Annotated in this window: 101 protein-coding genes (2 of these 101 running past the window's edge); 55 read left to right on the top strand and 46 right to left on the bottom strand. The window is 67.6% G+C overall.

Going from position 1 to position 113,319, the window contains the following annotated elements:
- The 4 genes in view from cyoA to cyoD are tightly spaced (at most 2 nt apart) and all read left to right on the top strand, a layout consistent with a single transcriptional unit that may run on beyond the window.
- Positions 1-174 carry the 3' end of a ubiquinol oxidase subunit II gene (gene cyoA, locus LZ605_RS09915; protein ID WP_107230228.1) on the top strand. It extends 867 nt beyond the left edge of the window, so 174 of the gene's 1,041 nt are visible here — the last part of the coding sequence; its start codon lies off the left edge, out of view; the stop codon is at positions 172-174.
- 2 nt (positions 175-176) lie between these two features.
- The gene (gene cyoB, locus LZ605_RS09910) at positions 177-2,174 is read left to right on the top strand and encodes a cytochrome o ubiquinol oxidase subunit I (protein ID WP_107230229.1); all 1,998 of its coding nucleotides are present in this window, start codon (positions 177-179) and stop codon (positions 2,172-2,174) included.
- Positions 2,171-2,809 carry a cytochrome o ubiquinol oxidase subunit III gene (gene cyoC / locus LZ605_RS09905; protein WP_249844677.1) on the top strand — a complete coding sequence of 213 codons (639 nt, stop codon included), beginning with the start codon at positions 2,171-2,173 and terminating at the stop codon, positions 2,807-2,809. Before cyoB ends, cyoC begins: the two co-directional genes overlap by 4 nt.
- Positions 2,809-3,150, top strand: a complete 342-nt coding sequence (gene cyoD / locus LZ605_RS09900; RefSeq protein WP_005408584.1) for a cytochrome o ubiquinol oxidase subunit IV — start codon at positions 2,809-2,811, stop codon at positions 3,148-3,150. Before cyoC ends, cyoD begins: the two co-directional genes overlap by 1 nt.
- A gap of 196 nt (positions 3,151-3,346) precedes the next feature.
- Here cyoD and LZ605_RS09895 read toward each other — a convergent pair whose 3' ends face one another.
- Positions 3,347-5,404, bottom strand: a complete 2,058-nt coding sequence (locus LZ605_RS09895) for a putative bifunctional diguanylate cyclase/phosphodiesterase (RefSeq protein ID WP_249844676.1) — start codon at positions 5,402-5,404, stop codon at positions 3,347-3,349.
- A gap of 149 nt (positions 5,405-5,553) precedes the next feature.
- On the opposite strand from LZ605_RS09895, the gene radA reads away from it, so the two are divergent.
- From radA to LZ605_RS09875, 4 genes are all read left to right on the top strand, one after another.
- Positions 5,554-6,930, top strand: a complete 1,377-nt coding sequence (radA, locus tag LZ605_RS09890; protein WP_249844675.1) for a DNA repair protein RadA — start codon at positions 5,554-5,556, stop codon at positions 6,928-6,930.
- 208 nt (positions 6,931-7,138) lie between these two features.
- Positions 7,139-8,995, top strand: a complete 1,857-nt coding sequence (locus tag LZ605_RS09885; protein ID WP_249844674.1) for an ATP-binding protein — start codon at positions 7,139-7,141, stop codon at positions 8,993-8,995.
- A 48-nt stretch (positions 8,996-9,043) separates the two neighbouring features.
- Complete coding sequence (locus LZ605_RS09880) at positions 9,044-11,350, top strand: tetratricopeptide repeat protein (protein WP_249844673.1); 2,307 nt, start codon at positions 9,044-9,046, stop codon at positions 11,348-11,350.
- Positions 11,351-11,444: 94 nt separating this feature from the next.
- Complete coding sequence (locus LZ605_RS09875; RefSeq protein WP_249844672.1) at positions 11,445-11,909, top strand: YbjP/YqhG family protein; 465 nt, start codon at positions 11,445-11,447, stop codon at positions 11,907-11,909.
- Between the two features lie 91 nt (positions 11,910-12,000).
- On the opposite strand, the gene LZ605_RS09870 is transcribed toward LZ605_RS09875, so the two are convergent.
- The gene (locus LZ605_RS09870; protein WP_249844671.1) at positions 12,001-12,795 is read right to left on the bottom strand and encodes a cytochrome C assembly family protein; all 795 of its coding nucleotides are present in this window, start codon (positions 12,793-12,795) and stop codon (positions 12,001-12,003) included.
- 122 nt (positions 12,796-12,917) lie between these two features.
- Between LZ605_RS09870 and ffh the strand changes: the two genes are divergently transcribed.
- The 11 genes from ffh (at position 12,918) to LZ605_RS09815 (ending at position 20,490) form a co-directional block, all read left to right on the top strand.
- Positions 12,918-14,294: a signal recognition particle protein gene (gene ffh / locus LZ605_RS09865; protein ID WP_014036403.1), complete on the top strand. Its 1,377-nt coding sequence runs from the start codon at positions 12,918-12,920 to the stop codon at positions 14,292-14,294.
- A 95-nt stretch (positions 14,295-14,389) separates the two neighbouring features.
- A complete protein-coding gene (locus LZ605_RS09860; protein WP_249844670.1) occupies positions 14,390-14,824 on the top strand; it encodes a hypothetical protein in 435 nt (144 codons plus the stop codon).
- Between the two features lie 117 nt (positions 14,825-14,941).
- Positions 14,942-16,018, top strand: coding sequence for an NAD(P)H-dependent flavin oxidoreductase (locus LZ605_RS09855; RefSeq protein WP_249844669.1), 1,077 nt, complete (start codon positions 14,942-14,944; stop codon positions 16,016-16,018).
- A complete protein-coding gene (locus tag LZ605_RS09850) occupies positions 16,015-16,827 on the top strand; it encodes an aminotransferase class IV family protein (RefSeq protein WP_249844668.1) in 813 nt (270 codons plus the stop codon). The genes LZ605_RS09855 and LZ605_RS09850 overlap by 4 nt, the downstream gene beginning before the upstream one ends.
- Before the next feature lie 99 nt (positions 16,828-16,926).
- Positions 16,927-17,187, top strand: a complete 261-nt coding sequence (gene rpsP, locus LZ605_RS09845; protein ID WP_005415733.1) for a 30S ribosomal protein S16 — start codon at positions 16,927-16,929, stop codon at positions 17,185-17,187.
- 44 nt (positions 17,188-17,231) lie between these two features.
- Complete coding sequence (gene rimM / locus LZ605_RS09840; RefSeq protein ID WP_049431209.1) at positions 17,232-17,744, top strand: ribosome maturation factor RimM; 513 nt, start codon at positions 17,232-17,234, stop codon at positions 17,742-17,744.
- Positions 17,745-17,752: 8 nt separating this feature from the next.
- Positions 17,753-18,511 carry a tRNA (guanosine(37)-N1)-methyltransferase TrmD gene (gene trmD / locus LZ605_RS09835; protein WP_249844895.1) on the top strand — a complete coding sequence of 253 codons (759 nt, stop codon included), beginning with the start codon at positions 17,753-17,755 and terminating at the stop codon, positions 18,509-18,511.
- A gap of 154 nt (positions 18,512-18,665) precedes the next feature.
- Positions 18,666-19,067 carry a 50S ribosomal protein L19 gene (gene rplS / locus LZ605_RS09830; protein WP_005408597.1) on the top strand — a complete coding sequence of 134 codons (402 nt, stop codon included), beginning with the start codon at positions 18,666-18,668 and terminating at the stop codon, positions 19,065-19,067.
- A gap of 82 nt (positions 19,068-19,149) precedes the next feature.
- Positions 19,150-19,530: a DUF6404 family protein gene (locus LZ605_RS09825; protein WP_249844667.1), complete on the top strand. Its 381-nt coding sequence runs from the start codon at positions 19,150-19,152 to the stop codon at positions 19,528-19,530.
- A 79-nt stretch (positions 19,531-19,609) separates the two neighbouring features.
- The gene (locus LZ605_RS09820; RefSeq protein WP_249844666.1) at positions 19,610-20,044 is read left to right on the top strand and encodes a DUF1801 domain-containing protein; all 435 of its coding nucleotides are present in this window, start codon (positions 19,610-19,612) and stop codon (positions 20,042-20,044) included.
- A 38-nt stretch (positions 20,045-20,082) separates the two neighbouring features.
- Positions 20,083-20,490, top strand: a complete 408-nt coding sequence (locus LZ605_RS09815; protein WP_249844665.1) for a DUF1801 domain-containing protein — start codon at positions 20,083-20,085, stop codon at positions 20,488-20,490.
- 19 nt (positions 20,491-20,509) lie between these two features.
- On the opposite strand, the gene LZ605_RS09810 is transcribed toward LZ605_RS09815, so the two are convergent.
- A complete protein-coding gene (locus LZ605_RS09810; protein ID WP_107230243.1) occupies positions 20,510-21,970 on the bottom strand; it encodes an MATE family efflux transporter in 1,461 nt (486 codons plus the stop codon).
- Positions 21,971-22,032: 62 nt separating this feature from the next.
- Between LZ605_RS09810 and LZ605_RS09805 the strand changes: the two genes are divergently transcribed.
- The 3 genes from LZ605_RS09805 to LZ605_RS09795 all read left to right on the top strand — a co-directional run bounded on the left by LZ605_RS09805 (position 22,033) and on the right by LZ605_RS09795 (position 23,961).
- The gene (locus tag LZ605_RS09805) at positions 22,033-22,272 is read left to right on the top strand and encodes a hypothetical protein (protein WP_249844664.1); all 240 of its coding nucleotides are present in this window, start codon (positions 22,033-22,035) and stop codon (positions 22,270-22,272) included.
- Between the two features lie 9 nt (positions 22,273-22,281).
- Positions 22,282-22,689, top strand: coding sequence for an RNA-binding S4 domain-containing protein (locus tag LZ605_RS09800; protein ID WP_107230245.1), 408 nt, complete (start codon positions 22,282-22,284; stop codon positions 22,687-22,689).
- A gap of 78 nt (positions 22,690-22,767) precedes the next feature.
- The gene (locus LZ605_RS09795) at positions 22,768-23,961 is read left to right on the top strand and encodes a glycoside hydrolase family 5 protein (RefSeq protein WP_249844663.1); all 1,194 of its coding nucleotides are present in this window, start codon (positions 22,768-22,770) and stop codon (positions 23,959-23,961) included.
- Between the two features lie 136 nt (positions 23,962-24,097).
- Here the strand turns inward: LZ605_RS09795 and katG are convergent, their stop codons facing one another.
- The 3 genes from katG to mutS form a co-directional block, all read right to left on the bottom strand.
- Positions 24,098-26,335: a catalase/peroxidase HPI gene (gene katG, locus LZ605_RS09790; protein WP_249844662.1), complete on the bottom strand. Its 2,238-nt coding sequence runs from the start codon at positions 26,333-26,335 to the stop codon at positions 24,098-24,100.
- A gap of 142 nt (positions 26,336-26,477) precedes the next feature.
- Positions 26,478-27,077: a DUF937 domain-containing protein gene (locus LZ605_RS09785; RefSeq protein WP_107230247.1), complete on the bottom strand. Its 600-nt coding sequence runs from the start codon at positions 27,075-27,077 to the stop codon at positions 26,478-26,480.
- 134 nt (positions 27,078-27,211) lie between these two features.
- The gene (mutS, locus tag LZ605_RS09780; RefSeq protein ID WP_249844661.1) at positions 27,212-29,803 is read right to left on the bottom strand and encodes a DNA mismatch repair protein MutS; all 2,592 of its coding nucleotides are present in this window, start codon (positions 29,801-29,803) and stop codon (positions 27,212-27,214) included.
- 366 nt (positions 29,804-30,169) lie between these two features.
- Here mutS and LZ605_RS09775 point away from each other — a divergent pair, with 366 nt between their 5' ends.
- The 3 genes from LZ605_RS09775 to LZ605_RS09765 all read left to right on the top strand — a co-directional run bounded on the left by LZ605_RS09775 (position 30,170) and on the right by LZ605_RS09765 (position 34,454).
- Entirely contained in the window at positions 30,170-32,392 is a 2,223-nt protein-coding gene (locus LZ605_RS09775; RefSeq protein ID WP_249844894.1) for a methyl-accepting chemotaxis protein, read from the top strand.
- A 165-nt stretch (positions 32,393-32,557) separates the two neighbouring features.
- Positions 32,558-32,926 carry a glycine zipper 2TM domain-containing protein gene (locus tag LZ605_RS09770; RefSeq protein ID WP_014646414.1) on the top strand — a complete coding sequence of 123 codons (369 nt, stop codon included), beginning with the start codon at positions 32,558-32,560 and terminating at the stop codon, positions 32,924-32,926.
- 151 nt (positions 32,927-33,077) lie between these two features.
- On the top strand, positions 33,078-34,454 hold the full coding sequence (locus tag LZ605_RS09765) for an efflux RND transporter permease subunit (protein WP_249844660.1): 1,377 nt from the start codon (positions 33,078-33,080) through the stop codon (positions 34,452-34,454).
- A gap of 51 nt (positions 34,455-34,505) precedes the next feature.
- On the opposite strand, the gene LZ605_RS09760 is transcribed toward LZ605_RS09765, so the two are convergent.
- The 5 genes from LZ605_RS09760 to LZ605_RS09740 all read right to left on the bottom strand — a co-directional run bounded on the left by LZ605_RS09760 (position 34,506) and on the right by LZ605_RS09740 (position 40,183).
- The gene (locus tag LZ605_RS09760; RefSeq protein WP_249844659.1) at positions 34,506-35,627 is read right to left on the bottom strand and encodes an ABC transporter permease; all 1,122 of its coding nucleotides are present in this window, start codon (positions 35,625-35,627) and stop codon (positions 34,506-34,508) included.
- On the bottom strand, positions 35,624-36,811 hold the full coding sequence (locus tag LZ605_RS09755; protein WP_249844658.1) for an ABC transporter permease: 1,188 nt from the start codon (positions 36,809-36,811) through the stop codon (positions 35,624-35,626). The genes LZ605_RS09760 and LZ605_RS09755 overlap by 4 nt, the downstream gene beginning before the upstream one ends.
- Positions 36,796-37,809 carry an HlyD family secretion protein gene (locus LZ605_RS09750; protein ID WP_249844657.1) on the bottom strand — a complete coding sequence of 338 codons (1,014 nt, stop codon included), beginning with the start codon at positions 37,807-37,809 and terminating at the stop codon, positions 36,796-36,798. Before LZ605_RS09750 ends, LZ605_RS09755 begins: the two co-directional genes overlap by 16 nt.
- Positions 37,802-39,211, bottom strand: coding sequence for a TolC family protein (locus tag LZ605_RS09745; RefSeq protein WP_249844656.1), 1,410 nt, complete (start codon positions 39,209-39,211; stop codon positions 37,802-37,804). The genes LZ605_RS09750 and LZ605_RS09745 overlap by 8 nt, the downstream gene beginning before the upstream one ends.
- Positions 39,212-39,289: 78 nt before the next feature.
- A complete protein-coding gene (locus tag LZ605_RS09740; protein WP_249844655.1) occupies positions 39,290-40,183 on the bottom strand; it encodes a LysR family transcriptional regulator ArgP in 894 nt (297 codons plus the stop codon).
- A 104-nt stretch (positions 40,184-40,287) separates the two neighbouring features.
- Between LZ605_RS09740 and LZ605_RS09735 the strand changes: the two genes are divergently transcribed.
- Entirely contained in the window at positions 40,288-40,902 is a 615-nt protein-coding gene (locus LZ605_RS09735) for a LysE/ArgO family amino acid transporter (RefSeq protein WP_249844654.1), read from the top strand.
- On the opposite strand, the gene map is transcribed toward LZ605_RS09735, so the two are convergent.
- The 15 genes from map to LZ605_RS09660 all read right to left on the bottom strand — a co-directional run bounded on the left by map (position 40,899) and on the right by LZ605_RS09660 (position 53,490).
- Positions 40,899-41,684, bottom strand: a complete 786-nt coding sequence (gene map / locus LZ605_RS09730) for a type I methionyl aminopeptidase (RefSeq protein ID WP_249844893.1) — start codon at positions 41,682-41,684, stop codon at positions 40,899-40,901. The two genes, LZ605_RS09735 and map, sit on opposite strands and share 4 nt — an antisense overlap.
- A 7-nt stretch (positions 41,685-41,691) precedes the next feature.
- Positions 41,692-41,904, bottom strand: coding sequence for a ParD-like family protein (locus tag LZ605_RS09725; RefSeq protein WP_249844653.1), 213 nt, complete (start codon positions 41,902-41,904; stop codon positions 41,692-41,694).
- A 68-nt stretch (positions 41,905-41,972) separates the two neighbouring features.
- Entirely contained in the window at positions 41,973-42,332 is a 360-nt protein-coding gene (locus LZ605_RS09720) for a bleomycin resistance protein (protein WP_249844652.1), read from the bottom strand.
- Positions 42,333-42,432: 100 nt separating this feature from the next.
- Positions 42,433-43,317, bottom strand: a complete 885-nt coding sequence (locus LZ605_RS09715; protein WP_249844651.1) for an arginase family protein — start codon at positions 43,315-43,317, stop codon at positions 42,433-42,435.
- A 3-nt stretch (positions 43,318-43,320) separates the two neighbouring features.
- Positions 43,321-44,385, bottom strand: coding sequence for a GNAT family N-acetyltransferase (locus LZ605_RS09710; protein WP_249844650.1), 1,065 nt, complete (start codon positions 44,383-44,385; stop codon positions 43,321-43,323).
- Positions 44,386-44,414: 29 nt separating this feature from the next.
- Positions 44,415-45,815, bottom strand: coding sequence for an aspartate aminotransferase family protein (locus LZ605_RS09705; protein WP_249844649.1), 1,401 nt, complete (start codon positions 45,813-45,815; stop codon positions 44,415-44,417).
- A gap of 63 nt (positions 45,816-45,878) precedes the next feature.
- Positions 45,879-46,595, bottom strand: coding sequence for an MtnX-like HAD-IB family phosphatase (locus LZ605_RS09700; RefSeq protein ID WP_249844648.1), 717 nt, complete (start codon positions 46,593-46,595; stop codon positions 45,879-45,881).
- Positions 46,596-46,769: 174 nt separating this feature from the next.
- On the bottom strand, positions 46,770-47,972 hold the full coding sequence (locus LZ605_RS09695) for a DegT/DnrJ/EryC1/StrS family aminotransferase (protein WP_249844647.1): 1,203 nt from the start codon (positions 47,970-47,972) through the stop codon (positions 46,770-46,772).
- A gap of 10 nt (positions 47,973-47,982) precedes the next feature.
- Positions 47,983-48,381, bottom strand: a complete 399-nt coding sequence (locus LZ605_RS09690) for a DMT family transporter (protein WP_249844646.1) — start codon at positions 48,379-48,381, stop codon at positions 47,983-47,985.
- Positions 48,378-48,737: an EamA family transporter gene (locus LZ605_RS09685; protein ID WP_249844645.1), complete on the bottom strand. Its 360-nt coding sequence runs from the start codon at positions 48,735-48,737 to the stop codon at positions 48,378-48,380. Before LZ605_RS09685 ends, LZ605_RS09690 begins: the two co-directional genes overlap by 4 nt.
- 1 nt (position 48,738) lies before the next feature.
- Positions 48,739-49,575, bottom strand: coding sequence for an alpha/beta hydrolase (locus LZ605_RS09680; RefSeq protein WP_249844644.1), 837 nt, complete (start codon positions 49,573-49,575; stop codon positions 48,739-48,741).
- 79 nt (positions 49,576-49,654) lie between these two features.
- Entirely contained in the window at positions 49,655-51,034 is a 1,380-nt protein-coding gene (locus tag LZ605_RS09675; protein ID WP_249844643.1) for a sensor histidine kinase, read from the bottom strand.
- On the bottom strand, positions 51,031-51,714 hold the full coding sequence (locus LZ605_RS09670) for a response regulator (RefSeq protein WP_249844642.1): 684 nt from the start codon (positions 51,712-51,714) through the stop codon (positions 51,031-51,033). Before LZ605_RS09670 ends, LZ605_RS09675 begins: the two co-directional genes overlap by 4 nt.
- Before the next feature lie 128 nt (positions 51,715-51,842).
- On the bottom strand, positions 51,843-52,967 hold the full coding sequence (locus tag LZ605_RS09665; RefSeq protein WP_249844641.1) for a metallophosphoesterase: 1,125 nt from the start codon (positions 52,965-52,967) through the stop codon (positions 51,843-51,845).
- 73 nt (positions 52,968-53,040) lie between these two features.
- Positions 53,041-53,490, bottom strand: coding sequence for a winged helix-turn-helix transcriptional regulator (locus LZ605_RS09660; RefSeq protein WP_249844640.1), 450 nt, complete (start codon positions 53,488-53,490; stop codon positions 53,041-53,043).
- A gap of 78 nt (positions 53,491-53,568) precedes the next feature.
- On the opposite strand from LZ605_RS09660, the gene LZ605_RS09655 reads away from it, so the two are divergent.
- Positions 53,569-54,774, top strand: coding sequence for an MFS transporter (locus tag LZ605_RS09655; RefSeq protein WP_249844639.1), 1,206 nt, complete (start codon positions 53,569-53,571; stop codon positions 54,772-54,774).
- Between the two features lie 113 nt (positions 54,775-54,887).
- On the opposite strand, the gene LZ605_RS09650 is transcribed toward LZ605_RS09655, so the two are convergent.
- Positions 54,888-56,303: a GGDEF domain-containing protein gene (locus LZ605_RS09650; protein ID WP_249844638.1), complete on the bottom strand. Its 1,416-nt coding sequence runs from the start codon at positions 56,301-56,303 to the stop codon at positions 54,888-54,890.
- 286 nt (positions 56,304-56,589) lie between these two features.
- Here LZ605_RS09650 and LZ605_RS09645 point away from each other — a divergent pair, with 286 nt between their 5' ends.
- Positions 56,590-58,839, top strand: coding sequence for a TonB-dependent siderophore receptor (locus tag LZ605_RS09645; RefSeq protein WP_249844637.1), 2,250 nt, complete (start codon positions 56,590-56,592; stop codon positions 58,837-58,839).
- A 140-nt stretch (positions 58,840-58,979) separates the two neighbouring features.
- Positions 58,980-59,960, top strand: coding sequence for a cation diffusion facilitator family transporter (locus LZ605_RS09640; RefSeq protein ID WP_249844636.1), 981 nt, complete (start codon positions 58,980-58,982; stop codon positions 59,958-59,960).
- A gap of 183 nt (positions 59,961-60,143) precedes the next feature.
- Here LZ605_RS09640 and nfi read toward each other — a convergent pair whose 3' ends face one another.
- Positions 60,144-60,818: a deoxyribonuclease V gene (gene nfi, locus LZ605_RS09635; RefSeq protein WP_249844635.1), complete on the bottom strand. Its 675-nt coding sequence runs from the start codon at positions 60,816-60,818 to the stop codon at positions 60,144-60,146.
- A 94-nt stretch (positions 60,819-60,912) separates the two neighbouring features.
- On the opposite strand from nfi, the gene gpmA reads away from it, so the two are divergent.
- Together gpmA and LZ605_RS09625 are read left to right on the top strand one after the other, a co-directional pair.
- A complete protein-coding gene (gene gpmA / locus LZ605_RS09630; protein WP_249844634.1) occupies positions 60,913-61,662 on the top strand; it encodes a 2,3-diphosphoglycerate-dependent phosphoglycerate mutase in 750 nt (249 codons plus the stop codon).
- Positions 61,663-61,874: 212 nt separating this feature from the next.
- Positions 61,875-63,968: a M13 family metallopeptidase gene (locus LZ605_RS09625; protein WP_249844633.1), complete on the top strand. Its 2,094-nt coding sequence runs from the start codon at positions 61,875-61,877 to the stop codon at positions 63,966-63,968.
- Between the two features lie 184 nt (positions 63,969-64,152).
- Here LZ605_RS09625 and LZ605_RS09620 read toward each other — a convergent pair whose 3' ends face one another.
- From LZ605_RS09620 to LZ605_RS09605, 4 genes are all read right to left on the bottom strand, one after another.
- Positions 64,153-64,770 (bottom strand): HD-GYP domain-containing protein, encoded by a 618-nt coding sequence (locus LZ605_RS09620; RefSeq protein ID WP_249844632.1) that lies wholly within the window; start codon positions 64,768-64,770, stop codon positions 64,153-64,155.
- 44 nt (positions 64,771-64,814) lie between these two features.
- Complete coding sequence (mfd, locus tag LZ605_RS09615; RefSeq protein WP_249844631.1) at positions 64,815-68,279, bottom strand: transcription-repair coupling factor; 3,465 nt, start codon at positions 68,277-68,279, stop codon at positions 64,815-64,817.
- A gap of 126 nt (positions 68,280-68,405) precedes the next feature.
- Positions 68,406-68,951: a GNAT family N-acetyltransferase gene (locus tag LZ605_RS09610; protein WP_046987672.1), complete on the bottom strand. Its 546-nt coding sequence runs from the start codon at positions 68,949-68,951 to the stop codon at positions 68,406-68,408.
- Between the two features lie 95 nt (positions 68,952-69,046).
- A complete protein-coding gene (locus LZ605_RS09605) occupies positions 69,047-69,904 on the bottom strand; it encodes a 23S rRNA (adenine(2030)-N(6))-methyltransferase RlmJ (protein WP_249844630.1) in 858 nt (285 codons plus the stop codon).
- Positions 69,905-69,939: 35 nt separating this feature from the next.
- On the opposite strand from LZ605_RS09605, the gene creB reads away from it, so the two are divergent.
- The 7 genes from creB to LZ605_RS09570 all read left to right on the top strand — a co-directional run bounded on the left by creB (position 69,940) and on the right by LZ605_RS09570 (position 77,663).
- Positions 69,940-70,665 carry a two-component system response regulator CreB gene (gene creB, locus LZ605_RS09600; protein ID WP_249844629.1) on the top strand — a complete coding sequence of 242 codons (726 nt, stop codon included), beginning with the start codon at positions 69,940-69,942 and terminating at the stop codon, positions 70,663-70,665.
- Positions 70,666-70,668: 3 nt separating this feature from the next.
- Positions 70,669-72,129, top strand: coding sequence for a two-component system sensor histidine kinase CreC (creC, locus tag LZ605_RS09595; RefSeq protein WP_249844628.1), 1,461 nt, complete (start codon positions 70,669-70,671; stop codon positions 72,127-72,129).
- 81 nt (positions 72,130-72,210) lie between these two features.
- Positions 72,211-73,530, top strand: a complete 1,320-nt coding sequence (creD, locus tag LZ605_RS09590) for a cell envelope integrity protein CreD (RefSeq protein WP_249844627.1) — start codon at positions 72,211-72,213, stop codon at positions 73,528-73,530.
- Between the two features lie 10 nt (positions 73,531-73,540).
- Positions 73,541-73,951: a hypothetical protein gene (locus tag LZ605_RS09585; RefSeq protein ID WP_249844626.1), complete on the top strand. Its 411-nt coding sequence runs from the start codon at positions 73,541-73,543 to the stop codon at positions 73,949-73,951.
- Positions 73,952-74,056: 105 nt separating this feature from the next.
- On the top strand, positions 74,057-75,640 hold the full coding sequence (locus LZ605_RS09580; protein ID WP_249844892.1) for a M28 family metallopeptidase: 1,584 nt from the start codon (positions 74,057-74,059) through the stop codon (positions 75,638-75,640).
- Between the two features lie 93 nt (positions 75,641-75,733).
- On the top strand, positions 75,734-77,137 hold the full coding sequence (gene gltX / locus LZ605_RS09575) for a glutamate--tRNA ligase (protein WP_249844625.1): 1,404 nt from the start codon (positions 75,734-75,736) through the stop codon (positions 77,135-77,137).
- 34 nt (positions 77,138-77,171) lie between these two features.
- A complete protein-coding gene (locus LZ605_RS09570) occupies positions 77,172-77,663 on the top strand; it encodes a Fur family transcriptional regulator (RefSeq protein WP_107230286.1) in 492 nt (163 codons plus the stop codon).
- Between the two features lie 86 nt (positions 77,664-77,749).
- On the opposite strand, the gene LZ605_RS09565 is transcribed toward LZ605_RS09570, so the two are convergent.
- From LZ605_RS09565 to LZ605_RS09550, 4 genes are all read right to left on the bottom strand, one after another.
- The gene (locus LZ605_RS09565) at positions 77,750-78,910 is read right to left on the bottom strand and encodes an HlyD family secretion protein (RefSeq protein ID WP_249844624.1); all 1,161 of its coding nucleotides are present in this window, start codon (positions 78,908-78,910) and stop codon (positions 77,750-77,752) included.
- Positions 78,911-78,920: 10 nt separating this feature from the next.
- Positions 78,921-80,594, bottom strand: a complete 1,674-nt coding sequence (locus LZ605_RS09560) for an MFS transporter (RefSeq protein ID WP_249844623.1) — start codon at positions 80,592-80,594, stop codon at positions 78,921-78,923.
- On the bottom strand, positions 80,594-81,160 hold the full coding sequence (locus tag LZ605_RS09555) for a TetR/AcrR family transcriptional regulator (protein WP_249844622.1): 567 nt from the start codon (positions 81,158-81,160) through the stop codon (positions 80,594-80,596). Before LZ605_RS09555 ends, LZ605_RS09560 begins: the two co-directional genes overlap by 1 nt.
- Positions 81,161-81,361: 201 nt before the next feature.
- Positions 81,362-83,569: a TonB-dependent receptor gene (locus LZ605_RS09550; RefSeq protein WP_249844621.1), complete on the bottom strand. Its 2,208-nt coding sequence runs from the start codon at positions 83,567-83,569 to the stop codon at positions 81,362-81,364.
- A gap of 135 nt (positions 83,570-83,704) precedes the next feature.
- On the opposite strand from LZ605_RS09550, the gene LZ605_RS09545 reads away from it, so the two are divergent.
- Complete coding sequence (locus LZ605_RS09545) at positions 83,705-84,118, top strand: MerC domain-containing protein (RefSeq protein ID WP_008264835.1); 414 nt, start codon at positions 83,705-83,707, stop codon at positions 84,116-84,118.
- Positions 84,119-84,228: 110 nt separating this feature from the next.
- Positions 84,229-84,408 (top strand): 30S ribosomal protein THX, encoded by a 180-nt coding sequence (locus tag LZ605_RS09540; protein ID WP_010483110.1) that lies wholly within the window; start codon positions 84,229-84,231, stop codon positions 84,406-84,408.
- Between the two features lie 110 nt (positions 84,409-84,518).
- Here LZ605_RS09540 and LZ605_RS09535 read toward each other — a convergent pair whose 3' ends face one another.
- The 3 genes from LZ605_RS09535 to LZ605_RS09525 all read right to left on the bottom strand — a co-directional run bounded on the left by LZ605_RS09535 (position 84,519) and on the right by LZ605_RS09525 (position 87,931).
- Positions 84,519-85,769: an ectonucleotide pyrophosphatase/phosphodiesterase gene (locus LZ605_RS09535; protein ID WP_249844620.1), complete on the bottom strand. Its 1,251-nt coding sequence runs from the start codon at positions 85,767-85,769 to the stop codon at positions 84,519-84,521.
- A gap of 195 nt (positions 85,770-85,964) precedes the next feature.
- Positions 85,965-86,456 carry a methylated-DNA--[protein]-cysteine S-methyltransferase gene (locus LZ605_RS09530; protein ID WP_249844619.1) on the bottom strand — a complete coding sequence of 164 codons (492 nt, stop codon included), beginning with the start codon at positions 86,454-86,456 and terminating at the stop codon, positions 85,965-85,967.
- Positions 86,453-87,931: a DNA-3-methyladenine glycosylase 2 family protein gene (locus tag LZ605_RS09525; RefSeq protein WP_249844618.1), complete on the bottom strand. Its 1,479-nt coding sequence runs from the start codon at positions 87,929-87,931 to the stop codon at positions 86,453-86,455. The genes LZ605_RS09530 and LZ605_RS09525 overlap by 4 nt, the downstream gene beginning before the upstream one ends.
- A gap of 287 nt (positions 87,932-88,218) precedes the next feature.
- Here LZ605_RS09525 and LZ605_RS09520 point away from each other — a divergent pair, with 287 nt between their 5' ends.
- The 4 genes from LZ605_RS09520 to ubiM all read left to right on the top strand — a co-directional run bounded on the left by LZ605_RS09520 (position 88,219) and on the right by ubiM (position 91,652).
- Positions 88,219-89,388, top strand: a complete 1,170-nt coding sequence (locus LZ605_RS09520) for a hypothetical protein (RefSeq protein WP_249844617.1) — start codon at positions 88,219-88,221, stop codon at positions 89,386-89,388.
- A gap of 58 nt (positions 89,389-89,446) precedes the next feature.
- Complete coding sequence (locus tag LZ605_RS09515) at positions 89,447-89,992, top strand: DUF4019 domain-containing protein (protein ID WP_249844616.1); 546 nt, start codon at positions 89,447-89,449, stop codon at positions 89,990-89,992.
- Positions 89,993-90,003: 11 nt separating this feature from the next.
- Complete coding sequence (locus LZ605_RS09510) at positions 90,004-90,393, top strand: MAPEG family protein (RefSeq protein WP_249844615.1); 390 nt, start codon at positions 90,004-90,006, stop codon at positions 90,391-90,393.
- A gap of 80 nt (positions 90,394-90,473) precedes the next feature.
- On the top strand, positions 90,474-91,652 hold the full coding sequence (gene ubiM / locus LZ605_RS09505; RefSeq protein ID WP_249844614.1) for a 5-demethoxyubiquinol-8 5-hydroxylase UbiM: 1,179 nt from the start codon (positions 90,474-90,476) through the stop codon (positions 91,650-91,652).
- A gap of 11 nt (positions 91,653-91,663) precedes the next feature.
- Here ubiM and LZ605_RS09500 read toward each other — a convergent pair whose 3' ends face one another.
- Positions 91,664-91,885 (bottom strand): RNA-binding S4 domain-containing protein, encoded by a 222-nt coding sequence (locus LZ605_RS09500; RefSeq protein WP_006426190.1) that lies wholly within the window; start codon positions 91,883-91,885, stop codon positions 91,664-91,666.
- A gap of 270 nt (positions 91,886-92,155) precedes the next feature.
- Here LZ605_RS09500 and LZ605_RS09495 point away from each other — a divergent pair, with 270 nt between their 5' ends.
- The 6 genes from LZ605_RS09495 (at position 92,156) to LZ605_RS09470 (ending at position 101,731) form a co-directional block, all read left to right on the top strand.
- On the top strand, positions 92,156-94,111 hold the full coding sequence (locus LZ605_RS09495) for a DEAD/DEAH box helicase (RefSeq protein ID WP_249844613.1): 1,956 nt from the start codon (positions 92,156-92,158) through the stop codon (positions 94,109-94,111).
- 229 nt (positions 94,112-94,340) lie between these two features.
- Entirely contained in the window at positions 94,341-96,764 is a 2,424-nt protein-coding gene (locus LZ605_RS09490; RefSeq protein WP_249844612.1) for a putative bifunctional diguanylate cyclase/phosphodiesterase, read from the top strand.
- A gap of 108 nt (positions 96,765-96,872) precedes the next feature.
- The gene (locus tag LZ605_RS09485; protein ID WP_249844611.1) at positions 96,873-98,537 is read left to right on the top strand and encodes a sensor domain-containing diguanylate cyclase; all 1,665 of its coding nucleotides are present in this window, start codon (positions 96,873-96,875) and stop codon (positions 98,535-98,537) included.
- Between the two features lie 34 nt (positions 98,538-98,571).
- Complete coding sequence (locus LZ605_RS09480) at positions 98,572-99,294, top strand: pseudouridine synthase (protein ID WP_005408708.1); 723 nt, start codon at positions 98,572-98,574, stop codon at positions 99,292-99,294.
- Positions 99,295-99,383: 89 nt separating this feature from the next.
- Positions 99,384-100,454, top strand: a complete 1,071-nt coding sequence (locus tag LZ605_RS09475; protein ID WP_249844610.1) for a GGDEF domain-containing protein — start codon at positions 99,384-99,386, stop codon at positions 100,452-100,454.
- 116 nt (positions 100,455-100,570) lie between these two features.
- Entirely contained in the window at positions 100,571-101,731 is a 1,161-nt protein-coding gene (locus LZ605_RS09470; RefSeq protein WP_249844609.1) for an AAA family ATPase, read from the top strand.
- Between the two features lie 45 nt (positions 101,732-101,776).
- On the opposite strand, the gene LZ605_RS09465 is transcribed toward LZ605_RS09470, so the two are convergent.
- The 3 genes from LZ605_RS09465 to LZ605_RS09455 are packed head-to-tail and all read right to left on the bottom strand — an operon-like array spanning position 101,777 to position 104,017.
- The gene (locus LZ605_RS09465) at positions 101,777-102,724 is read right to left on the bottom strand and encodes a DMT family transporter (RefSeq protein WP_249844608.1); all 948 of its coding nucleotides are present in this window, start codon (positions 102,722-102,724) and stop codon (positions 101,777-101,779) included.
- A gap of 34 nt (positions 102,725-102,758) precedes the next feature.
- Entirely contained in the window at positions 102,759-103,577 is an 819-nt protein-coding gene (locus tag LZ605_RS09460) for a DUF72 domain-containing protein (protein WP_249844607.1), read from the bottom strand.
- Positions 103,574-104,017, bottom strand: coding sequence for a VOC family protein (locus tag LZ605_RS09455; protein WP_249844606.1), 444 nt, complete (start codon positions 104,015-104,017; stop codon positions 103,574-103,576). The genes LZ605_RS09460 and LZ605_RS09455 overlap by 4 nt, the downstream gene beginning before the upstream one ends.
- Positions 104,018-104,127: 110 nt before the next feature.
- On the opposite strand from LZ605_RS09455, the gene LZ605_RS09450 reads away from it, so the two are divergent.
- The 3 genes from LZ605_RS09450 (at position 104,128) to agp (ending at position 108,914) form a co-directional block, all read left to right on the top strand.
- Entirely contained in the window at positions 104,128-105,687 is a 1,560-nt protein-coding gene (locus tag LZ605_RS09450) for a serine hydrolase (RefSeq protein ID WP_249844605.1), read from the top strand.
- Between the two features lie 103 nt (positions 105,688-105,790).
- Positions 105,791-107,623 carry a multidrug efflux ABC transporter SmrA gene (gene smrA, locus LZ605_RS09445; RefSeq protein ID WP_249844604.1) on the top strand — a complete coding sequence of 611 codons (1,833 nt, stop codon included), beginning with the start codon at positions 105,791-105,793 and terminating at the stop codon, positions 107,621-107,623.
- A gap of 67 nt (positions 107,624-107,690) precedes the next feature.
- Entirely contained in the window at positions 107,691-108,914 is a 1,224-nt protein-coding gene (agp, locus tag LZ605_RS09440) for a bifunctional glucose-1-phosphatase/inositol phosphatase (RefSeq protein ID WP_249844603.1), read from the top strand.
- A gap of 9 nt (positions 108,915-108,923) precedes the next feature.
- Here the strand turns inward: agp and LZ605_RS09435 are convergent, their stop codons facing one another.
- Both LZ605_RS09435 and LZ605_RS09430 read right to left on the bottom strand, forming a co-directional pair.
- Positions 108,924-109,922, bottom strand: a complete 999-nt coding sequence (locus LZ605_RS09435; protein WP_249844602.1) for a polysaccharide lyase — start codon at positions 109,920-109,922, stop codon at positions 108,924-108,926.
- Positions 109,923-110,063: 141 nt separating this feature from the next.
- Positions 110,064-111,872, bottom strand: coding sequence for a DUF885 domain-containing protein (locus tag LZ605_RS09430; protein ID WP_249844601.1), 1,809 nt, complete (start codon positions 111,870-111,872; stop codon positions 110,064-110,066).
- A 111-nt stretch (positions 111,873-111,983) separates the two neighbouring features.
- Between LZ605_RS09430 and LZ605_RS09425 the strand changes: the two genes are divergently transcribed.
- Positions 111,984-112,340 carry a GFA family protein gene (locus LZ605_RS09425; protein WP_249844600.1) on the top strand — a complete coding sequence of 119 codons (357 nt, stop codon included), beginning with the start codon at positions 111,984-111,986 and terminating at the stop codon, positions 112,338-112,340.
- Complete coding sequence (locus LZ605_RS09420; protein WP_423172567.1) at positions 112,337-113,146, top strand: DUF4349 domain-containing protein; 810 nt, start codon at positions 112,337-112,339, stop codon at positions 113,144-113,146. The genes LZ605_RS09425 and LZ605_RS09420 overlap by 4 nt, the downstream gene beginning before the upstream one ends.
- 77 nt (positions 113,147-113,223) lie before the next feature.
- Here the strand turns inward: LZ605_RS09420 and LZ605_RS09415 are convergent, their stop codons facing one another.
- Positions 113,224-113,319: the end of a hypothetical protein gene (locus LZ605_RS09415; RefSeq protein WP_107230313.1), read on the bottom strand. 198 nt of this gene lie beyond the right edge of the window; the window shows 96 of its 294 coding nt (coding positions 199-294); its start codon lies off the right edge, out of view; it ends in the stop codon at positions 113,224-113,226.

Raw genomic sequence — 113,319 nt, 5'->3', positions numbered from 1 at the left:
TACGGCATGAAGCATGAACATGCCGGTGCCGCCGCTGCCGATGCCGCCAGCCATGAAGCGCACGAGGGCCACGCCCCCAGTGACGCGCATGATTCCAAGGAGTCGGGTGAGAACCTGGACGCCACCGAACACGAACACGCAGGCCACGCCGGCCACGCGGGTTCGGGAGAATGAACATGTTGGGAAAACTCTCTCTTGAGTCGATCCCCCACGATCCGATCGTGCTGACCACCCTGGTCGGCGCGGTGCTGGGTGGCCTGGGCGTCATGGCCCTGATCACCAAGTTCAAGCTGTGGGGCTATCTGTGGAAGGAGTGGTTCACCTCGGTGGATCACAAGAAGATCGGCGTGATGTACCTCATCGTCGCCTTCGTCATGCTGCTGCGCGGCTTCTCCGACGCCATCATGATGCGTACCCAGCAGGCGCTCGCCGTCGGCGGGTCCGAGGGTTACCTGCCGCCGCACCACTACGATCAGATCTTCACCGCCCACGGCGTGATCATGATCTTCTTCGTGGCGATGCCGCTGATCACCGGCCTGATGAACCTGGCCGTGCCGCTGCAGATCGGTGCGCGCGACGTCGCGTTCCCGTTCGTCAACTCGCTCAGCTTCTGGCTGTTCGTGTCCGGTGCGGTGCTGATCATGCTGTCGCTGTGGATCGGTGAATTCGCCGCCACCGGCTGGCTGGCGTTCCCGCCGTTGTCGGGCATCGAATACAGTCCAAGCGTCGGCATGGACTACTACATCTGGGGTCTACAGGTCGCAGGCCTGGGTACCACGCTGAGCGGTATCAACTTCTTCATTACCATCCTGAAGATGCGTACCCCCAGCATGAAGCTGATGCAGATGCCGGTGTTCACCTGGACGGCGCTGGTCACCAACGTGCTGATCGTGGCGGCCTTCCCGGTGCTGACCATCACCCTGGTGCTGCTGACCCTGGATCGTTACCTGGGTACGCACTTCTTCACCAATGACGGTGGCGGCAACGCCATGCTGTACATCAACCTGATCTGGATCTGGGGTCACCCGGAGGTGTACATCCTGGTCCTGCCGGCGTTTGGTGTGTTCTCCGAAGTCATCGCGACCTTCTCGCGCAAGGCGCTGTTCGGCTACAAGGGCATGGTCTACGCCACCGCCTGCATCGGCGTGCTGTCGTTCATCGTCTGGCTGCACCACTTCTTCACCATGGGCTCGGGTGCCAACGTCAATGCCTTCTTCGGCATCACGACGATGATCATCTCGATCCCGACCGGCGTGAAGATCTTCAACTGGCTGTTCACCATGTTCCGCGGTCGCGTGCAGTTCACCACGCCCGTGCTGTGGACCATCGGCTTCATGGTCACCTTCACCATCGGTGGCATGACTGGCGTGATGCTGGCGATCCCGGCCATCGACTTCGTGCTGCACAACAGCCTGTTCCTGATCGCCCACTTCCACAACGTCATCATCGGCGGCGTGGTGTTCGGCATGTTCGCCGGCATCACCTACTGGTGGCCGAAGATGTTCGGCTTCCGCCTGAACGAGTTCTGGGGCAAGTGCGCCTTCTGGTGCTGGTTCATCGGCTTCTATGTGACCTTCATGCCGATGTACGTGCTGGGCTTCATGGGCATGACCCGTCGCCTGCAGAGCACCGTGAACCCGGCCTACGAGCCGCTGCTGCTGGTGGCTGCCGCAGGTGCCTTCATCGTCGGTGCCGGCATCCTGTGCCAGATCATCCAGGTGGCCGTGTCAATCCGCGACCGCAAGAAGACCGTCGACCTGACCGGCGATCCGTGGGATGCCCGTACGCTGGAGTGGGAAACCTCTTCGCCGCCGGCCTTCTACAACTTCGGCACGCTGCCGGAAGTCACCGAGCTGGACGACTTCTGGGAGCGCAAGCAGCGTGGTGAAGCCTGGCCGAAGCCGGCCAAGTACACCGACATCCACATGCCGCGCAACACCGGCACGGGCGTTGTCATCGGTGCCTTCAGCCTGGTGTTCGGCTTCGCGATGATCTGGCACATCTGGTGGCTGGCCATCGTCGGCTTCGTCGGCATGATCGCCACGTTCATCTACCGCACCTTCGACCAGGACGTGGACTACTGGGTCCCGGCCGCCGAGGTGGAACGCATCGAGAACGAACACCGCAAGCACCTGGAAAGCCAGGGGCTGGTGAAGTCGGAGCTGAAGGCATGAGCACCAATACCTCGACCCTGAGCCACGGGCACGCCGCGCATGCGGCGGCCCATGGCCATGACGACCACGAGCACCACGACACCGGCGGCAACACCGTCTTCGGTTTCTGGGTGTACCTGATGAGCGACTGCCTCATCTTCGCCTCGCTGTTTGCCACCTACGTGGTGCTGGCCGGCGGTACCGATGGTGGCCCCGGCGCGAAGGACCTGTTCGAGCTGCCGTTCGTGGCGTGGGAAACCGCGCTGCTGCTGACCTCGTCGCTGACCTTCGGCCTGGGCATGATCGCCATGCACCGCAAGCAGATGGGCCAGATGTACCTGTGGCTGGCCATCACCTGGCTGCTGGGCTTCGGCTTCATGTGCATGGAAGTGTGGGAGTTCCAGCACCTGATCCACCAGGGCTACGGTCCAGACCGCAGTGCCTTCCTGTCGGCGTTCTTCGCCCTGGTCGGTACCCACGGCCTGCACGTCAGCGCCGGCCTGCTGTGGCTGCTGGTGATGTTCGTGCAGCTGAAGAAGTACGGCCTGACCCCGGCCAACAAGACCCGCATGGCGTGCCTGAGCCTGTTCTGGCACTTCCTGGACCTGATCTGGATCGGCGTGTTCTCCGTCGTCTACCTCAATGGAGCGCTGTAATGGCACATGACAACCATGCACACGACCACGGCACCGGCGGCGAAAGCCATGGCACCGTGAAGTCGTACCTGATCGGCTTCGTGCTGGCGGTGGTGCTGACCGTCATCCCGTTCTGGATGGTGATGTCGGGCGATTTCTCGCGCACCGTCAACGGTGTGGTCATCGCCATCACCGCGGTCCTGCAGATGCTGGTGCACCTGGTGTTCTTCCTGCACCTGGACCGCTCCTCGGAAAGCCGCTGGAACGTCAACGCTGCGGCCTTCACCGTGGTGGTGATCGGCATCATCGTGGTCGGTACCCTGTGGGTCATGCACAACATGAACGTGCACATGATGCACTGACGTCTTCGCGACGTTGCCACGCAGAAAGGCCGCCCCCGGGCGGCCTTTTTGTTTTCCTGTGGACGGGTAGTGCTGGCCGCTGGCCGGCAAATGCGGGAAGCCGGCCAGCGGCCGGCTCTACCGATAGATCCACGCCATGCGTGGATGGGGTCAGATCCCTTGCCTGCGGCAAGGGATCTGACCCCAACACAAAACCTCACCCGACCCGGCGCAGGAACTCTTCGGCTTCCATCGGCCGGCCCAGGTGGTAGCCCTGCAGCTGGTCGCAGCCCAGCGCGCTCAGGTACTCACGCTGCGCCTGCGTCTCCACGCCCTCGGCCACCACCTGCAGCTGCAGGGTGCGGCCCAGTGCGATGATCGAGGAGACGATGGCGGCATCTTCGGCATTGCATTCCAGATCGTGCACGAACGCGCGGTCGATCTTCAGTTCGGTGGCCGGCATGCGCTTGAGGTACAGAAGGCTGGAATAACCGGTACCGAAATCATCGATGGCAATGTGCACGCCCATCGCGGTCAGGTCATTGAGGATCGCCAGGCTGGCGTCCACATCCTTCATCGCGGTGGTCTCGGTGATCTCCAGTGTCAGTCGCGCCGGTTCGATGCGATGCCGCTGCAGCGCCTCGCGCACGCTGTCCAGCAGCGCCGGCGAGGCGAACTGCAGGGGCGACAGGTTCACCGCCATCGTCCATTCCCCATGCCCGGCGTCGTGCCATGCGCGCAGCTGCGCACAGGCGCGGTCCAGCACCCAGTCGCCGATCGGCAGGATCAGGCCACTGCGCTCGGCGATGGGAATGAACACGTCCGGCGCCAGCAGGCCCAGTTCCGGGTGCTGCCAGCGCAGCAGGGCCTCGGCGCCGGTGGCCGGGGCGCCGGCGGCCGGGAACTTGGGCTGGTAGTGCAGCACCAGTTCGCCGCGTGCGATCGCCTTGCGCAGGTCCTGCAGCAGGCGCAGCTGCCGGTTGGCACTGAGCTGCATCAAGGGAGTGAAGAAGGTATAGCCGTTACGGCCGGTCTCCTTGGTGTGGTACATCGCCGCGTCGGCGTGGGCCATCAGCTCGCGCTCATTGCTGGCATCGTCCGGATACAGCGCGATGCCCAGGCTGGCGCTGACCTGCAGTTCGGCGGCGTCCAGCGTGAACGGTTCGCCGGCGGCGGCGATGATGCGCTCGGCCACCACCACCGCGTCATCGGGCGTGTCGATGGCCAGCACGATCACGAACTCGTCGCCGCCCAGGCGGGCGAAGGTGTCCTGTGGCCGCAGCTGGCTGCCGATGCGTTCGGCCACGGCCACCAGCAGGCGGTCGCCGAGCTGGTGGCCATAGACATCGTTGACCGCCTTGAAGCCGTCCAGATCGCAGAACATCACCGCCACGGCGTGCTGCCGCCGGCGTGCCTTCTCGATGGCCTGCTCGATACGGTCCTGCAGCAGCATGCGGTTGGGCAGCTGGGTCAGCGGGTCATGCAGCGCGGCCTGGATCAGCTTGTCGTTGGCATGGGCCAGTGAGTCGGCCAGCAGGCCGGTGCGCACACGCATCTGCCGGTCGAACAGCGAGGCCACCAGCGCGATGCCGAGGGTCGCCACGGTGGTCACGATCACCAGCATCGCCAGCCAGCGGGTGTCGATTGCGCCGCTGCCGACCGCGCCGCAGATGCTGCCTTGCGGGAAGCGCGCGGCGGCCATGCCGGTGTAGTGCATGCCGACGATGGCCAGGCCCATCAGCAGTGATGCCAGCAGGCGCAGCCGCAGCGTGTTGCGCTGCTCGGCGCGCAGACGGAAGGCGATCCACAGCGCGGCGCCGGCCGCGCCGATGGCCACCGCGATGGATGCGGCGAACCAGCCGGGGTGGTAGTCGATGCCGGGCTGCATGCGCATCGCCGCCATGCCCAGGTAGTGCATGGCGGCGATCCCCAGGCCCATCAACACCGCGCCCGCCATCAGGTGGCGCCAGGGCAGGCTGGGGCGCGAGACCAGCCACAAGGCGTAGGCCGAGGCGCCGATCGACACCGCCAGCGAGTACAGGGTGATGGCCAGGTCGTAGCCCACCGGAATCGGCAGACTGAAGGCCAGCATGCCGATGAAGTGCATGGACCAGATGCCCAGGCCCATCGCGGCGGCACCGCCGGCCAGCCACCAGCGCGCCACGCGGCCTTCAGCGGTGGCCAGGCGGCCGGCCATGTCCAGCGCGGTGTACGAGGCAAGAATGGCCACCAGCAGTGAGATGGCGACCAGGCTCTGACTGTAACTGCCAGTCATGTTGAATCCAGTGGGAAAGGAAGGGGCGGCCGCAAGGCACACGCCCGCGACCGCTATCGGCGCGGGTGGGCGGGACTTTAGCGGTCGCAGCAGCTGCGACCAGGCTCGGCTATCCTGCCACGCCTGTTCCCGTTGCTGGAAATCATCCGATGGCAAAAGCCCGTACCGCCTACGTCTGCAATGAATGCGGCGCCGAGTACAGTAAATGGCAGGGCCAGTGCGCCGAGTGCAATGCCTGGAATTCGCTGTCGGAGATCGTCCTGGAAAGCGCCGCCGCAGCCAAGGCGCCGGCCTCGCGACGGGCCGGCTGGGCAGGCAAGATCGATCCGCCGAAGATCACCGCGCTGAAGGATGTCGAGCAGACCGAGCATCGCCGGGTCAGCACCGGCATTGGTGAATTCGACCGGGTGCTCGGCGGCGGCCTGGTGGAAGGCGCGGTGGTGCTGGTGGGTGGCGATCCGGGCATCGGCAAGTCCACCCTGCTGCTGCAGGCGGTGGCGAAGATGGCGGCCGAACTGCCGGTGCTGTATGTGACCGGCGAGGAGTCGCTGGCGCAGGTGGCCGGTCGCGCGCACCGGCTGGAGCTGCCGCTGGATGGCGTCAATGCCTTGGCCGAGACCGGCGTCGAATCGATCCTGCAGCACGCCTCCAAGGCCGGCCCGCGGCTGATCGTGGCCGACTCGGTGCAGACCCTGTGGACCGAGAGCCTGACTGCCGCGCCCGGCTCGGTCAGCCAGGTGCGCGAGAGCGCGGCGCGGCTGGTGCGCTTCGCCAAGGAGACCGGTACTGCGGTATTCCTGGTCGGTCACGTCACCAAGGAGGGCGGCATCGCCGGCCCGCGCGTGCTGGAGCACATGGTCGATGCGGTGCTGTACTTCGAAGGGGAGAGCGGTAGCCGGTTCCGCCTGTTGCGTGCGTTCAAGAACCGCTTCGGTGCGGTCAATGAGCTGGGCGTGTTCGCGATGGGCGACAAGGGCCTGAAGGAGGTCTCCAATCCCTCGGCGATCTTCCTGTCCGGTGGCAGTACCCATCAGCCCGGCAGCTGCGTGATGGTCACCCGCGAGGGCACCCGCCCGCTGTTGGTGGAAGTACAGGCGCTGGTCGATGCCTCGCCGCTGTCGAACCCGCGCCGTGTCGCCGTTGGCCTGGAGCAGAACCGGTTGGCCATGCTGCTGGCGGTGCTGCATCGCCACGGCGGCGTACTGGTCGGTGACCAAGACGTGTTCGTCAACGTGGTCGGTGGCATCCGGGTGCAGGAGACCGCCGCCGACCTGCCGGTGCTGTTGGCCGTGCTGTCCTCGCTGCAGGACCGTCCGCTGGCGGAAAAGACCATCGCCTTCGGTGAGGTCGGCCTGTCCGGCGAGATCCGCCCGGTGCCCAATGGTGAAGACCGCCTGCGCGAGGCCGCCACCCATGGTTTCAAGCGCGCCATCGTGCCCAAGGCCAATGCGCCCAAGGGCGGCTCGGTGAAGGGCATGGAGGTGATCGCGGTGGAGCGCCTGTCCGAGGCCATCGACGCGGCGTAACACCGGTCCTGTGGAGCCGAGCCATGCTCGACTGGTGGTCAAACAGCAGTCGAGCATGGCTCGACTCTACAAAGAGCGAACAGCAGCCGAGCATCGGCTCGGATCTACACGTGTCCAATGCAGTAACGGTCAGCTTCACTGTGCTAGTTTTTCCCGCTCGACGAAGACGCCCTCTGGTGTCTTTCCGTGCCCAGGAGTAACCGATTACATGCAGGACACCGCGCTCATTGCCCCCAACGCCGAAATCCGTCGTGCCGGGGTTGATCTCAATGGATTGATGACGGTGCTGGGCAAGCACCTGTATTCCACCCCGGTGGTGGCCCTGCGCGAGCTGGTGCAGAACGCGCACGACTCGATCATCCGCCGGCGCATCGAGCAACCCGGTACCGAGGTGCCTTCGCGCATCTCGGTGCAGGTCGATGCCGGTGCGGGCGTGCTGCGCATCACCGATACCGGTGCTGGCCTGACCCGCCAGGAAATCCACGACTACCTGGCCACCGTCGGCGTCGGCTATACCCGTGGCCTGCGCCAGGGCGGCGAGGACGATGAAGGCCTGATCGGCATGTTCGGCCTCGGTTTCCTCTCGGCGTTCGTGCTGGCGCGCCGCGTCAGTGTGCGCACCACCTCCTACCAGACGCCGGAGCAGGGGCACCTGTACGTGTCCAGCAACGCCGAGCAGTACACCGTCAGCGAAGTGCCGGCGCGTGCAGTTGGCACCGAAGTGGAGCTGGAGCTGCATCCGGATTTCGTGCCGCTGGCCAACGAGGCGCGCCTGCACGAGGTGCTGGGCCGCTACTGCGCGCTGCTGTCCGAGCCGATTTTCATCGGTGGTGCGGCCGAGGCGCTCAACCCGGAACCGCCGCCATGGCGTGGCCAGGGCGAGGTGGCCCTGCATCCGGTGCAGGCACGGCGGCAGGCGCTGCAGTTCGCTGCGCGCTTCGAGCACGATTTCGAACCGATCGTCACCGTGCCGCTGCGCGCCGACGGCGTCAGTGATGCCACCGGCCTGCTGTGGGTGCAGGATGGCGCCACCTATGGCACCAGCGACAACCGCAACCTGTCGGTGTTCGTGCGCGGCATGCTGCTGGACGATGACGCACGCGATCTGCTGCCGCCGTGGGCTGGTTTCATCGGTGGGGTGATCGAATCCTCGCGGCTGACGCCGACGGCGAGCCGCGAGGATCTGCAGCGCGATGACCAGTACCGCGCAGTGCAGCATGCGTTGCTGGAAGCGCTCATCGATGGCCTGGCCGACGTTGCGCGGCAGCAGCCGGAAGCATGGCGGCGGGTGCTGACCCGTCACAACGAGGCATTGCTGGGCGCCGCCCTGTGTGATGACCGCCTGTTCGAGCTGCTGATGGAGCATGTGCGCGTGCCGACTTCGCAGGGCGACCTGCCGGCCAGCACGTTGCCGGCTCGTGGCGCCGTGCACGTGATTCTCGACAACGGTGGCGGTTTCGAGGAAATGCTGTTCCGCGCGATGGGCGTGCCGGTAGCACACGGCCATCGCTACGCGGTGGTGCCGTTCCTGCGCCGCTGGGCCCAGGCCAAGGGCCTGCGCCTGGTGGAACTGGGCACCGAGCAGGGCAACCGCGCGCTGTTCCGCAGCGACGACAGCCTCGACGAAACCCAGCTGGCCTGGCTGCGTGAGCAGCTCGGTGACGGCGAACAACTGCTGCCGGCGCGCTTCAGCCCCGAGGCGCTGCCGGTGGTGGTGGTGCCCGACCGCGAGGCCGAACTGAAGCAGCGCCTGGAAGACGACGAGAACGACAAGCGGGTGTCGATGGCGGCCCTGCGCCTGGCCCGGCAGTTCACCGCGCGAATCGAGTCGCGTGCACCGTCGCGGCTGTACCTCAACCTCGATAATCCCGCGGTGCAGGCGCTGCTGCGCGCACAGCGCGAGGGCCATCCACAGGCCGAAGCGGCGGCGCGCCTGCTGCGCTCGCTGAAGATCATCGTCGCCGCGCAGGGGCGCCCGCTGGCACGTGCGGCAGCCACGCCCGGCCCGGATCTCAACGGCGCCTTTACCGATATCGCCGGTGCCCTGCAGCAGATGCTGCGCTGAGCACCGCACCTTCTCATCCAGCCTTCGCTAGACAGGAGCAATGACCCCGTGGACATCTGGAACTGGGTTGAAAAACTGCAGGGCGACCTGCGCCAGGCCGGCCAGGCGCAGAATGCGCACCTGCTGAACCGGCTCGCCGACGAGGTGAGCGAGCTGCACGTCGATCGCGTCGACGCTCTGCTGCCGGAAGCGCGCGCGCTGGGCAAGGCGCTGGACAATCCGTGGGTCGACGTCTACGTCGGCCACTGGGCGCTGCGCAACCGCGTCGGCAACCGCGTCGAGGGTGAGAGTGCGCTGGGCGAGGCGGTCGCGCTGTTCGAACGTGCGCATCGCGAGGATACGCTGGAGTGCCCGCAGTCGATCTGCGTGACCCAGGATCTGGCCGCCTGCTACGGCAACATCGACGGCCCGGGCTGGGTGCCCGAGCGCATCGAGGTGTGCGATGAAACGCTGGCGCGCATCGACCCGAGCTGGGCCTGCTTCCAGTGCCTGAGCTGCGAGAAGGCCGATGCGCTGCTCGATGATGGCCGTGGCCAGGATGCACTGGCGTACCTGCAGGTGCAGTCCGACGCGATCGAGGCCTGCGGCAAGGAAGTGTTCGACAGCTTCCCGGAGATGCAGATCAAGATCCTGCTCGGCATGGGCCGTGCCGAAGAAGCGTTGGCGTTGATCGAGAAGCGCGAAGCCGAAGTGGCCGCATCCGGTGAGTACGAGCCGGCCAACTGCACGGTGCCGCGCCGTCTGTCCAAGGCCTGGGCGCTGGCCCAGCTCGGACGCGACGAAGAAGCACTGCAGCAGCTGGTGCCGTGGAGCGAACTGACCCCGACCTACTGGCGGTTGTGGGCCAACACGGCCGCTGCACTGTGCCAGCGCGATCCGCAGCGCAATACCTGGGATCTGGGTACCCGCTTCAACACCATCATCGAGCACTTCGCCCGGGTCGGTTCGCACCGCCTGCTGATCGAGGTGGCGGCACTGAGCCTGGAGCTGGCCCTGCAGCGTGGCGCGCGCTGGGTGGCGCAGCGTCAGCTGGAACTGGCCCGTACCCATCTGGCGCAGCTGCGCCAGGACCGCGGTGCGGCGGCGCTGGTGGCCGGCCTGGCCGCACGCATTGAGGCCTTGCCGGAAGCGGCGCCGCTGCCGGTGCCGGCCACCGAGCTGCTGGCCTGGCTGGGTGCGCAGGGCGAACAGAGCCAGGCACGGGACCCCGAGCGCGAGGCGCAGTGGTTGCTGCAGGCGCATGCGAAGTGTCCTGACGATGAGGCGCTGGCCGAAATGGCGGCCTCGGCACTCAATGCGTGCGGCGCGCAGGCCGAAGCCCGCGCGTTGCTGTGGCGGTTCGTGCGGGCACATCTGCAGGAAGATGGCGCGGCCGCCTATACGCTGATGCGCTGGCTGGCCGAGCAGGGCGACGACGAGGGCCTGCGCCAGCTGGCCGATGCTTACCGCGGCAGCGTGCCGGTGTTCGCGCACTGGTGCGAGGTGCAGCGTGCGCGCCGTGTGTCCGACTGGCCGGCGCTGGAGCAGGCAGCTCAGGCGCTGCTGGCGCTGTCGCCGGGGTCGAACGGCGCGCGTGGCACGCTGGCACGCATGTACATGGAGACCGGGCGCTTCAGCGAGGCGCAGGCCTGCTACGCACAGCTGGTGGAGCTGCTGGAAGACCCCAACGCCGCCCACTGGGATCACATGAGCGCGGCCAGCGCGGCGCGCGACTGGGATGCGGTACGTCGCTCGGCGGCGGCCATCGGCATGGAGCTGTCCAGCCAGGAGGGGGTTGTCGAGGAGCCCTGGGGCTGGGTGATCATCCGCAGCGAAGAGGAGGGCGAGCCGATGGAGTACTACGCCCGGCGCACTGGCCCGGTGACCGCGCGCATCGTCGAGAACGCACCGGCCAACCGCGCCCAGCAGGTCGGCGACTGGGTGGTGTTCGATGCCGCCCTGGTGCATCCGGCGCCGGAGGAGGAAGAGGCGCGCCAGCACTTCATCCCGACCTACGCGCAGGTGCATGTGCTGGAGCGGGGCGGTTTCGCCCGCAGCTGGCTGATCGATGGCGCGCACCCGGGCGAGGACGCCTGGAACGCGCTGGTCGAATCGGCCGAGGCACAGGGTTGGCAGGTGTGGTCGCACAGCCGCGCCGACTACACGGTGACTGACCCGGATGAGCCAGATGGAACGCTGCCCGGCCTGTTGTTCACGGTCGCCCAGCCGCAGGACCATGCGCCGCTGGCGCTGCACCGTTTCCTGCAGCAGGCCACCGCGGACTGGCCGCATCCGCACTGCTGGCTGCGCCTGGCCGAGGCCTGCGACCAGGACCGCCAGCCGCACTTGGATGTGATCGAGCGCTACGGGCTGTAATCCTGGTATCGGGTGGTGCCGGCCGCTGGCCGGCAGCCCCTTGGATATCTGCAATGGCCGGCCAGCGGCCGGCACTACCTCAAGGACGAACGCAATGCGAAAGACAGGGATGTTGATGATCGCCGGCCTGCTGCTGGCGCCGGCCGTACAGGCTGTACCTGCCTGCCAGGAGCCTGCGGCTGTGGCCCGCGCCTTCTACGAGGCGACGTCCGGCAATGGTGATCTGCTGGCGCCGCCGCCGGCGCTGGTCAGCGCGGCCTTCGGCAAGGCGCTGCGCGGTGAGCGTGTTTGCCAGCAGCGCGAGGAAGGCATCTGCACGATCGATTCGGACCCGTGGCTGGATGCGCAGGACGGCGACATCGACAGCCCGGTGCGCTACAGCTGGAAAGAGACTTCGGCGGCTACCGGCCAGGTCGAAATGCGGTACTCGGTGTGGAAGGCTGCCTACGTGACCCGGTTGTCGATGGTGCGCCAAGGCCAGGGGTGCTGGCAGGTCGATGACATCCGCACCAACAGCGGCCGTTCGGTGCGGAAGATCCTGGCGCAGCCGGTGCCCTGAACCGCCTACGGCATCCACGCATGGTGCTGTCCAATTGCCGGCCCGCGGCCGGCACTACCGGGGTGGGTGCCGACCGTTGGTCGGCACGCCTCTATCGCGTATGCCCGAACACCAGCTCGATCACGAACTGGCTGCCGAAGAACGCCAGCAGCAGCAACAGCATCGCTGCCAGTGTCCAGTGCACGGCTTTCATGCCTCGCCAGCCGTAGCGGCGGCGACCGATCAGCAGCACGCCGAACACGATCCACGACAGCACGCTCAGCACGGTCTTGTGCACCAGCTTCTGCGCCAGCAGGTCATCGACGAACAGCACGCCGGTGACCAGGGTCAGGGTCAGCAGCGCGAAACCCACGGTGATCACCCGGAACAGCAGCGATTCCAGGTCGGCCAGTGGCGGCAGGGCGCGCAGCCACGGGCGGAACTCGCGGCGGCGCAGGGCGCGTTCCTGCAGCCACAGCATGATCGCCAGCAGCGCCGCAATGCTCAGCGTGGCGTAGGCCAGCAGCGCCAGCCAGGCATGGCTGGCCAGGCGCCAGCCCAGGACCTTGCTCGGTTCGTGGCCATAGCCGTGGTAGGCCAGCAGCAGGGCGGCGGCCAGCGGGAACACCACCACCCCCAGCGCCGACATCCGCCCGCGCGCACCGACCAGCGAGGTCAGCCACGCCATGCCCAGACCGACCAGCGACAACGCGGCGAAGAAATGCATGTCCGGGCCGCCGCTGGTACGCATCGCCACCATCACGTGGTAGCCGCCATGCAGCAGCATCGCCGGAAGGGCCGGCCACAGCCAGATCGGCGAGCCGGCGGTTTCATCGCGGCCGAGCGCCCGCACCAGCAGGGCACTGGCAGCCAGGTACAGCAGGACGGCGATGAGAACGATTGTCATCGTTGCAGTTTCGCATACCCCCGCCGTGGTGGCGACGGCCGCGGCGTCGCGGCGCGGGCGGCGGGGCGGACCCGCTATACTGTCTGCCTTATTGTCCCCCGCTTTCAGACAGGTTGCGCCGCATGTTCGAGTCCCTGACCCAGCGCCTTTCCGGCACCATCGAGCGCCTGCGTGGCCGTGGCCGCCTGACCGAGGAGAACATCCGCGAGGCGACCCGCGAAGTCCGCATCGCGCTGCTTGAGGCCGATGTCGCGCTGCCGGTGGTGCAGGCCCTGATCGAGCGCATCAAGGTGCGCGCGGTCGGCCAGGAAGTGCTGAAGTCGCTGACCCCGGGCCAGGCGCTGATCAAGGTCGTGCGCGACGAGCTGACCGCGGTGATGGGCGCCGAAGCCAGCGACCTGAACCTGAATGTTCCGGCCCCGGCCATCATCCTGATGGCCGGCCTGCAGGGCGCCGGCAAAACCACCACCGTGGGCAAGCTGGCCAAGCACCTGAAGGAAAAGCGCAAGAAGAAGGTGATGGTGGTCTCGGCCGACGTTTACCGTCCGGCCGCGATCGAGCAGCTGAAGACCCTGGCCGAGCAGGTCGGCGTGCTGTTCTTCCCGTCCAGCGCCGACCAGAAGCCGGAGGCCATCGTGCGCGCCGCCATCGACGATGCGCGCAAGTCGTTCGTCGACGTGCTGCTGGTCGATACCGCCGGCCGCCTGGCCATCGACGAAGCGATGATGGCCGAGATCAAGGCCCTGCATGCGGCGGTCAACCCGGCTGAAACGCTGTTCGTGGTCGATGCCATGACCGGCCAGGACGCGGCCAACACCGCCAAGGCGTTCGGCGATGCGCTGCCGCTGACTGGTGTGGTGCTGACCAAGACCGACGGTGACGCCCGTGGTGGTGCCGCGCTGAGCGTGCGCTACATCACCGGCAAGCCGATCAAGTTCGTCGGTGTCAGCGAAAAGCCGGAAGGTCTGGATGTGTTCCATCCGGACCGTATCGCCAGCCGCATCCTGGACATGGGCGACGTGCTGTCGCTGGTCGAGCAGGTCGAGCAGCAGGTCGACAAGGACAAGGCCGCCAAGCTGGCCGAGAAGGTCGCCAAGGGCAAGAAGTTCGACCTGAACGACATGCGTGACCAGCTGGAGCAGATGCAGAACATGGGCGGCATCGGCGGCCTGATGGACAAGCTGCCGGGTCTGGGCAACATCCCGGACCATCTGAAGCAGCAGGTCAGCCAGGGCAAGGAAGTGCCGCGCATGATCGCCATCATCGGTTCGATGACCAAGAAGGAACGGCGCAATCCGAACCTGCTGAACGGCTCGCGCCGTGCGCGCATCGCCAAGGGCTCGGGCGTGACTCCGGCCGACGTCAACAAGCTGATGAAGCAGTACATGCAGATGGAAAAGATGATGAGCAAGATGGCTGGCGGCGGCATGAAGGGCATGTTGCGCAGCATGAAGGGCATGATGGGCGCCATGGGCGGCCGTGGTATGCCGTTCCGTTGACCGGCGCGAGGGCAGGGCGCAGGTGCCGGGATCGGCACTTGCATGCCACGGCCCGTATTGCTTGACTGCCTGCCGTATCTGACAAAGGAATGTTCATGAACAAAGTGATCGTGGTGACGGTCCTGGCCCTGGGCCTGACCGCATGCAAGGACGACACCTCGGTGTCGCAGAAGGCGGGCAGTGCCATCAGTGGCACGGCGGCCGATTTCGTCGCAGGCCTGGGCGAGGGCGTGGACAAGCGCATGAATGTGACGCTTCAGGCTGATCCGGGCCTGGCCGCACGCGGCTTGACCGTCACCCTGGGCAAGAGCCGTGGCATGGGTTCCAAGGAAGCGGCGGTGTACGTGGTGGCCGACAAGGCCTTCAAGGGCAAGCTGGTGGCCCGCGCGCTGGACGCCGACGGTACCGAGATCGGCCGGGCATCGGCTGAGGCGGAGTTTGCCGCTGATGATGCGCGCTACGTGACCTTCCAGTTCAATGAGGAAATGGACAGCCAGCTGGTGCGCACCTACGCGGTGGCGGCACGCTGAGCCGGCGGCGAGCGGTACGCGCCGCGCGCATCGGCCTGCCCCCGTAGTGTCGAGCAAGCTCGACTCTACCCCTGTCCTGCGCGCACCATGGGGGCCTGTCCGAAACGATGGGCCGTCATGCAGAGCTCCGCTGTAACTTCCCGCGTCGAGGCGTTCTGCCGGCGCTTTGACGTTTCCGTCCCGATCCTGTTGGCACCGATGGCCGGCGCCTGCCCGGTGCCGTTGTCGGCCGCACTGGCCAATGCTGGCAGCATGGGCGCGATGGGCGCGGTGCTGTCGTCATCGGCCGACATCGGGCGCTGGATGGACGATTTCCGCGCCGCTTCGACCGGCCCGGCGCAGGTGAACCTGTGGCTGCCGGACCCCGCACCGACCCGCGATGTCGCCGCCGAGGCCGCCAGTCGCGCCTTCCTCGCGCAGTGGGGTCCGGACGTGCCGGCCAGTGCTGCCGACGCCACGCCCGCCGATTTCGACGAACAGTTCGCCGCGCTGCTGGCCGCGCGCCCGGCGGTGGCCTCGACCATCATGGGCGTGCTGCAGCCACGCTACGTGCAGCAACTGAAGGACGCCGGCATCGCCTGGATTGCCTGCGCGACCACGCTGTCCGAGGCGCGCGCAGCGCAGGATGCGGGTGCAGATGCCGTCGTGGCGCAGGGCGTGGAGGCGGGCGGTCACCGTGGTTCGTTCGACCCGGCGATGGCCGAACGCCAGCTGGTGGGATTGTTCGCGCTGCTGCCGCGGTTGGCCGATCACCTGCAGATTCCGGTGATTGCCGCCGGCGGCATTGCCGACGGTCGCGGCATCGCTGCAGCGCTTGCGTTGGGGGCCAGTGCGGTGCAGATCGGCACCGCTTTCCTGCGCACGCCCGAAGCGGCCATTGCCTCGGCCTGGGCCGATGGGCTGGCCGCCAGCGAACCGGAAGACACCTGGCCGACCCGCGCCTTCAGTGGGCGCCTGGGTCGTGGTCTGGCCACGGCCTATGTGCGCGCGGCCGCCGCCGAAGGCGCCCCCGCGCCACGCCCGTACCCGGTGCAGCGCGGGCTGACCGCGCCGATGCGCAAGCAAGCGGCGCAGCGCAATGAACTGGCGGCGATGCAGGCCTGGGCCGGGCAGTCGGCGTGGATGGCGCCGGCACGACCGGCAGCCGAGGTGCTGCGTGGCATGTGGGAACAGGCGCAGGCGCTGCTGCGATGACGGTAACCTGCAACGGCCAGCCGGCACGGGTCGAGGACCTGCTGCCGGCGCTGGTGAACTACGGTCACTTCACTTCCCTGCAGGTGCGTGGCCATGCCGCGCAGGGTCTGGACCTGCATCTGGCGCGGCTGTCACAGGCAACGCGTGAACTGTTCGGCAGCGAGCTGGACGCGGCGCAGGTGCAGGCATGGATGGCGCTGGCAGTGCGACAGTCAGGTCAGGCCGATGCCTCGCTGCGGGTGACCGTGTATTCGCGCCACTTCGATTTCCGCAATCCGCTGGCTGAGGTGCCGGTGGATGTGCTGGTGGCGGTGTCCGCGCCGGTGACGCTGAGTGCACCGAAGCGTGTGCGCAGCGTGGCCTGGCAGCGCGAACTGCCGCAGATCAAGCACGTGGGTACGTTTGGGCTGTTCGCGCAGCGTCGGGCGGCGCTGGCCGAGGGCTTCGACGATGCCCTGCTGGTCGGCAGCGATGACTGCATCAGCGAAGGCACGACCTGGAACCTGGCCGTGCACGACGGCCATCAGCTGCTCTGGCCGCGCGCGCCTGCCCTGCGCGGTACGGCCGAAAGCCTGCTGAAGCAGCATTGGCCCGGTCCGCAGGTAACCCGGCCGCTGCCGCGAGCGGCGCTGGCCGGTGTGAAGGCGGCCTTTGCCTGCAACGCCAGCGGCCTGTGGGCGCTGGACGCCATCGACGGGCGGGTGCTGCCGGGGTCGCAGGCGCTGGCTGAACAGGGCAGGGCGGTACTGGCGGGCGTGCCGTGGGACGCGCTGGGGTCAGAGCCCTTTTGCGCGGCAAAAGGGCTCTGACCCCGGGAGCAGGTGCCTGGGGTTGGCTCGGCCCGGCTCTGCCGCTATAATCGCCCGCTTACCTCGCCATCCTGGCGACTGGGCAATAGGAAAAACACCATGGTCAAGATTCGACTGACCCGCGGCGGCGCCAAGAAGCGTCCGTTCTACCACATCATCGTCACCGACGTGCGCAGCGCGCGCGACGGCCGCAACATCGAGCGCGTTGGCTTCTACAACCCGGTCGCCCAGGGCGCCGAGAAGCGCATCGAGCTGGACCTGGCCCGCGTTGACCATTGGGTCAAGAACGGCGCTCAGCCGACCGACAAGGTCCGCAACCTGATCAAGGAAGCGACCAAGTCCCAGGCCGCTGCGGCCTGATCCTGACGGGCCACGCTTCGGCGTGGCCCTCTTGGTTGAAGCAGATGAAAGATATCGAGCGCCGCATCCTGCTGGGCAGGGTTGTCGGCGCTTTTGGTGTGCGCGGCGAGATCAAGCTCGAGTCCTGGACCGAGCCACGTTCCGCCATTTTCCGTTACCAGCCGTGGATCGTGCGCAGCCCGTCCGGCGTGGAAACCACGATTGAAGGTGTGCGTGGCCGCGACAGCGGCAAGCACCTGGTCGCCCGTTTCCCCGGCGTTGAGGACCGTGATGCGGTCGAAGCGATGCGCGGCACCGAGATCTATGTGGCGCGCAGTGCCTTGCCGCCGCCGAAACCCGACGAATACTACTGGGTGGATCTGGAAGGCCTGGATGTGAAGACCACCGAGGGCGTTGCCCTGGGCCAGGTCTCGCATCTGTTCAGCACCGGCGCCAATGACGTGGTGGTGGTCCGCGGTGACCGCGAGCGGATGATTCCGTTCGTGCAGCCGGACTTCGTCAAGTCGGTCGACTTCGAGGCCAACCTGGTCGTGGTCGACTGGGATCCCGAGTTCTGAGCGTGAGCATGCGTTTCGACGTCATCACCCTGTTCCCCGAGTTCCTCGCCCAGTCCGCTGGACTGGGCGTGGTCGGGCGCGCGCAGGAGAAGGGGCTGTTCAGCCTGCATGGCTGGAACCCCCGTGATTACGCCGAAGGCAACTATCGCCGGGTGGATGACCGTCCGTTCGGTGGTGGCCCGGGCATGGTGATGCTGATCGAGCCGCTGCAGGCCTGCCTGCAGGCGATCCGCGAGGCCGATCCGACCCCGGCGCGGGTGATCTACCTCAGCCCACAGGGGGCGCCGTTGACCCAGGCCAAGGTGCGGGAACTGGCGGCATTGCCGCGCATGGTCCTGCTCTGCGGCCGTTATGAAGGCATCGACGAGCGTTTCCTGGGGGCCAACGTCGACGAGGAGATTTCCCTCGGCGACTACGTGCTGTCCGGTGGCGAACTGGGTGCGGCGGTGATCATCGACGCCGTGGCCCGCCTGCAGGACGGGGCCCTGAATGACGCCGAATCGGCAGCCCAGGACAGCTTCGAGGGGGACCTGGGCCTGCTCGACTGCCCGCACTACAGCCAGCCGGCCCAGCACCCGCTGGGTGACGTGCCGGACGTGCTGCGCTCGGGCAACCATGCGGCCATCGCCGCCTGGCGTCGCCAGCAGTCGCTGGTCCGTACCGCCGAGAGGCGCCCGGACCTGCTGGATGAACAGGCGCTGGGCAAGGCCGACCGCAAACTGCTGGAACAGGGCCGCCAGGCCCGCAAACAGAAGGCCAGCCCCTAGCGCAAGGCTGGCTTTATCGGCTATGATGGCCAATTCCCGTCGGCCCCGGCCGGCGTGCGCAGTACCCAAAACAAACGTGCAGCACAGTCCGGTGACTGCATGAGCCTACGTTGTCGATACGACACGCCCACCCGAACAAGAATCGGTGTAACCCATGAGCAAGCTGAACAAGTCCATCGTCGCGGAATTCGAATCCGCCCAGATCACCCGTGAACTGCCGAAGTTCAGCCAGGGCGACACCGTTGTCGTCAACGTGAAGGTGAAGGAAGGCAGCCGCGAGCGCGTGCAGGCCTACGAAGGCGTTGTCATCGCCACCAAGAACGCCGGCCTGAACTCCTCGTTCACCGTGCGCAAGATCTCGCACGGCTACGGCGTCGAGCGCGTGTTCCAGACCCACAGCGCCATCATCGACTCGGTCGAAGTGAAGCGTCGTGGTAAGGTCCGCGCCGGCAAGCTGTACTACCTGCGTGGCCTGGAAGGCAAGGCTGCCCGCATCAAGGAAGACCTGGCTGCCGCTGCTGCCGCCAAGGCTGCCCGTCTGGCCGAAAAGGCCTGATAAACAACTTCGGTTGTTGCCGCGACGGCCACCTTCGGGTGGCCGTTTGCGTTTCCGGCATCGCATCGGCCACGATCAGGCCATGAACGACATCAATCCGCGCTATCCCGTCGTGATCCAGTCGGCGCTGCGCTTCCTCGACGGCAGGGGGCTGGCGCGTGCGCAGTCGGCGCCGCTGCTGCATCGCCTGCTGTGGCGCCTGGGCATTGTGCTGCCGCCGCCGATCCTGGCCGGTTTTGCGACCAACGCGCTGGTGCAGGGCCTGCTGTTCGGGCTGTTCTGGACCGCCCTGATGTGGCTGATGCTGTGGCAGGGCAGCGAGCGCCCGCTGGCGCTGCTGCTGGCGGCCGGTCTGTTGGCCGGCGTCCTGTTCGGTGTGGTGATGGCGGCGCTGATGCGGTCGCTGCGCCGCCACCGCAAGCTGCCGGACTGGCGGCAGTTCCGGACCCGGCGCGCGGACTGAGCCGATGGCGCGCCGCGCCGTGACCGCCAGGCGCGGACCGCGCTAGTCTGCAGCCTCATCCCGATGGAGGTGCCGTGCGATGCCTGCCAAGCGAACCGCACCGGCCGCCGTGCCCAGGCTGCTGTCCGGCGGCAACCCGCAGATCGCCAAGGGCGAGGGCGATGCTCCCGTGCAGGCCTATATCGCCGCGATGCCCGGCTGGAAGCGGCCGATCGGTGTGCAGCTGGATGCGCTGCTCGGCCAGGCCGTTCCGGGCGTGCACAAAGCCGTGAAATGGAACTCGCCGATGTATGCGGTTGCGCCGGGCGCGGGCTGGTTCCTCAGCTTCCACTGCTTCACCCGCTACATCAAGGTGGCGTTCTTCCGCGGCACGACACTGACGCCGGTGCCGCCCGAGTCGTCACGCAGTGCCGACACCCGCTACCTGCACATCGCCGAAGATGCGCCGCTGGATGAAGCGCAGTTCCTCGACTGGGTGCGGCAGTCGGCCGCGCTGCCCGGAGAGCAGATGTAACCCCGACATTCCCATCCCCTTGCCGACGAGAGCCCCCGATGGCCACCCATGCGCCCAACCCTGCCGATGCCGGCACACCGGCCGCCGAACTGATCGATGCACGGATTGCCGAGCTGGCTGACTGGCGCGGCGAAACACTGGCACGCGTGCGTGCGCTGATCCATGAAGCACTGCCGGACGTGCAGGAAACGTGGAAGTGGCGCGGCACGCCGGTGTGGGAGCAGGACGGCATCCTGTGCACCGGCGAAACCTACAAGCAGGCGGTGAAACTCACCTTCGCCCACGGCGCCGCGCTGCCGGACCCGAAGGGCCTGTTCAACGCCAGCCTGGACGGCAACACCCGGCGCGCAATCGACATCCATGAAGGCGCGATGCCCAATGCGCCTGCGTTGAAGGCCTTGCTGCGTGAAGCAGCGAAGTACAACGCGGCAAAGAAGAAGCGGTAGCGCCGGCCAGTGGCGGGCACTACCGTGGCGGTGCGGCATCCGGGTCGGCCACCGGCGAGGGCGGGCAGGCGGGGATTTCCGAGGGCGTGGCCAGCTCTTCGGCGTGCGACGGGGCGCCCATCATCTTTGCCTTGCGCCAACCGCCCCAACGGTAATAGGCCAGCGAGAGCAGCATCGAGACCAGCGAACTGACCGGGAAACTCCACCAGATCGCATCGGCGCCCCAGTAGGGCTGCAGCAGTTCGGCGAACGGCACGCGCACGCCCCACAGCGACGCAGCCAGGATCAGCAGCGGGGCGATCACCGCGCCGGTAGAGCGCACAACGCCGGAGATCACGAAGCTGACGCCGAAGAACAGGAACGAGCCGATCACCACGTGATTCAGGTGCCGGGCCGTCTCCAGCGCCTGGCTGGCCGGCGGCAGGAACAGGGCCAACAGCTGCCGGTCGAACACCACCAGCGGCAGGATCAGCGCACCGGTCAGCAGGAAGTTGAACAGCACGCCCTGGCGCGCGGTGCCGCGCACGCGGTCCCAGCGCTGCGCGCCGACGTTCTGCGCGGCCATCGACGAACAGGCGGCGCCGATCGCCATCGCCGGCATCTGCAGGTAGTTCCACAGCTGCAGCGCAGCGCCATAACCGGCGGCGGTGTCGGTGCCGTACTGGTTGACCATGGTCATCAACAGGATGATCGACAGCGAGATCAGCACCATCTGGAAGCCCATCGGCACGCCCTTCACCACCAGCGCCTTGAGGATGGTCAGGTCGAGCTTGAACAGGTGCATGTCGGCACGGCCCAGCCACAGGCTGTGGCGCTTGTGCCGCATGTACAGCAGCAGGCCGGCCAGTGACAGCGTCTGCGCGACCAGGGTGGCCCAGGCCGAGCCGGCGATGCCGAGCGCAGGCAGCGGGCCCACGCCGAAGATCAGCAGGGGGTTGAGCACGATGTCCAGGACCACCGACACCATCAGGAAGCGGAACGGCGTGCGCGAATCACCGGCACCGCGCAGCGCGGCAGTAAGGAAGGCGAACGCATACAGCGTCGGCATCGCCAGGAAGATGATCTGCAGGTAGGCCTCGGCCAGGGGCAACGAGGCGGCCGGCGTGCCCATCGCGGCCAGCAGCGGGTGGGCCATGAACCAGCCGGCGATGGCGATGATCACCGACAGCCCGATGAAGAACGTGGCGCTGGTGCCGACCACACGCCGCGCCTGGGCGATGTCGCGCGCACCCATGGCCTGGCCGATCAGGATGGTGGAGGCCATGCCGAAGCCGAACACCGAGCCGATCAGGAAGAACATGATGTTGTTGGCGTTCGCGGTGGCGGTCAGCGCCGCCTCGCCAAGGAAGCGCCCCACCCAGACCGCGTTCACCGAGCCGTTCAGCGACTGCGCGATGTTGCCTGCCAGGATCGGCAGGGAGAACAGCAGGAGACTGCGGCCGATCGGGCCGGAGGTCAGGTCAAGCGGCGCTTTGGCCATGGAGTGGTGATCGAATCCCGGGAGGCGCACACTAGCACCAAGCCGGTTTGCGGGATGTGGCAATGCATCAACGACTGCAGGTGACGTGGCGCGTAGTGCTGGCCTTGATCGGCGCCGTACTGGCCGCATGTTCGATGGACGACCGGTTGGGTGATACCCAGATCCGGCCGACCGACCGACCCGAATGCCTGGTGGGCAGCCAGCGCCAGGATCTGGCGTCCGGCGTGCGGCCCTTGATCGGTGGCACCGGCTGCCGTGTCGACCCGGAAAATCCGCGTCCTTTGAACAAGCCACCGGAGTAGTTTCGCCACATGCCCGAGCTTTCCCCGCTGTCGCCCAGTGTCCGCCTGGACATCTGGTTGTGGGCGGCCCGTTTTTTCAAGACCCGCAGCCTGGCCAAGCAGGCCATCGAAACCGGCAAGGTCAGCGTGGCCGGGCAGCGCCCGAAATCCTCGCGCGCGGTGCGCGTGGGCGAGCAGCTGCAGGTGGATCGCGGCGAGGAGCATTTCGAGATCCAGGTGCTGGGCCTGAGCGATCAGCGCGGCCCGGCACCGGTGGCGCAGCAGCTGTATGCCGAGAGCGAGGCCTCCAGGGCCCGGCGCGCCGAACAGCGGGCGCTGCGCATGGCCGCTCGTGACGGGTTCCAGCCGCCGGAGCACAAACCGGACAAGCGTGCGCGGCGATTGATCCGCGCCCTGGGTGACATCGACGCGCTGTGACGCGCCGGCAGGGTTCCGGTCAGCCATCATTGGGTCTGCATCGGGCAGGGTCGGGTGTTCCTGTCATGGAAGATCGCCATGTTGCTGCGCCATTGCCTGTTGTGCCTGGCCCTCGCCACCGCTGCCCCGGTGTTCGCCGCCGACATCACCTTCTGGGATACGCCGCAGCGCGGTGGCAACAGCTTCAACGAGAACCCGCCTGACCGTGCCTACTTCCAGGCGCTGCGGGATACCGGCGCGACCTGGGTCCGGCTGAGCCCGGACAAGTGGAAAAGTGCCGGCGGCCGCGACTTCCTGATGGGCGATGCCGATCGCTATCAGGGGCTGGTGCAGGCCGACGTGGCCATCCTGCGGCGTGCGCTGGATGACGCCAATGCCTCGGGCCTGAAGGTGGTACTGGTGCCGTTGTCGCTGCCCCTGCTGCGCTGGAAGCAGAAGAACAATGGCGTGGTCGACCAGCGGCTGTGGCAGTCGATGGACAACCATCTGCCTGCGCAGCGCTTCTGGCATGACCTGGCCACGGCATTGAAGGGGCATCCCGCGCTGGCGGCCTACAATCTGATCAATGAGCCGGTGCCGGAGTACGGTGCAGGCCTGGCCGAACATGCCTCGACCGATGCCATGCGGCAGTGGTATGCCGGTGTGCAGGACGGTCCGCGCGATCTGCGCCGCTTCTACTCGGCGCTGATCGCCAGCATCCGCGAGGTCGATGCGGACATGCCGTTGATGCTGGATGCGGGCTGGTATGCCGCCGCCGATGGATTCAACTACTGGCCAGCGCCGTTGGCCGATACCCGGCTGCTCTACAGCGTGCACATGTACGAGCCGTATGCGGCGACCAGTGCGCCGAACCAGAAGCGCGCCACGCCGTACCGGTATCCGGGCCTGGTGCCGTTCGGTGAGCACAGTGAACGCTGGGATGCCGCGCGCGTGCAGGCGTACCTGCAGCAGCCGATGAACTGGGCCAGGACCCACGGCATCGGCGCCAACCGCATGGTAATCGGTGAGTTCGGCTGCATGCGGCGCTGGCCGGACTGTGCCCGCTATCTGCGCGACGTGCTGGCCGTGGCCGAGCAGCAGCGGGTTCACTGGGCGTTCTACGCCTTCCGCGAAGATGGTTGGGACGGCATGGACTATGAGCTGGGCGACACGGCGCTGCCGGGCTCGTACTGGCAGGCGGTGGAGAAGGGTGAGCCTGTGCAGCCACCGCGTTCGATGCAGGCGCCGCTGTTCGCGCCGATCCTGCAACGGTTGAAAGACGGGGCGCGTTGAGAACGCCGCCGCTGCGCCGCATGCCAACCAAGGTTGGCATCTACCGGTTCATGGCCGCCGTCGGATCGCTCTGGTAGTCGCCCACCTTGGTGGGCGATTGGGTGTGCCAACCAAGGTTGGCACCTACCGAGGCACGTCAACCGTGCAGGTCGTAGCGGTCCAGCTCCATCACCCGGGTCCAGGCGGCGATGAAATCCTGCACGAACTTCTTCTCGCCATCGGCGCTGGCATAGACCTCGGCCAGTGCGCGCAGCACCGCATTGGAACCGAACACCAGGTCGGCGCGGGTACCGGTCCAGCGTGCAGCACCGTCGTTGCGGTCACGGCCTTCGTAGCTTTCACGGCCGGTGGCCTTCCACTGCGTGCCCATGTCCAGCAGGTTGACGAAGAAGTCGTTGCTGAGCGTGCCCGGGCGCGCGGTGAACACGCCGTGCTTGCCGCCGTCGGCATTGGCACCTAGCACGCGCAGGCCGCCGACCAGTGCGGTCATCTCCGGCGCGGTCAGCGTAAGCAGCTGTGCCTTGTCGATCAGCAGCGCCTCACCCGGCACGCTGTAGGCGCCCTTCAGGTAATTGCGGAAGCCATCGGCGGCCGGTTCCAGCACCGCGAACGATTCGACATCGGTCTGTTCCTGGCTGGCATCGGTGCGGCCCGGGGTGAACGGCACGCTGACCTCATGACCACCGGCCTTGGCGGCCTGTTCGACACCCACGCCACCGGCCAGCACGATCAGATCGGCCAGTGAGACGTGCTTGCCGCCGGCATTGAAGCTGGCCTGCACCTTCTCCAGCGCGGCCAGCACCTTGGCCAGCTGCTGCGGCTGGTTCACCGCCCAGTCCTTCTGCGGCGCCAGGCGGATGCGTGCACCATTGGCGCCGCCGCGCTTGTCCGAACCACGGAAGGTCGAGGCCGACGCCCATGCGGTGGAGACCAGCTCGGCTACGCTCAGGCCCGCTGCGGCGATCTGCTGCTTCAGTGCGGCGATGTCCCTGGCATCGATCAGCGGGTGCTGTGCTTCCGGCAGCGGGTCCTGCCAGATGAACTGTTCGGCGGGAATTTCCGGGCCGAGGTAACGCGCGCGCGGGCCCATGTCGCGGTGGGTCAGCTTGAACCATGCGCGGGCGAAGGCATCGGCGAAGGCCTGCGGCTCGGCGAGGAAACGGCGCGAGATCTTTTCGTAGGCCGGATCCATGCGCAGTGACAGGTCGGTGGTGAGCATGGTGGGGCGGTGCTTCTTCGACGGATCGTGCGCGTCGGGAATCACCGCGTCGGCATTCTTGGCCACCCACTGGTGCGCACCGGCCGGGCTCTTGCTCAGTTCCCACTCGTTGCCGAACAGGATTTCGAAGAAGTCGTGGCTCCACTGCGCCGGGGTACGCGTCCAGGTCACTTCCAGGCCGCTGGTGATGGCATCGCCGCCCTTGCCGCTACGGAAGCTGCTGGCCCAGCCCAGCCCCTGGTTTTCCAGGCCGGCGGCTTCGGGTTCCTTGCCGACGTTGTCGGCCGGGCCGGCACCGTGGGTCTTGCCGAAGCTGTGGCCACCGGCGATCAGCGCGACGGTCTCCTCGTCGTCCATGGCCATGCGGCCGAAGGTATCGCGGATGTCATGCGCGGCCAGCACCGGATCCGGGTTGCCATCCGGGCCTTCCGGATTGACGTAGATCAGGCCCATCTGCACCGCAGCCAGCGGGTTTTCCAGCTTGCGCGAGTGCACGTCGCCATCGGCGTCGTCATCGGACACCAGCACGCCATGGTTCTCTTCAACGCCTTCCGAGCCATGCTTGTAGCGCACGTCGCCGCCCAGCCAGGTGGTCTCGCGGCCCCAGTAGACATCCTGGTCCGGCTCCCAGGTGTCGCGGCGGCCGCCGGCGAAGCCCAACGTCTTGAACCCCATCGATTCCAGCGCGACGTTGCCGGTGAGGATGAGCAGATCGGCCCAGGAAATGGCCTGGCCGTACTTCTGCTTGATCGGCCACAGCAGGCGCCGGGCCTTGTCCAGGCTGACATTGTCCGGCCAGCTGTTGAGCGGTGCGAAGCGTTGCTGGCCACGGCCGCCGCCGCCACGGCCGTCGCCGATGCGGTAGGTGCCGGCACTGTGCCAGGCCATGCGGATGAACAGGCCACCGTAGTGCCCGAAGTCAGCCGGCCACCAGTCCTGCGAATCGGTCATCAGCGCCTTCAGGTCCGCCTTCAGCGCAGCGTAGTCCAGCCCCTTGAACGCCTTGGCGTAATCGAAGCCGGCATCGAGCGGGTTGGAGCGCGCCGAATGCTGGTTGAGCAGGTCCACGCGCAACTGGTTCGGCCACCAGTCGCGGTTGGTCGTCGCGTCGCCGATGACGGCATGGTTGAACGGGCACTTCGCTTCGCTTTTCATGGGTCTCTACCTGTGGACTGGCGAAAGGTGGAATCGGGGGAGGCCTGACCACCATAGGCGGCGCCTACCGATGGGTAAATTCGATTGATTCAACCGCTGCGATAGTGGATGCCTATAGATGGCCGCGGACGCCTGTGCGTGATCAGCGCTTGAGCAGGCCCGCGCCCAGCTTCATCAGATCGCTGGCTCCGAACTGGCCGTCGCCGTCCTGGTCCAGTACGCCGCCGAGCAGGCTGCCGATGCCGCCGGACTGTTGCGTTTCCTGGCCCAGTGCCTGGCTCAGCTGGCCTGCGTTGCCGCCCTGGGCGAAGCGTTGGGCCAGGAAGGACATCACGATGGGGGCGAGGATCGCCAGCAGCTTGCCCGAGGTGCCGCTGTCGAGGCCGGTCTTCTGCCCGAGCAGTTGTGCCGCCTGCGGTTGCTGGCCACCGAACACGTGGCCGAGGATGCCGGCGCCATCGGTGGCGCCGCTGCCACCGCCGCCCATCACCGCGCCCAGGATGCCGCCCAGGTCGAAGCCGCCGCCACCGCTGTGGTCGCGCTGCAACGCGTTGAGCAGCGACTGCGCGCCCTGTGGCTCACTGGCGTTCTGCCCCATCGCGCCGAGCAGCAGGGGCAGGGCGCTGCCGACAGCCTGGGTGGTCTGGCTGCTGTCCAGGCCGAGTTGCTGGGACACCTGCTGCAGGCCTTGGCCCTGCTGCAGCTGCTGGAAGAGGGATGCAGCAAGCGATTCGGTGTTCATGGCAGTCTCCGTTCGGTGAAGGAAGGACTGCCCGAGCATAACGCCGGGTACACGACGGCAATGCGAAGGGTTCATGGCGCCCGGGCGGGCGCCGTGTCGACCGGTAGCGCCGGGCCCTGCCCGGCGGCCCTGGGTTACAACAACGCCTTCAACCGGTACAGCGCTTCCAGCGCCTGCTTCGGGGTCAACTCGTCCGGATCGATCGCCGCCAGCGCTTCCTGCGCCTTGCTGGACGGCGCGCTGAACAGGCCAAACTGCTGCGGTGCGTCCAGTGCCTGCGGTGCCAGTTCGGCCGCGTGGCTTTCGCCGCCACGCTGTTCCAGCTCGGCCAGGCGACGACGCGCCTGCGCCACGGTCGCGCGCGGCAGGCCGGCCAGCGCCGCCACCTGCAGGCCGAAGCTGCGGTTGGCCGGGCCGTCCTTCACTGCGTGCATGAACACCAGCGCCTCGCCATGCTCGACCGCGTCCAGGTGCACGTTGGCAATGCCGCTTCGGCCGCCCTCGTGCTGTTCGTCGGCCAGCGCGGTCAGTTCGAAGTAGTGGGTGGCAAACAGCGTGTAGCAGCGGTTCTGGTAGGCCAGGTGGCGGGCCACCGCGTCGGCCAGCGCCAGGCCGTCATAGGTGGAGGTGCCACGGCCGATCTCGTCCATCAGCACCAGCGAGTGCGCGGTGGCGTGGTGCAGGATGTAGCTGGTTTCGGCCATTTCCACCATGAAGGTGGATTGCCCGCGCGCCAGGTCGTCGCCGGCACCGATGCGGGTGAGGATGCGGTCGATCGGGCCGATCAACGCGCGGCTGGCCGGCACGAAGCTGCCGATGTGGGCCAGCAGCACGATCAGCGCGTTCTGTCGCATGTAGGTGGATTTACCGCCCATGTTCGGGCCGGTGATGACCAGCATGCGACGGTCTGGATGCAGGTCCAGATCGTTGGGTTCGAACGGCTGTTCGCGCACCGCCTCGACCACCGGGTGGCGGCCGCGTTCGATCTTCAGGCAGGGCTCGGCCTGCAGTTCCGGGCGTGCCCAGTCCAGCGCCTGTGCGCGCTCGGCGAAGGCGGCCAGCACGTCCAGCTCGCTCAGCGCCGCGGCACACTGCTTCAGCGGTTCCAGCTGGCTGCCCAGGGTGTCGAGCAGTTGTTCGTAGAGGTACTTCTCGCGCGACAACGAACGGTCGCGCGCGGACAGCACCTTGTCTTCGAACGCTTTCAGTTCTTCGGTGATGTAGCGCTCGGCATTGGTCAACGTCTGCCGGCGGGTGTAGTGCACCGGCGCGCGGTCGGACTGGCCCTTGCTGATTTCGATGTAGTAGCCGTGCACGCGGTTGTAGCCCACCTTCAGGGTGGGAATGCCGCTGCTTTCGCGTTCGCGCTGTTCCAGGTCGACCAGGAACTGGTCGGCGTGGGTCGACAGCCGGCGCAGCTCGTCCAGTTCTTCGTCGAAGCCATCAGCCAGCACGCCGCCATCGCTCAGCTTCAGCGGTGGCATTTCGGCAATCGCGCTCGCCAGCAGCTGCGCGCATTCGTCGTGCTCGCCCAGCGCGGCGTGCAGGGTCTGCAGGCGCGGCGAATCCAGCGGTGCCAGCACCTCGCGCACAGCCGGCAGCAGGCCCAGGCCATCACGCAGGGTGGAGAAGTCGCGCGGGCGCGCCGAGCGCAGTGCAACGCGGGTGAGGATGCGCTCCAGATCGCCCAGGCGGCGGAACTGCTCGCGGATGTCGGCGTCGCTGCCGCGATCGATCAGGGTTTCCACGGCGTGATGGCGCTGCACCAGCACCTCGCGCAGGCGCAGCGGACGATGCAGCCAGCGCCGCAGCAGCCGCCCGCCCATCGGCGTGACCGTGCTGTCGAGCACGCCCAGCAGGGTGTTGCGGGTATCGCCGTCGACGCGCGTATCCAGCTCCAGGTGGCGGCGGGTAGCGGCGTTCATCGCGATCGCCTCGCCGGCGGTTTCCATCGCGATCGAGGTCAGGTGCGGCAGGCGCTGCTTCTGGGTTTCCTCCACATAGCCCAGCAGGGCGCCGGCGGCGGCGGTGGCGCGCGGCTTGTCGTCGATGCCGAAACCGCTCAGGTCATGCAGCTTGAAGAAGGCCAGCAGCTGGCGGCGGCCGCTGTCGGCGTCGAACAGCCACGGTGCGCGGCGGCGCACGCCGGTGCGCTGGCGCAGGAACTCCGGCCAGTTCTCTTCGTCAGGCACCAGCAGTTCGGCCGGCTCCAGGCGCGCCAGTTCGGCTTCCAGCGCGTCGTCGGTCTCCACTTCGTTGACCAGGAAGCGACCACCGGCCAGGTCGGCCCAGGCCAGGCCGTAGCCCTGGCGGGTACGCGACAGGGCCATCAGCAGGGTGTCGCGGCGCTCGTCCAGCAGCGCCTCGTCGGTGACCGTGCCGGGGGTGACGATGCGCACTACCTTGCGTTCGACCAGCCCCTTGGCCAGCGCCGGATCGCCGATCTGCTCGCAGATGGCCACCGACTCGCCCAGCGCCACCAGCCGCGCCAGATAGCCTTCGTAGGCATGCACCGGCACACCGGCCATCGGGATCGGCGCGCCGCCGGAACTGCCGCGCTGGGTCAGGGTGATGTCGAGCAGGCGCGCGGCCTTGCGTGCATCGTCGTAGAACAGCTCGTAGAAGTCGCCCATGCGGAAGAACAGCAGCAGGTCCGGGTAGTCGGACTTGGCTGCGAAGAACTGCTTCATCAGCGGGGTGTGTTCGGCGGACTTGTCTTTGGACATGGGACTCGTGGATCGGGGCATCCGGCCGCGCCGGAAGGCTGCGGCGGCGGAGCAGGGACAGGGCCGTCCATGGTAACTGCTGGGGCACCCGGGTGCCGGTACCGATGCCGGGCCGCAAGGCGCATCAGGCCGCTGCCCGCGCGATCTGCCGAGGGCCGGTGGGCCCCTCCACGGCGATCGCCCGTCGGGGATTCCCGGTATCCGTCTCAAGGGTATTACCTGGCATTATGAATGCGGGTATCAGGGGTATTTCCCAGGCCGCTCCGCACAGTTCAGGATATTCTTGAAGGTATATGAAGAAAATCTCTTAAAGATTCTCCCGGTCACGCCGCCATCGATCGTACGGCCATGATCAAGGGAATTGAGATGCTCGCCTTACGCAACCTCCGTGTGGGTTCCCGGCTGGGGGCCGGGTTTGGTCTGCTGCTCCTGTTCATTCTGGCCATTGTCGGCCTGGTGCTGTACGGAAATCACCTCAAGTCCGCCCAGTTCGGAAAGGTGGTGGACGTGAACATGGTGAAGATGCGGCTGTTGAACGACATGCTCGATACCAACAACGCGATGCTGATGCACCGGCGGTTGATGGTGATCAAGCGCGGCGAGGATTTCGACAAGGATTATCAGCAGGCCCTGCAGCTGTCGCATACCTACGACGGTATATGGGCGCGTTACGTCAAGATTCCGCGCGACGCTACCGGCGATACGCTGGTGGCGAGAATCGAGGCGGCGCGCAAGGCTACCGAGGTTTCCACCGGTCAGCTGCATGCACGCATGAAGGCCGGTGATTTCGACGGTGCCGCCCGGGAACTGCTGGCCGAGCATGGTCTGGCGACAGCGTGGAATGAATCCATTTCCGCGCTGCTGCGCCACCAGGAATCGCTGACCGCGCGCAGCCGCGAAGAGTATCGCGCCACCGAGGCCTGGACCGGCACGCTGTCGATGGTATTTGGTGCACTGAGCCTGCTGCTGGGGTCATTGGCGGCCTGGGCGATCACCCGCAGCCTGACCCGCCCGTTGGCGGGGGCGGTGAAGCTGGCCGACGGTATCGCCAGCGGACGCCTGGACACTGCCATCGACGCCTCGGGCAACGATGAGGTGACCCAGCTGCTGAAGTCTATGCAGCGCATGCAGGCCCAGGTGCAGGCGGTGATGGCGGCACAGGGCGAGCTGGCCCGCCAGCACGATGCGGGAAGTCTCAGCTATCGCATGGACGAGAGCGCGTTCCCGGGCGACTACGGACGCATGGTGCGCGAGACCAATGCCCTGGTGGGCTCGCACGTACAGGTGCAGAACCGCTTGATCGAAGTGATGAAGCACTACGCGCGCGGTGACCTGTCGGTGGACATGGATCCGTTGCCGGGCGAGAAGGCGGCGATCACCCAGGCCATGGACGAGACCAAGCGCAGCCTGTCGGCGATCAATGGCGAGATCCGCCGGCTGGCGACTGCAGCGGCCGCCGGCGATTTCAGCCAGCGCGGTGATGAAGCGCGCTTCTCCTACGAGTTTGGTGACATGGTGGCCGGGCTGAACCGGCTGATGCAGACCACCGACGAGAATCTGGTACAGGTCTCGACCCTGCTGCAGGCGATCTCGCGCGGCGACCTGACCGTGCGCATGGAAGGTGACTTCCATGGCGTGTTCGCGCGCATGCGGGACGACTGCAACGCCACCGTCGATCAGCTCAAGCAGATCGTCGGGCGCATCCAGTCCAGTGCATCGAGCATCACTCTGGCCGCAGGCGAGATCGCCGCCGGCAATACCGACCTGTCGCGGCGCACCGAGCAGCAGGCGGCCAACCTGGAAGAGACCGCCGCATCGATGGAGGAGCTGACGTCCACCGTCAAGCAGAACGCCGAGCACGCGCGCCAGGCCAACCACCTGGCCATCGGCGCGCATGGCGTGGCGACGCAGGGCGGCGATGTGGTCGGCCAGGTGGTGACCACCATGTCCGCCATCGAAGCCGCTTCGAAGAAGATCGCCGAGATCATCAGCGTCATCGACGGCATCGCCTTCCAGACCAACATCCTGGCGTTGAACGCCGCAGTGGAAGCCGCGCGTGCCGGCGAGCAGGGCAGAGGCTTTGCGGTGGTGGCCAGCGAAGTGCGCACGCTGGCGCAGCGCTCGGCGGGGGCGGCCAAGGAAATCAAGGGGCTGATCGAGGATTCGGTGGGCAAGGTGGCCGATGGATCGGCACTGGTGCGTCAGGCCGGCACCACCATGGGCGAGATCGTGGCCTCGGTGCAGCGCGTGACCGACATCATGGCCGACATTTCCGCAGCCTCGCAGGAGCAGAGTTCGGGCATTGAGCAGGTCAACCAGGCGGTGGTGCAGATGGACGAGACCACGCAGCAGAATGCAGCGCTGGTGGAAGAAGCCAGTGCCGCCGCACGCTCGATGGCGGAGCAGGCCAACCTGCTGTCCGAGGCCGTGGCCGTGTTCCGTACTGGTGCGGTTGCTGCGGCCACATCGGTTCCGCGCGCGCTTGCCGCAGTGGCCGCCTCGATCGCGCCGGTGCGACGACCGGCGACGCTGTCGCCACGCATCGAGCAGACGTTGGCCGCCAATGCAGGTGGCTGGGAAGAGTTCTAGCGGTAGCGCATGCCGGCAGGGAGACGGCGCCCATCGCGATGGCTGATCGCGGTGGGCGCACCTTTGTTCCTGAACGCGCCATGGCCGATCAGGTGGCGGACACGCGCATTTCACTTCCGGTTGCCCCCCCCGGGAGGAGACTTACGACATACCGCAACCTTGGAGATGGCCATGAAGACCTCGACCCGATTGCTTGTGCTGGGCACGCTGCTGGCGGCATCGTCGGTGGCCGGCGCCCAGACCTATGGCCCGCGCGATGAGGGACGCCGTTTCAACGATGGCAGCCGCGTGGTCTGCAAGAACGTGGAAGTGCAGCGCAACTCGCGCGATCCCAACCGTATTGCCGGCACGGCGACCGGCGCGGTGATCGGTGGCCTGTTGGGCAACCAGGTGGGTGGCGGCAACGGCAAGAAGCTCGCCACCGTGGCCGGTGCCGTGGCCGGTGGTGCGGCGGGGCGGCAGATCCAGGGCAACAGCCAGCAGAAGAACGGCGATCGCGTGGTCGAACGCCGCTGCGAGCGCGTCTACCGCTGATTGCCTGTACCCGCGCGGCCCCTTCCGCAGTATTGCGCAGTACGTATGTCCCGAACGCCGGCCCCGAGCCGGCGTTCGTCGTTGAAGTGGCCCGTATCGCGGGCCGCGGCGCGGTGTCTATACTGCGCCGACTTCAATGGATGAACGAACTGTGAACGAATCACCCCTGGTTGAGTCGCGCGTGCCGGTTGCCGAGGTCGATCCAGCACCGGAAGCGACAGCGCGCTTCGGCCGACTGCGCGAGCGTACCGACGAGCTCGAATTGTTCATTTCCGGCCTGCTGGCGTTTGCGCTGTTGGCGGTGCCCGGTTACCTGTTTGATGCCTGGGCGCGCAGCAGCCTGCACACCGAAGGCATGTACTTCCAGGTGCTCTGGTTTGGTTTCAGCATCAGCGTAGGCATGTGCTACGTACTGGCGGTGGCGCTGATCGCGCACCTGACCGTGCGCGGCTACTGGATCGGGCTGATCGGGTTGAAATCGCACTTTCCCAAGGGCATCGACTGGGAGCGGCTGCAGCACATGGGCCCGGTATCGCGTGCTTTCCTCAAGGCCCGCGACGGCGGCCTGGACGGCAGCATCGAGCGCGCCGACCGCCTGGCCACGCTGCTTTTCTCCACCACGCTGCTGGCGGTGCAGACGCTGGCGGGCACCCTGGTGGTTGCCGTGCTCACGCTGTGCGCGGCGATGGCGATCAGCGCACTGGCCGGGGGGGCGGAGCGCGTCGGCATGACGGTGGTGGCAACGGTGCTGACCAGCCTGTTCGCGCTCGCGCTGGTGCCGGCGGTGCTGGAACGTGCCATTGCACGCCGGCAGCGGCGCGGCCAGTCCTCCGATCGTCAGCAACGCTGGCTGCAGCGCTTTCTGGGGGCCATGCAGCGCATTCCCCTGCTGCGTCTGATGCAGGCGATGCAGTTGACGTTGCAGAGCAACCTGCGCTCGCGTTCGTTCATGGTGGCCTACCTGCTGGCGGTAATGGTGGCGATGGTGCTGGGCGGAGTGCAGGTGCTGGGGTCGCTGAAGTTCTCGCTGTTCAACCGTTATCAGGTGATGACCGATGAAGCGGTCGAACACGGCATGCTTAGTGCGCACTACGAGTCGCTGCGCTCCGCGCACGATCAGCTGTTGCCGTATCCGATGATTCCGTCCGACACGATCAGCGGTTCGCGACTGCGCGTGTTTATTCCGCATCGGCCGCAGCGTGACAACCCGCTGGCCCGCCAGCACTGCACCGCGCTGCCGGGCGCCCGCAACGAAGCGACCGGCATGCAGGCGGCCAATGCGGCAGTGGAGTGCCTGTCGCGGCTATGGCAGGTGCAGCTGGACGGTACGCCGGTGGATCTGCACGACTTCATGCCGATGGAGCGTCGCGACCTCGACATGCGTGGCCTGGTGGGCTATCTGCCAACGGCTGGGCTGACGCCGGGGCGGCATGATCTGTCGCTGGTATGGAATGCGGAGGGCGGCACGCGCGGAGGTGATCGTCGCCGCGAGTTCCGCATCCCGTTCTGGTACGCCCCAGACCCCTAAGAAAAGGGGACGGAGGGGATTAAGTCGCAATCGCCCAAGCTTGCCGACGACTTAATCCCCTCCGTCCTCTTTTTTGGCGAGGAGGCGGTGGGCGGCGAGGCTGCCGTAGAGCAGCAACAGGGCGGTGAGGGTGATCAGTTCGTGGCTGACGTCGGCCAGGCGGGCGTCCATCTGGTTCAGGCGCACCATCAGGTTGATGCCGGAGGTGGTCGGCAGCAGCTGCGCCAGCCAGACCAGCGGTTGCGGCGTCATCACTGCCGGCCACGACAGGTTGGCCAGGAAGAACAGCGGGATCGAGGTGGCGATGATGTACTGGAACGCGCGTTCGCGGGTGCGGAAGAAGCTGCCGACGAACAGGCCGAACGCCACCGTGGCGGCGATGAACAAGGTGCCACCCAGCAGCTGGCCCAGCGGATTGCCACCGCGCGGATAGTCCTGCACCCAGGCGGTGAAGCCGGCGTAGTAGAACAGACCGAACAGGCCGATCAGGCCAAAGCCCAATGCCATGCCGGTCAGCGTCGGCAGGTCGAAGCGCAGTCGCCGCCCCAGCGCGAGGCGGCGGCCGCCGAGCAGCACGCCGATGCCCATCAACAGGGTCTGGTGCACGATCAGCTCGGCCACGCCGGGCACGATAGCGCTGCCATAGCCTTCCTGGGTGTTGTACAGCGGGCGCTGCACCAGCGTGACCGGCGGTGCCTGCGGTGCGCCCATGAAGGCGGCCTGGCCGACCACCGCATCCCGCCCGAACGCGCCCAGTGCATCGGCCACGCTGCCCAGCACCCAGCTGGCGCGGCCCAGGTACGCACCGTTGCCGAGCAGCACCAGCTTGGCCGGGTGCCCACGCAGGATGTCGCGCTCCAGGTTGGCCGGGATCAGCACGATGCCCTCGGCGTGGCCGGCTTCCAGCTGCTGGCGTGCGCTGTCGATGTCGGCCGGTTGTCCGACCACACGGGCAACCCGCAGCGCGTCGAGCTTGCGCAGCAGTTCGCGGCTGGTGGCGCTGTGGTCTTCGTCCACTACCAGCACCGGCAGGTTGCCGGCCACCTGGTGGCGATACGCGGCCGGGTAGAAGAACGAGTACAGGATGACCGCACCGACCATCACCACGATCGCGTAGCGGTCGCACAGCACCGCCATCAGGGTCTGCCGCAGGCTGCGCCACACTGCACTCATGCGTCGGCCCCCGCAGGCTGTGCGGCTTCGGGCGTACGCGAGAAGGCGATCAGGCGCATTCCGCCGATGCCGCCCGCCACCAGGGACATCAGCAGCAGCGTAGCCAGTGGCCACAACGAGACCAGCAGCGGCGAGCCGACGAACTGCTGCTGGGTCTGCAGCTTGATGTAGGCACTGAGCGGCAGCAGCTGATGCCAGACACGGGTGAACAACGGACCGTCCAGCACCGGGAAGGTGGCGCTGGAGAATGCCAGCGCGGTGCCGATGCTGAGGCCCACGGCGGACAGTGCGGTGCCCATGTCGCGGGTGATGCCGACGAAGAACAGCGCGTAGGCGGCGGTGGCGAGGTAGAACAGCGGCTGCGCGAGCAACAACAGCAGCACGCTGCCGGCCACGCCATCGCCGCGCAACCAGGCGAGGTAGCCCAGCCCGAGCGCGCCATACAGCGAGAACAGCAGGATGTACGGCGCGACCTTGCCGGCAATCGCCGACCATGGCGTGCCGCCCAGCCAGGCGGGCAGGGTGCCGTCGCGGATCTCGCGGCCGAGGCTGCCGGCCACGGCCAGTGCCAGCACCAGCGACAGCACCGCCGGGAAGATCAGCGGCAGCAGGAACAGCTCGTAGCTCCGTGCCGGGTTGTAGAGGATGTCCGACTGCACCGCGATCGGTGCGGCACGCAGTTTGCCCGGGCCGACCTGCAGGCCGATGCGCTCGCGCAGCAGGCGTGCGTTCCAGGCCGAGACCGCATCGCCGATATCACGCGCGGCGGACTGCCCGGTGGTCATGTAGGTGGCGTTGTAATAGGCGAACACCGTTCCCTGGCGGCCACGCAGCGCCTGGCGGGTGACATCGCGCGGCACCAGCACGATCGCGAACACGTCCAGGCGGCGCAGCTGCGAACGTGCGTCCTCCATGTCGGCTGGCTGGCTGGCGATGCGTACGCCGGGGCTGGCGTCGAGCATGCGCAGCAGCAGGCGGCTGTCACTGCTGTGATCAAGATCGACCACGGCAATGGGGATATCGCGCATCACCGAGGGCGTGAACATCCACGCCATCAGCACCAGCATCAGCAGCGGCAGCAGGGTAACCAGCATCAGATCGGCGCGGTTGCCGCGCAGCGCACGCAGCTCGCGCCGCCACGAAGCGGCGAAGCCGCCCGTGCCCGGGCTCAGTGCTGGGGCCATGCGAACAGCACGCTCATGCCGGGGCGGAAGCCCTCGATGCGGCGTACCGGGCGCACCCGCACCTCGAAGCTGCGAACGTCGTAGCCCGACGACTGGCGGGTGGTACGCCAGGTCGCATAGTCACCGGCCGGGTTGATGAAATAGACCTCGAACTCAGCGTCCTGCCCAAGCGCCGGCACGTTGCCGCGCAGCTTGCTGCCGACCTTCAGGCCCTGCATCTGCGATTCGCGCAGGTTCATCGCCACCCACATGCGGTCGATGTCGACCAGGGTGAATACCGGGTAGCCGGCCGGCACCAGTTCGCCCGGGTCGGCCATGCGCTTGTTGATCTCGCCCGCCATCGGCGCGCGCCCTTCCACTTCGGCACGCGCGGCGTTGACCTCGGCCACCGCGCCCTGCGCCTGCTGCACCTGGCCCTGCGCGGCGCGCTTGTCCTGCTCGCGCGCGCCGGCCAATGCCATGTCGTACTGCGCGCGGGCGGCACGCGCCAGTTCGCGCGAACTGGTGGCCTGGGCATGCGCTTCGTCGCGCTTCTGCCGGGTCATCACCCCTTCGTTGAACAGGTTCTGCACGCGCTGGTAGGTGGCTTCGGCCAGCGTCGCACCGGCTTCGGCGCGCTTCCAGTTCGCTTCCGCAGCGCGGATGTCTTCGCTGCGCGCGCCTTCGTCGGCCTTGTCGGCCACCGCCTGTGCGGCGGCCAGGGCACCGTGGGCCTGCTGTTCCTTGGCGGCCACTTCGGGGCTGTCGAGCAGGAACAGCACCTGCCCGGGCTGCACGCGGTCACCCTCTCGCACCTTCAGTTCGGCCACGCGCGCAGTGATCTTGGCGGCCACGTTGATGGTGTCCGCATCGGCCATGCCCTGGATCTGGTCGGCCGGGCTGCGCCAGGCCAGCCACAACCCGAGCACCACCACGACCAGCAGCACCACCGCTAGAATCGGGCCCATCCGGCGCTTGCCCGGGGGCGTCGTCGCTTCGTCGTGCAGCACATCACTCATGGTCGATCACCTCGTCCGCACGCCGCCGGAATTCCTCGAAACGGTCCATCTGTCCACTGATCTCCAGCAACTGTGCCAGCGCAATATCGTATTGGTAAGCAGCCTGCGCACGCTCGACACGGGCGCCACCGAGGCCGAGCCGCGCGTCGATCACATCCAGCGAGGTGGCCTGGCCTTCGCGGAACGCCAGTTCCTGCAGGCGCAGGTTTTCCTGGGCCTGGGCGATGCTGCTGTCGAGCAGCACGAACTGCTGGCGCGCGGTTTCCAGTTCGTTCCACGCCTTGCGCACGCCCAGCGCGACCTGGTTCTCGGCCTCGCGCAGGCCGGCTTCGGCCTGTTCCTGTTGTGCACGCGCGGCGCTGATCTGCGCCGGCCGCGAGTTCGGCGACAGGAAGGTGTACTTCAGGCCGATGCCGAACGCCCAGTCCGGATCGGTCAGCATCTCGTCGCGACGGCGGAAGTCGTACTGGCCGAAGGCGAAGATCTGCGGTTTCAGCTTGGCCTGCTGCACGCGTACGCCCTGTTCGGCCTGCGCCACCATCGCTCGCAAGCGTGCGATCTGCGGTTGGCGTGCCAGGGCGGTGCGCTCGAAGCTGGCGACGGGTTGCAGTGGCACCCGCTGCACGAACAGCGGTGATACCGGCTGCACCTCGCCACCGCTGCGCAGCAGCGTGGACAGCGCGGCCTTCAGCGTGGCCAGATCGTTCACCGTCTTCTGGTACTCGCGCTCGGCCTTGTCGCGGGCCACGGTGGCCTGCAGACGCTGCGCGCGCGTGGCGAAGCCCTCGCGTTCCAGCTTCTCGGCGTCGGAGAGGTGGCGGTTGAGGCCATCGCGCACGTCGCGACGCACGTCCACGGCCTGTTCGGCCAGGCGCTGGCCGAAATAGGCCTGGGCCAGCTGCACGGTCAGCGACTGGCGTTGTGCTTCGCGCTCGGCGCTGGCTTGTTCGTGGGCAGCGCTGGCGGCACGCTGCGCGGCCGGGATCACACCACCGGTGTACAGCGGCAGCACCGCAGTCACCACCGGACGGGTGCGCCAGTCGCGTTCGGTGAACGACAGCGGCGAGTCGATGCCGAAGGCTTCGGCCACCGGTGCCAGCGACCCCAGTGGCAGGGTCAGGGTCTTCTGGAACTGCAGGCGGCGCACTTCACCGGTGATCTCCGGCAGGCGCAGCAGACGCGTCGCCTCCTGCAGGTCCTGCTTGTTGCGTACCGCTGCATCAGACGCGGCCAGCGCATCGGAGACCTGTTCCAGCCGTTGCCGTGCCTGTTCCCAGTCAAGTGCCGGTACAGCGGCGGTACTGTCCTGCGCCGGCGCAGCCAGCGGCAGGCAGGCCAGCAGGGCCAGCGCCAGTGCGGCCGTCGCGCGCTGCGTCCTTGTACGTCGGCCGATCACGCCCATGCCGTCCCAATAGTGAAGAAGTGCGCAAACGGTAGTGCGCGAGGCGTGAAGCCCGGGTCTGCGGTCATCGTGTGGTCCTCAACGAAGGGTACCGCTGGCGGCGGCGCGAAGCGCCTGGGTGATGTGCTGCAGCGTGCTTGAGCGCACGGCCGCATGCTGCCAGTACAACGGCACATCGAGCCAGCGGCGGGGTTCCAGTACCACCACGCGGCCGGAGTGGACTGCAGGTGCGACCAGCGTTTCCGGGGCCATGCCCCAGCCGAGTCCGCATGCCGCAGCTTCGACGAAGCCGGTGGAGGAGGGCAGGTAGTGTAGCGGTGGCTGCAGCCGCGCGCGGGTCAGCCGTCGCACGAAGCGCCACTGCAGTTCATCCTTGCGGTTGAACACCAGCATCGGTGCGTGGGCCAGCGCCGCAGCCTGCATGCCCTGATCAAAGTACTGGCGGGCGAAGCCGGGCGAGGCGATGGCGTGGTAGCGCATGGCACCGAGCGGGTGCACGTTGCAGCCCTTCACCGGTTGGCTTTCGGCGGTGACCGCGCCGAGCACGCTGCCATCGCGCAGCAGGTCCAGGGTGTGGTCCTGGTCGTCCATGCGCAGGTCGAACAGGTAACCATGACGCTGGTGCAGGTCGGCGATGGCCGGCACGAACCAGGTATCGAGCGAATCGTCATTGACCGCCAGCGGAATCGGTTTGCGCGCGGCGTCGTTGCCGCGCTCGGGCAGCAGCTCGGCCAGCGCCTCGGCCTCCAGCGCCTGCATCGGCCGCACCCGGCGCAGCAGTGCCTCGCCAGCGGCCGTCGGGCGGCAGGGCGCCTGCCGCACCAGCAGCACCTGGCCGAGCCGGTCCTCCAGTGCCTTTATCCGTTGCGAAAGGGCCGAGGGGCTGATCGACAGGCGGCGTGCAGCGGCCTCGAAACTGCCTTCCTCCAGCACGGCCGCGAACGCAGCCAGTTGCGGGTGTACCAGGTCCATGCAGGGGCTCTTCAGTTTTTCTGCACAGGATAAAGAAGAATCAGTTTGCCTTATCCGGGCGCTGGCCGCACCCTGCGCATCCCTTCGCTGCCCGGTCCTTCCCGATGTGGATTGCCGCCACCGTCGCCGGCCTGCTTGCAGGCGCCGGCCTGATCATCGCCATTGGCGCGCAGAATGCCTTCGTGCTGCGCCAGGGGTTGCAACGCCGCCACGTGGGGACAGTGGTGCTGGCCTGCGCGGGCGCGGACATTGCGTTGATTCTGGCCGGCGTGGGCGGCATGGGCGCGCTGGTGATGCAATGGCCGCTGCTGCTGCAGGTACTGCGCTTTGGCGGTGCCGCGTTCCTGCTCTGGTATGGCCTGCAGGCCGGGCTGCGCGCCTGGCGCGGTGGCGGTGCACTGGCCGCGGACGACGCGCAGGGCGGTAGCCGAGGGCAGGTGCTGTTGGCCTGCCTGGCCTTCACCCTGCTCAATCCGCATGTGTATCTGGATACGGTGGTGCTGCTGGGCAGCCTGTCCACGCGCTATCCGGGCCAGCTGCGCTGGGCGTTCGCTGCCGGTGCCTGTGTGGCCAGCGTGGCCTGGTTCTGCACGCTGGGCTATGGCGCTCGGCTGCTGCAACCGATGTTCCGCAATCCCACCGCCTGGCGGGTGCTGGACGCGGGCGTGGCGGTGTTCATGTTCTGCCTGGCCACGCTGCTGTTGCTGCGTCCGCTCTAGGCGGCATGATCCAGCGCGCACAGCGGCGCTTCGCCGGGGCGCAGGGTCAGTACGCGCACGCCATTGCGGGTAACTGCCACGGTGTGCTCGAACTGCGCCGACAGCTTGCCGTCGCGGGTGTAGACCGGCCATTCGTCCGGCTGCTGGCGGATGGCTGGCTTGCCCTGGTTGAGCATCGGCTCGATGGTGAACACCATGCCTTCCTCCAGCACCATGCCGGTGTTGGGATGGCCGTAGTGCAGGATCTGCGGCTCCTCGTGCATTTCCTGGCCGATGCCGTGGCCGCAGTACTCCTTCACCACGCTGTAGCCGTGGCTGCGTGCGTGACGGGCGATGGCGTGGCCGATGTCGCCCAGCCGCGCGCCGGGGCGCACGGCAGCGATGCCCTTCCACATTGCCTGGTAGGTGGTCTGCACCAGCCGGCGTGCGGCGTAGTCGACCTCACCGACCAGGTAGGTGGTGCTGGAATCGGCGATGTAGCCGTTCTTTTCCAGAGTGATGTCGAGGTTGACGATCTGACCGCTGCGCAGCACGTCGGCGGTGCTGGGAACGCCGTGGCAGATCACGTTGTCGATCGAAGTGTTGAGCACATACGGGAAGCCGTACTGGCCCTTGCTGGCCGGGCGCGCGCGCAGCTCGTCGACGATCATGCGCTCGACGAATTCATTGATCTGCATCGTGCTGCGGCCCTGCAGCGGCAGTTGATCGAGCGCGGCAAACACCTGCGCCAGCAGGCGACCGGATTCGGCCATCAGCGCGATTTCGTGCGGCTGCTTGATCATCGCCATGTCAGGCCCGCCCGGGCGCCAACGACTGGGGCTGGACGCCGGCCGCGCGCAGCTCGCTGGCGACGATGTCCTGGAAGCTCAGCGTCGGGTTCATCTCGCACAGCATGCCGACCCGGATCCAGAAGTTGGCCTGGGCGTTGATCGAGCGGCTGGAGACGGTGCAGGCACGGCGCAACTGGTCGTGCAGGGTGTCATCGATGTTGACGATGCCCATGGGAGGTCCTGCTGGGGTGAATATACGAAGCGTATATGCTTCATATATTCACCTCAAGTCCCCGTCGTTCAGCCGGCGTCGGTGGCAAAGCGCAGGCGGTTGCCGTCGGGGTCGCGCAGCAGCATCTCGCGGCTACCCCACTCGGTGTCATGCGGGGGCTGCTCGATCGGCACACCGGCCGCGCTGAAGGCGCGGTACAGCGCGTCGACGTCCTCGACGATGAAGTACACCGCGCCGCCTACCTCACAGTCGCCGCTGTGTTCGGTGAGGAAGATCGTCTGGTTATCGCGGGTGAGCTGGGCGAACAGCGGGAAACCGGGCTCGAAGCGGTGTTCCCAGTCGACCACGAAGCCCAGCCCCTGCACGTAGAACGGCAGGGTGGTGTCGGCGTGGCGCATGCGCAGCTGCGGGATGACGGTCTGGGGCATGGCGGCGGCTCCTTGGGGCGGGAGCGCCAGTGTAGTGCCGGCCGCTGGCCGGCATTCTCGTGAGCGTGGGAACACCGCGGTCGCCGGCCAGCGGCCGCGGTCAACAGGCCGTCGGCACTGCCGCCATCGCCGCCAGCAGTTCGCGGTTCACCTGCTGATGCCGGGCCTGCCAGGCAGGAAGTTCGTCGGCACGGATGTCGGGCTGGCCGTCCAGTGATGACAGCCAGCGCTTGAAGCGGCTGCGATAGTTGGCCTGCGAGACTTCACCGGTGATGTCACTGCCGACCAGGCCGCCGGCACGCAGCGCCTCGATCACCACCAGGGCGTCTTCCAGCTGGAACCGGCCCTGGTCCCAGTTGCTGCGCGCCACTTCTTCGGCGAACACATCCTTGTCGATCGAAAGATAGGTCGGCTGCGGCGACGCGGCCTGCTCGGCGGCGAACGCCGCCACCAGCGCCTCGGGGTGCTCGAAGCGGCGGAACGCGTGGCCCATGGCGAGGCGGTGGCCCCACCTCACGTCCACGTCCATGCACCAGTAGGTCAGGCGGCCGCCCAGCAGCGGGCGCCAGTGGTTTTCCCAGGCATGGCCGAGGCCGATGTCGCTGGAGGTGATGCCCAGCACGTGAATGTGGGAGATCTGCGGCAGCTTGCTGGCGGCGTTCACCCATGAACCGCAGTGCATGCCCAACGGAAAGCGCATGTTGTCCGGATGGTTGTCCAGAACCACCAGCTGGAACGGCGGTTGTATGCGCATGCGCTGCAGCAGGGGCAGGCTGAGATGGTGGAAGTCGCCACTGCCGAGCATCACCGTGCCGAGCTGCGCAGGCAGCGGTGCCAGCACTTCAGCGCTGAAACGCGCCAGGGTGGTGTTGCTGCAGGCGAAGCGCAGCGGGTCGTGCCAGTGCGGCAGCGCCACGGTCTGTGCCTGCGGCAGCGGCAGCACGCCACCGTCCAGATCCAGGATCAGCGGAGAACGCAACAGCATCGCTCAACCGCCTCCATCCGGTTCGCCCTGCAGATGCGGGGCCAACCTGCGCAATGCGGCGCGCAGCAGCGGTGAGCTGGCGTGGATCGCGTGCCGGGTGGAGGTGAAGCGCGCGCCCAGTTCGGCCTTGATCCGCGAATCGGTCCAGCCCGCCACGTAGTGGCTGAGGCCGTGCTGCAGGGCGTACTCGAGGTTGTGCATCCAGCTGACCGCGTACAGGTTGTGCTCGCGCGACTGCGGATAGGCCAGGCCGATGTACTTGTCCACCAGCTTGCCGGCATGCACGTAGCACAGGTTCCAGCCGATCAGCCGGCCCTGGTGACGGTACAGGAACATGCGTCCCTGGCCGTGGCTGTCGGCCAGCAGGTGCTGGAAGTAGGGCAGGTCGGGCTGGTCGAAGTGCACTGCACTCTGCGCGTACACGGCCAGGTACAACGCATGCAGTTCTGCCTGCAGCCGTGGGTCGGCCAGGGCCGGATCACCGGTGGCGATGCAGTCGATCTGCAGGTCGTCGCGCGAGCGCAGCTTGCGCCGGATGTTCTTGCGGCGCGAGGACGACAGGCGGCCGAGATAGCCGTCGATCGAATCGAAATCGATCGCCACCCAGGCCAGCGGCATGCCTTCCAGTTCAACGAAGCCGCGCGCCAGCAATGCCTGCAGGAAGGCAGCACTGTGCGCGTTGGCCGCGTCGTCCAGCAGTGGTGAATCGATCGCCAGGTCCTTGACCACCAGCAGCCGGGTATCGCCGATCGCGTGACGCGTCACGTCCTCGGCCAGCGCCTCCGGCGCGACGTGTGCCGGCAGCGGGGTGTACTCGGTGCTGGTGGTACCGACGAAGCGGGTCTTCCAGGTGATCCACGGCCGCCACAGGCGCGACAGCGGCAGGCCGAGCAGCGTGCTGCGCAGCGCGTCGTCCATCGTGGTGGTCAGGTCCAGCGGCGCACGGAAGGTCGGCAGGCCGCTGGGCAGGCGGCTCGCTTCGAAACCGAGCGGCGGGTGGGCCAGGAAGCCCTCCAGCAGCACGGCCGGTTCCAGCGCGGTGCTGGAGGCGCGTAGGGTCATCTCCATCGGCACAGGAACCGGCAGCGCATGCGGCCTCAGCCCTTGGCCTTGGTCAGCGCCTGGTCGAGCAGGGTGATCGCCAGATCGATCTCTTCATAGCTGATGTCCAGCGACGGCGCGAAGGTGATCACGTTCTTGTACCAGCCACCCACATCGAGCACGAGGCCCATGCGCTTGCCATCATGCAGCAGATCACCGGCCAGGCCGATGTCGACCATGCGGTCCAGCAGTTCCTTGTTCGGTGTGTAGCCGTCGGCCTGGCAGATCTCGGCGCGCAGGGCCAGGCCCAGGCCGTCGACGTCGCCGATTTCCGGGTGGCGCTTCTGCAGGCCACGCAGGCCATCGAGGAAGTACGCGCCCTTCTCCGGCACGGTGCGCTCGTAGTCCATTTCCTTGCCCAGCTTCAGCACTTCCAGGCCCAGGCGGGTGCCCAGCGGGTTGGAGTTGAAGGTGGAGTGGGTGGAGCCCGGCGGGAACACGGTCGGGTTGATCAGCTCTTCGCGCGCCCACAGGCCCGACAGCGGGTTCAGGCCGTTGGTCAGCGCCTTGCCGAACACCAGCACGTCCGGGGTCACGCCGAAGTGCTCGATCGACCACAGCTTGCCGGTGCGCCAGAAGCCCATCTGGATTTCATCGACGACCATCAGGATGCCGTACTTGTCCAGCACGCGCTTGAGGCCGGTGAAGAAGTTGCGTGGCGGGATGACGTAGCCGCCGGTGCCCTGGATCGGCTCGACGTAGAACGCGGCGTACTCGGCCTGGCCGACCTTGGGATCCCACACGCCGTTGTATTCGCTTTCGAACAGGCGCTCGAACTGCCACACGCAGTGGTCGGAATACTCGTCCGGGGTCATGCCCTTCGGGCGACGGAACGGGTACGGGAACGGGATGAACATCGCGCGCTCGCCGAAGTGGCCGTAGCGGCGGCGGTAGCGGTAGCTGGAGGTGATCGAGGACGCGCCCAGGGTGCGGCCGTGGTAGCCGCCTTCGAAGGCGAACATCAGGCTCTTGCCGCCGCGCGCGTTGCGTACGATCTTCAGCGAGTCTTCGATGGCCTGCGCGCCGCCGACGTTGAAGTGCACGCGGCCGTCGAGGCCGAACTTGTCGTGCATGTCCACCGCAATGGTCTTGGCCAGCTGCACGCGGGTCGGGTGCAGGTACTGGCTGGCGACCTGCGGCAGGGTGTCGATCTGGTCCTTCAGCGCATCGTTCAGGCGCCGGTTGCTGTAACCGAAGTTGCAGGCCGAGTACCACATCTGCAGGTCGAGATAGGGCACGCCCGCACCGTCGAACATGTAGCTGCCTTCGCCGCGCTGGAAGATCTTCGGCGGGTCGACGTAGTGGACGGTGTCGCCGAAGGAGCTGTAGCGGGCTTCGTCGGCCAGCAGCTGCGCATCGGAAGCAGCGGCGTCGGCGTTCTTGTCAAAAATGTTCATGCAGTTCGGTTCCGTGAAGGACGTTCGAAAGGGGCAACAGGGGGGCGTGCTTGGAAGAAGTGCTCAGGCGGTGGCCAGCAGCAGCGGCAGTGCGGTCGGCTGCGGGCTGGCGTCGACGTGACGAGGCTGCAGCAGGCTGCCATCGAGCAGGCGCGGCAACAGTTCGATTGCATCGTGGAAGGTATCGATGGCGGCATGCGCGATGCCGGCATTCGTGCAATGGGTGATCAGGCGACGCTTGGCGAACACGAAGTCGGCATCTTCGGAGACGCAGAAATCCGAGCTGCCGTCGCCGATCATCAGCACGCGCGGTGCTTCGTTGGCACGCGCCTGCGCGGCGCAGGTGCACTTGCAGGTACCGCTGCGGCAACCTTCGGCCTGGTACGGCGATTCCAGTTCCCAGTGGTCTTCGCACCAGCGCAGGTGGTTGGCCACCACCGGCAGCCGCGGCAGGCCGTGGTTGGCGAGGATGCGGTGGATCGCGTAATCCAGGCCGTCGCTGACAATGCGCAGCGGCAGGCCCAGCTGCGCAGCGCGGGTGACGAAGGCAGCAAACCCCGGATCGATCCGCACCTGGTCCAGATGTGCATCGAGCGTGGCCGGATCCAGCTCCAGCAGCCGCACCTGGCCCTTCATGCATTCACGCGAGCCGATGACGCCGGCCTTCCACTGTGCCTCCAGTTCCTGCCAGCCCGGCTGGCCGTACTTTTCCAGCAGCGAGTCGATGACATCTTCGAGGCTGATGGTGCCATCGAAGTCACACAGGATGCTCCAGCGCATGGGCAGGTCCGTCGATGAGAGAAACCACCGGCTCGATGCCGGGGCAGGCTCAATGTAGGCAGGCCGCCTTTCTCGTTCCTTTCCTGTTGAAAGCCTTCATTGCGCGGCAGGGAAAACGTTCAGGAAGGTGCACGGATGAATGCGTGGGGTGCTGCCGATGCAGGCAGGTGCAGGTCAGGCCCGTGCCAGCACCTGCAGGATCTGCGCGGTCTCTTCACGCGTCTGCCAGGCGCTGTTGCCGAGGGTGAGCATGCGCGCGGCGAAGTCGCGGGCATTGGGCACATCGGTGGGCGGCACGATGCCGCGCAGGTAGGCGTAATCGGGCAGGGCATGGATGAACATGCGGCTGACGCCGAGCCCGCGTGGCCATAGATCCGCCAAGGCGGCGTCGCGGGCACGCTGGCTGGGCAGCAGCAACATCAGCAGCGGCCAGGTACCACCGGTTCCGGCCACGCCATCAACCACCTCCACCACTGGCAGTTGTGCCAGCTGCACGCGCAGCTGCAAGGCACGCATGCGCCCGGCCTGCAGGAACGCAGGCAGGCGCTGCGCGGCTCTGGCACCGATGCTCAGTCGCCAGCGGCTGACCCGGTGCTGAGGGATGTCCAGCGCGAACACATCACCGACCGCGGCTTCGACGTCACCACGGCGCAGCGCGCTGCGCAGTGGATTGCCGTACACCAGTGACAGCAGCCAAGGGCGGTAGCAGGCGGCAAGGCCCATCAGCTGCACGCTGCGCAGCAGCTCCCAGCGCAGGCTGAAACGAACGTGTTGAGCCGCATGTTCGGCCAGCGCCGCGCGCAGCTCGTCATCGCGGCTGACCAGCAGACCGCCTTCGTGCAGGCTCAGGCCCTTGCCGGCGGCCAGGCTGAAGAAGCCGATATCACCACGCAGGCCGACACTGTGGCTGCCTACGCGTGCACCGAGCGCCTGTGCGGCATCTTCGATCACCCAGGCACCGGCGCTGCGTGCAATCTCGCAGGCCAGCTCGACATCGGCGATGCGGCCACCGAGATGGGTGGGCAGGATCGCCAGCGTGCGCGCGTCGGCCAGCCGCTTGAGCTGGCCGGGATCGAAGTCGAAGTGGCCATGGCGGGTATCGCACAGCTGCACGCGCAGGCCCAGGCTGTGCACCGCGATCGGCACCAGCGGGCAGGTGTAGGCCGGCAGGATCACGGTGTCGCGATGTGGCGCGCGCTTGCGCAGCGTACGCAACGCGATCAGCAGCGCATGCGTGCCGGAGCAGGTCGGCTGCAACGGCGGTGTTCCGAGCTGGTTGGCCAGGATCGTGCGCAGGTCGCCGCCACCGGGAACAAAATCGCTGGCCTGCAGCGGCAGACCAGCGGTGGGCGGCAGTTCGCGCGCGAACAGGTTCATTGCTGCGCGCTCATGCGCTGCTCTCAACCGGGCTGTGCGGGTCGTCCGCCTCGGCACGGCCGAGACAGACGATGCCGGCCACGATCAGTACCGCGCCAAGCAGATGGTGAAGGGTCAGCGGCTCGTTCAACAGCCACGCCGACAGCAGCAGCACGCTGATCACTTCCAGGTGCGAGGCGGCAAAGGCGGGGCCTATCGGCGCGTGGCGCAGCAGGCTCATCCAGGTGAAGAACGCACCGACGTAGCCGAGGATGGCGCCATACACCCACGGCTGCGACAGCACGCGCAGCAGCCACGCGGTGTTGGCTTCGACCGGCAACGCGGCATCGCCGGAGTACTTGAAGCACAGCTGCGCCAATGTGTCGAAGGCCATCAGCAGCGGGAAGCCGATCACATACAGGCGCCTCATGAGCCGGCCCCCACCACCGCTACGCCTGCGGTGACCAGCAGCATGCCGGTCACCCGCAACGGCGTGAGCTTCTCGCGGAACAGGATGCGGCCGGCGATCATCAGCGCGACGATGTTGATCGAGCCCAGCAGCACGCCCTTGGACAGCGGCACCAGCGAGAGGAAGGCGATCCAGGCAACGAACTCGAGCACGTAACAGGCGATGCCGATCCACAGCCAGGGCCGGCTGAACATGTGTTTCCAGCGCTGCAGCCCTTCACCCTGCTGGGGGTCGCTGGCGGCGGCCTTGAAGGCGAGCTGGCCACCGGTATCGAGCACCACGTTGGCCAGCCACAGCAGTGTGGCAAGTGCCCCCATCTCAGGCCACCGCCTTGAGCACGTCGCTGCGTTCACCGATCTCGCTGAAGAAGCGCGCGCTGCGACGGATCACATCGCGGCGTTCGCGGTCGATGGTGATCATGTGGTAGCTGTCTTCCAGCACCACCAGTTCCTTCGGGCCACTGACCCGCGACATCACCAGTTCGGCATTGCCCATGCTGGCCACGTCGTCCTCGCGGGCATGCATCACCAGGCACGGCGCGGTGACCTGGTGCAGGTGGCGGCGGGTCCAGTGGCTCAACGCCCGCATCTCGGCCAGTGCATGCCAGGGATTGCCGGGCAGGCCGGCGGCGGCGCTGTCGCCGGACAGCATGGCGGCACTGACCTGCGCGCGCAGGCGCTCGTCACGCAGGCCGTACGGCGGCTCTTCCATGAACATGCGATCGCGGCCGATGTTGAAGCGCTTGAACCAGGGCAGCAGGAACGAGAAGCGGGCCACCGCGGGAATGTTCCAGCCGTCGTAGCGGAAGGTGGCGCCGTACACGCCCACGCCGGAGATCCATTGCGGGCGGCGTGCGGCCAGGGCCAGCGACAGCACCGCGCCCATCGACAGGCCGCCCACGAACAACTGGTCGACCTTGCCGCGCAGGGCCGCCGCCGCATCCTCCACACCCTGGTACCACTGCTCCCAGGTGGTCGCCAGCAGATCGTCCACGGTGCCGCAATGGCCGGGCAGCTGCACGCCGTGCACGGTGAAACCGGCGTTGTTCAGGCCCTTGCCGAGCATGCGCATTTCCGCCGGGGTGCCGGTCAGGCCGTGCACCAGCAGCACGCCCTGCGGGCCACCGGGGAGGAAGAAGTCGTGCGATTGGGTCACCTGGCGGCTCCGGGACGGCAGTGGGGAGGGCAGCATCGCAAGCGCGATTTTCGCCAGCCTTTCAGCGCCCCGGGCCGGGTCAGGGGGCCTTCAGCAGCGGCAGCGTGATGGCTACCTTCAGCCCCCCGCCGGGCCGGTTGAGGAAGCTCAGGCGGCCGCCGAAGTGCTCCACCGCCTCGTGGGCGATGGCCAGGCCCAGCCCGGTGCCGCTGGCGGTGGTGCCGGGGGCACGGAAGAAGCGCTCGCCCAGCCGCGGCATCACGTCGTCGGCGACGCCAGGGCCGTTGTCCTCCACGTACAGCTCGACATCATTGTCATCCAGCGCGTGCACGCCCACGGTGACGGTGGCGTCTCGACCGGCATAGCGCAGGGCGTTGTCGATCAGGTTGTCCAGCGCCTCCTGCAGCATTGCGCCGTTGCCGAGCACGCGCAGCGGGTGCGGACCACCGCGATAGCCCAGATCGATGCCGTCGCGGATCGCTTCGGGCACGCGCATGCCGACCCACTGCGGCACCAGCTGGCACAGATCCAGTGCTTCCACCGTGTCCGGCACGGTCTGCGCACGGCTCAGTGCCAGCAGCTGGGTGCTGACGCGGGCCGTGCGCTGGTTGAGCCGGCGGATGTGCTGCAGCGCTTCACGCACCGTGTCCGGGTCGCCATGCGCCAATGCCTGGTCCACATGCAGGGCCATGCCGGCCAGCGGCGAGCGCAGCTGGTGGGCGGCATCGGCGATGAAACGGTTCTGCAGGGTGATCATTTCCGCCTGGCGCGCGAACAGATCGTCGATGGTGCTGATCAGCGGCTGGATTTCTTCCGGCACGTCGGCATCGGAGATCGGCGCCAGTTCGCCCCGGCGCTGCGCCAGCCGGGTCCTCAGCGGGGTCAGGATGCGCAGGCCGTAGGTCACGCCGAACCAGACCAGCGCGGCGGTGCCCAGCGCCAGCATGGTCATCAGCGGGATGATGATCATCAGGATTTCGCGTGCGCGCTGGCGGCGATCAGCCATGCTCTCGGCCACCGTTACCGCCAGCTGGTCCTGCGGGTCGTTCAGCGCCTGCGTGCAGACCGTGGCCATGCGCACCTGCTGGCCATTGAGGATGCCGTCGTACAACGCCGGGTGCACGCCGGTGCAGTCCTGGGACGGCGCATACGGGCTGAAATCAGCGTTGCCGCTGATCGTGCCTTTGCGGCTGCTGTCCACATTGAAGTAGCGGTGGCCGTCGGGGTCGTACTCGATCAGGAAGCGCGCCTGTGGTGACAGATCGCTGGTCACCGGCATGGTGCTGAGCATCTGCGCGAACGAGTGGGTGTCGTCGACCAGGTTGCGGTCGTGGATGCGGTTGGAATAGTCCAGCGCAACGTAGTAGGCCAGCACCGTATTGAAGATGAGCAGGCCCAGCATCGGCAACGCCAGGAAGGCGAGCAGGCGCCGGCGCAGGCTGGGCGGGCCGCTGATCACGGCGTATTTTCGTCCTGCGTGTCTTCCAGCATGTAGCCCAGCCCACGCACGGTGCGGATGCCCATGCCGCCGGGCTGCAGCTTGCGGCGCAGGCGGTGCAGGGCGATGTCCAGGCCGTTGTCGGTCAGGTCCTGGCCCCAGTCGCACAGCGCTTCCACCAGCTGCGCGCGCGACACGATGCGCTCGGCGCGTACCGCCAGCGCCGACAGCAGTCCAAACTCGCGCGCGGTCAGTTCCAACGACTGGTCGTCGATCCACACCCGGTGCCCGGCCAGGTCCAGGCGCAGGCGGCCGATGCGCAGGTCCGGGTTGCCGTTGCTGGTGACCCGGCGCAACTGTGCGCGCACACGCGCTTCGAATTCGTCCAGTGCGAATGGCTTGACCAGGTAATCGTCGGCGCCCAGATCGAGTACGCGCACGCGTTCGGCCAGGCCATCACGTGCGGTCACCACCAGTACGGCCAGGCCGTCGCCGCGCTGGCGCAGGCGCTGCAGCACATCGCGGCCGTCCAGCTGTGGCAGGCCCAGGTCCAGTACCAGCAGGGCGTACTGGGTTGAACCCAGCGCGGCGTCGGCATGCGCGCCGTTGTCGACGTGGTCGACTACATGGCCCTGCCGGCGCAGCGAGGCGCACAGGCCGGAGGCGATGTCCGGGTCGTCTTCAGCAATCAGTACGCGCATGCGCAGGGGCTCCTGTAACGGTCAGGCCCGCCGGCAGGGGCGGGCCTACAGGTTGCCGAGGGTAGCGGCAAACCGGGTGAAGAGGGAGCGTGACGGCGCCGGCCGGCGCGCCCGTGGTATCCGGCCGTTCAGTCCTGCAGGCCGGGCTCACCCTGTGCCAACGGGACCCGCGAGCCGTCCAGCAGGCCACGGCTGAGCGTGCCATTCTCGATGAACAGCAGTTCGCCGTTCTCGCCATTCTTGATGCTGCTGTCGATGGCGATCACGCGGTCGCCGTGGAAGCTGCTGACGTGCGGCATCGAGGTATGGCCGACCACGATGCGCTTGAGCTGCAGGCGGTCGAGCACGCTCTGTACCCCTGCGGTGTCGAGGCGGCCATCGAAGTAGCCGCGGTACCAGATCGGGCTGGTCTTGCCGTCATACAGCGGCGCGGTGGCCGGGTCGGCCTTCACCTCGGCCTTGGGTAGGCCCAGCGTGGCCTGGTAGGCCGCGTTGGTGCGCGCCGGGTCCAGTGCCAGTTCCACCGCCTCGGGTGAGATGCCGCCGTGCAGGAACAGCGTGTCGCCGATCTTCAGCAGCACCGGCCGCGTGCGCAGCCACTGGCCGATCACCGAATCGGCGCCATACAGCTGCGGGTAGCTGCGGCCGAGCAGCTGGGCGCTGCGCAGGTACTTCGGATTGACGTAGCGCAGGTCGTCGTACAGCACCATGGTCTCGTGGTTGCCCAGCACGAAGTGCACCGCGCCACCGGCAGCGGCCGCCTGCTGCTGCAGGCCGTACAGCAGCCAGAACGCTTCGGTGACCTGCGGGCCGCGGTCGAACACATCGCCGGCGATGACCAGGGTGTCGGTGCCCAGCGCCCAGCGGTCCTGCGCATCGATCACCTTGTTGGCGCGCAGCAGGCGTACCAGCAGGCCGTACTGCCCGTGGATATCGGACAGGGCAACGATGCGCGGTACCGCCGGTAGCACGGAGACCGACGGTGCATTTGGTGCTGCGACATGCAAGGTGTGTTCGTAGCCGCAGCGCGGCGCGATATCGGTGCCCGTCGCGTTGATCGGCAGCGCGCGCGACTCGACCTTGTCCGCGCAGATCCATTTCGCCTTCAGCTGCTGGCCGTCGCGGAACACGTACGGGCCATCGGCCTGTACATGGTCAGCGGGCGCGGCGACCTCGCGGGCCTGCGTGGCTCCAGCAGCACAGGCCAGCAGGGGCAAAAGGGCGATCAACAGCGAACGGCGATAGCGCGACATCGGCGGCATCCAGCGGCGGAAAGCGCCGATGCTACCCGGCCCGGCCGTAGCACGGTGTGCGCGAACGGGCGGATCAGATATCACGCCCCTCGTCCTTGAGCTTGCGCACGCGGGTGGCCGCCGCCTGCAGAGGTTGGCCGCCGCGCCCACGCGGCTGCATGTAGGGCAGCGGACGGCGCGTGCTCGATTCGATCAGCTGCGAATGAGCCTCACCGGCAGCGAAGCGATGCCGTTCGCCCCACTGGCGCAGCGCGACCAGCAGCGGGAACAGCTCCTGGCCGGCGGCGGTGAGCACGTATTGCTGGTAGGCCGAACCATCGGAGGCCGGCTGCAGCTGCAGGATGCCCGCCTCGACCAGCCGGCGCAGGCGGTCGCTGAGGATGTTGCGCGCGGCGCCGAGGCTGCGCTGGAAGTCGCCGAAGCGGGTGATGCCATCGAAGGCATCGCGGATCACCAGCAACGCCCAGCGGTCACCGAGCAGGTCGGCACTGCGGGCGACGGGGCAGGGGCTGTCGGCGTGCATGGCAGGTTCCGCAGAAGGTGGTTGCAGTTTAAAACCGATGCCGCTAGCCTGCATCAAGTTTCAAATTGAAACTACATGATGAGTCTCGCCCCGATACCCCGCTCCCTGCTGGTCCTGCTCGCGGTCGCCGCCGGCGCCAGCGTCGCCAACGTCTACTATGCGCAGCCGCTGCTGGAGCAGCTCGCGCACGCCTTCGCGCTGGACCGGGCGGTGGCGGGTGCGGTGGTGTCTGCCACCCAGGCCGGCAGCGTGCTGGCGCTGCTGGGCCTGCTGCCGCTGGCCGATCGTGGTGACCGTCGACGCCTGCTGCGGTTTCAGCTGGTGGCACTGGTGCTGGCGTTGCTGTGGCTTGCTGCGTCAGGCACGGCGGCCTGGTTGTTGTCGGGCATGCTGCTGGCCGGCTTGCTGGGCACGGCGCTGACCCAAGGGCTGATCGCCTACACAGCCACGCTGGCACCGCCCGAGCAGCGGGGGCGCGTGGTGGGCACCGTGCAGGGTGGGGTGTTCATCGGCCTGCTGCTCGCGCGTGTGCTATCGGGGGCAGTCGCGTCTGCGCTGGGCTGGCGCGCGGTCTATCTGCTGTCGGCGATGGTGATGGTGGCCTTGGCGGTGCTGTTGTGGCAGCGCCTGCCCGCCGTGCCGGTGCCGGTGGTTCCCCCGCGCTGGCGCGAACTGCTGGATTCGATGCTGGGCATGCTGCGCAACGACCGGACCCTGCGTGAGCGCGGTCCGTTGGCGCTGTTGCTGTTTGCCGGGCTCAATGTGTTCTGGGCGGCGGTACCGCTGCCGCTGTCGGCTCCGCCGTTGCACTGGTCGACCGCGGCCATCGGTGCACTGGGCCTGGCGGGCGTGGTGGGGGCGCTGCTGGCGGCGCGGGTCGGGCATTGGATGGATCGTGGCTTCGCGCATCGGGTCAGCGTCGGTGCGCTGACGTTGATGCTGGTTGCCTGGTGGCCACTGCTGGGCTTGCCGCGTTCGCTGGTGCTGTTGTTGCTGGGCGTGGTGGTTCTGGATCTGGGCGGACAGGCGCTGCACGTCGCCAATCAGGCCCTGCTGCTGCGTGCACCGGCGGAACAGCACGGTCGCCTGGTGGCGCTGTACATGTTGTTCTATGCGATGGGCAGCGGTGCCGGTGCGGCGGCCGGAACCTGGATGCAGGCCCGTCACGGCTGGCCGACGGTGTGCCTGCTGGGCGCGGGCATCGCCTTGGTGGCGCTGCTGTGGTGGGTGGCAGCGCTCAGGGTATCGGCGGACGCACGAACCGGCAGCGCCGGCTGCCGGTAGAGTCGACCGCTGGTCGACTGCTCTTCCTTTGGACCCCGGAACCCCCCGCGCTGCGCGCGATAGTCGACCAGCAGTCGACGCTACCATCGCCGGGACTCTTCATTTCCGCCGGTTCAGCGCTGCAATGCACGCCGCCCCGGCGCGTCCTGCAACGCATCGCTGGCCACCACCACACGGTTGCGGCCGCCGCGCTTGGCCGCGTACATCGCGGCATCGGCGCGCGACATCAGGCGTTCGTAGTCGGGGTGCCCGTCGTGGCCGGCTACGCCGATGCTGGCGGTCAGTTCCAGCACCTGCCCGTTGGCCAGGACCACCGGCGACTGCGCAATCTGCCGCCGCAGGCTTTCGGCAATCACCTCGGCCTGCGATTCGCTGGCCGCGACCAGCACCACCACGAACTCTTCGCCGCCATAGCGGAACAGGTAGTCACTGCCGCGCGTGAGCTGGCCGAGCAGGCCGGCCACATGCTGCAACGCGCGGTCGCCGGCGTCGTGGCCATGGCCGTCATTGATCGCCTTGAAGTGGTCCAGGTCGAGCAGCAGCAACGAGAACGGCGTGCGGTTGCGCGTGGCCAACTCGATTTCCCGGCGCAGCACGGTGGGCAGGAAGCGGCGGTTGAGCAGGTTGGTCAATGCGTCGCTGCCGGCATCGAGTTCGCCGATACGCTCGAACAGCAGCGTCATCAGGGTGCGGATGCTGGCCAGGTCTTGACGGATCGACGGCAGCACTGCCAAGCGCTGCGCGGGAGCATCCATCGCCGCGTGCTGCAGGCACGTGTCGATACGCGCCATCAAGCGGCCGACCTGTTGGGTCTCGCTGCTTTCGCCGAAGCTGGGAATGCCCTTGTGGGTGAACCACAGGCCGAATTCGGAGGTGGCCAGGCTGGCACTGTCGCTACCCTGCACGTGGCCGGCCAACGCGTAGAGCAGGGCGTTTTCCCAGTCCAGCAGCAGTGCACGCTGGCGCTCGCGTTCGGTGCTGACATTCTGCACCAGTGAAAACAGCCGGTAGGCAGCATCGGCCCGGGTGGAGCGCTCGCGCGCATGGGTGTAGGCCAGGGTCATGCCTTCCATGGCGATGTCCATGATCGCGCTGAGGCAGTCGATGGCGGCGAAGGCGGTGGCGCTGTCCGGCGCATCGTCGCGCAGGCGCACGAACAGTTCGTGCTTGAGCACTCGCGCACCGCGCGTGACCAGATCGACCGGAATGCCGACCCGTGCATGCACGTCGCCGATCACCCGCTGCGCGGCCACCGTGCTGGCGATGCCGTCGGCATCGGTGGTCAGCAACTGCACCAGCCAGCGCTGCATGGCCGGCTGCAGGCGCTGTTTGACCTGCTCGTGGGACAGGAAGCGGCGCGCGCGACCATCCTGCAGCAGCACCTCATAGAAGCGCTGGGCCAGCGCCGGTGGTGCATCGGCGGAGGCATCGCGCAGCAGCGCGGTGGCTGCCGGCCCGGCCTGCTGCAGGCAGTGTTGCCACGCCTCGGCCAGCGGCTGGCTGGCGTCGTCCAGTTGGGGTGTTTCCACGTCGATCTCTGACTGCGTACGGCAAACCACGGATATCGGCCGCGGTGGCGCGCGATTGATGGCGATGAGCCGGCCAGTTTAAGCGCGATGCAGGGATGCCCGGTGCGCAAAGCACAGCGCGGCGGCTGCTGCAATGAGCGAACGCATTTGAGAATCACTCGCATTGGTGGGAGAATGTGCACAGCGAACCTTGCCGCAGAGGCCTGCGGCACGGTTCCACCTCCCCCTCGTCGTTGCCTCAAGCCCTTCGCCAGAGGCCCCGTTGCCCTGCCAGAAGGTCCAGAACATGTCCCCTGCCGTTGTCCTTTCGCCGCGCCCGCTGGCGCTCGCCGTTGCTGCGCTGCTGGCCGGCAGCGCCCTGTCCGCCCGCGCCGAGACCGATGCCACCGATATCGATACGGTGCATGTCACCGCCTCGCAGATCGCACGTCAGGCGCTGGGTACCTCGACCATCACCGCCGAGGACATCGCCAGGCGGCCGCCGGCCAATGACATCGCCGAGCTGCTGCGCACCATGCCTGGCGTCAACCTGACCGGCAACAGCGCTTCCGGCCAGTACGGCAACAACCGCCAGATCGACCTGCGTGGCATGGGCCCGGAAAATACCCTGATCCTGGTTGACGGCAAGCGCATTGGCGCCCGCGATGCAGTACGCATGGGCCGCAGCGGCGAGCGCAACACGCGCGGCGACACCAACTGGGTGCCGGCAGAGATGATCGAGCGCATCGAAGTGCTGCGCGGCCCGGCCGCGGCTCGCTACGGTTCCGGTGCCTCGGGCGGCGTGGTCAACATCATCACCAAGCGCCCGACCGGCGACCTGACCGGTGCGGTCGACCTGTACGGCCTGGTGCCCGAGCACAGCGCTGAAGGCGGCAGTGAGCGCGTCGGCCTGCAGCTGAGTGGGCCGATGACCGATACGCTGTCGTTCCGCCTGTACGGCAACCTCAACAAGACCGACGCCGACTCGCTGGACCTCAACCGCCAGTACGCCACCAACCCGAGCGCAGTGCCGCCGGCCGGCCGCGAGGGCGTCAAGAACCGTGACGTCAACGCGCTGCTGCGCTGGGACGTGACCTCCAACCAGGTGGTCGAGTTCGAAGCCGGTACAAGCCGCCAGGGCAACATCTACGCCGGCGACCGCGCGGTCAGCACCACCGGTACCTCCACCGGGGTTGACCTGGCGGCGCTGGCCGAGGGCGAGGCCGAGACCAACCGGATGTACCGCAACACCGGCGCGATCACCCATCGCGGCCGCTGGGGCGATGTCACCTCGCGGCTGACCGCTGCGGTGGAAGCGGTGAACAATTCGCGCATCAACGAAGGCCTGGCCGGTGGCCCGGAAGGCAGCTTCAACGGCAGCGACTGGTCGACCTCACGCCTGCGCAACTACCAGCTCGATGGCGAAGTGAGTTTCCCGACCACGCTGGGCGGCGCCGAGAATGTCTGGACGCTGGGCTTTGAATACCTCGACAGTCGTTTGACCGACCCGTACTCGATGAGCCAGTCCAGCAGCAGCGGTGGTGGCTTCCCCGGGCTGTCAGCCGACCGCGCGCGCGGCAAGGCCGATGCGCAGACCACCGCGGTGTTCGTAGAAGACAACATCTACCTTGGCGAGCGCTGGATCGTTACCCCGGGCCTGCGCTTCGACCACCACAGCCAGTTCGGCAACAACACCAGCCCCAGCCTCAATGCGCAGTTCCGCATCAACGGCGACTGGGTGGTGAAGGGCGGCATCGCGCGTGCATTCAAGGCACCGAACCTGTACCAGTCCAATCCGGACTACCTGTACTACACCCGCGGCAACGGCTGCCCGAATGCACTGCCGAGCCTGGGTGCAGGCTGCTACATGCGCGGCAATGCCGACCTGAAGGCGGAAACCAGCCTGAACAAGGAGCTGGGCATCGAGTGGGCGCCGCAGAGCGGCTGGCAGGCGTCGTTGACCTACTTCCACAACGACTACAAGGACAAGATCCAGGCCGGCTACGACCAGATCGGTCTGACCGCCGATGGCCGCGGCCGCATCTTCCGCTGGGAGAACGCGCCGAAGGCGATCGTGCAGGGGCTGGAAGGCAACCTGGTGATTCCGCTGCTGGGCGAGCAGGGCAGCCGCCTGAAGTGGAGCAACAACTTCACCTACATGGTCGAGAACGAGAACAAGACCACGCGCCAGCCGTTGTCGGTGATCCCGAAGTACACGATCAACACCATGCTGGACTGGCAGGCCACCGACAAGTTGTCGCTGCTGCTGACCGGCACGTTCTATGGCAGGCAGGAACCGGCCACCACCAACATCAACAACGACCCGCGCTGCACCGGTACGTGCGATCCGTCGGTGGCGCTGCAGGACCGTGGCGCCTACAACATCTGGGGCGTGAGCGCGCGCTACAAGGTGACCGAAACGGTCAGCTTCGGCTTTGGCGTGAACAACCTGGCCGACAAGCGCCTGTTCCGCGAGGCCAACAGCAGCGATGCCGGTGCGGCGACCTACAACGAACCGGGCCGTGCTTACTGGGCCAGCCTGCGCTTCGGGTTCTGAGCGCACGCAGGTGTCGCTCCGCTCGCCGGGCCCTGCCCGGCGGGCTCGGCAGGTTGCCGGTTCTGCAATGTTATAAACACCGTGATAGTTTCCCCACGACCGCCAGCGTAGCCTGCCTCCATCGCAAAGGAGCTGTTGCCATGGGCCACGACCACGATCACCTGCCATCCCAGATCCGCCACGAGAAACCTCTGTGGTGGGCGCTTGGCCTGACGTCCACCTTCCTCGTCGTCGAAGTGGTGGGCGCGTTCTGGACCAACAGCCTGGCGCTGCTGTCCGACGCGGCACACATGGCCACCGACGCGCTGGCCTTGATGATCGCGCTGGTGGCGGTGCGGCTGAGCCGGCGCCCGCCGGATGCACGGCGTACCTATGGCTATGCACGCCTGGAAGCACTGGGCGCCATGATCAACGGCGCGATGCTGTTCGTGGTCGCGGCCTACATCCTGTTGGAAGCGGTTGGACGTTTCCGCCAACCGCAGGAGATCGCCTCCACCGGCATGCTGGTCATTGCCGCCGCCGGCCTGGTCATCAATCTGATCTCGATGCGCCTGCTGCAGGCCGGCAGTGGCGAGAGCCTCAACGTGAAGGGCGCGTACCTGGAAGTGTGGGCCGACATGCTGGGCTCGGTGGCGGTGATCGCCGGCGCCATCCTGATCCAGCTGACCGGCTGGAAGCCGATCGACCCGATCCTGGCGGTACTGATCGGTCTGTGGGTATTGCCGCGCACCTACGTGCTGATGCGCGAGGCGATCAACGTGCTGCTGGAGGGCGTGCCCAAGGGCATGGACGTGGCCAAGGTGCGCGACAGCCTGTCCGGCCATGCGGCGGTGATGGACGTGCATGACCTGCACGTGTGGGCGCTGGCCTCCAGCACGCCGGCGCTGACCGCGCACATCGTGATGCGTGACGGCACCGACGCCGATGCGCTGCGCCGTGAGTTGGGGGGGCGCCTGCATGATGATTTCGGTATCGAGCATGTGACGTTGCAGATCGAGGCCGACCATTGCGGCGAAGCCTGCGGTGAGCCGGCACCGGTGAAGGGCGGCGAGCACGAGGGCCATGAAGATCATGATCATGGCGAAGACGCACAAGGGCATCGCGGTCACGTGCATCGTTGAACGGGATATGCCGTCATGCGGATCGGGTGAATCCGGCCGGGCGAAACAGCCTTGGTAGAATCGACTGTTGGTCGACTGCTCTCCCGCGAGGCTGCGACAAAGCGCGCGCTGCGCGCGACAGTCGACTCTACCCAATCGTCCCGACGCGACCGCGCAGGCTGCATTCGTCCACAGCAGCGAAGGTCATTCGTCCCGTCGGGACGCCAGCCGGTCCGCCAACCGGGTCGGCTCCGGCAGGCGATAGCCACGCAGCGTGCGCCGCACCCAGTCCAGCGCGGTATCGGCACTGACCCGATGGCCGCCGGCCACGAACAGCGGCTTGCACCGCAGCTTGCTGCGCAACACCCAGCCCAGTTGTTCATCGCCGTCCAGCAGCGGTGCATGCGCGCCGGCCTCGGTGCCCGGCTCGACGAAGCGCCCCACCAGTTTCGACTTGGCCACGCCGATGCTGGGCAGGTCGGTGACCACGCCCAGGTGCGCGGCCACGCCCAACCGGCGCGGATGGCTGATGCCGTGGCCATCGACGAACACCAGGTCCGGCACGCGCGGCAGCAGCGCGAGCGCGGCCAGCAGTGCCGGCAGTTCGCGGAAGCTGAGCAGGCCGGGGATGTACGGCATCACCGTGGGAATGCGCGCGATTTCCTGCGCTACGGGCTGCAGCGACGTCGCATCCAGCAGCACCGCCGCAGCGCGTGTGGTGGCACCGTTGTCCTCGAAGCCGACATCCAGCCCGGCCAGCCAGCGCACGGTGCGGGGCAGGCGGTCCTGGCGCTCCACGCGGGCGGCCAGTTGCAGTTGTTGCGCGCGGGCAGCAGCGACGCTGCCTTCCCAGCGCCCTGGGTCGATCACCGTATTCATTGGCAAGAGCATGGCATGGGCAACGCCACGGCACGGTGAGCGGCGGCCGGGGCTACAATGGCGGCCTGCCTTTCCTCGCGTTGGAGACCCTGCAGTGACCCGTAAACTCGTACTGTTGCGCCATGGCCAGAGCCAGTGGAACCTGGACAATCGCTTCACCGGCTGGGTCGATGTCGACCTGACCGAGCAGGGGCGCCGGGAAGCGGCCGCCGCCGGCCGCCTGATGCGCGAGGAAGGCCTGCAGTTCGACGTCGCCCACACTTCGGTGCTCAAGCGCGCCATCCACACCCTGCAGGGGGCGCTGGCCGAGCTGGAGCAGGACTGGCTGCCGGTGAACAAGTCCTGGCGCCTCAACGAGCGCCACTACGGCGGCCTGCAGGGCCTGGACAAGGCCGAGACCGCCGCCAAGCATGGCGAAGAGCAGGTCAAGGTGTGGCGCCGTTCGTACGACATTCCGCCGCCGCCGATGGAGCTGGACGATCCGGGCCACCCGATCCATGACCGCCGCTACGCCGGTCTGGACCGCAACGCTCTGCCGGGCACCGAATCGCTGGCCACCACCCTGGACCGCGTGCTGCCGTACTGGCACGACGCCATCGCGCCGCAGTTGAAGGACGGCAAGACCGTGCTGGTCACCGCCCACGGCAACTCGCTGCGCGCGCTGTACAAGTACCTCAACAACGTCTCGCGCGAGGAGATCCTCGAGCTGAACATCCCGACCGGCATTCCGCTGCTGTTCGAACTGAACGACGACCTGACCGTGCAGTCGTTCCGCTACCTGGGTGACCCGGAAGCGGCGCGCAAGGCCGCCGAAGCCGTGGCCAACCAGGGCAAGGCGAAGTAAGAAGCAGAAGGCCGGCGCAAGCCGGCCTTCTCTTTTGTAGAGTCGAGCCCACGCTCGACTGCTCTCCGTTCCAGTTTCATGACCCTGCGGCAACAGGCCAACAGCACTCGAGCATGGCTCGACTCTACAAGAGGCTCGCCCCTGTGACCTTTGGCTGGTCCCCGCGCAGGGACTTCCCGGCTACCCTGTGAAATTACCCGCAGGAGAGCCTCATGAACGTCCGCAACCTGGTCCCGTTGGGCCTGACGATCGCCATCGCCGCCTCGCTGGCCGCCTGTGGCAAGAATGAAACCGCGCCGGCCGCCAGCGCTGATGCCAAGCCGGCCTTCGACCTGTCGCAGATCAAGACCCCGCTGATCTCGCTCAACAGCGCCGACCTGGATCCGGCCATCTCGGCCTGTACCGACCTCAATGGCTTCGTCAACAGCAAGTGGCTGAAGGCCAACCCGGTGCCGGGCGACCAGACCACCTGGGGCAGCTTCGAGATCCTGCGCGAGCGCTCGCTGGAAGTGCAGCACACGCTGGTGCAGCAGGCGGCGGCCAGCCAGGCCAAGGCCGGCTCGGTGGAAGCCAAGATCGGTGACATCTGGAAGACCGGCAACGACGAGGCCAGGATCGAAGCCGCCGGCCTGGCGCCGCTGCAGCCGCAGCTGGACAAGATCACCGCGCTGAACGATACCGCCGCCATCACCCAGTACCTGCGCGACAGCCAGGCCGAGGGCAAGGGCGTGCTGTTCTCGCTGTTCGCCAATGCCGACTACAAGGATTCGGCCAACGTCATCGCCTACGTCGGCCAGGGCGGCCTCGGCCTGCCGGAGAAGGGCTATTACTTCGACGATGCGCAGGCCAAGATCCGCGACGCCTACGTGGCCTACATCGCACAGGTGCTGACCCTGTCCGGCGTGGACGCGGCACAGGCCGCCGAGCAGGCCAAGGCCGTGATGGCCTTCGAAACCCGCCTGGCCAAGGCCTCGATGTCGCGCATCGAAATGCGTGATCCGGCCAAGCGCTACAACCCGCTCAGCGCCGCCGACGCCGACAAGCTGACCCCGAACTTCAGCTGGACCGCGTTGTTTGACACCCTGAAGGTGCCGGCCGCGCAGAAGTTCTCGCTGGCCCAGCCGGGCTTCTTCGGTGAAATGGACAAGATGCTGGCCGATGTGCCGGCCAGCACCTGGCAGGCCTACCTGCGTTTCCACACCATCGACGATGCTTCGCCGTACCTGAGCAGCCAGTTCGAGAAGGCCAACTTCGATTTCTACGGCACCACCCTGCGTGGCCAGAAGGAAATGCAGCCGCGCTGGAAGCGCGTGCTGGAGTCGGTCAATGGCGGCATGGGTGAAGCGCTGGGCCAGCTGTATGTCGACGCCGTGTTCCCGGCCGAATCCAAGGTCGCCATGCAGCATCTGGTGGAGAACCTGTCGCAGGCGCTGAAGGCGCGCCTGGAGCAGCTGCCGTGGATGGGCGAAGAGACCAGGAAGAAGGCACTGGAAAAGTGGGCCAGCTTCACCCCGAAGATCGGTTACCCGGACAAGTGGCGTGACTGGGCGGGCCTGCAGACCAACGGCGACAGCTACCTGGGCAACATGCAGGCCGCGCGCGCGTTCAACTACCGCTACATGCTGGACAAGATCGGCAAGCCGGTGGACAAGACCGAATGGGGCATGACCCCGCAGACCGTCAACGCCTACTACAACGCCACCAAGAACGAGATCGTGTTCCCGGCGGCGATCCTGCAGGCGCCGTTCTTCGACGCCAAGGCCGACCCGGCGCTGAACTACGGCGGCATCGGTGCGGTCATCGGCCACGAGATGATGCACGGCTATGACGATTCGGGCAGCCAGTTCGCCGCCAACGGCAACTTCGACAACTGGTGGACCGACGCCGACCGCAAGGCCTTCACCGAACGCACCGACCAGCTGGTGGCGCAGTTCGACGGCTACGAGTCGGTGCCGGGCGTGTTCGTGAAGGGCAAGCTGACCCTGGGCGAGAATATCGGCGACCTGGGCGGCCTGACCGTGGCCTACGACGCGCTGCAGATGGCGCTGAAGGAAGACCCCAAGGCCAACGTGGACGTCGATGGCCACAGCCAGGACCAGCGCTTCTTCATGAACTGGGCCACCGTGTGGCGCCGCAACTTCACCGACGGTGAGCTGCGCGTGCGTCTGAACACCGATCCGCACGCCCCGGCCAACTTCCGTGCCAACGGTGCGCCGTCGAACATGCCGTCGTTCGCCGCAGCGTTCCAGTGCAAGGCTGGCGATGCGATGGTGCGTGCCGACGACAAGCGCGTGGTGATCTGGTAATCGATCGCACGTGAAACGTGATGCAGAAGGCCCGGCGTTCGCCGGGCCTTTTGTTTGTCGGCGCCGATGGCATCGGACCGGTAGAGTCGGCGGAATGTTCGCGGTCTGGCCGAAGGGCAGTCGACCCGCGGTCGACTCTACAGGTGCGTTGCTCGGCACGTCGGTTCATGCCCGCCGCCGGCGATCACGCCAGCGCTGGTTCCAGCGCCAGCATCCGATGGAATCGCTGCAGCACATACGGATCCACCAGCCCGCCGGACTGCGCATCGATGATGCCCAGCGCGGTCTCGCGCGCCATCGCCGCACGGTAGGGACGCACGCTGGTCATCGCATCGTAGGCGTCGGCGATGGTGACGATGCGCGCGCCCAGGGGAATGGATTCACCGCGCAGCCCATCGGGATAGCCGCTGCCATCGAACGCCTCGTGGTGGGCGCGGATCAGCTGCGCGACCGGTGCGGCATCACTGCGGCCGGTGGCCAGGAAGATATGCTCGCCCCGTACCGGATGCTCACGCATGATCGCGCGCTCTTCGTCGGTGTGCCGGCGCGGGGCCAGCAGCACCTCGTCGGGAATGCCGATCTTGCCGATGTCGTGGAAGCGCGCAGCCAGGCCGATCTGTTCGCATGCGTCGCTGTCGAGATCGCAGTGCGCGGCCAGGCGCTGCGCGAGCAGGCCGACGCGGTCGCAGTGGTGGCGGGTGTAGGCGTCGCGCATCTGCAGCGACATCGAGAGGGCATCGATCAGGCAGGCCTGCGCGTGCAGCAGGTCGGGGGCGGGTACGGCGTCAGGAAACATGGTCATCCGCCCGCACCGGGTGGGGGCCGGTGCGGGGTATTCGGGGGCGATCAACCCGGGGCGAGGGTGGTCAGAAGGGCGCGGGCCGCGTTGAAGCGGTCTTCCGGCAACGGCAGCGGGTGCTTGATCCGCAGCTTGTCCGGCCCTTCCATGGCGTAGAGATTGGGTTGTTTCTGGATCAGCTGGATCACCGCCATCGGGTCGATGTCCGGCTTGGACTCGAATACGATGCGGCCACCGTTCTCGCCCAGATCCAGCTTGCGGATACCCAGCCTGCTGGCGTTGAGCTTCAGCTCGGCGATGGCGAACAGGTGCTTGGCCGCATCCGGCAGCAGGCCGAAGCGGTCGATCATCTCCACCTGCAGCTCGCGCAGCGCATCGCTGTCGCGCGCGCTGGAAATACGCTTGTAGAGGGTCAGGCGGGTGTGCACGTCCGGCAGGTAGTCTTCCGGAATCAGCGCCGGCACATGCAGCTCCACCTCGGCGCCGCGTACTTCCTCACCGGCATCCAGGTCGGGCAGCTTGCCCTGCTTGATGCTGCGCACCGCGCGTTCGAGCAGCTCGGTGTACAGGCTGAAGCCGACCTCGGCCATCTGCCCGCTCTGGTCTTCGCCGAGCAGTTCACCGGCACCGCGAATCTCCAGATCGTGCGTGGCCAGGGTGAAGCCGGCACCGAGTTCGTCCATCGAGGCGATCGCTTCCAGGCGCTTTTCCGCATCCGGGGTGATCGAACGGCGGTCAGGGGCGACCAGGTAGGCGTAGGCGCGGTGGTGCGAACGGCCGACGCGGCCGCGCAGCTGGTGCAGCTGGGCCAGGCCGAAGCGGTCGGCGCGGTTGATGATGATGGTGTTGGCGTTGGGGATGTCGATGCCCGATTCGATGATCGTGGTCGACAGCAGCACGTTGAAGCGCTGCTTCTGGAAATCCAGCATCACCTTTTCCAGCTCGCGTTCCGGCATCTGGCCATGGGCGATGCCGATGCGCGCTTCGGGCACCAGCTCGGACAGCTCGCGCTGCATGCGGCCGATGCTCTCCACGTCGTTGTGCAGGAAGTACAGCTGGCCACCACGTGACAGTTCACGCTGGAAGGCTTCGCGCAGCAGCGCGTTGTCCCACTGGGTGATGAAGGTCTGCACCGCCAGCCGGTTGGGCGGCGGGGTGGCGATGATCGACAGGTCGCGCAGCCCGGCCATGGCCATGTTGAGCGTGCGCGGAATCGGCGTGGCGGTCAGGGTCAGCAGGTGCACGTTGGCGCGCAGCGCCTTCAGCGCTTCCTTCTGGCGCACGCCGAAACGCTGTTCCTCGTCGACGATGACCATGCCCAGGTCCTTGAACTTCACGTCCGGCTGCAGCAGGCGGTGGGTACCGACGATGACGTCGATGGTGCCGGCGGCGACCTTCTCCAGTTCGGCCTTGATTTCCTTGCTGGTCTTGAAGCGCGACAGCACCTCGACCTTCATCGGATAGTCGGCGAAGCGGTCGCGGAAGTTGCGGAAATGCTGTTCGGCCAGCAGCGTGGTCGGCACCAGCACCGCCACCTGCTTGCCGGCGCTGGCGGCAGCAAAGGCGGCACGCACGGCCACTTCGGTCTTGCCGAAGCCGACGTCACCGCAGACCACGCGGTCCATCGGCTGGCTGCTGGCCAGGTCGCGCAGTGTGGCCTCGATCGCGGCCAGCTGGTCCGGGGTTTCCTCGAACGGGAAGCCGGCCGCGAACGGTTCGTACATGGCGCGGTCCACCTGCAGTGCCAGGCCGGCACGCGCCTGGCGGCGCGCCTGGATCTCCAGCAGTTCGGCGGCGACGTCGCGTACCTTCTCGGCGGCCTTGCGCTTGGCCTTGCTCCATTGCTCGCCACCGAGCGAATGCAGCGGCGCGGTTTCCGCCGAGGCGCCGGAGTAGCGGCTGATCAGGTGCAGCTGGGCCACCGGCACATACAGGCGGTCGCCCTTGGCGTACTCGATTTCCAGGAATTCGCCGGGCATGCCGCCGACGTCCATCGCGATCAGGCCACGGTAGCGGCCGACGCCATGGTCCTCGTGCACGATCGGCGCGCCCTCGGTCAGTTCACCCAGATCGCGGATGATCGCTTCCGGCTCGCGGCCGGCACGGCGCGTGCGGCGTGTGCTGCCGGCGCGCTCGGGGAACAGCTGGCGCTCGGTGAGTACCGCGATGCGCGGATCGTCCAGCGCGAAGCCATCCTCCAGTGGTGCCACCGCGATCGCAAAGCGCGCATCGCTGGCGAGGAAGGCGGGCAGGTCGGCCACCACCGGTGGCTTCAGTCCGGCGGCCTGCAGCACTTCCAGCAGGGCCTCGCGGCGACCCGGCGAATCGGCGGCGATCAGCACCCGGCCGGGGTAATGGCCAAGGAACGACTTCAGCGCATCGCCGGCGGGTGCCTCGCGGGCGGCGACCGGCAGCGGTGGCAGCGGCTGATCGCCCAGTGCGTGGGCATCGCCGATGCGGGCGTGGTCGGCGGACCAGACCTCGATGCGCGGGGCATCGTTGAGCCGTTCACGCAGCAGATCCGGTGAAAGGTACAGCGCCGACGGCGGCAGCAGCGGCCGCTCCACATCGTGGCGGCGCTGTTCGTAGCGCTCACCGGTCTGCGCCCAGAATGTTTCGGCGGCTTCGCCGGCACCGGCGCACACCACCGGCAGGCTGCCGTCGGGCAGGTAGTCGAACAGGGTTGCGGTGCGTTCGAAGAACAGCGGCAGGTAGTACTCCACGCCGGCCGGAGCCAGCCCGGACTTCAGATCCTGGTACAGCGCACTGCGCCGGGTGTCCACGTCGAAGCGCTCGCGCAGCGTCGCCAGCACGCGGGCGATGCTGGCCTCGTCCATCGGCACTTCGCGGCCCGGCAGCATGTGCACCGCTTCGACCTTGTCCAGCGAGCGCTGGCTTTCCGGGTCGAAGGCTCGGATCGAGTCGATGTCCTCGTCCAGCAGTTCCACCCGCAGCGGTGCGTCGGCACCCATCGGGAACACATCGAGCAGACCGCCGCGCACGGCGAAGTCGCCCGGGTCCATCACCTGCGGCACGTTGCGGTAGCCGGCGCTTTCCAGGCGGCGCTTCTCGGCCTCCAGGTCCAGGCGCTGGCCAACCTTCAGGTCGAAGCTGCCACCGATCACGTAGCTGCGCGGGGCCAGCTGCTGCAGCAGGGTCTGCACCGGCACGATCACCAGCCCGCGCTTCAGCGCGGGCAGGCGGTGCAGGGCCGCCAGACGCTGCGAAATGATGTCCGGATGCGGGCTGAAGCGGTCGTAGGGCAGGGTTTCCCAGTCCGGGAAAGCCACTACCGGCAGGGCCGGGTCGCCGCCGAGCAGGGTATGCAGGTCGGCTTCGAGCTGGTTGGCGCCGTGGTTGTCACGCGCGATCACCAGCAGCGGGGCATCGTGGGCGCGCGCGGCCTGGGCCAGATACCAGGCCAGTGCAGTCGGCGAGGCCGGGGCGCGCCACCAGGCGCGGAGCTGGCCGGCACGCGGCAGCGGCGGGGCGGGGTATGAAGTACGCGACATTGACCGCGGATTTTAGCAGAAGCCCCCGCCCGGCCAATGATCGCGACGTGAGCGGGGGAGCGCCGGGCCAAGCCCGGCGAGCGCAGCGGTTGAATCAACGTCGCCGGGCATTGCCCGGCGCTACCGTCAGTTGTCCAGCTCCAGCACCATCCGCACCAGGCCCTCGGCCCCGGTCGGGTGCGGTACCGGCTTGAAGCCCAGCGAGGCGGCCAGCTGCTTCATCGGCTCGTTCTCGGCGGCAACGTCGCCGTACAGGCGGTCCAGATACTTGCCGCGGGCCCACTTCACCAGCTTGCGCATCAGCTGCCGGCCCAGGCCCTGGCCGATCAGGAAGCGGCTGATCAGGATCGCGTACTCGGCCTCACGGGTGCCGGGGATGATCGAGGCCCGGGCGACCGCGCCGACCACGGCTTCGCCAGCGGGCAGGGACTCGGCCGCGACCAGGGTGATCTCGGTCTTCGGATTCGGGTGGGTCAGGCGCTGGGTGGTTTCCGGTGACAGCTCGGTCACCGCCTGCAGGAAACGGTCACGGATTTCTTCCGGCCCGAACAGGCTGAACGCCGCTTGCAGCGGTGCGCCATCTTCCGGGCGGATGGGGCGGATCAGCAGCTCGTGGCCGCTGGGAGCCTTGAAGATCTCATGCCAGGGCGGCATGCGGTTGCGAGTGGCCATACCGGGTGATTCCTTGGTGGTCCATCGATTGTGGCATCACCGGGGCTGCATTCCGTGAACGAAAGGCTCACGGCGGTACAGCCTCGTGAAGGCCGTTATTCGGGCGCTTTGAGCCAATCCAGGCGGGTGCTGGCACCGGGTTCACCCAGGTGCTGGCGCAGCGCCGGCAGGGCCGGGCCGACCACCCGGTCGAACTGCCAGGGCGGGTTGAGCAGCAGCATGCCACTGCCGTTCAGGCGCAGCGGCGAATCGTCCGGGCGCACCAGGAACTCGATCGTCATCGCCGACTTCACCGGCAGGGCGGTGGCCTTGCGCAGGAAATGCAGGATGGTGCGGCGCTGCTTGATCGGGAACCAGACCGCGCAGGTGGCCTGCGGCCAGCGTGCCAGGGTCTCGGCCAGGGCGGCCAGGACGGCCTGGTACTCGGCATCCTGGGCCTCGTAGGGCGGGTCGATCAGCACCAGGCCGCGGCCGATCTTGCTGCCGTTGAACTTCGGCGGCAGCAGCGAACGCAGCAGCGCGTAGCCATCGCCGGGATGCACGCCGACCCGGCTGTCATGCGCGAACAGCGCCTTCAGCGAGGCGGTTTCGGCCTCCTGCAGCTCGCACACGGCCATGCGGTCCTGTGCGCGCATCGCCTGTGCGCTCAGCAGCGGCGAACCCGGGTAGGTGGTCATCGTCCCCACCGGATTGCCGGCCTGAACTGCCTTCAGGTAGCGCTCGACCACCTCCGGCAGCTTGGGCTGGGCCATCAGCCGCATGATTCCGGACTCGGCCTCCAGGGTCTTGCGGCTCTCTTCGCTGGCCAGCAGATAGCGGCCGGCACCGCCGTGAGTGTCGAGCACGAAGAACGGGCTGTCCTTGCGCTTGAAGCTGTCAATCAGGGCCAGCTGCACGATGTGCTTGAGCACATCGGCGTGGTTGCCGGCATGGAAGGCGTGGCGATAGTTCATGGGCGGCAGTGTACGGGGCGGCGGCCGCAGCGGCTATGCTGCGCGCCATGACAGCGCCCGTTGCCCATGTCCTGGTGGTCGAGGACGAAACCGCCATCGCCGAAACCGTGCTCTATGCGCTGCGCAGCGAAGGCTACGCCGCCAGCCATTGCCTGCTGGGCGGTGAGGCCCTGCTGCGGCTGCAGGCCGGGGATATCGACGTGGTGGTGCTGGACGTCGGGCTGCCCGACCTGGGCGGCTTCGAGGTCTGCCGCCGGCTGCGTGCCCAACCCGGGCCGGCGGCGCAGCTGCCGGTGATCTTCCTGACCGCGCGCAATGATGAAGTGGACCGCGTGCTTGGCCTGGAGCTGGGCGCCGACGATTACATGACCAAGCCGTTCTCGCCGCGCGAGCTGGTGGCGCGGGTGCGGGCACGCCTGCGCCGTGTGCTGCCGGTTGCGGCCGTGGCCAGTGCCGACGCCGGTTGGCAGGAACAGGGTGCGTTCTCCATCGATCGCGAAGGCCGGCGCATCCGCTTCGATGGCCACCCACTGGACCTGACCCGCTACGAATACGCATTGCTGGAGGCGTTGCTGCAGCGCCCGGGTGCCATCCTCAGCCGTGCCCAGCTGATGGACCGGGGCTGGGACAGTGGTGCCGACAGCGCTGACCGCACCGTCGATACGCACGTAAAGACGCTGCGCGCCAAGCTGCGCGCGGCCGGGGCCAGCAACGATCCGATCCGCACCCACCGTGGCCTCGGCTACGCGCTGGAGGTGTAGCCGATGCGCCTGGTGCTGAAGCTGTTCCTCGGCTTCTTCCTGATCACCGGCATCGCCGCGTTCTTCGTGATGCGCGTGTTCGTCAACGAAGTGAAGCCCGGTGTACGCCAGGCGATGGAATCGACCCTGGTCGATGCCGCCAACGTGCTGGCCGAGATGGCCGCCGCCGACGTCAAGGCCGGCACCATCCGCAGCGGCAGCTTCACCCGCAACCTGGCCAAGGCACGCCAGCGCGACCTGAAAGCGATGGTCTGGCGGTTCCCGAAGCGCTCGCTGGATTACCGGGTGACCATCACCGATGCCAGGGGCATCGTCATCTATGATTCGCTGGGCCGCGACCTGGGCCGTGACAATTCGCGCTGGAATGATGTCTACCGCACCCTGCGCGGTGAATATGGCGCCCGTTCCAGCCCGGAAACGCCGGGTGAGGAGGGCAATACGGTGATGCACGTGGCCGCCCCGGTGTACGACCCGGCCGATGGACGCACACTGATCGGCGTGCTCAGCCTGGCCCAGCCCAACCGCAGCATCGATCCGTTCATCGCCGCCAGCCAGCGCGCCATCATCGAACGTGGTGTGTGGCTGATCGGGTTGTCGGCGCTGGTCGGGGTGCTGGTGACGATGTGGCTGACCACCGGCCTGGGTCAGCTCAGCCGCTATGCACGTGCGGTCACCGCCGGCGAACCGGTGCCACCGCCACGGCGCCGCCGCGACGAGATCGGCGACCTGGGTCAGGCGCTGGAAACGATGCGCCGCAAGCTGGAAGGCAAGGCCTACGTCGAGCAGTACGTGCAGTCGCTGACGCATGAGATGAAGAGCCCGCTGGCGGCGATCCGCGGTGCCGCCGAGCTGCTGCAGGAGCCGCTGCCGGAGGCCGATCGCCTGCACTTCGCGCGCAGCATTGTCGACCAGCAGGAGCGGCTGACCGAGACCATCGACAAGCTGCTGGCGCTGGCCGAAGTGGAGCAGCACGGCTGGTTGCAGACCCGCGACCCGATCGCGCTGCCGGCGTTGCTGGCCGATGCGGCCGCGGCGGCGCAGGTGCGCGCGCAGGCGGCCGGCGTGCAGGTCCGCATCGGAAGCGTGCCCGAGCTGGCCGTGCAGGGCGATGCCTATCTGCTGCGGCAGGCATTGCACAACCTGATCGACAACGCGATTGCGTTCTCACCCGCCGGTGCAGAGGTGGCGCTGCAGGCTGACGGGGAGGGGCAGGGCGTGCGCCTGCAGGTGGCCGACCGTGGCGCCGGCATTCCCGACTATGCGCGCGAACGGGTGTTCGAGCGCTTCTATTCGCTGGCCCGCCCCGGCAGCGGCCGGCGCAGTTCCGGTCTGGGCCTGCCGTTCGTGCAGGAAGTCGCGCGCCTGCACGACGGCCGCGCCAGTGTCGATGCCCGCGACGGTGGCGGTAGCGTGGCCAGCCTGTGGCTGCCACTGGGCGCGACGGGCCAGCGCCCGCGGCGCTGACTTCACACTCGCTTCAACTTCGCCACAAACCCTGCTCACTGCAGCGGTCCATCCTGCAGCCCTCTCCAACGAGGATGGACCATGAAATCCCTGAAGATGCTGCTGCGGTTCGCCATTGTCGGCGGGCTGATCCTGCTGCTGTTGATTCCGCTGACGATGATCCGCGGGGTCATCAGCGAGCGCAGCCAGTACCGCGACGAAGCCTTCGCGCGGGTGGCCGACAGCCGTGCCGGTGCGCAGCAGCTGGTCGGGCCGGTGCGGGTAGTGCCGTGGGTGGAACGCCAGCAGGTTGAAGTGGTTGACGCCAAGGGCAACAAGAAGACCGAAGAGCAGGTCACCGAAGGCCACTGGCTGCAGATGCCGGCGTCGCTGGAAGTGGGGGGCGAGATGCTGCCGAGCCAGCGTGAAGTCGGCCTGTTCAAGGTGCCGGTGTACAGCTGGAATGGCCAGTTGAAGGCGACCTTCGCCGCCGACGACTATCCGCTGAAGGCTGGCCGTGCCTACGGTCAACCCTACGTGGCACTGGGTATCTCCGATGTGCGCGGGCTGGTGGGCACGCCCAACCTGCGTGTGGATGGCAAGCAGGTGCGTCTGCTGCCCGGCGTCGGCGCAGCCAGCGAAGTCGGCCGTGGCCTGCATGCGCCGGTGGCCGGTTTCGCCGCGAACCAGGGCGGCACCCTGGCAGGCAGTTCGGTGGAGCTGGAACTGCGCCTGGATGGCAGCCGCATGCTGTCGGTGGTGCCGGTTGGCGATGACACCCGCATCGCGCTGCGCTCGAGCTGGCCGCACCCGTCGTTCAGCGGCGCGTTCCTGCCCAACGAGCGCCGCGTCGATGCGCAGGGCTTCGATGCACGCTGGGCGGTGTCTTCGCTGGCGTCCGATGCCCAGCGCCAGCTGCGTAGCGAGGGGGCCATCGATTCGCAGGCGGTGACGGTGTCGCTGGTCGATCCGGTCGATACCTACACCCAGGCCGACCGCGCTTCCAAGTATGGCGTGCTGTTCGTGCTGCTCACCTTCGTCGGCTTCATCCTGTTCGAGCTGATCAAGTCGCTGCGCATCCATCCGCTGCAGTACCTGATGGTGGGCCTGGCACTGGCGATCTTCTTCCTGCTGCTGATCAGCCTGTCCGAGCACATCGCGTTCTGGAAGGCCTACCTGGTCTCGGCCGTGGCCTGCATCGGTCTGCAGGCGGTGTACCTGGCCAACGTGCTGGGCCACTGGAAGCGCGGTCTCGGCTTTGCTGCGCTGCTGACCGTGCTGTACGGCGCGCTGTATGGGTTGCTGGTGTCGGAGAACAACGCGTTGCTGATGGGTTCGCTGCTGCTGTTCGTGATCCTGGCGCTGGCGATGTGGGTGACCCGCCGGGTCGACTGGTACGCGCTCGGCGCGGAACCGAAGTAAGGAGCGTGCGATGGGCTGGCGCCAGGGATTGCGGCAACGGGCACAACAGGGCATCCCGGCCCTGCTGGAGGTGGATGCACTGCTGCAGGCACATGGTGTGCTGGCGGCCCTGCCGGGGGCACGGATCGCCCCCGGCCTGGTCCGCTTCCAGCTGGCTGCGGTGACCTGCGAAGGATTGCAGGGGCAGGGCCTGGGCTGGTTGCAGGACGCGCGGCACGGACGCGGCGCGGTGGCCGGCCGGGTGCCGCGTTACCGGCCATGGAAGGCCGGGGCGGCGGCGCTGGCCGAGATAGGCATGAGGGGTTTGCCGGAGGACTGGCCGGCACATGCGGCGGTATACGGCTGCAGCAGCATCGACCGGCGGCACTGGTTGCTGCTGCTGCCGGAACGGGCGCAGTTGTGGCTGGGGTGGAATGGGTGATCGCCCCCATGACCGATGGGACGGTATCGCCGCGCCCGTGCTGGCTAGACTCGACGGGTTGATGAGCAGGCCGCAAGGCAGGGGTGGGATGTGTTGAAGTGGGGCATGCTGGCCGCAGCGCTGGCGATGGGTGGCAACGCAGGGGCGCAGCAGCGCGAAACGGTGGACCTGGACATGGTCAGCCGCATCCGCCAGGAGGCGTTCCATCGTTCGCAGGTGATGGACACCTTCAGCTATCTCACCGAACGCATTGGGCCGCGCCTGACCAATTCGCCGGCGATGGGCCGCGCCAACGCCTGGACCCGCGGCAAGTTCAACGAATGGAAGCTGGACAACGTCCACGACGAAGCCTTCGATGATTTCGGACGCGGCTGGGAATTCACCTCGGCCAGCGTGGAGATGCTGGGTGACCGCATCCAGCCGCTGCATGCGCTGCCCAAGGCCTGGACTCCGGGCACGCAGGGGCCGGTGGAAGGCGAGCTGGTGCAGGTCGAGATCAAGAAGCCCGAAGACATCGAGAAATACCGCGGCAATCTGCGCGGGAAGATCCTGCTGCTGGGCGAGGCGCGCGAGTACAAGCGCGGCACCGAAGCTGATTCGCACCGTCACGATGCCACCTCGCTGGAAGGCCTGCAGGAGTTCACCCTGCCCAAGGACAAGGACGCCACCGCTGAACGCGCCAAGCGGGTCAAGGAATACCAGGAACGGCAGACGCTGACGGCCAAGGTCAATGCGTTCTTCGTCGAAGAGGGTGCGCTGGCCTCGATCAGCATCAGCAGCTGGGACAACGGCATCATCCGTGTGGCCGGTGGCGGCTCGCGCAAGGCCGGTGAATCGGTCGGCATTCCGGAGCTGGCGATGATCAGCGAGCACTTCAATCCGCTGGTGCGCGCGCTGGAGGCCAAGCAGACCGTGCGCCTGCGCGTGGATGTGGCCGCACGCTTCACCGACGAGGCCGACCAGCCCGGCTACAACACGCTGGCCGAGATCCGCGGCAGCAGCAAGCCCGATGAAGTGGTGATGATCGGCGCGCACCTGGATTCATGGCACAGCGGCACCGGCGCGGCCGACAATGCCGCCGGCGTGGCGGTGATGATGGAGGCCATGCGCATCCTCAAGGCCACCGGCGCCAAGCCCAAGCGCACCATCCGGGTGGCGTTGTGGAGTGGCGAAGAGCAGGGCCTGATCGGCTCGCAGGCCTATGTGGCCAAGCACTTCGGCCAGTTCCCCGAGCCCACCGACCCGGCGCAGAAGGCGCTGCCGGCCTCGCTGCGCGAGCCGACCGGCGCGCTGCGCAAGACCCGCGATTACGGCAAGTTCCAGGTCTACTTCAACATGGACAACGGCTCGGGCCGCTTCCGTGGCATCTACGCCCAGGAAAACCTGGCGGCGATGCCGATCTTCGAAGCCTGGCTGGCGCCGTTCCATGACGTGGGCGCCACCACCGTGGCCACCCGCAACACCGGCAGCACCGACCACATCAGCTTCGACCGTATCGGCCTGCCGGGCTTCCAGTTCATCCAGGATCGGCTGGACTATTTCACCAATGTCCACCATACCCATCTGGACACCTGGGACCACGCCGAACCGGAAGACCTGAAGCAGGCCGCAGCCATCGTCGCCTCGTTCGCCTACAACGCGGCGATGCGTGAGCAGTCCTTCCCGCGCAAGGCTGAACCGCAGCCCTGAAGAACCGGGTGGCAGGGGCCGGGCGCACCGGTCCCTGCTTGCCTTTCCGGGGCTGGTGGTAAAATCGGCGGATTCCCGTTGCTCGAGCCCTCCATGACCTGCCGCACCCGCTTCGCCCCCAGCCCCACCGGTTACCTGCACATCGGCGGTGCCCGCACCGCACTGTACTGCTGGCTGGAGGCCCGCCACCGTGGCGGCGAGTTCGTGCTGCGCATCGAGGACACCGACCGTGAACGCAGCACCCAGGCGGCGATCGACGCCATCCTGGAGGCGATGGACTGGCTGGGCCTGGACTACGACCAGGGCCCGATCTACCAGACCGACCGCGTGGCCCGTTACCTGGAAGTGGCCGAGCAGCTGGTGGCCGACGGCAAGGCGTACTACGCCTACGAAACCAAGGAAGAGCTGGACGCCATGCGCGAGGCGGCCATGGCCAGGCAGGAAAAGCCGCGCTACAACGGCGCCGCGCGCGAGCTGGGCCTGCTGCGCAAGGACGACCCGAACCGCGTCATCCGCTTCAAGAACCCGCTCGACGGCAGCGTGGTCTTCGACGACCTGATCAAGGGGCGCATCGAGATCGCCAACAGCGAGCTGGATGACATGGTCATCTTCCGCCCGGACGGCTACCCCACCTACAACTTCGCGGTGGTGGTGGACGACTGGGACATGGGCATCACCGAGGTCATCCGCGGCGACGACCACATCAACAACACCCCGCGCCAGATCAACCTCTACGAGGGCATCGGCGCGCCGGTGCCGAAGTTCGGCCACATGCCGATGATCCTGGATGAGCAGGGCGCCAAGCTGTCCAAGCGCACCGGCGCGGCCGACGTGATGCAGTACAAGGATGCGGGCTACCTGCCCGACGCGCTGCTGAGCTATCTGGCCCGCCTGGGCTGGTCGCACGGTGACCAGGAGCTCTTCAGCCGCCAGCAGCTGATCGAGCTGTTCGACGTGAAGGACTGCAATTCCAAGGCCTCGCGCCTGGACATGGCCAAGCTGGGCTGGGTCAACCAGCAGTTCCTGAAGAGCGAGACGCCAGCCAGCATCGCCCCGCACCTGGTCTACCAGCTGCAGAAGCTGGGCCTGGACGTGGCCGCCGGCCCGGCGCCGGAGGACGTGGTGGTGGCCCTGCGTGACCGCGTGCAGACCCTGAAGGATATGGCCGAGAGCGCCGTGGTCTGGTACCAGCCGCTGACCACCTACGACGAGGCCGCGGTGGCCAAGCATTTCAAGGCCGGTGCCGAGGTGGCGCTGGGCAAGGCCCGCGAGCTGCTGGCGGCGCTGCCGGAATGGACCGCTGAAGCGGTCGGCGTGGCCCTGCACGACACGGCCGCGGCACTGGAGATCGGCATGGGCAAGGTCGCCCAGCCGCTGCGCGTGGCCATCACCGGCACCCAGGTCAGCCCTGACATTTCCCAGACCGTGTATCTGGCCGGCCGCCAGCAGGCCTTGAAACGCATCGATGTGGCCATCACCAAGGTAGCAACGGCCTGAGGCATCCTTGCCAGGCCCGAACCGGAGAACGCGCATGCCCGCCAAGACCGCCACTGCTTGTACCGCCCCGCACCACCACGTCCATGACGCAACGGATTTCGTGGCGGTGGTCGAGCGTGTCTCGCGCGAACGCGGGCTGCGCCTGACCCCGATCCGCGCCAATGTGCTGAAGCTGATCGCCGAGGCCGGCAAGCCGGTCAAGGCTTACGAGCTGCTGGAGTGGGTGCGCAACGGCAAGGGTGTGGGCGCCGATGCCCCGCCCACCGTGTACCGTGCACTGGACTTCCTGATGGCCAATGGCTTCGTGCACAAGCTGGAATCGGTCAACGCCTTCGTGGCCTGCCATCACCCCAGCAGCGCGGCGCACTCGGTGCCGTTTCTGATCTGTAACAGCTGCCACAGCGCGGTGGAGCTGGAAGACCGCGAGATCGTCAGCCAGCTGGAAAAGCGCGCCAAGGAACTGGGCTTCCAGCCGCAGGCGCAGACCCTGGAAGTGCACGGGCTCTGCGCGCGCTGCGCAGGCTGAGCGGGCGGTGGGATTGGGGTCAGATCCCTTTGCCAGAGGCAAAGGGATCTGACCCCATTTCATGAGCTAGTCGAGCAAGCTCGACTCTACCGGGCCGGCGCCGGCTCGGCCGCGGTATCCACCCGTGCGATCACCGACATGCCTGGCCGCAGCCGCGCCGCCAGTTCCTGTCCCGGATCGATCGAGATCCGGATCGGCAGCCGCTGCACCACCTTGGTGAAGTTGCCGCTGGCATTGTCCGGCCGCAGCACGCTGAACTCCGAGCCGGTGGCCGGTGCGATCTGCTCCACATGGCCGCGCAGCACCTGGCCCTGGAACGCATCCACCGCGAAGGTGGCCGGTTGGCCGATGCGCATCTGCCAGGTCTGGCCTTCCTTGTAGTTGGCCACCACCCACAGCGCATCCGGTACCAGGAACAGCAGCTGCGAGCCGGCGGCCACGTACTGGCCCACGCGCACGCTGGCCTCGCTGATCTGGCCGTCGCGCGGCGCATGGATCACCGTGTTGGCCAGGTCGATGCGGGCCAGCTCCAGCTGCGCCTGTGCACTCTCCACCTGCGCTTCCAGGCTCTTGCGCGCCACCTGGGTCGAGACCAGGGTCTCCTCGGCGATGCGGATCTGCGCCTGCGCTTGCTGCACGCTGGCCTGTGCCGAGGCCTGGCTGGTGCGGAACTTGTCGCGGTCGTTGATCGATACCAGCTGCTGCGCGGCCAGTTCCTCGTAGCGTTTCAGCTCGTTGCGCGAGCGCTGCAGTTCGGCCTGCCCGGCCGACAGCGTGGCGTGCACCGAAGCGATCTGTGCACGGTTCTGCGCCTGCGACTGGTCCGAATTGGCCAGCGCCGCACGCGCGCTGTCCAGCGTGGCCTGCGCCTGCGCAACGCGCTGCGCGTAGATGCGGTCATCGATGCGCAGCAGCGGCTCACCCTGCTTCACATGCTGGAAATCCTTCACCAGCACCTCGGTGACGTAGCCGTTCACCTGCGGCGCCATCACCGTGATCTGCCCGCGCACATAGGCGTTGTCGGTCACCATCACGGCGCTGGTGAACGGCCACAGGTGCCAGGCACGCAGGATCAGCGCGATGCCCAGCAGCGCCACCACCACCATCACCACCACACTGCGTGCGCTGGGCTTGAGGTACTTCGGCGGCAGCGCCGGTTCGACCGGCGTCGGCGCGGGGGCGGCGTCGGTCGGTGGCGGTGGGGTGACGTCGTCGGTGTCGTCGGGGCGGGGCGGAACCGGAGGCATGGCAGTGGACTCAGCGGGTTGCGGCCGGCGTGGCCACGGCAGGGGAAGAGGGATGACGCTTGCGCCATTGCCTGAGCACGGCGGTGCGCAGCGACAGCAGCAGCAACCAGCACAGGAATCCGATCGCCAGCCAGCCGCTCAGGGTGAACACATCGTTGAAGCCGCGCACGTTGGCTTCGCGGCGCGTGGTCTGCGCCAGCTGCGCGCTGCCCTGTGCGCTGCGCAGCACCGGGTCGGTGATCTGTGCGCCGTACAACTGCTGCTGGAGGCGCAGGCGCTGCGCCACCACTGGATCGGCGGGGTCGAGCTGGCTGGTCAGCGCGCTGGAATACAGCTGTTCGCGATGCAGCTGGAAGGTGCCCAGCACCGCAGAACCGGCCAGGCCGCCGAGGGTCTGGGTGATCGACAGCGTCACCAGGAAGGTGATCATGTGGTCCACGCCCTGTTTCAGCGCGGCGGAGATGCCGAGCATGATCAGCGGCCCCATGAACATGCCGGCACCGACCGAGGCCAGGAACTGGCTGACGAAGAAGTCCTGCGGGCGGTCCTGGCTGGTGCGGTGCTGGTCGAAGAACGCGGCCGCGCCCAGCAGCAGGATCGCCATCAGCAGCTGCGGAATCAGCCGCTTCGGGCCGAAGGTCAGCGCGGTGCCCACGATGCCGGTGACCACACCGGCCAGTATCACCACGAACAACGGTCGCATCTGATCAGGCCCCATGCCCAGCGTACGCATCAGGTTGACCACGCCATAGGACTGCTCGGTGGTCAGGAAACGGATCAGGAACGCGCCCATGATGAAATGCAGCACCGGCAGGCTGGCCAGCCAACGTGTCTGCAGCAGCGGGTTGCGCCGGTAATGTTCGATGATGACGGCCGTGGTCGACAGCGCGATCGAGGCAATCAACGCCCAGCCCAGCCAGGGCGTGTTGAGCCACCAGCGTGTGTAGCCCTGCGCCAGCACGATCACCAGCAGCGCCACCGCCGGCGCGAGCAGCGCGAAGGTGAGGAAATCCAGCGGCTCGAACGCCTTCACCTGGATGCCCGGCGGCAGCTTCAGCACCACCACGGCAGCGAACGCACACAGCGCCAGGCCGGCTTCGAACGAGTACAGCTGGTGCCACTGGCCGGTATCGACCAGGCCCGGCGAAACGATCCAGGCGATCGGGACCGCGAGCTGTGAGAGGCCAACGCCGACCACCAGCAGGTTGCCGGTAAAGCGACGCGGCAGCGCCTGCAGCATGTACAGCGTGCCCAGCGTCGAACAGGCCGCGCCGGCGAAACCGCTGGCGGCCCGGGTCAGCATCGTGGTCTCGAAGCTGCCGACGAACAAGTGCAGCACCGCCAACGCCGCATACAGGCCCAGTCCGATCTCGGCGAACAGTCGGATGCCGTACTGCTGGCGGAACTTGAAGGCCAGCAGGTTGGCGGTGACATTGACCATCGCGTAGGCCGCCACCAGCCAGCTGCCCTGGGTCGGGGTCAGCGCCAGCTGGCCCTGCAGGAACGGCAGGTTGGCGGTGACCAGCGCGTTGCCCAGGCCGCCGGTGATCGCCACCAGCAGCGATACCAGTGCGTAGGCGACGCGTCGATGCGGCGGATGCCAGGGCATCGACGCCGAGCCGGGCATGGTCGGCTTCTCGTGCTCTTCCCAATCCGGAACCGGCTTCAGATACGGCTGGACCATCAACGGGCCTCGCTGGTAGCTCCCTGGAGTCCCCCGCGCAGCAGTTGCAGGGCACGCCCGGCCAGATGGGCGCGCTCGTCGCGGGTCTTGCCGCGCAGGGCTGCGCCCAGCATGCCCGAGATCAGTGAAATATCCGTCTTGTCCAGGTCGGCGCGGCAAAGGCCGGCGGCCTTGGCGCGGTTGATGGGGCCTTCCAGCAGATCACGCACGGTTTCGCGTGCGGTGCGCATGGCCGGCACGTCCGAATCGACCGCGCGCCAGTAATCGGCCAGTGCCGGCGAATCGATGATGCGCTGGGCCATGCCTTCGAACACCTCGAACAGGGCGTCGTCGCGGTCGCCAAGCTGTTCGACCTGGCGCCGGATGCGATCAACCGTGCGCTGCAGCAGCGCCTGGATCAGCGCAGTGCGGTCGGGAAAGTTGCGGTACAGGGTGGCCCGGCCCACCTGGGCGCGCTCGACCACCAGGTCCAGCGGGGCGGTGACGCCATGCTGGCCGAAGACATGGTCGGCGGCATCGAGGATGAGGGCACGGCGGGCGGCAGCATCGGCACGTTGGGCAGTCATGGAATTATTTTCGGACAAAAATGTCCGTTTGGCGAGACAGTGAGTGACGGGATTGTCCGGTTGTTGTCGTACGCACATCTTTGTGACGCCTACGTGATGGGGTGCGGCTGAAACAAAAACGGGGGCCCGAAGGCCCCCGTTCTGATGGCGTGGGGTCAGAGCCCTTTCCGTCGGAAAGGGATCCGATCCCGCCTTGCGCGATCAGAAGAACGCGCGGATGCCAAAAGCGACACCGCGACCCGGCAGCGGCGAGTAGTCGCGCAGCAGCGAGGTATGCGGACGCACTTCGCGGTTGGTCAGGTTGCTGCCATCCAGGAACACCTCGTAGCTGTTGCTGGTGTTGCGGTCCCAGCGGTAGGCCAGATGCGCATCGACCAGGGTGTAGCCATTGCTCGGCTCCTCGTTCTGCGCCACGTCCTTCTGGCGGCTGTAGCGCACCGCACCGACCGAGGCACGCCAGCCGTCCTTCGACCAGCGCAGGTCGGCGCCGACGCGGGCCGGTGCGATGCGCGGCAGGTAGCCGGTGTTGGCCAGTTCCACCGAGTAATTGTGGTTGTGGTCGCCGTGCGGCACCGCGATGTCCAGCGTGCGGCTGCCGCTGCCATCCAGCTTGGCCTTCACGTAATCGCCGAACAGGCGCAGGTCCCAGTCGCCGGCACCGCCTTCGAACAGATGCACCAGCGCCTCGGCTTCGGCGCCGCGGAACACCGCGTCCTGCTGGGTCCAGGCGCGGACCGGCAGGCTCTCGGTCACCCCGGTGTCGGCCAGGTAGATGAAGTCCTTGAACTTGGTCTGGTAGACCGACGCGGAGAAGTCCAGGCGCTCGCTGTGGGTATGGATGCCCAGCTCGACGCGCTGGCCTCGCTCGGTCTTCAGGTTGGCGTCGCCGATTTCCAGCGAGCGGGTGGCGATGTGCGCGCCGGCGGCATACAGCTCTTCATTGGTCGGCGCACGTTCGGAGCTGTCCACGCCGATGCGCAGGTCGACCGCGTCGTTGAGCTTCCAGATGCCGGCTGCGGACAGGTTGGTGGCACCGAAGGTACGGCGGCGGTAATCACCGGTCGGCTCCAGCTTGACCTGGTCGTGGCGGCCGCCCAGTTCCAGCTTGAACGGGCCGAACTGCTTTTCCTGCAGCACGAACAGGCCGATGTTCTTCGTGCCGGTATCCGGGACGAAAGCTTCTTCACCCTTGGCACCGAAATCACTGTTGCCGAACTGCAGGCCAAAGGCACCGTCCCAACCGCCGATCTGCTGCTGCACCGCCTCCAGCCGGGCCTCGATGCCACGGTTGGTGAAGCGGGTGGACGGCGTGCCAGCCTCCAGCTCCACGTGCTCATAGTCGGTGTAGGCCACGCGCGCGTTGATGTTCTTCAGGAACGAAACCGGGTTGTAGATGCCGGCCTTGGTCTCGAAGCGGTTCTGCACCATGTCGATGCGCACGTCATGCTCGTCGCCTTCCTCTTCGTCGCCATGATCGTGATCGTGGTCATGGCCATGATCGTCGCCGTCGGCGTGCACGTGGGCGCCGTTGGGAATGCCATAGTTGGTGCGGTAGGTGCTGGCCGACACGCCGAAGTAGCCACCTTCGCCCAGCCAGGTGGCGCCGACGCCACCGGCGCGGGTGCGGATGGAACTGTTGTCCAGGCGGCCGCGACGCGGTTCTTCACCCTCGGCCGCATCGTGGTCATGGTCATGGTCGTGGTCGTGATGATCTTCCAGGCTGTCGATGACCGCATAGCCGGGAATGCGGTAGTCGTCGCCATTGCGCACCAGGCCATCGACGTGCAGCACGACATTGCCGCTGACGCCATCGAGGCGGAACATGCCGCTGCGCTCGTTGTTCACCGAATTGCCGCGCAGTTCGGCGCGGCCGCTGAGCGGGCGCTCCGGCAGTTCGCGCGCGATGCGGCCATCAACCACGTTGACTGCACCACCGATGGCGCCGCTGCCGAACAGCAGCGTGGCCGGGCCCTTCAGCACTTCGATCTGGTCGGCCAGGAACGGTTCGATGCTGGTGGCGTGGTCGGCGCTGACGGTGGAGGCATCCATGTTGCCCATGCCGTTGGACAGCACCGCCACGCGCGGGCCTTCCTGGCCACGGATGATCGGGCGGCCGACGCCGGGGCCGAAGAACGTGCTCTGCACGCCGGGCAGCTTGGCCACGGTATCGCCAAGGGTGCCAGCCTTCTGCTCGTCCAGGCGTTCGTCGGCAAGCACGTCGACCGGGCGCGCCAGCGATTCGGCATCGCCCTGCAGCGGCGAGGCCGTCACCTGCACCGACGACAGCTCGGTCAGGTGGCGGTCACGATGAGCGGTGTCCTGGCCGGCGGCAAAGGCCGTGGACGGCAGCAGGGCGGCCAGGGCCAGGGCGAGGGAATGCGGCTTGAAGCGCAGGGTTTGGGCGGGCATGGGTAGGTCCTTTGTTACAATGTATCAATCGCGGGGCGCACGTATCCCGTCGGCGGGACAGGGGGAGGGAAACCGTGCGGGTCGGGAACGGATGTTATATTATTCCATAACGATTCGCCGACCCTGCTGGAAGTCATGTCCCTGTCCTCACGCCTGCGCCACCTGCTCGACCGTTTCGGCGCCACTGGTTCGATGCTGTGCGCGGTGCACTGCGCGGTGATTCCCGTGCTGCTGGCGGCGGCGCCTTCGCTGGGCCTGTCGTTCTGGCTGAGCGATGGCGTGGAGCAGGCCCTGGTGGTGTTCGTGACCCTGCTGGGGCTGTTCAGCCTGGTCTGGGGCTACCGCCGCCACGGCGCGCTGCGCGCGCTGGGCTTCCTGATTCCCGGTCTGGTCGCGCTGTGGGCCGGCGTGCTGTACGACCCGCTGCACCACAACGCCGTGCCGCATGCGGTGGTGATGACCATCGGTGGCCTGCTGGTGGGGGTTGCCCATCTGGTCAATCTGCGCCTGAACCACGGCCACGTGCACGACGCAAGCTGCGCGCACTAGGCGCTCCGTGATAGGATTTTCGATCGTGCGCGGGGGCGCCCAGCAAGGCGGCCCCGCCGAACCCGTGTCAGTACGGGGTAACCAGATTTCACACTTGAGGAGTTGAAGACATGGGTAAGGGTGACCGCAAGACCGCCAAGGGCAAGCGCTACAACGCCAGCTACGGCAACGCCCGTTCGCACACCGCGAGCAAGGTCGCCGTAGGCGCCGCCGCCCCGGTTGCCAAGAAGACCGTGGCCAAGGCTCCGGCGAAGAAGGCTGTGGCGAAGAAGACCGTCGCCAAGGCCTGATCCGGCCGACCGACCGGTCCAAAGAAAACGCGGCGCCTGGCGCCGCGTTTTTTTATGCCTGTCGTTCGGGGCGCTGCGCTCGCCGGGCATGGCCCGGCGGAGGTGCTCAATCAGCGCAGCGTCTGCTTCAGCGTTTCCGGGTTGCCATCATTCGGCGCGGCCGGTACCTGCAGCAGGTGGGCCAGCAGCGGGTAGACATCCACGTTGTCGAACCCGTCGATCACCAGGCCCTGGCGGAACGATGGGCCGCTGGCCACGAACACCGCACGCATGGATGGCAGTGCGTTGTCGTAGCCGTGCGAGCCGCGGTCCTGGTGGACGCGCTTGGCGAGCTTCTGCTGGTGCAGCGCGTCCCAGCCTTCGTCCATGTTGCAGACAATGGCCGGAATGCGCGGATGCGTGCCGTAGTGCCAGCGCGCCGGCAGGTTTTCCTTCTTCCAGCACTCATAGTGTGCGTGACGGCCGAGCAGGGCGCGTTCGGCTTCTGCCTCACGGCCGGCCACCGGCGAAAAGCCGATCGACTGGCCCTGGCTGACATTGCGCGCGATGGCGGGGTCGACCATCGATTCGGTGGAAATCACCTGGCCTTCCGGCACCGATGCCATTCCGTGGTCGGACACCACGATCACGTTGGTGGTGGCGGCCAGGCCACGTTGCTGCAGGCCATCGAGCACCTGGCCGACAATCAGGTCCGCACGGGCGATGGCCTCGGCGTACTGCGTCGATTCGGGGCCGTAGTTGTGGCCGGCCTTGTCCACATGTTCCATGTACAACGTGGTCAGCCGCGGTGCATCGGCGTCGGACTGTGCCAGCCAGTCCAGCACGATGCCGGCGCGCTGCTCCAGCGGCTCCTTGCTGTCGTACACGCGCCACTGGCTGGGGCGCACCCCGCCGATCGCTGATTCGCTGCCCGGCCAAGAGGTGGTGGCGGTACGCACGCCGACCTTCTCGGCGCCGACCCAGATCGGTTCACCGCCCCACCAGCCGCTGGTGGTGACCGCGTCGCGGTTGCTCAGTTCGAAACGGCCCAGCGCTGCATCGTCCATGCTGTTGTTGACGATGCCGTGGTGGTCCGGGCGCAGGCCGGTGACGATGGTGTAGTGGTTGGGGAAGGTCAGCGACGGATAGGACGGTGTCATCCAGCGTGCGCGGACGCCGCCGTCGATCAGACGCTGCAGGTTCGGGGTCAGGCCGCGATCGAGTGCGTCGGCGCGCAGGCCGTCGATCGAGATCAGCAGCAGCTTCGGCGGCGCGGCCGCAGCGACAGCGGTGGGAGCGGAGGCGGAAGGGGCGGGCGCGGTGGTGCAGGATGCCAGGGGCAGCAGCAGCGCCAGCGAACAGGTCAGGCGTACGGAAGTCATCCATGCATGATAAGCCGCCGCAATGACCAAGCCGAGACACGGCGCCGGAAAGCGCGCCGTGTCCACGCATTTTTCCTTATCCCCGCGCCTTCGGCGCGCGCCCTTCAACAGGAAGGGGGCTCCTCACCAGAGGCACTCCGCAAACCCATCCAGCATGTCGACCAAGGTCGACACCTGCCAACAGCCACTCAACCTTCAGGCAAACAGCGGGGCCTGGCGTTGTTCCAGGCGCAGCAGGGCGGCCTTGGTTTCCAGGCCGCCGCCGAATCCGGTGAGGGCGCCATTGCTGCCGATCACGCGATGGCAGGGCAGGATGATCGGCAGGGGATTGCGGCCATTGGCCGCGCCCACCGCGCGGGTCGCACTGGGTTGGCCCAGGTGCTGCGCCAGCTGCAGGTAGCTCCAGGTCTGGCCAAACGGGATCAGTGCCAGCGCCTGCCATACGCGCAGCTGGAACGGCGTGCCGCGCGGTGCAAGCTCAAGATCGAAGCGGCTGCGCTCGCCATGCAGGAACTGCAGCAACTGCTCGCGTGCTTCCGGCAGTGCATCCGGTGCGTAGTGCCAATGGTCACGGCCGCGCGCCGGATGGCGGTTCTCCGGGAACAGCACATGCGAAAGGCCGCGCTCGTCACCGGCAATGGTCAGCACGCCGATCGGGCTGTCGAAACGGTCGAACAACAGGGTCATGTCGGTTCTCCAACGAAAGTGCCGGACAGGTGCCACAGGTGCAGCACGGCGTAGGCGCGCCACGGGCGCCACGGTTGCGAGCGCGCTTCGGTGGCACGTTCGCTCAGGCGTTGGCCCTGCGCATGGCCCAGGACCTGCTGCAATACCAGGTCACCGGCTGGGAAGGCATCGGGTTGGCCGAGGCCGCGCAGGGCGATGTACTGCGCCGTCCACGGTCCGATGCCGGGCAGCGCCACGCAGCGGGCAACGAACTCTTCCAGCGCCTGGCCGGGCCCGAAGTCGAGCTGGCCGCTGGCGCAGGCGGCCGCCAGCGCACGCACGGTGGCCGCTCGGCTCCGCGGCAGACCGATCGATTCCAGCGGCGCTTCGGCCAGCACCTCGGGCGCTGGGAACTGGCGGTCGAATTCCGAGGGCATGCCGGGCAGATGCGCGCCATAGGCATCCACCAGCCGCCGCGCGAATGTCGTGGCCGCCGCGACGCTGACCTGTTGGCCCAGCACCGCGCGCACGCCCACCTCGAAACCATCCCAGCCGCCGGGCACGCGCAGGCCCGGCCGTTCGGCGATGCCGCGCGCCAGCAGCGGTTCCTCGCCCAGCGCGGCGTGCACTTGTTGCAGGTCGGCATCCAGATCGAACACGCGGCGCACGCGGCGCACGATGTCTGGAATCAGGCGCGGATCGACCGCGCCCAGCTGCAGATGCAGTTCCGGCCGCTTCGGGTCGGCGGTGACGCGCAGCAGGGTGGGGCGTTCGGGCGTGCCGAGCACGCGCTGGTAGCTGTCCTCGCCGATCAGCTCGATGCCGGGCAGGCTGCGCTTGCGCAGGAAGGCCAGCATGCGCGGGAAATCCAGCGGTGGGCGATACACCAGACGCAGCACCAGGCTGCCGTCGTCGGCGGCCAGTGGGTGATGCTGGCGGCGCAGCGCGGTTGGCGCCATGCCGCAGCCCTGCAGGAACGCCGTATTGAAGCGGCGCAGGCTGTTGTAACCGGCAGCCAGTGCCACGTTGGTCACCGGCAGCGTGGTTTCGGTCAGCAGCTGCTTGGCCAGCAGCAGGCGATGGGTGGCGTGGATCTGTCCCGGGGTTGCACCCAGGTGTTCGACGAACAGGCGCTGCAGCTGGCGCGCGCTCAGGCCAAGCTTCGCGGCCAGATCGCCCACCGGTTGATCCTGCAGGAAACCGCCATGAATCAGGGCGAGTGCACGCTGTACGGTCTGACCGGCAAGCGCCTGCTGCGCCTGGGGTGCCAGTTCGGGACGGCAGCGCAGGCATGGCCGGTAGCCGGCTGCGGCTGCGGCGGCCGCCGTGGGGAAATAGCTGATGTTGCGCGGCTTCGGCGGTGGCGCCGGGCACACCGGGCGGCAGTAGATGCCGGTGCTGCGCACGGCGGTGAAGAATACGCCGTCGAAGCGTGCGTCGCGGGCCAGACGGGCGCGGTCGCAGGCAGCGGTGTCGAGGGCGAGTGCGGTGTCCATGGCGCCAGTCTAGGCCGGAGTGGGCAGCGATACTCGCCACATTCGGACATGGATGCTGAAGGGGTTCGGCAGGGCTGCGCCCTGCACCCGTGGTAGTGCCGGCCGCTGGCCGTCAACTGCAACAGCGGGCTTCCTGCGGGAGGGTGTTCTGCACTGCTGTTGGCAGGTGTCGACCTGGGTCGACACGCTTTTTCCCCAAGGGTCAGAAGGGGTTCAGTGCCAGGCACTGAATGCGCGGCCTGGACGGGTAGACTGTGGCTCTTGCTCAGATGAAGACCGGTTGCCCGATGTCCGCCAAACTCCGCTGGTTGCCCCTGTTGTGCCTGGCCCTGGCGGGCTGCAGCCAGCTGGAGAATCCGGGCAACGTGACCGCCGCCGACAAGGCCGCGCGGGCACCGGCCAGCGATGGCGAGAACATGGTGTCGATCAATGCCGCCGATGCGCCACCGCCGCCGGCGCCGCCCCGCAGCCGGGCCGACCGGCCGTGGCCGCAGGCGCAGCTGGAGAACGGCCGCGCCTGGGTCAGCTGCAGCACCGAATATGCCGGTGACGCCGGCGACGGTGTCGAGCTGGAAGGCCTGCAGCGCGACCAGATCAGCCAGGCATTGGCGCCGTGTGCCGAGCGCGGCCTGATGCGCGTGCGCTATGCCGGCAAGATCAATCCGGGCTTCGCCGAGATGATGTGGCGGTTGGCTGTGGTGGCCGATGAACAGAAGATCCACAAACGCATCCTTGACCTCGATTCCAGCGGTGGCCAGGTGGAATCGGCGATCGTGGCCGGTGACAGCATCGGCGAATCGGGCTGGACCATCTGGGTGCGCGAAGGCTCGATCTGCCACAGCGCCTGCGTGTTCGTGCTGGCAGCCGGCGACAACCGCCTGCTGTCGGGCAAGGTCGGCATCCACCGCATGATGCGCATCAGTTCCAAGGCCACCTCGCGTGCTGAACTCAACCGCGAGCTGCACGAGGTCTACGACAACGTGAAGGACTACCTGCAGCGCAACGGAGTGGCGGTCGGCGTGGCCGACCTGATGATGACCGTGCCCAACCGCAGCCTGCGCCTGCTGACCGCCGACGAGCTGCGCCAGTACGGGCTGGATGGCACCAACGCCGTGCAGGATGATCTGGAACGGATCAAGCAGATGCGCGCCTGCGGCGATGATTTCGTGCAGCGCAAGGATGCGTTCCTGATCGCCTTCGACCAGCAGTGCAAGCGCGAAGGCGCCGACATGGAATCGATCAACAGCTGCGGCCAGGCGCTGAAACAGCGCTTCGGGTTCCCGGATGCGGTGTGCCCGGAGGAAAGCCCATTGTCGGAGATCGACGTGGCAACGCTGCCGCCGGCGCCGTCCGAGCCGTCGCCGGTGGCCGAGCAGCTGCCTGCGGACGCCGGTAGGCCTGCGGCGCAGGCCGACGCGGCTGCCGGGGCGGTGGAAGGCAGCGTCCCCGCGCGCTGACGAGGCGGTCACCGCGCTGGCGTAGACTGCGGTTCTTTCCCGAGAACCGGCGGTGTCCATGAAGCGCGTGCTCCTGCTGATGTCCCTGATGCCCATCGCCGCGTTGGCGCAGGCGCCTGCACCGGCCACGCCCGCCCCCGCGCCTGCGCGACCGGCACCGGCATCGCCGGCGGCGGCCAAGCCGCTTACCGCGGGCGCGCCGGCACTGACCGCCGCACAGCAGGCGCAGGTGCAGAAACAGGATGCGGAGATGGGTGCGGCGGCGGTGCGGGTCGCGCAGCTGGTCGATGCCAATCGCGCAGGCGAATTGTGGGACGGCGCATCCGCAGTCGCACGACGCGCGGTTCCCAAGGCTGCCTTCGTTACCCAGCTGGCCGGTGAACGCACGCGCCTGGGCGCGATGGCCGGCCGTGGCCAGCCGACCATCACCCGGGTCAAGTACAGCGCGGGTGCGGCCGTACCGGAGGGGCTGTACATCAATGTCAGCTTCCCGACCCGCTTCGCCAACAGCGCACAGCCGGTGCGTGAGCTGGTGTCGTTCCGTTTCGACGAGGACCAGGTGTGGCGACTGGCCGGCTACAGCCTGCGCGCGTCGGGTCCCTGAGGAGAACGATGATGGCAACCGAACTGACCATGCTGGCCTGGGCGACCCTGCTGGGCTTCGTCTACATCTTCTCCACCTCCACCGTGGTCACCCGCGAGCGGGGAATGAAGTGGAATGCCTCGGCACGTGATGGCCAGGCCCGGCCGCTCAGCCCGCTGGCCGGCCGCCTGCAACGGGCCCAGGCCAACTTCCTGGAGACCTTCCCGTTCTTCGCTGCCGCCGCGATCGCGGTGGTGCTGGCCGGGCGCGGCAATGACACCACGGCGCTGGCCGCGCAGGCCTATTTCTGGGCGCGCGTGGCTTATCTGCCGTTGTACGCCGCCGGCGTGCCGTACGTGCGCAGCCTGGTGTGGCTGGTGTCGCTGCTGTCGATCCTGGCGCTGGTGTTCGCGCTGTTGTGATCCGGCGCTGATCCAGATCAAGGCCGCTCAGCTGCACGGCGCTATGCTGGCGCGGACTGGATCAACGGCAGGAGGCGCGCATGCGCAGGATGGACGTGGTGGTGGTCGGTGCCGGGCCGGCAGGCCTGTGCTTTGCGCGCGCGCTGGCCGACAGCGGCCTGCAGGTCGGGCTGGTGGACGTGCAGCCGCGCCAGGCGCTGGCCGATGCCGCCTTTGATGGCCGCGAGATCGCGCTGACCCATGCCTCGCGGCAGAGCATGGAGCAGCTGGGGCTGTGGCAGCGCCTGCCGCATGCCGAGATCGCCGAACTGCGCGATGCGCGGGTGATGAACGGCGCATCGCCGTTCGCGCTGACCTTTGCCAGCCGCCAGGTCGACGGCCAGCCGCTGGGCTGGCTGGTGCCCAACCACCTGATCCGCCGTGCCGCGTGGGATGCGGTGCAGGGGCAGGACGGCCTGGAACTGTTCGACGGGCGCAAGGTGCTGGGGGTGCAGGCCGACGCGCAGGGCCACGTGGTCAAGCTCGATGACGGCAGCCAACTGCACGCGCGCCTGCTGATCGCCGCCGACAGCCGCTTCTCCGCCACCCGCCGCATGCTCGGCATCGGCGCGCAGATGCGCGACTTCGGCAAGTCGATGCTGGTGTGCCGGATGCAGGTCGAGCGCGATCACCATCACACCGCCTGGGAGTGGTTCGGCTATGGCCGCACCCTGGCGCTGCTGCCGCTCAACCAGGGCCAGGCCTCGGCGGTGATCACGCTGCCGCCGCGGCAGATCGAGGAGTTGCTGGCGATGGACGAGGTGGCCTTCGGTGAAGCCGTCACGGCCTTCTTCGAGCACCGCCTGGGTCGCATGCAGCCGGTGGCCACGCCACAGGCGTATCCGCTGGTCGGCGTGTACGCGCACCGTTTCGTCGGCGAGCGCTCGGCGCTGATCGGTGATGCCGCGGTGGGCATGCACCCGGTCACCGCGCATGGCTTCAATCTGGGCCTGGCCAGCGCGCAGCGGCTGGCACAGGGCATCGTCGAGCAGCAGCGCCGCGGTGCCGACATTGCCGCCGCAGGCATGCTGGCCAGCTACCAGCGTGGTCATCGACTGGCGTCGCGACCGCTTTACGAGGCGACCAATGCAATCGCCAGCCTGTATACCGACGACCGCCGCCCGGCCCGCGTGCTGCGTGCGGCCGGTCTGCGCCTGGCACAGGGCGTCGCGCCGTTCCGGCAACTGATTGCCGCGCATCTGACCCAGCGCGTGGCCTGAACCGGTTCAGATCAGCCGGCGGCCAGCACCCGGATCTGGCTGTCGGCGAATTCCACCACCTGGCCTGCGCGGATCTTGCAGGCCTTGCGCAGCTCGACCTCACCGTCGACCAGGACCTGGCCTTCGCTGATGACCATCTTGGCCTCGCCACCGCTGGTGACCAGGTCGGCCAGCTTGAGCAGCTGCTTGAGTTCGACGTAGTCGCCGTCGAGGTCGAATTCGAGAATCTGCATGGAGCGGGGTTTCCTGGGATAGGGCACGGGCCAGCGGCCGGGCCGGGGGGGAAGAGGGCGCGTATTGTGCGCCAGCACGGGGCATGACGGCACGCGCACGCAAAGCTGTACGCGTTGTTCAGGATCAATGCGGTATCATTCCGCTCTGAGCGAGTGAATCTCCCTCCGAACGAGCAGCGCCAGGGCACGCGATAAGAAGGGCGCCCAAAGCGCGGACCATCCCTTTTTTATCGCACTGCCATGCAGATGGCCGTGCCTTTGGAGTTTTCCATGTCCCAAGAATCCCAAGCGCCGCTGCAGTTTGCGCAGCTCGGCCTGTCCGAGCCCGTGATGCAGGCGGTCACCGCCATCGGCTACGAAACCCCGTCGCCGATCCAGGCGGCCACCATCCCGGCGATGCTGGAAGGCCGCGACGTGCTGGGCCAGGCCCAGACCGGTACCGGCAAGACCGCTGCGTTCGCACTGCCGGCACTGTCCAACATCGACCTGCAGCAGATCAAGCCCCAGGCCCTGATCCTGGCGCCGACCCGCGAACTGGCCATCCAGGTCGCCGAGGCGTTCCAGTCCTATTCGTCGAAGATCCCGGGCTTCCGAGTGCTGCCGGTGTACGGCGGCCAGCCGTACGGCCAGCAGCTGTCGGCGCTGCGCCGTGGCGTGCACATCGTGGTCGGTACCCCCGGCCGCGTGATCGACCATCTGGATCGCAGCACCCTGGACCTGTCCGAGCTGAAGACCCTGGTGCTGGACGAAGCCGATGAAATGCTGCGCATGGGCTTCATCGACGACGTCGAAGCCGTGCTGAAGAAGCTGCCGGAGCAGCGCCAGGTGGCCCTGTTCTCGGCCACCATGCCGCCGCAGATCCGTCGCATCGCGCAGACCTACCTGCAGGATCCGGTGGAAGTGACCATCGCGGCCAAGACCACCACCTCGGCCAACATCCGCCAGCGTTACTGGTGGGTGAGTGGCATGCACAAGCTGGACGCGCTGACCCGCATCCTGGAAGTGGAGCCGTTCGATGCGATGATCATCTTCGCGCGCACCAAGGCCGGCACCGAAGAACTGGCCAGCAAGCTGCAGGCCCGTGGCCTGGCGGCTGCCGCGATCAACGGCGACATGCAGCAGGCCCAGCGTGAGCGCACCATCGCCATGCTGAAGGAAGGCAAGCTGGACATCCTGGTGGCCACCGATGTGGCCGCGCGTGGCCTGGACGTGGAGCGCATCAGCCACGTGCTGAACTACGACATCCCGTACGACACCGAAAGCTACGTGCACCGCATCGGCCGTACCGGCCGTGCCGGCCGCAGCGGCGAGGCAATCCTGTTCGCCACCCCGCGCGAGAAGGGCATGCTGCGCCAGATCGAGCGCGCCACCCGCCAGCCGATCGAAGAAATGCAGCTGCCGAGCGTGGAAGCGGTCAACGACACCCGCATCAACAAGTTCACCTCGCGCATCAGCGAGACCCTCGGCGCCGGTGGCCTGGACTTCTACCGCCAGCTGCTGGAGCGCTTCGAGAACGAGCAGAACGTGCCGGCGATCGAAGTGGCCGCCGCGCTGGCCAAGATGCTGCAGGGCGACACTCCGTTCCTGCTGCAGGCGCCGGTGCGCGCCCCGCGTGAAGAACGGGGCCCGCGCGAGCGTTTCGACCGTGGCGACCGTCCGGAACGCGGTGATCGTTTCGATCGTAACGATCGTGGTCCGCGTTTCGAACGCGGCCCGCGCCGTGATGACGCCGAAGGCGGTTTCGAGCAGCGCCCGCGCCGTGAGGTTACGCCGCGCGGTGCACCGGAGCAGGGCATGGAGACCTACCGCATTTCGGTGGGCCACCAGCATGGCGTGAAGCCGGCCAACATCGTCGGCGCCATCGCCAACGAAGCCGGCCTGGAAAGCCGCTTCATCGGTCGCATCGACATCCACGACGACTTCTCGCTGCTGGATCTGCCGGCGCAGATGCCGCCGGACGTGCTGTCGCACCTGCAGAAGGTCTGGGTGTCCGGCCAGCAGCTGCAGATGCGTGCGCTGGCCCCGGGTGAAGACACCAACCCGGCTCCGCGCCCGTTCAAGCCGCGCTTCGACAAGCGCGGTCCGGGTGGTCCGGGTGGTCCGCGTCGTGGCGGCCCGGGTGGTCCGGGTGGTCACGGTGGCGAGCGCGGCGACCGTGGTGGTGACCGCGACGGCCGCCCGCCGCGCCGTGATGGCTTCAAGCCGCGCGGCCCGCGCAGCTACTGAGCCTCACCCGACGTAGTGAACAACGCCAGCCTCCGGGCTGGCGTTGCCCGTTGTGGCCCACGAAAAAGGGGACGGAGGGGATTAAGTCGCAATTGGCCGGCTGGACGCTTATGCCGAAAACGACTTGATCCCCTCCGTCCCCTTTTTCGCATGGCCCACACATTGCCGGTCATAGGCTGGACCGGTTCCAAGGGAGGTTGTCACCGCAGCACATTCGGGGGGATCCGGGATGGGTAGGAGTGGCACGGACCAGCAGCGCCGACGGGTTCCGATGACCCGTGGCCTGGGACTGCGATTTGCGTTGCTGACGGGCATGGCGATCGGATTGGTGGCACTGTCCGCGTTGATCCAGGAGTTGCAGGCGGCGTCCACTGCCTGGATCGCCGGCCAGGGCTACTGGTCGCGGGGGCAGCAGGATGCGACCGCCGCGCTCAGCCGTTACCTGGCCCGTGCCGATGCCCGCGATCTGGACGATGCGCGCCAGGCTCTGCGGGTGCCGTTGGGCGATCTGCAGGCGCGGCTTGCGCTCGAACAGGCCGAGCCGGATGTCGGCAAGGCCAGGCAGGGCTTCCTGCAGGGCGGCAACGCGCCGGCGGATATTCCGCGCCTGGTGTTCTCGTTCCGCTATGCGCGCGACATCGGCGCCTTCCGCGAAGCCACCACGCTGTGGCGCAATACCGATGATGACCTCAGAGCGGTGCAGGGGCTGATCGATACGTTGCAGCGGCGGCACCCGCAGGGCGCGCTGCCCACTGCCGCCCGTGACCTTCATCTGCAGCAGCTGCGCGATCTTGACCGCCGCCTGCAGATCCAGGCCCAGGCGTTTTCGCAGGCGTTGCTGCGCATGGCCACGATGGTGCGCATCGCCACGCTGGTGGTCGGTGGATTGTCGGTGCTGGCGATCAGCTTGATGGCGGTCGCACTGGCGCGGCGCGTCGGCAAGGACCTGACCGAGCATGAAAGCCGGTTCCGCGCGGCCTTCTACCAGGCCAATGTCGGCATGCTCAAGCTCGACACCGACGGCAAGGTGCTTGAGGCCAACCAGGCGATGGCCGACATCCTCGACCATCGTCGCGATGCGCTGATGCAGTTGTCCCGGGGCGACCTGTTGATGGACGGGGAACTGGTCATCGATGGTGTGGGGCGGATCGATTGGGACAGGCAGCTGCGGCCAAGTGAGCTGCGTTTCCGGCGCCGCGATGGCAGCCTGGTCTGGGGGCGCTGGAGTGGCACCGGTGTACGCAGCGCCGATGGCGGCTTGTCGGTGTTCGCGATCATCGAGGACGTCAGCCAGAATCATGCCCTGGCACGCGAGATCGAGCACCATGCCAGCCACGATCCGCTGACTGGCCTGATCAACCGCCGCGAGATCGAGCGGCTGCTGGAGCGGGCGCTGCTGCAGGTGCGCAGCGAGGGCGGCACGCACGCGCTGTGCTACATCAACCTGGACCATTTCAAGCTGGTCAACGATAGTTTCGGCCATGCTGCCGGCGACCAGATGCTGCGCAGCTTCGCCGACTATCTGCTGGCGGCGGTGCGCGACGGCGACTGGGTGGGCCGCCTGGGCGCCGACGAATTCGCGGTGTTCCTCGCCCATGCCGGGCAGGACGAGGCCAAGCGCGTACTGCAGCGGGTGATCCGCAACCTGGGCCAGGCCAGCTTCCCGATGCGGGAGGGCAGCCCGCAGCCGAGCTGCAGCATCGGCGTGGTCGAGGTCAACGCCGAGGCGCCGGACGTGAACTGGCTGATGAGCGCCGCCGACAGTGCCTGCTACGCGGCCAAGCAGGCCGGGCGCAATCGCGTGCATTGCTTCAACGAAAACCGCATGGCGCTGGAGGAACGGCGCCGCGAAGCCGAACGGCTGCAGGGCGTCAGCGTGGCGATGGCCGAGAACCGCATGGTGCTGTACGCCCAGCGCATCGCCCGTGTCGGCGATCCGCAGTACCTGCACTACGAAGTGCTGGTGCGCATGCGTGGCAGCGATGGCAGCCTGCACCTGCCGGGCCAGTTCATGCCGGCGGTGGAGCGCTACGGCATGGCCGTGGCACTGGACCGGCACGTGCTCGGCCTGCTGTTCCGGCACCTGCAGGTCTGCCCGGCGCATGTCCGGCAGCTGGGGCTGTGCAATGTGAACGTATCGGCACAGTCGATCGCAGAGCCGGGGTTCCTGGCCTTCGTCTGCGATCTGCTGGAACGCAACCGGGCGCTGGCGTCCAAGCTGTGCTTCGAGATCACCGAGACGGCCGCGATCAGCAACCTGAGCCAGGCACGCGCCTTCATCGATGCGGTGAAGGCGCGCGGCTGCCGGATGGCGCTGGACGATTTCGGCTCCGGCCTGTCCTCGTTCGGGTATCTGCGCCAGCTGCCGGCGGACATCCTGAAGATCGACGGTGCGTTCGTGCGTGACATGGATACCGATCCGGTCAGCCACGCTACCGTACGTGCGATCAGCGAACTGGGGCGCGAACTGCAGATGGAGGTGGTGGCCGAGTGGGTGGAGACGGCCGAGGTCGCCGCCGCCTTGACCCGGCTGGGCGTGCAGGGGCTGCAGGGCTATGCGATCGAACGGCCGCAGCCGCTGGAACGGATGACGCTGTCCGAGCTGCGGCCGGCGCGGCTGGTCGCAGTGAAAGGACCGCCGGCCGCCGGCTGAAGGCCCGCAGCGACTTTGGTCTACACATGCGACGTTGCGGGGGCTGCGATAATGCCGGCCAGGGGCGACGTGCAGTGGGCGCGGTCGTAGGCAGGAACAGGACGTGGCGTGGGCGGCAGGCAGTGGCGGTACCGAACAGGTGGGGTGCGGATCGTGCTGCTGCTGTGGTGGGCGATGTCCTGGCCGCTGCAGGCGGCTCCGGCAGCGGCCGGACACGATTACCTGCTGGTGGGCAGCGCCACCGACGAACCCACGCCGCACCGGGCCTGCACGCCGCAGATGCTGGACGGTCCGCGCCAGCAGGTGCAGGTCGCGGCACCACCGGGGGGCTGGTCGGGCCAGCCGCAGGCGCTGGATGTGTTCAACGTGTTTGCCGGCGAAGTGCGCGTGCAGCACGGTGATCGCGAGATCTGCGGCAACATGCACGACGCGCGCACCCGCGATTCGCGCTTCCGCGCGGGCATCGGCCTGGTCGCGGTGCCCGTGGCCGGCAGCCATGAACCGTTCCTGGTTTCCTGGCAGACACCACTGAAGGCGCGCTGGGTGCCGACGCTGCGGCTGGGCGCGCCCAGCCCGGTGCAGCAGAACGACACCGCCCGGCTGCTGGTGCGCGCGGCCTGCATCGCAGTGGCGATCGCGCTGGCGCTGTCGGCGTTGATGGCGTTCCTCACCACGCGTGATCGCAGTTTCCTGGTCTACATCGCCGGCACCGCCGTGATGGTGCTGTGGCAGTCCATCCTGGGGGGCCTGAGCGGCTATCCGGAACCGTGGCTGCCGGTGGGCGAACAGGGCGCCTGGTGGCTGCTGGCGCTGACCGCAGCGACCCAGGCGCTGGTGTTGCCTGCGCTGTGGCGGCTCAATGGCGGTGATCGTCTGCTGCCGCGCTCGCGCCCGGCCCAGTTGCTGGCGTTGTGGGGGCTGCTGGGCGTGGCGGTGCTGGTGCCGTGGCTGCAACGCGATGGCCTGGCCTGGGTGGCGCGCGGCCTGCAGGCGTCCTACCTGCTGGGCTGCGGCCTGGCGCTGGCCGTGGGCGTGTGGGCGCGCTGGCGCGGTGACCGCTGGGCGCAGGCCGGGCTGGCGGCGCTGGCGCCGATGCTGGTGCTGATCGTCGCCGATGCCTGCCGTGCGGAGTGGCTGCTGGAGTACCGGGTGGAGGCGCTGCAGCTGGCCGTGACCTGGCTGCTGATGATGTCCGCCTACGCGTTGAACCAGCGGCTGGGGCGGCTGCGCCAGCAACGCGATGAACTGCGCCAGCTGGCCGAGACCGATGGCCTGACCGGGCTGCCCAACCGTCGCGCCGGCCTGCAGCAGCTGGCCCGCCAGCTGGAACGGGTGGACCGCGAGCGTGGGCCGCTGGTGATCGGTTTCCTCGACATCGACCTGTTCAAGGACATCAACGATCGCCATGGCCATGCGGTGGGCGATCAGGTGCTGGTGGCGGTGGCGCGTGCGCTGCGTGCGGCGGTGCGCAGCCAGGACCAGGTGGTGCGGATGGGCGGCGAGGAGTTCCTGCTGCTGATGCCGGGCATGCCGCGCGAGGCCGCGTCGGCGCGCCTGGAGCGGCTGCGCCAGCGCATCACCGAGGCGGGGCAGGCGCTGCAGGTGCCGGGCCTGGAGGTGACCGCCAGCATCGGCCTGGCACAGTGGCGGCCGGGCGAGGACGATCTGGCGGCGCTGCTGCGCCGGGCCGACCATGCCATGTATGCGGCCAAGCGCGGCGGCCGCAACCGCGTGTTCGACGGTGAAACGCTCGATCCACCTGCACTGGCATGAGGCGCGCCGGGCGGCGATACCGGATAATGGTGCGATGACCACCCGACTCAACAAACATATCGCCGATACCGGCTTCTGCTCCCGTCGCGAGGCCGATCGCCTGATCGCCGCCCGCCGGGTCACCGTCAACGGCCATCCGGCCGGCACCGGCGCGGTGGTGGGCGAGGAAGACCAGGTGCTGGTCGACGGCCAGCCGCTGCGCGCGCGCGTGGCCCGCAAGCCCGGCGCCCGCCGCCACGTCTACATCGCGCTGAACAAGCCGGTCGGCGTCACCTGCACGACCGAGACGTCGGTCAAGGGCAACATCGTCGACTTCGTCGGCCACGAGCAGCGCATCTTCCCGATCGGCCGCCTCGACAAGGAGTCGGAAGGGCTGATCCTGATGACCAGCAACGGCGACATCGTCAACCAGATCCTGCGTGCCGAGAACGGTCACCAGAAGGAGTACCTGGTGGCGGTCAACAAGCCGGTCACCGATGAGTTCCTGCGCGGCATGGCCCGTGGGGTTCGCATCCACGACCAGATGACGCTGCCGTGCAAGACCTCGCGCATCGCCAAGTTCGGTTTCCGCATTACCCTGCAGCAAGGCCTGAACCGGCAGATCCGCCTGATGGCCGCCGAGTTCGGCTATCGGGTGACCCAGCTGCGCCGCGTGCGCATCGACAACATCAAGATTGGCGCGCTGAAGCCGGGCCAGTGGCGCAACCTGACCGAGCAGGAACTGCAGGGCCTGCTGCCGAAGCAGCTGGACTGGTAGTGCCGGCCGCTGGCCGGCACCCCTCGATGTGCGGATTGCAGCCCGGCATCCGCTAGACTTCGCAGTGACCTGCCGGAACATGACGCTGCATGATCAAGCCCGACAAGCCCGCCAACGAAGCCCTCCGCCTCGAGGCGCTGTACCGCTACCGGATCCTCGATTCGGAGCGTGAGAAATCCTTCGATGACCTGGTGGTGATCGCCAAGGCAGTCTGCGGCACCTCGATGGCGGCGGTCACCCTGATCGATGTTGAACGGCAATGGTTCAAGTCGATCCAGGGCATCGACGCGGCCGAGAACCTGCGCAGCGAATCGATGTGCGGCCACGCCATCCTGCAGCCGCAGGAAATCATGGTGGTCGAGGACGCCCTGCAGGACATCCGTTTCCACGACAACCCGGTGGTGGCCGGCGACCCGCATATCCGCTTCTACGCCGGCGCACCGTTGATCAGCTCCGATGGCCTGCCGCTTGGCACGCTGTGCGTGTTCGATGCACAGCCGCAGCACCTGGCCCACGACAAGGCCGAGGCACTGGCCGCGCTGTCGCGGCAGGTGATGCTGGTGATGGAGCTGCGCCGCTTCGCGCTCGACATCCAGAAGCACATGCTCGAGCGTGACGACTACGAACGCCTGCTGTCCGAATACCAGGACGTGCTGCTGGCGCAGAACGCCGACCTCACCGAGCAGAGCCGTACCGATGCACTGACCGGGCTGCCCAACCGTCGCGCGATGGCGGCGGCGCTGGACCAGGCGGTGGCCGTGACCGAAGGGCAGCCGGGGTTGGCCTGCGTGGCGCTGCTGGACATCGACCATTTCAAGCACATCAACGATTTCCAGGGCCATGCCACCGGTGACCGGGTGCTGGCCGAACTGGGCGTGCTGCTGCGCTCGCACTTCGCCGGCCGCGGCATGGCCGCACGCTACGGCGGCGAGGAGTTCGTGGCGGTGATGCCCGGTACCGACCTGCGCACGGCCGAACTGCAATGCGAGTTCCTGCGCCTGGCGGTGGCCGACCTGCCGCTGGGTTTCCCTGTCACGATCAGCATCGGCGTGGCCCAGCACCGCGCGGGCGAGAACGTGGACGAAACGCTGGCGCGCGCCGACAAGGCGCTGTACCGGGCCAAGGGCAACGGCCGCAACCGGGTGGAACGGGCCGACTGAGCCCCCCCGGTAGTTCCACGCCCGGCGTGGATGCTTTTACCGATGGGCTAACGCTGTGTCGCGGCCTGTGCGATTGCACCGCGCGAGTATGGCGTTCCTGTTCCCCGGACTCGCCCATGCTGCAGACCCTGGCCATCGCCCATTACCGTTCGCTGTACGGCCTGGTGCTGCCCCTGCGCCCGTTGAACGTGATCACCGGTGAGAACGGCAGCGGCAAATCCAACCTGTATCGCGCACTGCGCCTGCTGGCGGAAACCGCGCAGGGCGGGGTGGCTGCCGTGCTGGCCCGCGAAGGGGGTCTGGGCTCGGCACTGTGGGCCGGACCGGAAACGATCGACCGTCGCGTCGGCGCGGGCGAGATCCCGCTGCAGGGCGGCCCACGCCAGGCCGCAGTGGGGTTGAAGCTGGGCTTTGCCACCGACGAATTCGGCTATGCCATCGACTTCGGCTATCCGCCACCCAGCCGTTCGGCGTTCGCGCTGGATCCGCAGATCAAGGCCGAAGCGATCTGGGCCGGGCCGTTCCTGCGCAGCGCCAACCTGCTGGTTGATCGCCGCGGGGCGACTGTGCGACGGCGCCATGCGCAGGGCTGGGAACGGGTCGATGACCGCCTGTCGGTGTTCGACAGCCTGTTCACCCAGGTGGCTGACCCGCAGCGCATGCCCGAGACCCTGGCCCTGCGCGACTACATCCGCCGATGGCGCTTCTACGACCATTTCCGCAGCGACGCCGATGCGCCTGCACGCCAGCCGGCGATGGCCACGCGCACGCCGGTGCTGCATCACGATGGGCGCGATCTGGCTGCGGCGTGGGTGACCATTGTCGAGATCGGCGATCCGGTCGCATTGGCGCGCAGCGTGGACGATGCGTTCCCGGGGGCGACGGTCGGGTTCGAGGCACTGGACGGGCGCCTGGCCCTGCGCTTCCACCAGCCCGGCCTGCTGCGGCCCTTGTCGATGGCCGAGCTTTCCGACGGCACGCTGCGCTTCCTGCTGCTGGCCGCGGCCCTGCATACCCCGCGCCCGCCACCGCTGCTGGTGCTCAACGAACCGGAGAGCAGCCTGCATCCGGACCTGCTGCCAGCGCTGGCACGGCTGATCATTGCGGCCAGCGCACGCAGCCAGGTGTGGGTGGTGTCACACGCCAGCCGCCTGATCGCGGCACTGGAACAGGCGCCGGGGTGTCATTCGCTGCACCTGCACAAGCAACAGGGCCGCACCCTGCTGAGTTGCCAGGGTCTGCTGGATGCCCCGGCCTGGCACTGGCCACAGCGCTGAGCCGTCGATTCGGCTCCGGTAGATCCACGCCCTGCGTGGATGCACTCAATCGGCGATGTTGCGCGCCTCGGCCGTGCCGAGGATCTCTGGATGCTGTACCGGCTTGCGGCGGTTCAGCAGTGGGTGCAGGAACACCGCGCCGACGATGATCGCCACGCCCAGGTAGAACCACGGTGTGACCTCGTGCTGCTCGCGCAGCAGCACCACCGCCAGCAGCACGGCGTAGACCGGTTCCAGGTTGGTCACCAGCTGCACCGTGTAGGCGCTGAGATGGCGCAGTGCGACCAGGGCCAGGGCGAAGGGCAGCAGCGTGCAGAAGCCGGCCAGCACCAGCAACAGGAGGCCGTCATGCAGGTCCGGCACCACCCACAACGGGCTGGCCAGTGCCGGCAGCAGGTACGGCATCAGCGGTGCCAGCAGAGTCAGCGTAAGCGTGCCGGCGCCCAGTTCCAGCGCGGTGACGGTGAGTGGGTCGGCATGGCTGACCATGCGCTTGTTGAGCGAGCCGAACACGGCCACCAGCAACGCTGACACCGCGCCGACCAGCACGCCCAGCCGCATGCCATCGGGTACGCCACCGACCACCAGCGCGACGCCGGGCAGCACGGCCAGGCCGAAGGCCAGCTCACGCAGCTGGAACGGCCGCTTGGCCACCCACGGTTCGATGATCGAGGTGAACACCGGCGCCAGTGCGATGCAGGTGGCGGCCACGGACGCATTGGCCAGTTTCACCGCGCCATAGAAGGTCAGCCAGTGCAGGGCGACCAGCGCGCCGATGCCAACGTAGCCGGCCACCACGCGCAGAGGCAGGGTGCGCAGCCCGCGCCAGACCCGCGGCAGCAGGGCCAGCATCGCCGTCACCAGCAGCATGCGCCACCACACCAGCGGCAGCGCGGGCAGGGTGATCAGCTTGCCGAGGATGGCGGTGACGCCCCACAGCAGGACACAGAAGTGGATCTGCCACAGCGCTTTGCGGGTGTCGGGTGTGCTCATCCGCCTATTGTGCGGCAAGCCGTCGTCCGCGGCGCTATCCGCGGGTCGGATGGCTGGTTTCTGCGGCCCGCCGCTGCAGCGCCATCGCCGCCGCCGGATTGCGTACCTTGCCCGCGCCGATGCACAGCAGGTAGACCTCGCGAGGTGCTTTCGTGGCAGGCCCGGCCAGGCACGGCAGGTCATCCACCGGCTCACCGCGCGACCAGCGCCGGGCGCGTTCGCTCCAGCGCTGTTGCACGCTCGCCGGCAGACCCTCGTTCAAGCGCGCCTGGCTGCGCTTGATCCGCGCGTAGACGAAGCCGGCGCTGACATCGCCGTGCAGTGGTGCCTCGTCGCTGTCCTCGATCACCAGCGCCACGCCATGCGTGCGTGCAGCGGCCACCAGTGCCGGGCCGTGCGCCTCGGCGTTGCGGACTTCCAGAGCGTGTTGCAGCGGCACGCCCTCCAGCTGCTTGGGCAGCTGCGCCATCAGCGCCGCCAGCATGGCCGCATCGGCCGGATGGCGTGGATCGAACTGCCACAGCAGCGGGCCCAGCCGATCGCCGAGCGCGAGCGCGGCCTGCAGGAAGGGGGCCGCGGCCTCCACCGTACTGGACAGGTCCCGGCGCTGCACCAGGTAACGCGGCGCCTTCATCGCGAAGCGGAAGCCGTCCGGCGTCTGTACCGCCCATTGCGCGCACTGGCCGGGCGTGGGCGTGCGATAGAAGGTGCCGTTGATCTCGATGCAGCGCAGTGCACGGCTGGCATGTGCCAGTTCTTCACGCTGGGGCAGGCCGGCGGGATAGAACACGCCGCCCCGCCATTGTGGAAACACCCAGCCACCGATGCCGCAGCGGATGGCGCCGGCGCTCACTGGCCGTGGTCCGTGCGCCACGGGTCGTAGCTGCCGAACCACCACAGGTAGCCTTCCGGGTCGGCGCAGGCATAGCCGCGGCCGCCGTAGTCCTGGTCGGCGATGTCGATGACGATGCGCGCTCCGGCCGCCTTGGCCCGCGCATAGTGCGCATCGGCATCGCTGACGATCACGCAGGCACTCTGGGTCTGGCGGCCGCCGACCTCGTCGGGCAGGGCGGTGTGTTCGCTCCACGCGCTCTGGTTGCCGGCCGAGCCGAGCATGATCATGCCGTTGCCGAAGGTCAGCTGCGCATGGAATACGGTATCGCCATCGGCATACACCGCCTGCGCATGAAAGCCGAACGCGCGTTGCAGCCAGTCGATGGCGGCCAGCGCGTCGCGGTAACGCAGGCACGGAATGATGGTGGATCCATTGCTCGGTTGGCCGTTCCCGCCCATGACACCCCTCCTATGGCACAGGGCAGGATCGGCCGGGGACCGTTACCATCGCGCGAAACCCCGGTGACGGCCTGCACATGGCCGCGACCCCTGTTCGGAGATGGTGCTGGATGAAGACCTGGATTGGAGGAGCCGTGCTGCTGGCGTGCACGACCATGGCGAGCGCGTCGACCCCGGCGCCGCTGCAGGATCTGGATGCGACGGTCGAGCGCGTGCGCGCGCAGTTCGACGTGCCCGGCATCGCCGTGGCCGTGGTCAAGGATGGCCAGGTGGTGCTGGAACGTGGCTGGGGCGTGCGCGAGCTGGGCAGGCAGGAGCCGGTTCAGGCCGACACGCTGTTCGCCATCGCCTCCAATACCAAGGCGTTCACCGCCACCTCGCTGAATCTGCTGGCCGAGGACGGCAAGCTGAAGATGGACGACAAGGTGATCGATCACCTGCCGTCGTTCCGCATGTCCGACCCGTTCGTGACCGGGCAGATGACCATCCGCGACCTGCTCTCGCATCGCAGCGGACTGAGCCTGGGCGCCGGCGACCTGCTGTTCTGGCCGACCACGTCCTACAGCAATGCCGAAGTGGTGGAGCGGCTGGGCAGGGTGCCGCTGAAGGGCGGTTTCCGCGAGAGCTACGCCTACGACAACATCCTTTACGCGGTCGCCCAGCAGGTGATCGAGCACGTCTCCGGCATGAGCTACCAGCAGTTCCTGCAGACCCGCATCTTCGACAAGGTGGGCATGGCCGGGACGCGCTACAACGCCGACCACCTCAAGCCAGGCGACAAGGCTGCCGTCGGCCACGCCAAGTACGATTTCAAGGACCTGCGCACCGTCGCGCCGCTGACCTGGTCGAACAATGCCGGTGCCGGTGGCATCTATTCCAGCGCACACGACATGGCGCGCTGGATGCAGGTGCAGCTGGCCGAAGGCAAGCTGGCCGATGGCACACCGCTGTTCTCCGAGAAGAGCCAGCAGCAGATGTGGCGGATGATCACGCCGCAGTCGATCCCGGCGCCGAGCGTGCCGGAACTGGCGCCGGCACGGGCCAATTTCGCAGGCTACGGCGAAGGCTGGAGCCTGAGCGACTATCGCGGGCAGAAGCTGGTCTGGCACACCGGCGGTTGGCCGGGCATGGTCTCGCGGCTGACCCTGGTGCCGGGCGAGAAGCTGGGCGTGGTGGTGCTGACCAACCAGGAGGTGGGCGCGGCGTTCAACGCGATCACCCTGAGCGTGCTCGATGCCTACCTGGGCGGTGAAACGCATGACTGGGTGGATGCCTATGCCAAGGCGGTGGCCAAGGGCCAGGACAAGGCTGACGAGGCGTGGGCCAAGCATCAGAGCGCACGCGACAAGGGCAGCCGGCCATCGCTGGCGCTGGCAGGCTATACCGGGACCTTCCGTGACCGCTGGTACGGCGACATGCAGGTCAACGGCGACGGCAAGGGCCTGCGTCTGCGCTTTGCCAGGACCGCGCAGCTGAGTGGGCGCCTGGAGCACTGGCAGCACGACACCTTCATCGTGCGCTGGGATGACCGCTCGCTCAACGCCGATGCGTTCGTGAACTTCAGCCTGGACCCGGACGGCAAGGTGCGCGAGGTGCGCATGCAGCCGATTTCCGACCTGACCGATTTCAGCTTCGATTTCCAGGACCTGCTGTTCACCCCGGTGAAATGACGCCGCCGGGCGTGGCCCGGCGCTACCGGAAGCCGGGTATCGTCGGCCGGCGTACACATCCGGCGTGGGATACTTCGCCGGCTATTGATGGCGAGGGAATGCGATGTTCCGTTGGTTTGAATCCCTGATTCCGGTGTTCCCGCCCGTGGACGGGCGCATGCCACCGCGCAAGGTGTTTCCGTTCTACCTGCACTACCTGCGCCCGGTGTGGCCGGTGCTGCTGGCCACGCTGATCGCCGGCCTGCTGCTGGCGCTGGTGGAAGTGGCGATGTTCGATTACCTGGGCCGCATCGTCGACATGGTCGCCGAACGGCCGGGTGCCGACTTCTTCAAGCGCCACGCCAATGAACTGGGCTGGATGCTGTTCATCACCGTCATCGCGCGGCCGATCCTGGTCGGCCTGCACAACCTGCTGGTCAACCAGGCCATCGTGCCCGGCCTGAGCAACCGCTCGCGCTGGCTGATGCACAACTACGTGGTGCGGCAGAGCCTGAGCTTCTTCCAGAACGACTTCGCCGGCAGCGTGGCCAACCGGGTGATGCAGACCGGTACCTCGCTGCGCGAATCGGCGGTGCAGATGGTTGATTCGCTCTGGTACATCGTGGTCTACACCGGCACCGCGCTGTACCTGTTCGCGCAGGCCGACTGGCGGCTGATGGTGCCGCTGATCCTGTGGCTGCTGGCCTATGCGGTGATCCTGTTCTACTTCGTGCCGCGCGCGAAGGAGCGGGCGTGGATCGCCTCCGAGGCGCGTTCCAAGGCCATGGGCCGCATCGTCGATGGCTACACCAACATCCCGACGTTGAAGCTGTTCGCCCATGGTGGACGTGAGCAGGCCTACGTGGCCGAGTCGATCCAGGAACTGGCGGTCAAGCACCGCGCGCAGACCCGCATCACCACCGGCATGGACCTGACCATCGCCATCGTCAACGGTTTCCTGGTCGCCGGGACCTGCGGGCTGGCGCTGTGGCTGTGGAACGGTGGCCACATCACGGTCGGCGCGATCACCCTGGCCACCGGCCTGGTGATCCGCATCCACAACATGTCCGGCTGGATCATGTGGACCATCAACGGCATCTTCGAGGACATCGGTACGGTGCAGGATGGCATCACTACCATCGCCCAGCCGCTGACCGTGCAGGACCGCGACGATGCAGTGCCGCTGCAGGTGACCCGCGGCGGCGTGCACTTCCAGGACATCCACTTCCACTACGGCAAGAAGGGCGGCGTGATCGCCGGTCTGGACCTGGTGGTCAAGCCGGGTGAAAAGATCGGCCTGGTCGGCCCTTCCGGCGCCGGCAAGTCGACCCTGGTCAACGTGCTGTTGCGCCTGTACGACCTGGAGAGCGGCCGCATCCTGATCGACGGCCAGGACATTGCCTATGTCACCCAGGAGAGCCTGCGCCAGCAGATCGGCGTGGTCACCCAGGACACCTCGCTGCTGCATCGCTCGATCCGCGACAACCTGCTGTATGGCCGCCCGGATGCCAGCGACGAACAACTGCACGCGGCGGTGGCCAAGGCGCGCGCGGCCAGCTTCATCGACACACTGGTGGACGGGCAGGGCCGTCGCGGCTACGACGCGCATGTCGGCGAGCGCGGCGTGAAGCTTTCCGGTGGCCAGCGCCAGCGCATCGCCATTGCCCGCGTGCTGCTGAAGGATGCCCCGATCCTCGTGCTGGACGAGGCGACCTCGGCGCTGGACTCGGAAGTTGAAGCGGCGATCCAGGACAGTCTGGACGAACTGATGGGCGGCAAGACGGTGATCGCGATCGCGCACCGGCTGTCGACCATCGCGCGCATGGACCGGCTGGTGGTGATGGACCAGGGCCGCATCGTCGAGACCGGCAGCCACGCCGAGCTGATTGCGGCCGGTGGGCTGTATGCGCGGTTGTGGGCGCGGCAGACCGGTGGTTTTGTCGCCGCCGATCAATGACCGCTTCGGGGTCGGATCCCTTTCCGAAGCAAAGGGCTCTGACCCCCGCGTGATTCTGGAGAGCTGCATGATCCTCCCCCTCCGCCTCCTGCTGCTGGCGCTCGCGCTGGGCCCGAGTGCTGCGACCGCAATGGCCGCTCCTGCGGCCGACGAGCAGCTTGAACAGGTGATCCTGCTCAGCCGCCACAACCTGCGCGCGCCGGTGGTGGCCTCCGGCGCGCTCGCCAACGCGACCCCTGAAACCTGGCCGCGCTGGGACGTGGGTGCGGGCGAGCTGACCACCAAGGGCGGCGTGCTGGAGGTCTACATGGGCCGCTACGTCGGCCAGTGGCTGCGCCAGACGCAGTTGCTGCCGCTGTCGGGATGCCCGCAACCGGGCGATCTCCACGCCCATGCCAACAGCCTGCAACGCACCCAGGCCACCGCACAGTTCTTCGTTGCCGGTGCCTTCCCGGGGTGCCACGTGGCAATCGAGCAGCGCATGCCGCTGGGCACGATGGACCCGCTGTTCAATCCGGTGATCCATCGCGATGATGTGGCCTATCGCGAGCGCGCGCTGTCATCGATGCGGCAGGCATTGACCGAGGCGGACCTGGCGCCGGCACTGGCGGTGGTGGAGGCGGTTACACGCTACCCGCAGTCGGCGGCCTGTGCTGACCGCAGCGACTGCCATCTGACCCTGACCGATACCACCTTCACTGCGGAAGCGGGCAAGGAGCCGCGCGCGACCGGATCGCTGGCGCTGGCAAGTGGCGTGGTCGACGCGCTGCTGATGGAGCACTACGAGGCACGCGACGCCGCCGCCGAAGGCTGGGGCCGGTTGAACACCGAGGGCCAATGGCAGGCGTTGGCGCAGATCCGCAATCGCTACCAGGACATCCTGTTCGGCACACCCGGGCTGGCGCGTGATGTGGCCGCGCCACTGTTGGAGCAGGTAGGCACGCTGTTGAACGATCCGGCGTCACCGAAGGTGGCCCTGCTGGTCGGTCATGACTCCAACATCGGCTCGGTGCTGGCGGCGCTGGGCATCACCGACTACACACTGCCAGATCAGTACGAGAAGACGCCGATCGGTGGCCTGCTGCAGTTCGAGCGCTGGCGTGACCGCCGCAGCGGCAGGGAGCGGATCCGCCTGGCCTACGTCTACCCGACCACCGTACAGCTGCGTGACGCACAGCCGCTGACCGAGGCGCAGCCGCCGGGCCGTGTTGCGTTGCGGGTGCCGGGCTGCGCGGCGCAGGGCTGCACCGCCGCGGAATTCCAGCGCCTGCTGCAACCGGCGGCCCGCTGAGGTGCGCGACTAGCGTAGGGGCGCGCGCACGATGCCGTGCGTGGCCATCAGGGTCAGGTCGCCGCCCAATCGCGGCGAGTGGAATGGCCCACGTGCGTGTGCGGCTTCGAACAGGCCGCCATCGGGCGAGCGCAGTCGATAGAACTCGACCCAGCCGCTGGCCTGCAGCGGCAGCTGTGCCACGCCGGTCTGCTGGTTGAACCACGCCGGGTCCTTGCTGCCCTCGATGACGCGTCGCGCCAGGCGATCGATGGCGTGGTCGCGGCTGGCGTACCAGTCCTGGCCGCGCAGCCGCGCCAGCTCGGCCATCATCACCAGCGGCGCCAGCGCGTAGTCGTGATAGTGCAGGGTACGCTGCCCGCGCGCCATTTCCAGCGGCAGGCTGCCATCGTCCTGGATGTCATCGACGCCCTTCTGGAAGGCGGCATGACCGGCCTGCCACAGGGCCGGGTCATCGGTGGCCAGGCCGGTGGCCAGCACGCCCAGACCGCCCCAGTAGTAGTGGTTGTTGCGGCGCCGTTTCGGGTTGTCCCAGTAGGTCAGATTGGCGCGTGCCAGCTGCTGCAGCCACGGATCGATGCGCGCGCGCTGCTGCGGGTCGGCCTGGTCATGCACTTTCAGGTAGGCCATGGCCACCGCATCGAGCATCCACTGCCGCATGTAGAACGACTGGTCGTTGTTGACCCGGATCATCTGACCGAACATCGCGCCGTCCTTCGCCCAAGCGCCGAGCCAGGCCAGCGTGCACTGCGCAGCGGCGCGATCACCATCGCGCAGGTAGTCGTCACTCATGCGCGCCACGTCGGCGGCATAGCGGTCCAGCGACGCGGTGGCGTCATGATTCTGCTGTTGAAGCGCCGGGTCGATCACCGAGCCGGCCTTGTCGGTGTAGTAGCCCAGGGCGCGGATGTCGGGCTGGCCGGGCGGTGGTGGAGGGCAGGTGGCGAAGGCACAGGCGCTGGCCAGCAGCGTGGGCAGCAGTGCAAGACGGAACAGGGGGAGAGACATGGAGGCCCGTGGAAGGGGGAACCCGGCGAACGATGCGCCCGTGCATGTTGCCGGTGCGTGATGCAGGCGCGGCTCCTGCCACCGCATGCAGAAACGGCCCGGGTCTCCCCGGGCCGTTCCGATTCCAACCTACATCCCCGATCACTCGATCGGCTGGTCCAACATCAGCTGGCGGGCGAAGCGCACCGGCGGCGCGCCGTAGGACAGCACCTGATCGTGGTACGCCTTCAGGTTGAACTTGTCGCCCAGCTTTTCCTGCACCGCCTTGCGGGTGTCGAAGTGTTCCTGCGCACCGACGAAGTAGGTCGGCAGCTGCGCCGACGTCAGCTGTGCACGTACCCACTTGCCGGCCGCCTCGCTTTCCTGCTGGAACGCGTCGTGGGTCATCAGGTGCATCGCCTTCTCGCGATCCCAGTTGTCCACGTGCACGCCCTGGTCGAGGATCGCGTTGGAGATGGTGCGCAGGTAGAACTTCAGCTGCACCAGGTGGAACAGCGGATCGTTGTTGAGGTAACCCTGCTCCTGCATCATGCGCTCGGTGTAGACCGCCCAGCCTTCGGCGAACAGGCCCGAACGCAGCACCGCACGCAGGGTGGAAGGGAACTTGGCCGAATGCCAGCCTTCCAGGTAATGGCCCGGGGTGCCTTCGTGGATGCTGAGCAGGTGGATCATGCGCGAGTTGTACTCACGCAGGAACGAATCGACCTGCTTGTCGTTCCAGTCGTCCGGAATCGGCGACACGGCGTAGAAGGTCTTCAGGTTCTTGTCCAGCGGGCCCGGCGAATCGCAGTACGCCACGGCCACGCCGCGCTGGAATTCCGGCATCAGGATGATGTCCACCGGCGCATCGGGCAGGGTCATCAGGTCGTGCTCGCGCACGAACGCGGTGGACTGCTCCAGCGCGGCCTTGGCATCGTCGACCACCTTGTCGCGCGCCGGCTTGTCGGCGTAGGCCAGCTCCAGCGCCGCTTCGATTGCCTTCTGCTGCTGCTCGTCGGTCGGCTGGGCCGGCATCTCCGGCGCACCCGGCTTGTCCTTCAGCACGGTCTGCGCGATGCCGTACATGTCTTCGCGCACACGCTTGAGTTCGGCGCGTGCACGCTCACCGATCTCCTGGCGCGACAGCGAGGAGCTCAGCGCGAACTTCAGCTTCTGGTCGTACTTTTCCGCACCGATGCGGAAATCACCCTTGGCGTTCGGCACCAGGGTCTTGTCCAGCCAGGTCTGCTGCTCATCCACCGCCTTCTTCAGGCCGTCGATGGCGGCCTGCAGGCGCTGCTGGTCGGCCTGCGGCAGTTCGCCGATGTGCGGGGTGATGAAGGTATCGACGATGCTGAGGATGCCCTTGTTCTGCTTGGCAACGGTCTCGGCGTGGATCTTCGGCACGCGGGCCGGGTCCAGGTTCTCGCGGGCCTGGGCGAAGATCGCCGGCAGCTTTTCCATGCGCGCGGTAGCCGACTTCAGGCGCTCCGGCAGCGGCGCGAATTCGCGCGCCATCAGGCCGTAGATCGCGCTGCCGGCGATGCCGTTGTACAGCTGCGGGTCCCACTTGCCGGACTGCAGCACTTCGGCGTTCCAGATTTCCGACTGCAGCTGGTTGCGCAGGATCGCCGCGTCCACCTGGTTCTCGCGGCCCAGCTTGTCCACCTCGATTTTGTCCAGCTCGCCGAGCAGCGCCTTGTAGGCGGCCACGGTCTTCTGCTGGCCGGCGGCGCTCAGGTCGTCCAGTTCACTGTCGTAGCGGTGGTCGCCGATCTGGGTGGCGCTGACCGGCGACAGCTGCATCCAGGTGTCCAGGGCACGCTTGGACAGGTCGGCGAAGGCAGCATCGGCTGCCGCATCCGCCGCCTGCTGGCCGGCGGCCGGGGTGGCGGCGTTGGTCGGGGCGTCGGTCGGCTGGCAGCCAGCCAGGGCGGCCACCAGGGCGAGGGCAAGAAGATGCGGGCGCATCGGCGTTCCTGTGCAGGGTCAAACCCCGAGCATAGGGCCCCGGAGCTGCTTTGTCCCCGTGCCATAGGATTACCATGAGCGGCACAAGGACCCTCCAGCGGAGCGCAGGACATGCATTACCAGGGAAGCTGCCATTGCGGCAGGATCGCATTCACCGTGGAAGCACAGGCACCGATCAGCGATGTGATCGACTGCAACTGCTCGATGTGCCGCCGCCGCGGCAGCCTGCTGTGGTTCGCCCCGCGCGAGGCGTTCCAGCTGGCCACCGATCCGGCGGACGTGGCCACCTACCACTTCAACAAGGCCCACATCGACCACCACCATTGCCGCGAATGCGGCATCGCCCCCTACAGCGAAGCGGTGGATCCGCGCACCGGCACGACGATGGTGGCGGTGAACGTGCGCTGCGTGCCGGCGGTGGATCTGGCAGCGCTTACGGTGACCTCCTACGACGGAGCGGCACTGTGAGCCGGACCGGCGCGTGGACGCGCGTGGTGGTGACGCCGACGCTGCTGCTGGCGCTGGCGGCCTGTGCCCAGAGCGGCGATCGGGCGGCCAGTTCCGATACCGGCGCGGTGGCCGCCGAAGCGGCCATTGCCTCTCCGGACGGCGCGTTCCTGGCCTACGAACATGACGTGCAGATCCAGCTGGACGCCGCGCAGATCGCTCCACGCATCCAGCAGGTCGCTCAGGCCTGCCAGAATGCGAAGTTCGGTGATTGTGCAGTGCTGCAGGTCGACCAGCGCAGTGGCGATCAGCCCAGCGGCGAGGTCAAGGTGCGCATCGCCCCGAAGGGCACCGAGCCGTTGATCGCGCTGGCCGGTGACGGCGGCACGCTGCAGTCGCGCAACACGCGCGCTGAAGACCTCGCCCAGCAGGTGGCCGACACTGCGTTGACCAAGGCGCGGCTTGAGAAGGAGCACGCACGGTTGCTCTCCTACCAGGACCGCAAGGACCTGAAGATCGAGGACCTGATGGCGATCACCACGCGCCTGTCGGAGATCGAGGCCGGTGTCGAGCAGGCCAACAAGGATTCGGCGCAGCAGCGCCGGCGTATCGATACCCAGCTGGTGACGCTGCACTTTGCCACCACCTCGGGCCAGCGCAGCCGCAGCGAGATCGGCGAGGCGCTGAGCGAGTCAGGCAGCATCCTCAGCACCAGCGTGGCGTTCCTGATCCGTGCCGCGGCCGCCTTGTTGCCGGTGGCGGTGCTGGCCCTGATCGCAGGATGGGGCGTGCGTGCCTGGTGGCGTCGCCGCCGTCGCGCGACGTAATCGCGCACGGTCGCCGGGCATGGCCCGGCGCTATCGGAATCTGCAGAACGTAGCGCCGGGCCATGCCCGGCGGACACTCATCCTTCGTCGGTTTCGTACTCGACGAACACATCCAGCTCCAACGCGAGCTCCTGCACCGCATCGCGCACCTTCTGCGCGGTGCTCTCGTTGCC

The sequence above is a fragment of the Stenotrophomonas maltophilia genome (assembly GCF_023518235.1).
Lineage (GTDB): Bacteria > Pseudomonadota > Gammaproteobacteria > Xanthomonadales > Xanthomonadaceae > Stenotrophomonas.
This window is presented reverse-complemented; position numbering and strand designations above follow the sequence as displayed.

Coding starts and splice junctions, on each gene's coding strand:
- cyoB (WP_107230229.1), top strand. CDS start 177: ATGTTGGGAAAACTCTCTCTTGAGTCGATCCCCCACGATCCGATCGTG.
- cyoC (WP_249844677.1), top strand. CDS start 2,171: ATGAGCACCAATACCTCGACCCTGAGCCACGGGCACGCCGCGCATGCG.
- cyoD (WP_005408584.1), top strand. CDS start 2,809: ATGGCACATGACAACCATGCACACGACCACGGCACCGGCGGCGAAAGC.
- LZ605_RS09895 (WP_249844676.1), bottom strand. CDS start 5,404: ATGACTGGCAGTTACAGTCAGAGCCTGGTCGCCATCTCACTGCTGGTG.
- radA (WP_249844675.1), top strand. CDS start 5,554: ATGGCAAAAGCCCGTACCGCCTACGTCTGCAATGAATGCGGCGCCGAG.
- LZ605_RS09885 (WP_249844674.1), top strand. CDS start 7,139: ATGCAGGACACCGCGCTCATTGCCCCCAACGCCGAAATCCGTCGTGCC.
- LZ605_RS09875 (WP_249844672.1), top strand. CDS start 11,445: ATGCGAAAGACAGGGATGTTGATGATCGCCGGCCTGCTGCTGGCGCCG.
- LZ605_RS09870 (WP_249844671.1), bottom strand. CDS start 12,795: ATGACAATCGTTCTCATCGCCGTCCTGCTGTACCTGGCTGCCAGTGCC.
- ffh (WP_014036403.1), top strand. CDS start 12,918: ATGTTCGAGTCCCTGACCCAGCGCCTTTCCGGCACCATCGAGCGCCTG.
- LZ605_RS09860 (WP_249844670.1), top strand. CDS start 14,390: ATGAACAAAGTGATCGTGGTGACGGTCCTGGCCCTGGGCCTGACCGCA.
- LZ605_RS09855 (WP_249844669.1), top strand. CDS start 14,942: ATGCAGAGCTCCGCTGTAACTTCCCGCGTCGAGGCGTTCTGCCGGCGC.
- LZ605_RS09850 (WP_249844668.1), top strand. CDS start 16,015: ATGACGGTAACCTGCAACGGCCAGCCGGCACGGGTCGAGGACCTGCTG.
- rpsP (WP_005415733.1), top strand. CDS start 16,927: ATGGTCAAGATTCGACTGACCCGCGGCGGCGCCAAGAAGCGTCCGTTC.
- rimM (WP_049431209.1), top strand. CDS start 17,232: ATGAAAGATATCGAGCGCCGCATCCTGCTGGGCAGGGTTGTCGGCGCT.
- trmD (WP_249844895.1), top strand. CDS start 17,753: ATGCGTTTCGACGTCATCACCCTGTTCCCCGAGTTCCTCGCCCAGTCC.
- rplS (WP_005408597.1), top strand. CDS start 18,666: ATGAGCAAGCTGAACAAGTCCATCGTCGCGGAATTCGAATCCGCCCAG.
- LZ605_RS09825 (WP_249844667.1), top strand. CDS start 19,150: ATGAACGACATCAATCCGCGCTATCCCGTCGTGATCCAGTCGGCGCTG.
- LZ605_RS09820 (WP_249844666.1), top strand. CDS start 19,610: ATGCCTGCCAAGCGAACCGCACCGGCCGCCGTGCCCAGGCTGCTGTCC.
- LZ605_RS09815 (WP_249844665.1), top strand. CDS start 20,083: ATGGCCACCCATGCGCCCAACCCTGCCGATGCCGGCACACCGGCCGCC.
- LZ605_RS09810 (WP_107230243.1), bottom strand. CDS start 21,970: ATGGCCAAAGCGCCGCTTGACCTGACCTCCGGCCCGATCGGCCGCAGT.
- LZ605_RS09805 (WP_249844664.1), top strand. CDS start 22,033: ATGCATCAACGACTGCAGGTGACGTGGCGCGTAGTGCTGGCCTTGATC.
- LZ605_RS09800 (WP_107230245.1), top strand. CDS start 22,282: ATGCCCGAGCTTTCCCCGCTGTCGCCCAGTGTCCGCCTGGACATCTGG.
- LZ605_RS09795 (WP_249844663.1), top strand. CDS start 22,768: ATGTTGCTGCGCCATTGCCTGTTGTGCCTGGCCCTCGCCACCGCTGCC.
- katG (WP_249844662.1), bottom strand. CDS start 26,335: ATGAAAAGCGAAGCGAAGTGCCCGTTCAACCATGCCGTCATCGGCGAC.
- LZ605_RS09785 (WP_107230247.1), bottom strand. CDS start 27,077: ATGAACACCGAATCGCTTGCTGCATCCCTCTTCCAGCAGCTGCAGCAG.
- mutS (WP_249844661.1), bottom strand. CDS start 29,803: ATGTCCAAAGACAAGTCCGCCGAACACACCCCGCTGATGAAGCAGTTC.
- LZ605_RS09775 (WP_249844894.1), top strand. CDS start 30,170: ATGCTCGCCTTACGCAACCTCCGTGTGGGTTCCCGGCTGGGGGCCGGG.
- LZ605_RS09770 (WP_014646414.1), top strand. CDS start 32,558: ATGGCCATGAAGACCTCGACCCGATTGCTTGTGCTGGGCACGCTGCTG.
- LZ605_RS09760 (WP_249844659.1), bottom strand. CDS start 35,627: ATGAGTGCAGTGTGGCGCAGCCTGCGGCAGACCCTGATGGCGGTGCTG.
- LZ605_RS09755 (WP_249844658.1), bottom strand. CDS start 36,811: ATGGCCCCAGCACTGAGCCCGGGCACGGGCGGCTTCGCCGCTTCGTGG.
- LZ605_RS09750 (WP_249844657.1), bottom strand. CDS start 37,809: ATGAGTGATGTGCTGCACGACGAAGCGACGACGCCCCCGGGCAAGCGC.
- LZ605_RS09745 (WP_249844656.1), bottom strand. CDS start 39,211: ATGGGCGTGATCGGCCGACGTACAAGGACGCAGCGCGCGACGGCCGCA.
- LZ605_RS09740 (WP_249844655.1), bottom strand. CDS start 40,183: ATGGACCTGGTACACCCGCAACTGGCTGCGTTCGCGGCCGTGCTGGAG.
- LZ605_RS09735 (WP_249844654.1), top strand. CDS start 40,288: ATGTGGATTGCCGCCACCGTCGCCGGCCTGCTTGCAGGCGCCGGCCTG.
- map (WP_249844893.1), bottom strand. CDS start 41,684: ATGATCAAGCAGCCGCACGAAATCGCGCTGATGGCCGAATCCGGTCGC.
- LZ605_RS09725 (WP_249844653.1), bottom strand. CDS start 41,904: ATGGGCATCGTCAACATCGATGACACCCTGCACGACCAGTTGCGCCGT.
- LZ605_RS09720 (WP_249844652.1), bottom strand. CDS start 42,332: ATGCCCCAGACCGTCATCCCGCAGCTGCGCATGCGCCACGCCGACACC.
- LZ605_RS09715 (WP_249844651.1), bottom strand. CDS start 43,317: ATGCTGTTGCGTTCTCCGCTGATCCTGGATCTGGACGGTGGCGTGCTG.
- LZ605_RS09710 (WP_249844650.1), bottom strand. CDS start 44,385: ATGGAGATGACCCTACGCGCCTCCAGCACCGCGCTGGAACCGGCCGTG.
- LZ605_RS09705 (WP_249844649.1), bottom strand. CDS start 45,815: ATGAACATTTTTGACAAGAACGCCGACGCCGCTGCTTCCGATGCGCAG.
- LZ605_RS09700 (WP_249844648.1), bottom strand. CDS start 46,595: ATGCGCTGGAGCATCCTGTGTGACTTCGATGGCACCATCAGCCTCGAA.
- LZ605_RS09695 (WP_249844647.1), bottom strand. CDS start 47,972: ATGAACCTGTTCGCGCGCGAACTGCCGCCCACCGCTGGTCTGCCGCTG.
- LZ605_RS09690 (WP_249844646.1), bottom strand. CDS start 48,381: ATGAGGCGCCTGTATGTGATCGGCTTCCCGCTGCTGATGGCCTTCGAC.
- LZ605_RS09685 (WP_249844645.1), bottom strand. CDS start 48,737: ATGGGGGCACTTGCCACACTGCTGTGGCTGGCCAACGTGGTGCTCGAT.
- LZ605_RS09670 (WP_249844642.1), bottom strand. CDS start 51,714: ATGCGCGTACTGATTGCTGAAGACGACCCGGACATCGCCTCCGGCCTG.
- LZ605_RS09665 (WP_249844641.1), bottom strand. CDS start 52,967: ATGTCGCGCTATCGCCGTTCGCTGTTGATCGCCCTTTTGCCCCTGCTG.
- LZ605_RS09660 (WP_249844640.1), bottom strand. CDS start 53,490: ATGCACGCCGACAGCCCCTGCCCCGTCGCCCGCAGTGCCGACCTGCTC.
- LZ605_RS09655 (WP_249844639.1), top strand. CDS start 53,569: ATGAGTCTCGCCCCGATACCCCGCTCCCTGCTGGTCCTGCTCGCGGTC.
- LZ605_RS09645 (WP_249844637.1), top strand. CDS start 56,590: ATGTCCCCTGCCGTTGTCCTTTCGCCGCGCCCGCTGGCGCTCGCCGTT.
- LZ605_RS09640 (WP_249844636.1), top strand. CDS start 58,980: ATGGGCCACGACCACGATCACCTGCCATCCCAGATCCGCCACGAGAAA.
- nfi (WP_249844635.1), bottom strand. CDS start 60,818: ATGAATACGGTGATCGACCCAGGGCGCTGGGAAGGCAGCGTCGCTGCT.
- LZ605_RS09625 (WP_249844633.1), top strand. CDS start 61,875: ATGAACGTCCGCAACCTGGTCCCGTTGGGCCTGACGATCGCCATCGCC.
- LZ605_RS09620 (WP_249844632.1), bottom strand. CDS start 64,770: ATGACCATGTTTCCTGACGCCGTACCCGCCCCCGACCTGCTGCACGCG.
- mfd (WP_249844631.1), bottom strand. CDS start 68,279: ATGTCGCGTACTTCATACCCCGCCCCGCCGCTGCCGCGTGCCGGCCAG.
- LZ605_RS09610 (WP_046987672.1), bottom strand. CDS start 68,951: ATGGCCACTCGCAACCGCATGCCGCCCTGGCATGAGATCTTCAAGGCT.
- LZ605_RS09605 (WP_249844630.1), bottom strand. CDS start 69,904: ATGAACTATCGCCACGCCTTCCATGCCGGCAACCACGCCGATGTGCTC.
- creB (WP_249844629.1), top strand. CDS start 69,940: ATGCTGCGCGCCATGACAGCGCCCGTTGCCCATGTCCTGGTGGTCGAG.
- creC (WP_249844628.1), top strand. CDS start 70,669: ATGCGCCTGGTGCTGAAGCTGTTCCTCGGCTTCTTCCTGATCACCGGC.
- creD (WP_249844627.1), top strand. CDS start 72,211: ATGAAATCCCTGAAGATGCTGCTGCGGTTCGCCATTGTCGGCGGGCTG.
- LZ605_RS09585 (WP_249844626.1), top strand. CDS start 73,541: ATGGGCTGGCGCCAGGGATTGCGGCAACGGGCACAACAGGGCATCCCG.
- LZ605_RS09580 (WP_249844892.1), top strand. CDS start 74,057: ATGCTGGCCGCAGCGCTGGCGATGGGTGGCAACGCAGGGGCGCAGCAG.
- gltX (WP_249844625.1), top strand. CDS start 75,734: ATGACCTGCCGCACCCGCTTCGCCCCCAGCCCCACCGGTTACCTGCAC.
- LZ605_RS09570 (WP_107230286.1), top strand. CDS start 77,172: ATGCCCGCCAAGACCGCCACTGCTTGTACCGCCCCGCACCACCACGTC.
- LZ605_RS09565 (WP_249844624.1), bottom strand. CDS start 78,910: ATGCCTCCGGTTCCGCCCCGCCCCGACGACACCGACGACGTCACCCCA.
- LZ605_RS09560 (WP_249844623.1), bottom strand. CDS start 80,594: ATGGTCCAGCCGTATCTGAAGCCGGTTCCGGATTGGGAAGAGCACGAG.
- LZ605_RS09555 (WP_249844622.1), bottom strand. CDS start 81,160: ATGACTGCCCAACGTGCCGATGCTGCCGCCCGCCGTGCCCTCATCCTC.
- LZ605_RS09550 (WP_249844621.1), bottom strand. CDS start 83,569: ATGCCCGCCCAAACCCTGCGCTTCAAGCCGCATTCCCTCGCCCTGGCC.
- LZ605_RS09545 (WP_008264835.1), top strand. CDS start 83,705: ATGTCCCTGTCCTCACGCCTGCGCCACCTGCTCGACCGTTTCGGCGCC.
- LZ605_RS09540 (WP_010483110.1), top strand. CDS start 84,229: ATGGGTAAGGGTGACCGCAAGACCGCCAAGGGCAAGCGCTACAACGCC.
- LZ605_RS09535 (WP_249844620.1), bottom strand. CDS start 85,769: ATGACTTCCGTACGCCTGACCTGTTCGCTGGCGCTGCTGCTGCCCCTG.
- LZ605_RS09530 (WP_249844619.1), bottom strand. CDS start 86,456: ATGACCCTGTTGTTCGACCGTTTCGACAGCCCGATCGGCGTGCTGACC.
- LZ605_RS09525 (WP_249844618.1), bottom strand. CDS start 87,931: ATGGACACCGCACTCGCCCTCGACACCGCTGCCTGCGACCGCGCCCGT.
- LZ605_RS09520 (WP_249844617.1), top strand. CDS start 88,219: ATGTCCGCCAAACTCCGCTGGTTGCCCCTGTTGTGCCTGGCCCTGGCG.
- LZ605_RS09515 (WP_249844616.1), top strand. CDS start 89,447: ATGAAGCGCGTGCTCCTGCTGATGTCCCTGATGCCCATCGCCGCGTTG.
- LZ605_RS09510 (WP_249844615.1), top strand. CDS start 90,004: ATGGCAACCGAACTGACCATGCTGGCCTGGGCGACCCTGCTGGGCTTC.
- ubiM (WP_249844614.1), top strand. CDS start 90,474: ATGCGCAGGATGGACGTGGTGGTGGTCGGTGCCGGGCCGGCAGGCCTG.
- LZ605_RS09500 (WP_006426190.1), bottom strand. CDS start 91,885: ATGCAGATTCTCGAATTCGACCTCGACGGCGACTACGTCGAACTCAAG.
- LZ605_RS09495 (WP_249844613.1), top strand. CDS start 92,156: ATGTCCCAAGAATCCCAAGCGCCGCTGCAGTTTGCGCAGCTCGGCCTG.
- LZ605_RS09490 (WP_249844612.1), top strand. CDS start 94,341: ATGGGTAGGAGTGGCACGGACCAGCAGCGCCGACGGGTTCCGATGACC.
- LZ605_RS09480 (WP_005408708.1), top strand. CDS start 98,572: ATGACCACCCGACTCAACAAACATATCGCCGATACCGGCTTCTGCTCC.
- LZ605_RS09475 (WP_249844610.1), top strand. CDS start 99,384: ATGATCAAGCCCGACAAGCCCGCCAACGAAGCCCTCCGCCTCGAGGCG.
- LZ605_RS09470 (WP_249844609.1), top strand. CDS start 100,571: ATGCTGCAGACCCTGGCCATCGCCCATTACCGTTCGCTGTACGGCCTG.
- LZ605_RS09465 (WP_249844608.1), bottom strand. CDS start 102,724: ATGAGCACACCCGACACCCGCAAAGCGCTGTGGCAGATCCACTTCTGT.
- LZ605_RS09455 (WP_249844606.1), bottom strand. CDS start 104,017: ATGGGCGGGAACGGCCAACCGAGCAATGGATCCACCATCATTCCGTGC.
- LZ605_RS09450 (WP_249844605.1), top strand. CDS start 104,128: ATGAAGACCTGGATTGGAGGAGCCGTGCTGCTGGCGTGCACGACCATG.
- smrA (WP_249844604.1), top strand. CDS start 105,791: ATGTTCCGTTGGTTTGAATCCCTGATTCCGGTGTTCCCGCCCGTGGAC.
- agp (WP_249844603.1), top strand. CDS start 107,691: ATGATCCTCCCCCTCCGCCTCCTGCTGCTGGCGCTCGCGCTGGGCCCG.
- LZ605_RS09435 (WP_249844602.1), bottom strand. CDS start 109,922: ATGTCTCTCCCCCTGTTCCGTCTTGCACTGCTGCCCACGCTGCTGGCC.
- LZ605_RS09430 (WP_249844601.1), bottom strand. CDS start 111,872: ATGCGCCCGCATCTTCTTGCCCTCGCCCTGGTGGCCGCCCTGGCTGGC.
- LZ605_RS09425 (WP_249844600.1), top strand. CDS start 111,984: ATGCATTACCAGGGAAGCTGCCATTGCGGCAGGATCGCATTCACCGTG.